At 69.0% G+C, this 89,115-nt stretch carries 92 protein-coding genes and 1 tRNA gene; 34 read left to right on the plus strand and 59 right to left on the minus strand.

Annotated elements, in window-relative coordinates:
* Together EXE46_RS06900 and EXE46_RS06905 are read right to left on the minus strand one after the other, a co-directional pair.
* Nucleotides 1-1,948 (minus strand): class I SAM-dependent DNA methyltransferase (locus EXE46_RS06900; protein WP_137687695.1); only part of this gene is annotated, 1,948 nt, incomplete at its 3' end.
* Nucleotides 1,949-2,051: 103 nt separating this feature from the next.
* Nucleotides 2,052-2,252, minus strand: coding sequence for a hypothetical protein (locus EXE46_RS06905; protein ID WP_137687696.1), 201 nt, complete (start codon nt 2,250-2,252; stop codon nt 2,052-2,054).
* Nucleotides 2,253-2,364: 112 nt separating this feature from the next.
* Between EXE46_RS06905 and EXE46_RS06910 the strand changes: the two genes are divergently transcribed.
* Nucleotides 2,365-3,666: a PQQ-binding-like beta-propeller repeat protein gene (locus EXE46_RS06910; RefSeq protein WP_137687697.1), complete on the plus strand. Its 1,302-nt coding sequence runs from the start codon at nt 2,365-2,367 to the stop codon at nt 3,664-3,666.
* Nucleotides 3,667-3,688: 22 nt separating this feature from the next.
* Here EXE46_RS06910 and EXE46_RS06915 read toward each other — a convergent pair whose 3' ends face one another.
* Both EXE46_RS06915 and EXE46_RS06920 read right to left on the minus strand, forming a co-directional pair.
* A complete protein-coding gene (locus tag EXE46_RS06915) occupies nt 3,689-3,886 on the minus strand; it encodes a DUF5800 family protein (RefSeq protein WP_137687698.1) in 198 nt (65 codons plus the stop codon).
* 91 nt (nt 3,887-3,977) lie between these two features.
* Nucleotides 3,978-4,154, minus strand: a complete 177-nt coding sequence (locus EXE46_RS06920) for a DUF5786 family protein (protein WP_137687699.1) — start codon at nt 4,152-4,154, stop codon at nt 3,978-3,980.
* 159 nt (nt 4,155-4,313) lie between these two features.
* Between EXE46_RS06920 and EXE46_RS06925 the strand changes: the two genes are divergently transcribed.
* Nucleotides 4,314-5,468 (plus strand): polymer-forming cytoskeletal protein, encoded by a 1,155-nt coding sequence (locus EXE46_RS06925; RefSeq protein ID WP_137687700.1) that lies wholly within the window; start codon nt 4,314-4,316, stop codon nt 5,466-5,468.
* Nucleotides 5,469-5,756: 288 nt separating this feature from the next.
* Complete coding sequence (locus EXE46_RS06930; protein ID WP_199234126.1) at nt 5,757-6,638, plus strand: hypothetical protein; 882 nt, start codon at nt 5,757-5,759, stop codon at nt 6,636-6,638.
* Nucleotides 6,639-6,735: 97 nt separating this feature from the next.
* Here the strand turns inward: EXE46_RS06930 and EXE46_RS06935 are convergent, their stop codons facing one another.
* Nucleotides 6,736-7,506, minus strand: a complete 771-nt coding sequence (locus tag EXE46_RS06935) for a ribonuclease H-like domain-containing protein (protein WP_137687702.1) — start codon at nt 7,504-7,506, stop codon at nt 6,736-6,738.
* Nucleotides 7,507-7,602: 96 nt separating this feature from the next.
* On the opposite strand from EXE46_RS06935, the gene EXE46_RS06940 reads away from it, so the two are divergent.
* A complete protein-coding gene (locus tag EXE46_RS06940) occupies nt 7,603-8,355 on the plus strand; it encodes a glycerophosphodiester phosphodiesterase (protein WP_137687703.1) in 753 nt (250 codons plus the stop codon).
* Nucleotides 8,356-8,379: 24 nt separating this feature from the next.
* Nucleotides 8,380-9,117 (plus strand): SOS response-associated peptidase, encoded by a 738-nt coding sequence (locus EXE46_RS06945; protein WP_137687704.1) that lies wholly within the window; start codon nt 8,380-8,382, stop codon nt 9,115-9,117.
* A 31-nt stretch (nt 9,118-9,148) separates the two neighbouring features.
* Here EXE46_RS06945 and EXE46_RS06950 read toward each other — a convergent pair whose 3' ends face one another.
* From EXE46_RS06950 to EXE46_RS06975, 5 genes are all read right to left on the minus strand, one after another.
* Nucleotides 9,149-10,621, minus strand: a complete 1,473-nt coding sequence (locus tag EXE46_RS06950) for a small ribosomal subunit Rsm22 family protein (RefSeq protein ID WP_137687705.1) — start codon at nt 10,619-10,621, stop codon at nt 9,149-9,151.
* Between the two features lie 26 nt (nt 10,622-10,647).
* Complete coding sequence (locus tag EXE46_RS06955; protein WP_137687706.1) at nt 10,648-11,421, minus strand: prephenate dehydrogenase/arogenate dehydrogenase family protein; 774 nt, start codon at nt 11,419-11,421, stop codon at nt 10,648-10,650.
* Between the two features lie 434 nt (nt 11,422-11,855).
* Complete coding sequence (locus EXE46_RS06965; protein WP_241981508.1) at nt 11,856-14,795, minus strand: hypothetical protein; 2,940 nt, start codon at nt 14,793-14,795, stop codon at nt 11,856-11,858.
* Nucleotides 14,796-14,926: 131 nt separating this feature from the next.
* A complete protein-coding gene (locus tag EXE46_RS06970; protein WP_137687707.1) occupies nt 14,927-16,258 on the minus strand; it encodes an MFS transporter in 1,332 nt (443 codons plus the stop codon).
* 177 nt (nt 16,259-16,435) lie between these two features.
* The gene (locus tag EXE46_RS06975) at nt 16,436-17,110 is read right to left on the minus strand and encodes a DsbA family protein (protein WP_137687708.1); all 675 of its coding nucleotides are present in this window, start codon (nt 17,108-17,110) and stop codon (nt 16,436-16,438) included.
* 130 nt (nt 17,111-17,240) lie between these two features.
* On the opposite strand from EXE46_RS06975, the gene EXE46_RS06980 reads away from it, so the two are divergent.
* Entirely contained in the window at nt 17,241-17,654 is a 414-nt protein-coding gene (locus EXE46_RS06980; RefSeq protein WP_241981509.1) for a DUF5779 family protein, read from the plus strand.
* A gap of 7 nt (nt 17,655-17,661) precedes the next feature.
* Here the strand turns inward: EXE46_RS06980 and EXE46_RS06985 are convergent, their stop codons facing one another.
* A complete protein-coding gene (locus EXE46_RS06985; protein ID WP_137687709.1) occupies nt 17,662-19,278 on the minus strand; it encodes a long-chain-fatty-acid--CoA ligase in 1,617 nt (538 codons plus the stop codon).
* Nucleotides 19,279-19,376: 98 nt separating this feature from the next.
* On the opposite strand from EXE46_RS06985, the gene EXE46_RS06990 reads away from it, so the two are divergent.
* The 4 genes from EXE46_RS06990 (at nt 19,377) to EXE46_RS07005 (ending at nt 21,959) form a co-directional block, all read left to right on the plus strand.
* Nucleotides 19,377-19,616: a hypothetical protein gene (locus EXE46_RS06990; RefSeq protein WP_137687710.1), complete on the plus strand. Its 240-nt coding sequence runs from the start codon at nt 19,377-19,379 to the stop codon at nt 19,614-19,616.
* Nucleotides 19,617-19,734: 118 nt separating this feature from the next.
* Nucleotides 19,735-19,809: transfer RNA gene (locus EXE46_RS06995), tRNA-Met, on the plus strand.
* A gap of 280 nt (nt 19,810-20,089) precedes the next feature.
* Complete coding sequence (locus EXE46_RS07000; protein ID WP_004050136.1) at nt 20,090-20,701, plus strand: translation initiation factor IF-2 subunit beta; 612 nt, start codon at nt 20,090-20,092, stop codon at nt 20,699-20,701.
* Nucleotides 20,702-20,783: 82 nt separating this feature from the next.
* Nucleotides 20,784-21,959: a Xaa-Pro peptidase family protein gene (locus EXE46_RS07005; protein ID WP_137687711.1), complete on the plus strand. Its 1,176-nt coding sequence runs from the start codon at nt 20,784-20,786 to the stop codon at nt 21,957-21,959.
* 10 nt (nt 21,960-21,969) lie between these two features.
* Here EXE46_RS07005 and EXE46_RS17075 read toward each other — a convergent pair whose 3' ends face one another.
* The 3 genes from EXE46_RS17075 to EXE46_RS07015 form a co-directional block, all read right to left on the minus strand.
* Nucleotides 21,970-22,122 (minus strand): hypothetical protein, encoded by a 153-nt coding sequence (locus tag EXE46_RS17075; protein WP_199234125.1) that lies wholly within the window; start codon nt 22,120-22,122, stop codon nt 21,970-21,972.
* An 87-nt stretch (nt 22,123-22,209) separates the two neighbouring features.
* Nucleotides 22,210-24,582 carry an ATP-dependent DNA helicase gene (locus tag EXE46_RS07010; protein ID WP_137687712.1) on the minus strand — a complete coding sequence of 791 codons (2,373 nt, stop codon included), beginning with the start codon at nt 24,580-24,582 and terminating at the stop codon, nt 22,210-22,212.
* A gap of 101 nt (nt 24,583-24,683) precedes the next feature.
* Entirely contained in the window at nt 24,684-25,340 is a 657-nt protein-coding gene (locus tag EXE46_RS07015) for an HAD family hydrolase (protein WP_137687713.1), read from the minus strand.
* Between the two features lie 125 nt (nt 25,341-25,465).
* Between EXE46_RS07015 and EXE46_RS07020 the strand changes: the two genes are divergently transcribed.
* A complete protein-coding gene (locus tag EXE46_RS07020; protein WP_137687714.1) occupies nt 25,466-25,915 on the plus strand; it encodes a TIGR00725 family protein in 450 nt (149 codons plus the stop codon).
* Nucleotides 25,916-25,947: 32 nt separating this feature from the next.
* Here EXE46_RS07020 and EXE46_RS07025 read toward each other — a convergent pair whose 3' ends face one another.
* Nucleotides 25,948-27,024: a HAMP domain-containing sensor histidine kinase gene (locus EXE46_RS07025; protein WP_137687715.1), complete on the minus strand. Its 1,077-nt coding sequence runs from the start codon at nt 27,022-27,024 to the stop codon at nt 25,948-25,950.
* Nucleotides 27,025-27,129: 105 nt separating this feature from the next.
* Nucleotides 27,130-28,284, minus strand: coding sequence for a cobalamin-independent methionine synthase II family protein (locus tag EXE46_RS07030; RefSeq protein WP_137687716.1), 1,155 nt, complete (start codon nt 28,282-28,284; stop codon nt 27,130-27,132).
* A 177-nt stretch (nt 28,285-28,461) separates the two neighbouring features.
* Here EXE46_RS07030 and EXE46_RS07035 point away from each other — a divergent pair, with 177 nt between their 5' ends.
* A complete protein-coding gene (locus EXE46_RS07035; RefSeq protein WP_137687717.1) occupies nt 28,462-28,662 on the plus strand; it encodes a hypothetical protein in 201 nt (66 codons plus the stop codon).
* Nucleotides 28,659-28,874, plus strand: coding sequence for a hypothetical protein (locus tag EXE46_RS07040; RefSeq protein ID WP_137687718.1), 216 nt, complete (start codon nt 28,659-28,661; stop codon nt 28,872-28,874). Before EXE46_RS07035 ends, EXE46_RS07040 begins: the two co-directional genes overlap by 4 nt.
* A gap of 496 nt (nt 28,875-29,370) precedes the next feature.
* Here EXE46_RS07040 and dph2 read toward each other — a convergent pair whose 3' ends face one another.
* Together dph2 and EXE46_RS07050 are read right to left on the minus strand one after the other, a co-directional pair.
* Nucleotides 29,371-30,414, minus strand: coding sequence for a diphthamide biosynthesis enzyme Dph2 (dph2, locus tag EXE46_RS07045; protein ID WP_137687719.1), 1,044 nt, complete (start codon nt 30,412-30,414; stop codon nt 29,371-29,373).
* Nucleotides 30,415-30,507: 93 nt separating this feature from the next.
* A complete protein-coding gene (locus EXE46_RS07050; RefSeq protein ID WP_137687720.1) occupies nt 30,508-31,209 on the minus strand; it encodes a hypothetical protein in 702 nt (233 codons plus the stop codon).
* Nucleotides 31,210-31,372: 163 nt separating this feature from the next.
* Here EXE46_RS07050 and EXE46_RS07055 point away from each other — a divergent pair, with 163 nt between their 5' ends.
* The 4 genes from EXE46_RS07055 (at nt 31,373) to EXE46_RS07070 (ending at nt 33,992) form a co-directional block, all read left to right on the plus strand.
* Nucleotides 31,373-32,032, plus strand: a complete 660-nt coding sequence (locus EXE46_RS07055) for an alpha/beta hydrolase (protein ID WP_137687721.1) — start codon at nt 31,373-31,375, stop codon at nt 32,030-32,032.
* 69 nt (nt 32,033-32,101) lie between these two features.
* Complete coding sequence (locus EXE46_RS07060) at nt 32,102-32,476, plus strand: YlbF family regulator (RefSeq protein WP_137687722.1); 375 nt, start codon at nt 32,102-32,104, stop codon at nt 32,474-32,476.
* Between the two features lie 92 nt (nt 32,477-32,568).
* On the plus strand, nt 32,569-33,267 hold the full coding sequence (locus EXE46_RS07065) for a P-loop NTPase (RefSeq protein WP_137687723.1): 699 nt from the start codon (nt 32,569-32,571) through the stop codon (nt 33,265-33,267).
* A 104-nt stretch (nt 33,268-33,371) separates the two neighbouring features.
* The gene (locus tag EXE46_RS07070) at nt 33,372-33,992 is read left to right on the plus strand and encodes a transcriptional regulator (RefSeq protein ID WP_137687724.1); all 621 of its coding nucleotides are present in this window, start codon (nt 33,372-33,374) and stop codon (nt 33,990-33,992) included.
* Nucleotides 33,993-34,017: 25 nt separating this feature from the next.
* On the opposite strand, the gene EXE46_RS07075 is transcribed toward EXE46_RS07070, so the two are convergent.
* Both EXE46_RS07075 and EXE46_RS07080 read right to left on the minus strand, forming a co-directional pair.
* Nucleotides 34,018-34,278 (minus strand): hypothetical protein, encoded by a 261-nt coding sequence (locus tag EXE46_RS07075; RefSeq protein WP_137687725.1) that lies wholly within the window; start codon nt 34,276-34,278, stop codon nt 34,018-34,020.
* A 107-nt stretch (nt 34,279-34,385) separates the two neighbouring features.
* Nucleotides 34,386-35,324 (minus strand): peptidylprolyl isomerase, encoded by a 939-nt coding sequence (locus tag EXE46_RS07080; protein WP_137687726.1) that lies wholly within the window; start codon nt 35,322-35,324, stop codon nt 34,386-34,388.
* Nucleotides 35,325-35,500: 176 nt separating this feature from the next.
* Between EXE46_RS07080 and cyaB the strand changes: the two genes are divergently transcribed.
* Nucleotides 35,501-36,094: a class IV adenylate cyclase gene (gene cyaB, locus EXE46_RS07085; RefSeq protein WP_137687727.1), complete on the plus strand. Its 594-nt coding sequence runs from the start codon at nt 35,501-35,503 to the stop codon at nt 36,092-36,094.
* A 19-nt stretch (nt 36,095-36,113) separates the two neighbouring features.
* On the opposite strand, the gene EXE46_RS07090 is transcribed toward cyaB, so the two are convergent.
* Nucleotides 36,114-36,584 carry a MaoC family dehydratase gene (locus tag EXE46_RS07090; RefSeq protein WP_137687728.1) on the minus strand — a complete coding sequence of 157 codons (471 nt, stop codon included), beginning with the start codon at nt 36,582-36,584 and terminating at the stop codon, nt 36,114-36,116.
* 87 nt (nt 36,585-36,671) lie between these two features.
* Here EXE46_RS07090 and EXE46_RS07095 point away from each other — a divergent pair, with 87 nt between their 5' ends.
* Complete coding sequence (locus EXE46_RS07095) at nt 36,672-37,529, plus strand: CoA ester lyase (protein ID WP_137687729.1); 858 nt, start codon at nt 36,672-36,674, stop codon at nt 37,527-37,529.
* Nucleotides 37,530-37,679: 150 nt separating this feature from the next.
* Nucleotides 37,680-38,933, plus strand: coding sequence for a Glu/Leu/Phe/Val dehydrogenase (locus EXE46_RS07100; RefSeq protein WP_137687730.1), 1,254 nt, complete (start codon nt 37,680-37,682; stop codon nt 38,931-38,933).
* 36 nt (nt 38,934-38,969) lie between these two features.
* Here EXE46_RS07100 and EXE46_RS07105 read toward each other — a convergent pair whose 3' ends face one another.
* From EXE46_RS07105 to EXE46_RS07125, 5 genes are all read right to left on the minus strand, one after another.
* Nucleotides 38,970-39,683: a diphthine--ammonia ligase gene (locus tag EXE46_RS07105; protein ID WP_137687731.1), complete on the minus strand. Its 714-nt coding sequence runs from the start codon at nt 39,681-39,683 to the stop codon at nt 38,970-38,972.
* A gap of 114 nt (nt 39,684-39,797) precedes the next feature.
* Entirely contained in the window at nt 39,798-40,367 is a 570-nt protein-coding gene (locus EXE46_RS07110) for a hypothetical protein (protein WP_137687732.1), read from the minus strand.
* 176 nt (nt 40,368-40,543) lie between these two features.
* Nucleotides 40,544-40,888: a glutaredoxin gene (locus EXE46_RS07115; RefSeq protein WP_137687733.1), complete on the minus strand. Its 345-nt coding sequence runs from the start codon at nt 40,886-40,888 to the stop codon at nt 40,544-40,546.
* Between the two features lie 112 nt (nt 40,889-41,000).
* A complete protein-coding gene (gene gfcR / locus EXE46_RS07120) occupies nt 41,001-41,636 on the minus strand; it encodes a transcriptional regulator GfcR (protein WP_137687734.1) in 636 nt (211 codons plus the stop codon).
* Nucleotides 41,623-42,693, minus strand: coding sequence for a glucose 1-dehydrogenase (locus EXE46_RS07125; RefSeq protein ID WP_137687735.1), 1,071 nt, complete (start codon nt 42,691-42,693; stop codon nt 41,623-41,625). Before EXE46_RS07125 ends, gfcR begins: the two co-directional genes overlap by 14 nt.
* Before the next feature lie 105 nt (nt 42,694-42,798).
* On the opposite strand from EXE46_RS07125, the gene EXE46_RS07130 reads away from it, so the two are divergent.
* The 4 genes from EXE46_RS07130 to EXE46_RS07145 all read left to right on the plus strand — a co-directional run bounded on the left by EXE46_RS07130 (nt 42,799) and on the right by EXE46_RS07145 (nt 45,506).
* Entirely contained in the window at nt 42,799-43,659 is an 861-nt protein-coding gene (locus tag EXE46_RS07130) for an NRDE family protein (protein WP_137687736.1), read from the plus strand.
* A gap of 124 nt (nt 43,660-43,783) precedes the next feature.
* The gene (locus EXE46_RS07135) at nt 43,784-44,668 is read left to right on the plus strand and encodes a metallophosphoesterase (protein WP_137687737.1); all 885 of its coding nucleotides are present in this window, start codon (nt 43,784-43,786) and stop codon (nt 44,666-44,668) included.
* A 73-nt stretch (nt 44,669-44,741) separates the two neighbouring features.
* Nucleotides 44,742-45,095, plus strand: coding sequence for a MarR family transcriptional regulator (locus EXE46_RS07140; RefSeq protein ID WP_137687738.1), 354 nt, complete (start codon nt 44,742-44,744; stop codon nt 45,093-45,095).
* A gap of 45 nt (nt 45,096-45,140) precedes the next feature.
* Nucleotides 45,141-45,506, plus strand: a complete 366-nt coding sequence (locus EXE46_RS07145) for a hypothetical protein (RefSeq protein ID WP_137687739.1) — start codon at nt 45,141-45,143, stop codon at nt 45,504-45,506.
* 27 nt (nt 45,507-45,533) lie between these two features.
* On the opposite strand, the gene EXE46_RS07150 is transcribed toward EXE46_RS07145, so the two are convergent.
* The 13 genes from EXE46_RS07150 to EXE46_RS07210 all read right to left on the minus strand — a co-directional run bounded on the left by EXE46_RS07150 (nt 45,534) and on the right by EXE46_RS07210 (nt 59,362).
* Nucleotides 45,534-47,312, minus strand: coding sequence for a Na(+)/H(+) antiporter subunit D (locus EXE46_RS07150; RefSeq protein WP_137687740.1), 1,779 nt, complete (start codon nt 47,310-47,312; stop codon nt 45,534-45,536).
* Nucleotides 47,309-49,477, minus strand: a complete 2,169-nt coding sequence (locus EXE46_RS07155) for a cation:proton antiporter (protein ID WP_137687741.1) — start codon at nt 49,475-49,477, stop codon at nt 47,309-47,311. Before EXE46_RS07155 ends, EXE46_RS07150 begins: the two co-directional genes overlap by 4 nt.
* A complete protein-coding gene (locus EXE46_RS07160; RefSeq protein WP_137687742.1) occupies nt 49,474-51,135 on the minus strand; it encodes a proton-conducting transporter membrane subunit in 1,662 nt (553 codons plus the stop codon). Before EXE46_RS07160 ends, EXE46_RS07155 begins: the two co-directional genes overlap by 4 nt.
* On the minus strand, nt 51,128-51,667 hold the full coding sequence (locus EXE46_RS07165) for a cation:proton antiporter subunit C (RefSeq protein ID WP_137687743.1): 540 nt from the start codon (nt 51,665-51,667) through the stop codon (nt 51,128-51,130). The genes EXE46_RS07160 and EXE46_RS07165 overlap by 8 nt, the downstream gene beginning before the upstream one ends.
* Nucleotides 51,667-52,401: an MnhB domain-containing protein gene (locus EXE46_RS07170; protein WP_137687744.1), complete on the minus strand. Its 735-nt coding sequence runs from the start codon at nt 52,399-52,401 to the stop codon at nt 51,667-51,669. Before EXE46_RS07170 ends, EXE46_RS07165 begins: the two co-directional genes overlap by 1 nt.
* Complete coding sequence (locus tag EXE46_RS07175; RefSeq protein WP_137687745.1) at nt 52,398-52,994, minus strand: DUF4040 domain-containing protein; 597 nt, start codon at nt 52,992-52,994, stop codon at nt 52,398-52,400. The genes EXE46_RS07170 and EXE46_RS07175 overlap by 4 nt, the downstream gene beginning before the upstream one ends.
* Nucleotides 52,991-53,323 carry a monovalent cation/H(+) antiporter subunit G gene (gene mnhG, locus EXE46_RS07180; protein WP_137687746.1) on the minus strand — a complete coding sequence of 111 codons (333 nt, stop codon included), beginning with the start codon at nt 53,321-53,323 and terminating at the stop codon, nt 52,991-52,993. Before mnhG ends, EXE46_RS07175 begins: the two co-directional genes overlap by 4 nt.
* A complete protein-coding gene (locus EXE46_RS07185) occupies nt 53,320-53,625 on the minus strand; it encodes a cation:proton antiporter (protein WP_053772262.1) in 306 nt (101 codons plus the stop codon). The genes mnhG and EXE46_RS07185 overlap by 4 nt, the downstream gene beginning before the upstream one ends.
* Nucleotides 53,622-54,917: a monovalent cation/H+ antiporter subunit E gene (locus tag EXE46_RS07190; RefSeq protein ID WP_137687747.1), complete on the minus strand. Its 1,296-nt coding sequence runs from the start codon at nt 54,915-54,917 to the stop codon at nt 53,622-53,624. The genes EXE46_RS07185 and EXE46_RS07190 overlap by 4 nt, the downstream gene beginning before the upstream one ends.
* A gap of 207 nt (nt 54,918-55,124) precedes the next feature.
* Nucleotides 55,125-56,294, minus strand: a complete 1,170-nt coding sequence (gene coaBC, locus EXE46_RS07195; protein ID WP_137687748.1) for a bifunctional phosphopantothenoylcysteine decarboxylase/phosphopantothenate--cysteine ligase CoaBC — start codon at nt 56,292-56,294, stop codon at nt 55,125-55,127.
* A 468-nt stretch (nt 56,295-56,762) separates the two neighbouring features.
* A complete protein-coding gene (locus EXE46_RS07200; RefSeq protein ID WP_137687749.1) occupies nt 56,763-57,920 on the minus strand; it encodes a DUF63 family protein in 1,158 nt (385 codons plus the stop codon).
* A gap of 81 nt (nt 57,921-58,001) precedes the next feature.
* Nucleotides 58,002-58,451, minus strand: a complete 450-nt coding sequence (locus tag EXE46_RS07205) for an Lrp/AsnC family transcriptional regulator (RefSeq protein ID WP_137687750.1) — start codon at nt 58,449-58,451, stop codon at nt 58,002-58,004.
* Between the two features lie 134 nt (nt 58,452-58,585).
* Nucleotides 58,586-59,362, minus strand: coding sequence for a 4-phosphopantoate--beta-alanine ligase (locus EXE46_RS07210; RefSeq protein WP_137687751.1), 777 nt, complete (start codon nt 59,360-59,362; stop codon nt 58,586-58,588).
* Between the two features lie 124 nt (nt 59,363-59,486).
* On the opposite strand from EXE46_RS07210, the gene EXE46_RS07215 reads away from it, so the two are divergent.
* Nucleotides 59,487-59,723 (plus strand): hypothetical protein, encoded by a 237-nt coding sequence (locus EXE46_RS07215; RefSeq protein ID WP_137687752.1) that lies wholly within the window; start codon nt 59,487-59,489, stop codon nt 59,721-59,723.
* Between the two features lie 40 nt (nt 59,724-59,763).
* Here the strand turns inward: EXE46_RS07215 and EXE46_RS07220 are convergent, their stop codons facing one another.
* The 17 genes from EXE46_RS07220 to EXE46_RS07300 all read right to left on the minus strand — a co-directional run bounded on the left by EXE46_RS07220 (nt 59,764) and on the right by EXE46_RS07300 (nt 75,370).
* Nucleotides 59,764-61,464 (minus strand): methylmalonyl-CoA mutase, encoded by a 1,701-nt coding sequence (locus EXE46_RS07220; RefSeq protein ID WP_137687753.1) that lies wholly within the window; start codon nt 61,462-61,464, stop codon nt 59,764-59,766.
* Between the two features lie 138 nt (nt 61,465-61,602).
* Nucleotides 61,603-62,475 carry a universal stress protein gene (locus EXE46_RS07225; RefSeq protein ID WP_241981510.1) on the minus strand — a complete coding sequence of 291 codons (873 nt, stop codon included), beginning with the start codon at nt 62,473-62,475 and terminating at the stop codon, nt 61,603-61,605.
* Between the two features lie 56 nt (nt 62,476-62,531).
* Entirely contained in the window at nt 62,532-62,972 is a 441-nt protein-coding gene (locus tag EXE46_RS07230) for a universal stress protein (RefSeq protein ID WP_137687754.1), read from the minus strand.
* 164 nt (nt 62,973-63,136) lie between these two features.
* A complete protein-coding gene (locus EXE46_RS07235; RefSeq protein WP_137687755.1) occupies nt 63,137-64,672 on the minus strand; it encodes a TrkH family potassium uptake protein in 1,536 nt (511 codons plus the stop codon).
* Nucleotides 64,673-64,786: 114 nt separating this feature from the next.
* Nucleotides 64,787-66,295 (minus strand): TrkH family potassium uptake protein, encoded by a 1,509-nt coding sequence (locus tag EXE46_RS07240; RefSeq protein WP_137687756.1) that lies wholly within the window; start codon nt 66,293-66,295, stop codon nt 64,787-64,789.
* A 1-nt stretch (nt 66,296) separates the two neighbouring features.
* On the minus strand, nt 66,297-67,634 hold the full coding sequence (trkA, locus tag EXE46_RS07245; protein ID WP_137687757.1) for a Trk system potassium transporter TrkA: 1,338 nt from the start codon (nt 67,632-67,634) through the stop codon (nt 66,297-66,299).
* 94 nt (nt 67,635-67,728) lie between these two features.
* On the minus strand, nt 67,729-68,619 hold the full coding sequence (locus EXE46_RS07250; RefSeq protein WP_137687758.1) for a mechanosensitive ion channel family protein: 891 nt from the start codon (nt 68,617-68,619) through the stop codon (nt 67,729-67,731).
* Nucleotides 68,619-68,864 (minus strand): YhbY family RNA-binding protein, encoded by a 246-nt coding sequence (locus EXE46_RS07255; protein ID WP_137687759.1) that lies wholly within the window; start codon nt 68,862-68,864, stop codon nt 68,619-68,621. The genes EXE46_RS07250 and EXE46_RS07255 overlap by 1 nt, the downstream gene beginning before the upstream one ends.
* A gap of 82 nt (nt 68,865-68,946) precedes the next feature.
* Nucleotides 68,947-69,399 (minus strand): SHOCT domain-containing protein, encoded by a 453-nt coding sequence (locus EXE46_RS07260; RefSeq protein WP_137687760.1) that lies wholly within the window; start codon nt 69,397-69,399, stop codon nt 68,947-68,949.
* 119 nt (nt 69,400-69,518) lie between these two features.
* Nucleotides 69,519-70,025, minus strand: a complete 507-nt coding sequence (locus tag EXE46_RS07265) for a DUF5797 family protein (RefSeq protein ID WP_137687761.1) — start codon at nt 70,023-70,025, stop codon at nt 69,519-69,521.
* On the minus strand, nt 70,022-71,326 hold the full coding sequence (gatA, locus tag EXE46_RS07270; protein ID WP_137687762.1) for an Asp-tRNA(Asn)/Glu-tRNA(Gln) amidotransferase subunit GatA: 1,305 nt from the start codon (nt 71,324-71,326) through the stop codon (nt 70,022-70,024). Before gatA ends, EXE46_RS07265 begins: the two co-directional genes overlap by 4 nt.
* A complete protein-coding gene (gene gatC, locus EXE46_RS07275; protein WP_137687763.1) occupies nt 71,327-71,629 on the minus strand; it encodes an Asp-tRNA(Asn)/Glu-tRNA(Gln) amidotransferase subunit GatC in 303 nt (100 codons plus the stop codon). It abuts the gene before it with no gap.
* A gap of 131 nt (nt 71,630-71,760) precedes the next feature.
* The gene (locus tag EXE46_RS07280; RefSeq protein ID WP_137687764.1) at nt 71,761-72,189 is read right to left on the minus strand and encodes a DUF5788 family protein; all 429 of its coding nucleotides are present in this window, start codon (nt 72,187-72,189) and stop codon (nt 71,761-71,763) included.
* Nucleotides 72,190-72,336: 147 nt separating this feature from the next.
* Entirely contained in the window at nt 72,337-72,861 is a 525-nt protein-coding gene (locus tag EXE46_RS07285) for a universal stress protein (RefSeq protein WP_137687765.1), read from the minus strand.
* 56 nt (nt 72,862-72,917) lie between these two features.
* Nucleotides 72,918-74,117 (minus strand): pyridoxal phosphate-dependent aminotransferase, encoded by a 1,200-nt coding sequence (locus EXE46_RS07290; RefSeq protein ID WP_137687766.1) that lies wholly within the window; start codon nt 74,115-74,117, stop codon nt 72,918-72,920.
* A gap of 27 nt (nt 74,118-74,144) precedes the next feature.
* The gene (gene ribH / locus EXE46_RS07295) at nt 74,145-74,549 is read right to left on the minus strand and encodes a 6,7-dimethyl-8-ribityllumazine synthase (protein ID WP_137687767.1); all 405 of its coding nucleotides are present in this window, start codon (nt 74,547-74,549) and stop codon (nt 74,145-74,147) included.
* A 506-nt stretch (nt 74,550-75,055) separates the two neighbouring features.
* On the minus strand, nt 75,056-75,370 hold the full coding sequence (locus EXE46_RS07300) for a hypothetical protein (protein ID WP_137687768.1): 315 nt from the start codon (nt 75,368-75,370) through the stop codon (nt 75,056-75,058).
* 116 nt (nt 75,371-75,486) lie between these two features.
* Here EXE46_RS07300 and msrA point away from each other — a divergent pair, with 116 nt between their 5' ends.
* Nucleotides 75,487-76,026, plus strand: coding sequence for a peptide-methionine (S)-S-oxide reductase MsrA (gene msrA / locus EXE46_RS07305; protein ID WP_137687769.1), 540 nt, complete (start codon nt 75,487-75,489; stop codon nt 76,024-76,026).
* Nucleotides 76,027-76,460: 434 nt separating this feature from the next.
* Nucleotides 76,461-77,141 carry a metallophosphoesterase gene (locus EXE46_RS07310; protein ID WP_137687770.1) on the plus strand — a complete coding sequence of 227 codons (681 nt, stop codon included), beginning with the start codon at nt 76,461-76,463 and terminating at the stop codon, nt 77,139-77,141.
* Between the two features lies 1 nt (nt 77,142).
* Here EXE46_RS07310 and EXE46_RS07315 read toward each other — a convergent pair whose 3' ends face one another.
* Nucleotides 77,143-79,302, minus strand: a complete 2,160-nt coding sequence (locus EXE46_RS07315; protein ID WP_137687771.1) for a prolyl oligopeptidase family protein — start codon at nt 79,300-79,302, stop codon at nt 77,143-77,145.
* 107 nt (nt 79,303-79,409) lie between these two features.
* A complete protein-coding gene (locus EXE46_RS07320; RefSeq protein ID WP_137687772.1) occupies nt 79,410-79,727 on the minus strand; it encodes a hypothetical protein in 318 nt (105 codons plus the stop codon).
* A 165-nt stretch (nt 79,728-79,892) separates the two neighbouring features.
* Between EXE46_RS07320 and EXE46_RS07325 the strand changes: the two genes are divergently transcribed.
* From EXE46_RS07325 to EXE46_RS07335, 6 genes are all read left to right on the plus strand, one after another.
* On the plus strand, nt 79,893-80,972 hold the full coding sequence (locus tag EXE46_RS07325; protein WP_137687773.1) for an NAD(P)/FAD-dependent oxidoreductase: 1,080 nt from the start codon (nt 79,893-79,895) through the stop codon (nt 80,970-80,972).
* Between the two features lie 82 nt (nt 80,973-81,054).
* Nucleotides 81,055-81,825, plus strand: a complete 771-nt coding sequence (locus EXE46_RS07330; protein ID WP_137687774.1) for an SDR family NAD(P)-dependent oxidoreductase — start codon at nt 81,055-81,057, stop codon at nt 81,823-81,825.
* Nucleotides 81,826-81,971: 146 nt separating this feature from the next.
* Nucleotides 81,972-82,103, plus strand: coding sequence for a hypothetical protein (locus EXE46_RS17605; protein WP_255509494.1), 132 nt, complete (start codon nt 81,972-81,974; stop codon nt 82,101-82,103).
* A 382-nt stretch (nt 82,104-82,485) separates the two neighbouring features.
* Nucleotides 82,486-82,647 (plus strand): hypothetical protein, encoded by a 162-nt coding sequence (locus EXE46_RS16790; protein ID WP_158413929.1) that lies wholly within the window; start codon nt 82,486-82,488, stop codon nt 82,645-82,647.
* A 160-nt stretch (nt 82,648-82,807) separates the two neighbouring features.
* Entirely contained in the window at nt 82,808-82,984 is a 177-nt protein-coding gene (locus EXE46_RS16795; RefSeq protein ID WP_158413930.1) for a hypothetical protein, read from the plus strand.
* Nucleotides 82,981-83,229: a hypothetical protein gene (locus EXE46_RS07335; protein ID WP_137687775.1), complete on the plus strand. Its 249-nt coding sequence runs from the start codon at nt 82,981-82,983 to the stop codon at nt 83,227-83,229. Before EXE46_RS16795 ends, EXE46_RS07335 begins: the two co-directional genes overlap by 4 nt.
* Before the next feature lie 15 nt (nt 83,230-83,244).
* Here EXE46_RS07335 and EXE46_RS07340 read toward each other — a convergent pair whose 3' ends face one another.
* On the minus strand, nt 83,245-83,577 hold the full coding sequence (locus EXE46_RS07340; RefSeq protein ID WP_137687776.1) for a hypothetical protein: 333 nt from the start codon (nt 83,575-83,577) through the stop codon (nt 83,245-83,247).
* Nucleotides 83,578-84,681: 1,104 nt separating this feature from the next.
* Here EXE46_RS07340 and EXE46_RS07345 point away from each other — a divergent pair.
* Nucleotides 84,682-88,566 carry an Eco57I restriction-modification methylase domain-containing protein gene (locus EXE46_RS07345; protein WP_137687777.1) on the plus strand — a complete coding sequence of 1,295 codons (3,885 nt, stop codon included), beginning with the start codon at nt 84,682-84,684 and terminating at the stop codon, nt 88,564-88,566.
* Nucleotides 88,567-89,115 lie beyond the last annotated feature (549 nt).

Raw genomic sequence — 89,115 nt, forward strand, 5'->3', positions numbered from 1 at the left:
GACCGATTCCGACCCAAACACATCTAGCGGAATCATCCGTGTCGGACACCGCTGACGCGGTGTCCTTGTCCTCTTCGACACGACAGCGACAGCTCGCCAGTATCAACAATCTCCTACAGAAGAGCGTGCTCTCATTAATCCACGCATTTTCTAAGTAGGGATCTACCTCCTCCTCGAAGTAATCGACAGGATCTCTGCTAAGTGGAACTCTCTCGCGTTGTCGCATACTCGTATCATGCTCAGGATTACCGTTTCCGTCGGTCACGATCTCCGCGTCGTCGTTCTGCTCGCCGAGCGCCCGCTCGATCGCGTTATAAACGCTATTTCGCACGTCGACGCCGTTCATGTTGAACGCCAACTCTACATCGTTTATAAACTCGTCACGGTCCATCCACTGCTTCTCGGCGTCCAGCGTCCGCAGCGCCTCCTTCACCGCCTCTTGGGTCTCCTCGTCGCGGTTCGTGAACGCGCGCTCGTCGTCGAGGCTCTCGATGCGCTCTTCCGTGGCTTGGAAGCTCATCCGAAGCGGACGATCGATCACGATGCGCCGGTAGCCGAACTCTTCCGTGGGGACGACCTTCGAGCGCCCGTTCGCCTCCAGATCGCCGAAGATACGCGAGATCTCGTCGATGTGTTCCTGCGCGAGTTCGTGGCGCTTCTCCCCGAGGCTCTCGTCCATCTCGGCGTAGAGGTCCTGCGCGTCGATGAGTTGGACCACGTCTTCGCGCTCCTCGGGCTTGTCGTTCGAGAGCACCCAGATGTACGTGCGGATGCCCGTGTTGTAGAAGAGGTTCTCCGGGAGGCCGACGATCGCCTCTAGCCAGTCGTTTTCGAGGATCCAGCGCCGGATCGCCGACTCGCCGCTGTTCGGACCGCCGTTGAACAGCGGCGAGCCGTTGAACACGACCGCGATCCGAGAGCCGCCCTCCTCTTGCGGCTTCATCTTGCTGATCATGTGCTGGAGGAAGAGGAACGCGCCGTCGTTGGTCCGTGGCGTCCCCGCGCCGAACCGCCCGCCGAACCCTTCTTCGTCGTGTTCGCGCTCGATCTCCTCTTTCACCTTCTTCCACGAGACGCCGAACGGGGGATTCGAGAGCATGTAGTCGAACCGCTGGCGCTTGAACCCGTCCTGCGTGAAGGAGTTGCCGTAGGCGATGTTGTCGGGCTCCTGCCCTTTGATCAGCATGTCCGAGTTACAGACGGCGTAGGACTCGGGGTTCAGCTCCTGCCCGAAGACGTGAAGCCGGGCGTCGTTGTTGAGCTGGCGGACGTACTCCTCGGCGACGCTGAGCATCCCGCCGGTCCCGCAGGCCGGGTCGTAGACGGTGCGGACCGCGCCCTGCTCCGAGAGCGCCTCGTCGTCCTCCTGAAAGATGAGATTCACCATCAGCTCGATCACCTCGCGGGGCGTGAAGTGCTCCCCGGCGGTCTCGTTGCTGAGCTCGTTGAACTTCCGGATCAGCTCCTCGTAGATGTACCCCATCTCCTCGTTCGGGACCTCGTCGGGATGGAGGTCGATCTCCGCGAACTGGCGAACGACCTTGTAGAGCAGGTCGGCGTCGTCGAGCCGCTGGATCTGGTGTCCGAAGTCGAACTTCTCGAAGATCTCTTTCGTCTCCTCGTCGTACTGATTGATGTAGTACTGGAGGTTCTCCGCGATGTTGTCCGGGTCGTTACACAGCATTTCGAACGTGTACTCGCTCGTGTTGTACACCTCGGCGTCGGCGGCCTTCTTGAGCGAGGGAGCGACGTTCTCGATGCCCTGCGCCTGGAGCTGCTCGTAGCGTTCGAGGACCTCGTCTTTGTTCCGCGCCGTTACACAATCCAGACGTCGTAGAACCGTCAGCGGGAGAACAACCTTCTGATACTCCGACTGCTTGTAATCTCCTCTGAGGAGGTCGGCAATGGACCAAATAAAATCCGCCCGCTCGTTGAAGTTATCGACCATCTACTTCGTGACCAGAAACCACGTCTGAATAATAGTTTGGACCTGTTGGTGCCGCGGCTCCGGGTTCGGGGACCGGCTCGGAATCCCGCGCGGACCGAGACGCTCACCGCCGCGCCACGATCCGCCCGGCCAAGACGCCGACGAGCGCGATCATGCCCGCCATCGCGAGGTACAGCGCCAGCCCGATCGCCTCGCCGTTCGCGCCGTTCACGCCCGCCAGTCCGAGGAACGCGAGGGCGACGACGGCGTGGAGCGCGAGCACGCCGGACGGGACGTTCGCGCCGAGGTCGAATCCGATCTCCATACGCGCGCTACGGCGAGCGGCGGAAAAAGTCGTCCGGTCACTCCGCGGACCGGGAATCCCGCCCGCCGCCGGGGCGCCACACTAAAGCGACCCCGGCGCGACGGCTAGCCCGATGACCGACGCCCCCTCCCGACGCGAGTGGCTCGCCGCGGTCGGCGCGGCGACGGCGACCGCCGCGGCCGGCTGCGCCTCCCTCGACAGTCCGCCGGTCGACCGCGAGCGGGACGCCCCCGACGTCGAGCCGGGGGCAGGAGACCCGACGCCGCAGACGTTCCCCCCGGGCGTCGCGCAGTTCCGCGGGTCGCTGGAGCGGTGGGGGTACTACCCCGACGAGACGGTCCCCGACGCGGTCGAGGAGGCGTGGCGGGTCCCCGAGGTGAACACCGGCACGCACAGCGCGGCGAAGGCGAGCGCGGTGCCGACCCCCGACGGCGGCGTCGTCCTCCCGGGCGACACGGGCGACCTCCTCGCGATAACGGCCGACGGCGACGTCCGCTGGCGCGGCGAGACGAACGCCGGGGGGCGCGGGATTCACGGCACGCCCGCGGTCGCGGACGGCCGCGCGTACGTCGGCGCGTACGACGGCGTCTGCTACGCGTTCGCGCTCGACTCCGGCGAGCTCGACTGGTCGACGGACCTCGGCGGCTCGATCGGGTCGAGCCCGCTGTACCTCGACGGCGAGCTGTACGTCTCCGTCGAGTTCCCGGACCCCGAGGGGCGCATGTTCGCGGTCGACGCGGCGACCGGCGACGTGACGTGGGAGGAGCCCGACCACCGCCCCACCGACCACCCGCACTCCTCGCCCGCCGTCTCGCTCGACGCCGGGCGGATGGTGTGCGGCTCGAACGACGGCTACCTGTACTGCTGGAGCTTCCCCGGTCTGGAGTTCCAGTGGCGCTTCGCGACCGACCCGCCGAGCTCGAACCAAGGAGAGATCAAGGGTCCGATCGCGACGTACGACGGCGCCGCCTTCTTCGGCTCGTGGGATTTCAACGTGTACCGTGTGGATCTCGCGACGGGCGAGGAGGACTGGCGCTTCGAGACGGGCGACCTCTCGATGACGGGGCCCGCGATCGACCCCGAGCGCGACGTCGTGTACATGGGGAGCCACGACGACCACCTGTACGCGCTCGACGCGTCGACGGGCGAGATGGAGTGGCGCTTCCGGACCGGGCGCCCGCTCACCGGCTGCGCGACGGCCACGGGCGACCGCGTCCTGACGGGCTCGAAGGACGGCACCCTCTACGCGCTCGAGGCCGACTCCGGCGAGGAGGTGTGGCGCGTCGAGCACGACGGGTGGATAACCAGCGCGCCCCGCGTCGTCGACGGGGACATCTACTACGCCGAGCGCGCCCCGGACCCGGACGGCGGCGACGCCGACGGCGGCGGGTACAAGCTCGTCGCCGCGGAGTGAGCGGGCGCCGCCGCGTAGCCCGTTACAGCACGTCGCCGATCCGGACCGGCTCCCCGTCAAGCTCGGGGTCCTCGGCGACGATCGTCAGGACCTCGTGGTCGGTGACGTCTCGGTACGACTTCCCGGTCGCCTCCTCGATCAGCGTCTTCTCCAACTCGAACTCGGTCCCCTCGTAGACGACGTCGACCCCGCGGTCGATGAACGTCAGTTCGGTGCTCATGCGTCGGCGTAGGCGGCGAATCTGTAAAAGGAGCGCGACACGGGCCGGTCGCCGTTTCGACGCCGAGGACGAGATCCGCTCGGCCGATCGACTACTCGTCGTCGTCGCGCATCTCGGAGAGACGACCGACGAGGTCGTCGGTGTCGGCGTCGCCCTCGATCGAGACCTCCCCGTCGTGGTCGTTCTCGTGGACGTTCACCGCGTCGTCCTCGTCGGTGTCGACGTCCTGGTCCTTCTGTTCGCTCTCGTCGTACGATCCGAATCCCATAGGCGCCACTTCGGCGGGGCACTGAAAAGCGCGGCGACCGTGATCCGCCGCGGTAGGAGTTCACGTGCCGAGAGGTGCCGGGCCGGAGGCGGCGCGCCCGCGTCCGACGCCCGTCCGACGCCCCGTACCGTTTATACGCGCGGGGCGACTGCTCCCGGTGTGTCGCTGCGAGGAGACGGTCCGATAGAGGAGCTCGCGATCCCCTCGGGGACGACCGTCGAGGAGCACGACGTCGTCGTCGACGGCGACGTGCTCGTGGGCGGGCAGTCTACCGTCGAGCTCGGCGTTCGCGGCCGCAACGTCGCGATCGGCGAACGCGTGCGCGTCGCCAACGACATCGAGGCGGAGGGCGACTGCCGGCTGGACACCTGGTGTTCCGTCGACGGCAACGTGCTGGTCGGCGAGGACGCCTACCTCGGCGAGCGAGTGACGGTCACCGGCCGCCTGATGGTTTCGGGCGACCTCGACATCGGCGACGACGTGACGATCGAGGAGGGGTTCGAGGCCAACGGCTGGATCGTCATCCGCAATCCCGTCCCGACGATCGTCTTCTACTTCATCGTCCTCTCGCAGCTGTTACGCGTCGGCGAGACCGACGCCGCCGACGAGCTGGCCGAGGCGCTCGCCGACGGCGACGACGTCCGCGACCCCCTCTTGATTCCGCGGAGCGCCGAGATCTCCGACGACGCGTGGCGCGTGTCGACGCCGGCGACGGTCGGCGACGACTGTCGCCTCCACGGCAACCTCCGCGCGGCGTCGATCCGCGTCGGGGAGCGCAACGAGGTGTTCGGCTCGCTGCGCGCCCGCGAGGACGTCACCGTCGGCGCCGAGACGATCATCCACGGCGACGTGACCACCCGGGGCGGAACCGTGACAGTCGAAGCCGGGGCGCGCGTCCTCGGCGACGTCTCCGCCGGCGATCTCGTGGTGTACGACGGCGCCGAGATTCAGGGGACCCTCCGGGCCCGCGGCGAGATGAAGCTGATCCAAGCGACCGAAGACGAGGGCGAGACCGACGAGGCGGGCGAAGCGGGTGCCGGAGAGGCGGGCGAATCGAACGAAGCCAACGCTGGCCAATCCGACGAACCCGGGGACGAGGAAGCGGACGATACCGATGCCGAGAACGGCGAAACGAGCAAGAACGGCGAAACTGACGAATCTGGGGCCGACGCCGGCCGCGAACCGGACGACGACGACCACGAATCGGACACTGACGCCGACTTCGACGACGACGCCGACGCCGAGGCGACCCCGACGGTGAAGGCCGACGCGGGGTCGACGACGGACGGGACTGGGCCCGAGGACGCTTCCTGACCCGACAGTCAGAACACATTCGCTCCGACTGGGCGAGTCTCAGAAGATTCCGCATTGGCGCCTAGAAAGCCGCTTTTTTCGTGGCGTTCCGAACGGGTCAACCGATAAACCGCCGCTCGTGCCGACGGTTAACCCGATTTTACCCGATTTAATTTCACACAAATTCTAAACTGACACAAGGCACTTACAACAGGCACCGAAAGGGGCGGGTGCGTCATGAGCAGAACGCTGACGGCGACCCGCCGCGCCGCGCTGGCGGGACTGGGCGCGATCGTCGCATCGGGAAGCGTGACAGGCGTCGCCGCGGCCGCGGAGAGCGACTGGACCGTCGAGAAGACCGAGACAGACAGCACGCTTCACGACGTGGTGTCGGCGAACGCCGGTCGGTTCGCGGTCGGCGGCGGCGGCGTCCTCGCGGCGCGCGGCGCCGAGGGGTGGCGGACGCTCCGCGACGGCGGTCCGACCGGGAACGGGAACAACCTCTACGGCGCCGGCGTCACCGACGACGGCGAGCGCGTCTGGTTCGTCGGCGCGAGCGGGGCCATCGGCGAGTACGTCCCCGCGACGGACACGCTCGTGGACCACTCGGCGCCGATGGACAACACGAACAACTACAACGCGGTCGCCGTCACCGGCGCCGCCGGCGAGGCGAACCTCTACGTCGCCGGCGACTCCGGGAAGATCTACTACAGCTTCGAGAACGGCGCGACGGGCACGTGGGACTACGTCACGCCGGGCAGCGGCTCCGCGCTCCCCGCGATCGACTTCCACGGCCCGCGGAGCGGGCACGCGATCGACACGAACGGCCGCGCGTTCGCCACCGACGACGGCGTCACGTGGAACGCGATCGGCATCGAGGACGCGAACGTGACGTTCTACGGCCTCGACAGCGACGCGCCGGACGACGTCGCCGTCTCCGGCGGCAACGGCGCCCTCCTGACGTACGACGGCGCGAGCTGGACGCCCGACGCGCTCGGCGACGCCGATCTCCTCGACGTCGAAACCGACGGCGAGACCGGCTACGTCGTCGGGGGCGGCGGCGTCGTTCAGGAGCTCACCGCCGACGACCGCGCGCTCCTCGACACGCCGACCGGGGAGAACTTGAACGCGGTCGACGTCGACGGCGACGCCGTCGTCGTCGGCAACAGCGGGACCGTCCTGGGCCGGTAACCGTCCCGACGGCTCCGGCCGCGCGCTGGCGCGCGCCGGCGACGAAATAGGTCTCGACGGTCCATACCCGCCGTCCGCGACCTATCGGGTCCCTCTCTCAGTCGCCGTCTCCGTCCGGGGCGGCGACGAACACCTCGTCGTCGAGCCGACCGCAGACCGCGTCGGCGAGCGTCCGAAGGTTCACCGTGTCCTCGCGGTTGTACGAGACGAGCGTCTCCAGCGCCGCCTCGTCCCCGCGCTCGTACTCGCGCCAGAGGCGGACCGCGTCGCGCCCGGAGATGTCCGGCCGGTCGCGCTCGATCCCCAGCTGTTTCTCGATCGGTTTCAGCCCGCCCGAGAGCCCGATCCGTTTGGCGGGGTACATCAGGTCGAGGTGCGGCGTGTCGATCTCGACGTCGAACGAGGTCTCCAAGAAGGGCACGTCGAACCGCGCGCCGTTGAACGTCGCGAGCAGGCTCGCGTCCGCGAACTGCTCCCGGAGGCGCCGCGCGGTGAGGTCGTCCCCCGCGACCAGCGTCGTCGTCTCGCCGCCCTGATGGAAGCTGACCGTCGTCACGCGGTCGCGCCGCTCGTCGAGCCCGGTCGTCTCGATGTCGAAAAAGCAGGTCTCCTCGCGGAAGTTCTCGTAGAGCCGCCAGCGCTCGCCCGAGGGGAACGTCCGGTCGAAGTAGGCGGAATCGCCGTCGTCGAGCCGCGCGAGCGCCTCCGCGATGAACGACTCGATCCGGTCCGTCGTCGTCGCCCCCATCCCCGGCACGTCGACCGCGGGATCGAAGTCGTCCCACGTCGTGACCCCTCGCTCCCAGAGGCGCCGTTCGGTCGTCTCGCCCACCCCCTCGACGGGGATGAAGCTGTTCTCGATGCGCATGTCCGTCCCGGAGCGTCGCGCGGTGAAAAAGTCGGCGGGAGCCGGGCGCCCGGGGAGTGACGAAAAGCTAACGTCGTCCGAGCCGGAGGGAGTCACGTGACTGACCGAGCGAACAGGCGGGGAGAAGACGCGAACGCCGAGGCGGATCGTACACCCCCCGCCGAAGCGACCCTGATCGGCCACCGCGGGTGCGCCGGACGGTCCCCCGAGAACACTGTCGCGGCCGTCGAACGCGCCGCGCCGCGCGTCGACGCCGTGGAGATCGACGTGCGCCGGTGCGCGAGCGGCGAACTGGTCGTCTTCCACGACGCCGAACTCGACCGCCTGACCGGGGCCTCCGGACGCGTCGCGGACGCCGACTGGGACGAGCTCCGCGAGCTGACGGTCCTCGACTCGGGCGAGCCGATCCCGCGGCTCCCCGAGATCCTCACCGCCGCGCCCGACGACCTTCTCGTCAACGTCGAACTCAAGGAGGCAGGGGTCGCGATCGACGCCCTCGACGCCGTCCGCGAGGCCGGCGTCGACGCGCTCTTCTCGTCGTTCCTGCCGAGCGAGCTGTCGGCGCTGCGAGACCGCGGCCCGGCGACGGCCCGCGCGCTGCTCGTCGCGGACGGGAACGCCGAGCGCGCGGTCGAGACGGCGACCGAACTGGGCTGTGTCGCGGTTCACCCGCCGATCGACGTCGCGACCGACCCGGGGTTCGTCGAGGTGGCACGCGAGGCTGGACTGGCGGTGAACGCGTGGACCGCGACCGACCGCGACGACGCCGAGCGGCTCCTCGCCGCCGGCGTCGACGGGGTCATCGCCGACCGGTGGGACCTGTTGCCGGAGCCGTCGTCGCGGAGTTAAGTGGCCGCGCGCCAAGTGGGACGTATGTGCGGCCGCTACACGCTCTTTACCCCGACCGCCGACCTCGAAGCCCGGTTCGGCGCAGACTTCGGCGACCGGGAGCCGAGCTACAACTGCGCGCCGGGACAGTCGCTCCCCGTGATCGCCGACGAGGACCCGTCCGCGGCGACCCGGATGGAGTGGGGGCTGACCCCCTCGTGGGCCGACGAGTCGTTCGACCTCATCAACGCCCGCGCGGAGACGGTCCGGGAGAAGCGGAGCTTCGCGGACGCCTTCGAGCGCCGGCGCTGTCTCGTCCCCGCCGACGGCTTCTACGAGTGGGTCGAGGGCGGCCCCGAAGGGGGCGGTTCCGGCAAGACGCCGTACCGCGTCGCGTTCGAGGACGACCGCCCGTTCGCGATGGCCGGGATCTACGAGCGGTGGGAGCCGCCGACGCCGGAGACGACCCAGACCGGGCTCGACGCGTTCGGCGGCGGGAGCGAGGGCGACGAAGACCCCGACGGGCCCGACGTTATCGAGTCGTTCGCGGTCGTGACCACGGAGCCGAACGACCTCGTCGCCGACCTCCACCACCGGATGGCGGTGATCCTCGATCCCGACGCGGGCGAAGAGGAGACGTGGATCCGGGGTGACGCGGACGAAGCGGCCGCCCTGCTCGATCCGTACCCGAGCGACGAGCTGACCGCACACCCGGTGTCGACGCGGGTGAACTCGCCGGCGGTCGACGCCCCGGAGTTGATCGAGCCCGTCGCCGGGGACTGAGCCGCGGCCGCCGGCGGAGCGCTTCCGCCTCTCAGGGCGCGACCAGATCGACGACCGTCTCGTCGTCGACGACGACGTTGTACGCCCCCTCGTCCTCGTTCCAGAGGACCAGCCCGTTCTCGACGAAGACGACCGATCCGTAGTCGGCATCGCGCAGATCGCGGTTCAGGGCGGTCTCGCGCGTACAGACGAGGTAGTGATCGGTCGCCTGCGAGCCGTCGCCGACGCGGTAGAGGGCGTTGTCGCCCTCGCTCAGGTCGTGGCTCAGCTTCACCGCCAGCAGGTTCACCCGGTCGGTGACGTGGCGCTCCGACTCGGCCATGCGCGCGCACCGCTCCGCGCTCGCCTCGACGTCGACGCGCCGCTTCCCGTCGCGGCGGAGGATCGAGTAGGCGAACTGGACGTCGACGTTGACGAACTCGCCCGGATCGTCGGTCTCGCCGCGCGCCGTCGCCTCGTCGAGCCGGCGCTGGAACGGCGGGACCGCGAGGTCGGCGGCGACGTCGAACGACCAGCCCGGGTCGGTCGGAACCGCGTCGGGCCACAGCCGCAGCGCCGGCGAGTAGATCTCGGCGTCGCTGCCCGGCATCCCGCCGCGCCCCGACCCCTCGCCCGCGACGAGCGCGCGCTCGACCCGCCGGAGCCCGATCGCGGTGTTCCGATCGGCGGGCGCGAACGCGACGAGGCTCCCGTCGGGCGCGAGCGCGTCGAGCGCGGCGTCGGCGACCGCGACCGGGTCGGCGAGCTCGGAGAGGACGTTCCCGAAGAGCACGAGATCGAACGGGTCGTCCGTCGCGGCGGAAGATTCCGCGCGCTCGTCGACCCAGAGGAACGCCTCCGCGGTCGTCTCGTGGACCGTCGTCCGGAAGTTGCGACCGGTCTCCTCCAGCATGCGGTCGAGCACGTCCGTCGCGGCGCTCGGCTCGACGGCGTGGTACTCGACGACCGCGTCGTCGGGGAGGTAGTCGTGGAGGCCGAGCGCGGGCCCGCCGACCCCGGCGCCCACGTCGAGGACGCGGAGCGTCCGGTCGAGCAGGCCGTTCTCGGTCAGGTCGTCGAGGACGTAGCCGACCGTCGCGTAGTACGCCGGCAGGTGGTAGATCGCGTAGCCGAGCGCCGCGACGCGGTCGTACTCGACGTCGTTCTCGTAGAGGTAGTCGGTCTTCAGCCGGCGGACCCGCTCGCGGAGTTCGTCGCCGGAGTCACCGCGGTGCCAGTTCGCGCCGTACTCCCGCACGAGCAGGTCCTCGACCGCGAACGCGTACGACTCCGGCAGCTCCTTCGGCGCCCAGCCCGGCGGGTCGACGGGGGTCTCCTCGACGGGGACGAACGCCCCGTCCTCGCGCTCGCGGAGGCGCAGGTCGAACGCCTCCTCGCGGAGCGTCTCGCGGACGACCGCCGGGTGCGGCGTCCCCTCGATGTACTCGGCGATCTCGTCGGGGTCGATCGGTCTGACGTTTCGCAGGTAGTTCGCGTTGTTCCGGACCGCGGTTCTGTCGATCATTGGGTTCTCGTCTGGTTCGCGTCGTCTCACTCCAGCCGCTCCCGCCCCTCGCGGTCGCCGCGAGCGCGCTCGTAGAGGGCGGCGAACTCCTCGTCGTCCGCGTCCGCGATCGCCGCCGCGGCGTCGGCCACGTCCTCGGCGCCGTCGAAGGCGCGCTGGATTTCGGCGTACACCGCGGGCGATCCCTCGGTGACGGTGTCTGCCACCTCCTCTAAGGCGGCCGAGACCGGGGTGTGGAACTCCTCGCGGACGGGGTCGGCGGCCAGACGCCACGCGAGCACGGCGGCGTGCGCGCCCGCCTGAACCGTCTCCATCGCCGCGTCGTGGTCGGCGGCGGTCGTCTCGAAGGTGTCGTTGCCGCCGGCCTCGATCGCGTCGGTGAGCGCCGCGACCGCGGGACCGGACTCGTCGACGACGACCGCCACGTTCCCCGGCACGCGCGGCGGGGCGAACAGCGGGTGGTAGCTCGCGCGTTCGAGGCCGGGGGCGTGCTCGCGCATCGCCGCGATCGCGTCGGTCATCTCGCCGGAGACGTCGACGATCGCCCGCTCCGCGCGCGGCGCGTACGCCTCAACCGCCGCCGGCACCGCCGACATCGGCACCGCGAGGCAGACGACGTCGTGGACGGAGTCCCCGTCGGCGTCGACCGTCCGCGCGTCGCGCCCCGCCGCGGCGTCGGCCGCGACGGCGGGGTCGCGGTCGGCGAACGCGACGCTCGCGTCGACGGGCGCGGCGTCGGCCGAGACGGTGTCGGCGACCCAGCGCCCGATCTCACCGGCGCCGACGACGAGGAGGTCCATCAGTTACGGGAACCGAGGTGACGCGCCGGTTAAAAGGACTCGCCTCGGGGCGGAGGCGGCGTTCGAACAGGCCGGGCCGGCTCCGTGCGAAAGACGGGTTCCGCTCGAACGGTGACCCGGTCGCCGAGTCACGGGGTCGGGGGGGTCCGGTCGCCGAATCACGGGGTCGAGGGGTCCGGTCGCCGAATCACGGAGCCGCGGCGTCCGGTCGCGGAGGGGCTCCCCACAACTGCGTGCCGTGGGGTGTCAGTCGGGCGCTCGAACGGTCCGCGTGGTGTGCGAGGCGGCGAACCGGAGCCGCAGCCGAGTTCGAGGACGCTCACGTCCCGGCGGAGGTTCCGGTCGGGGATATCGCGGAGCTCCGGACTCGGCTCGTTCGTACCGTAAAACACCGTCAGAGGAGTTCGACCGCGAGCCGGTCTGGTTTTGACCGACTACTCGTCGCGGTCGAGCGGTTCGCGGTGGAGCACCTCGTGATCGCGGAAGACGACGACCGCCAGCCGCGGCTCCTCGTCGACCGCGACCGTCGTCTCGTCGCCGGCGGTCACCTCGTCGGCGTCGGGGTCCCACGGGCGCAGCCCGTCGGTCGCCGGCTCCACGACGACGTCGACGTGGCCGGCGTCGAGGGCGTCGCCCCCGGCGTGCGCGAACGTCACGACGCCGCCCTCGTCCCGGTCGTCCGCCGGCTCGTACGCGACCTCGAAGGTCGCCTGCGGCGGGATCACGTGCTCCGTCACGGTCCGTGTCTCGTCGCCTCCGGTCCACTCGACGGCGATCGTCGCGCCGGCGGACAGCTCACCGAGCGACAGGGTCTCCCCGCCGGTCAGTCGGTCCGTCTCGTCGGCGGGCTGGGCGTCTGCCGGTTCGCCGTCGATCAGCACCCGGAACGCGTCCGCGTCGCGGCGAACCTCACCGACGTAACGGAGGGTCGTCCCCGACTCCCCGTCGTTTCCGACGCCGGAGTCGACGACGAATCCCCGTCGCGGCGCCGCCGAGAAGTGAGCGACGGAGCTGGTCACGGCGCCGTTCTCGAACTCGGAGTGGACGCTGACGATCACGGTGTCATCAAGACCGACGTCCGTCACCGTGACAGCGTCCCCGGTCGTCAGCTCGTCGTACTCGGCCGCGAACGCCGACTCCTGATCGCGTTCTCGCCCCCGAGATCCGCCGGCGCCGCTCACGGACACCCGCAACCGCTCCGGGTCGACCGGGCGTTCGCCGACGTACTCGACCGTCATGGTGTCGCCGTCGGCGTCGTACGTCGCCGCGACGCCGTCGCGGGCCGTGGTCGTCCCGCCGAGGTGCCGCTCGCGTTCGCCGCCGGTCCACACGAGCCGGACTCGCGAGAGCGGCGGGACCGGCGCGGTGAACGAGTCGTCCGGGCCGAACTCCTCGAGTTCGTCCGCGGGCTGGACGTCGGTCGGCTTCCGGCCGGCCTGTAGCTCCAGCTCCGAGGCCGGCAGCGCGCGACCGCCCCGGTGCCGTACCGTGACCTCGCCCGCGTCCGGGTCGTATTCGATCGACGCGCGCGTGTTCGGCGCGACCTCCTCCTCGGCGACCACGACCGGGTCGTCCGGCTCGTGCCACTCGACCGTGACCGTGCTGCCGAGCGGGAGTTCGCCGAGCGCCAGCTCCTCGTTCCCTGAGAGGGCGTCGTACTCGTCGGGGAACTGCGCGTCGGCCGGCTCCCCGTCGACCAGCGTCACGAACGCGTCCGCGGGGCGGGACTCGTCCCCGCCGTACCTGACGACGGTCCCCTCCTCGGCGCGCGAGTGGATCCAGACGTGGGGGGGCCGTACCCGGTGGTGGACGAGCGAGCCGAAACCGACGCCCGGCGGCTGCTCGACGTCGAATTCCAGCCGCACGCTCTCGCCGATCGACACGTCCTCGACGGTGACCGCGTCGCCGGGAGCGAGCGTCCCGTCGGTGAACTCGTCACCGACCGTCCGCGTACCGTCCTCGCTGCGGTGGACCAGCCGGAGGTCGCTCGCGTCGGCGGCGCGTTCGGCGTCGTAGGCGAGCTCCAGCGTCTCGGTCGACAGGTCGTAGTCGAGGCTGAACGCGTCGCGGTCGACCCGCTCACGGGCGTAGACGTCGTAGGCGTTCGCGTCCGGGTCGAACCACCGCAGCGCGACGGTCGCGATCAGACCGGTATCGACGGTGACCTCGTCGCCCGTCGCGAACGCGTCCCCGTCGAAGGCCGCGTCGCTCACCTCCTCACCGTCGTGCCACAGCTCCAGCTCGTCCGCCGGGACCGGCTCGCCCTCGACGTGTTCGAAGGTCACCGTTCCGGCGTCGCGGTCGAACCGGGACCGCACGTGGGCGTCCGGCGACGCCTCCGGGTCCCGCTCCGGGGGCGCCTCGACGACGGCGTCGACGAGGACGACGCCGTCGGATCGGGTTATCTCCGCCTCGACGAGCGCCGCCGGATCGACCTCGCCGACGAACCGCTCGACGGTCTCGTCGTCGATCCCGTCCGCGCCGTCCGCCGGTCGGATCGCGTACGCGTTCTCCGCCGTTCCCGTCAGGTCGCGGAGATCCTCGGGCGCGATCTCGAAGCCGGCGGCGAACGCCTCGACGCCGTCGGGGACCGCGGACGGGAACGGACCGCCGGCGGCGTCGGGGACGAGAAGCACCGTCTCGAACCCGCCGAGTTTCGGGAGTGCGGCCGTTCCCAGCGGCGACTCCGCCAATCGATCCGCCTCGTCGGCGGCCGCGCGCCCGGCGGTCCGGGCGGTCTCGACCCGGCCTGTGCCGTCGTCGTCCGCGGACTCGGCCGACCGACCGCGCGGGGTCGGCGGGGAGGCGCTCCCGACGGCGGCCGCCGCGACGCCGTCGCCGGTGACGAGCGCGACCTCGTCGTCCTCGGCCAGCCGCCAGCCCGCGGGGAGCTCCTCCGTCGTCTCGGCGTCCGCGGGCGCGTCGTCGCCCGACCCGCCGCCGGGCGCGTCGTCGCCGTCTTCCGCACCGACTACAATCGTCTCGCCGCGGTCGAGCCGGTCGAAGTCGCCGACGGCCGTCGTCAGGCCGACCCCGCGGCCGGCCGGCGTGACCGCGACCGTCGCCGACAGCTCGTCGGCGTCCACGCCGAGCCGGTCGGTCACGGAACGGACGCGGTAGCTCAGCTCCTCGGTCGCGTCGGCATCGACGCGGTCGGCGATCACCGTCGCGTACTCGGTCGAGAGCGCGTCGGGCGTCGGGACCGGGAGGAAGGCGTCGGCGAACGGCGCCGAGACGTCGACGTCGAGGTCGGCCGGCGTTCCGGCCGGTCGGTCGAGAAGGCGGGCGTCGGTCGCGGGGTCGAGAACACCGGTCAGCGCGGCGAGCGTCAGGGCGCCACCACCGAGGAAGCGGCGACGGGAGGGTCGTACCATACGCCGGCGTACAGACGCCGTATTTAAAGTAACACCGGTGACACAAGGCCGCGTCGTAGCTTTCCGGCGTCGCCCGGTCGCCTCGCGTCGTCGCCCGGTCGCCTCGCGTCGTCGCCGGTTCCCCGGCGATCTCAACTCTCGGCGCCGAGCCGGCCGACCACGCCCGCGCCGGGCGAGATCGAACGGACCGCCGGCAGCAGGGCGAGCGCGATCGCCAGCTCCAGCCCGCCGACGGCGAGGAACGCGGGCGCGTAGCCGAACGCGTCCGTGGCGCTCCCGCCGATGAGGAAGCCGGTGAGGAAGCCGAGCGATCCGAACACGTTGAACAGCCCCATCGCCGCGCCGCGCACCTCCGGCTCGACGAGGTCGGTGACGAGCGCCATCGTCGCCGGGGCCATCAGCGCGCCGCAGACGCCGACCAGCACCATCAGCCCGGCGGCGATCGGATACGCCGGCGCGACGCCGACGCCGACCGTGACGACCCCGTACGCGAGCGACCCGGCCACCACGGGGAGGAAGCGACCGATCCGGTCCGAGAGCGCGCCGAACGGCGACTGGAGCAGCGCGAACGGGACGAAAAAGAGCGCGAGCGTCGCGCCCGCCCCGGCCGCCGACAGCCCGAACGTCGCCGGGTCCTGGAAGTAGTAGACGCCGACGAGGGCGAAGAAGCCCGCCGTCAGCCGATCGACGAAGCCGAACGCGAGCGGGACGAGGAGGCCGGGCGTCGTCCGGGCGCGGGCGAGCACGTCGCGGAAGCCGACCTCGGCGGTCGGCGCGGCGTCGCCCCCGTCCGCGTCGCTCCCCGCCCGAGTCGGGCCCGTCGCCGCGCGGTCGTCGACGCTCGCCGCGAACAGCCCCGCCGCGGCCAACACGACCGCGCCGGCGTACACCGGGTACAGCGCGCCGAGGTCGGCGAGCGCGCCGCCGACGACCGAGCCGACGGCCGCGCCGAGCCCGATCGCGAGCCCCGCGGTCCCCATGTTGCGGCCGTTGCCGCCGCGGAGGTCCATGAGGAGGGTGATCGAGAGCGAGAACGCGCCGATGGTGAGCGCGCCGCCCACCACCCTGACGAGGAGCGCGGCCTCGAACCCGAGCCCGAGCCCCGGCAGCGACGCGAGCGCGACGTAGGAGGCCGCGCCGCCGAACGCTCCGACGACGATCAGGGGAGTCCGTCGCCCGAGCGCGTCCGAGAGCGCGCCCCAGACGACCGCGAACGTCACGAACGCGCCGAACTCCGCGACGAGGAACCACATGCCGGCGTCGATGCCGGCCGGCGCGCCGAGCGCGACGACGAGATCCGGAACGCCCGGATAGAGGAGGACCTGTGAGATCAACACCGCGAGGACGACCGCGCCGAGGCGACGGCGATCGGCCGCGTCCGCGTCACCGCCGCCGGGGGTGTCGGCGGAGCGCTCGCCGCCGCGGGAGGTCTCGGCTTCGGCGGCGGGGTCGGCGTCGCTCATCTACTTATAAAACGGGGCGAACGGGCAAAAGACCGACGCTCCCGGGGCCGAACTCGCCGCTCGCGACTGGGGCGGCCGAACGAACCGAACCGACTGAACGAGCCGAACCGGCCGAACCGACTGAACGAGCCGAACCGGCCGAACCGACTGAACGAGCCGAACCGGCCATACAGGCGGTCAGAGCGCGTCGTCGATCGCCGCGGCGATCGTCTCGGCGGCGTATCCTCCCTCCACCGGACTCCCGTTCACGAAGATCGTCGGCGTCCCGGAGACGCCCATCGACTCGCCCTCGGACCTGTCGCTCTGGGTGGTCTCCTCGTACGCCGAGAACTCGGCGTCGGCGAGGACCGCGCAGGGATCTGCGCCCGCGGTCTCCGCGGCCGCGCCGAGGGCCTCGCCGCCGTAGTTCCCCTGCGACTCGTAGGCGGCGGTGGCGAACTCGAAGAACGCCTCGTCGCCGTTGCGCGCGCCGACGCCGCGGGCCGCGCTCGCCACCGGGACCGCCCACGTCTCGTTGACCGGAATCGGGAAGTCCCAGTGCTGATAGTGGACGTCGCCCGGCTCGATGTACTCCTCCCGAATCGTCGGGAAGTGGTCGAGCTTGTACGTCGCACAGTGGCCGCAGGTGAAGTCCTCGAACGCCTGAACCGTCACGTCGGCGTCGGGGTTCCCCAGTGTCGGCCGGTAGTCGAGGTCCGGGTCCGTCGGCTCCGAGAGCGAGCAGTCGTACTCACCGGTGTCGAGGTTCAGTTCGCCGCCACCGCCAGCGCTGCCCCCGCCGAGACAGCCGGCGACGCCGACGACGCCGACCGTCGCTCCGGCCGCGAGCAGGGACCGCCGCGTGCGTTCCATATCCGCCGATGGGAACGGGACGCACTTAACCACACCGCGAGCCGAGGAGCGCGGCGACGGACCGACGGTGGCGTCGCCGGGCGCCGCACCGCTCCCGAACGCTTTTGCCGTCGCCTGTCGACCCCCACGTATGAGCGATTGGGACCTCGACCTGCGGGACGCCGAGGCGAAGATGGACGAGGCGTTCGCGGCCGCCGGCGACGTCGTCCTCGGCGTCTTGGACGGCACGACCGACCCGGAGGCGTGGGTCCGCAGCGTCGACTACGGGAACACGCTGGTGTTGTCCATCGAGGGCGACCTCAACGAGCTCGCCGCCCCCTTCGCGCGCGACGTGAAGGACATGGACGGCGAGCTGATGCACTTCCGGGGCTTCCTCGTGGTCACCCCGCCCGGTGTGAGCATCGACACCGACCGACTGAGCGACGCCGGCGGCGACGAGGGAACGGACGGCGACGGACGAACGGGCGGCGAGGAAGGAAGCGACGACGAGGGGAGCCCCGACTCGGACGGGCCCGAGGAGAAAAGCGGCGGCGAAGAGGCCTGAGGCGTTTCTACCCTTCGCCGACCATCCGGTCCTCCTCATCCCACTCGCGCTCGCGCAGCTCGTACTTCTGGATCTTCCCGGTGGCGGTCGTCGGGAGTTCCGCGACGAACTCCACCTCGCCCGGCGTCTTGTAGTCGGCGACGCGCTCGCGCACGAACGCCTTGAGTTCCTCGGGCGTCGCGGCCGCGTCGTTCGGGTCGCCGCCCTCGGGGACGACGAACGCCTTCGGCGTCTCGCCCCAGCGCTCGTCGGGCGCCGGGATGACGGCGACATCGGAGACGGCGTCGTGTTCGAAGAGGGTGTCCTCCAGTTCGATCGAGGAGATGTTCTCCCCGCCGGAGATGATGATGTCCTTCTTCCGGTCCTGGATCGAGACGAACCCGTCCTCGTCGACGACGGCCAGGTCGCCCATGTGGTAGTACCCCTCCAGCCGCTCCGAGAACGCCTGCTCGGTGGCCTCGGGCTTGTTCCAGTAGCGGTCCATCACCTGGTTGCCGCGGACGACGATCTCGCCGATCGTCTCGCCGTCGGCGGGCACGTCCTCGCCGTCCTCGTCGACGACGCGCACGTCGGTGCCGAGGTAGCCGATCCCCTGCGTCTTCTTCACGGCGAATCGGTCGTCGGAGTCGGCGTCGAAGTGGCGCTTCGCGTCGGAGGTGGTGATCAGCGGGCCGGTCTCGGTGGCGCCGTACACGTGTTTGAGATCCCAGCCGAACTCCTCCTCGACGGTGCGAATGGTCGCCTCCGGCGGCGCCGCCCCCGCGGTGGCGACGCGGACATCGTTGTCGCCGGCCGTTTCGCCCCCGTGTTCGGCGTAGTGGTCGCCGAGCATGTTGAGGACGGTCGGCGCCGCACAGAAGTACGACACGTCCTCCCCGCGGATGCACTCGAACGCCTCCGCGACGTCCACCCCGCGGGTACAGATGTGCCGGGCCCCCGCACCGGTGATCGCGTAGATGTGTCCCCACCCGTTGACGTGGAACATCGGTAGCGTCCAGAGGTAGACGTCGTCGTCGGTGATCTCCTGGTGGATCGAGATGAGGTACGCGTGGAGCGTCTCGGCGCGGTGGGTGCGACAGACGCCCTTCGGGTCGCCGGTGGTCCCCGAGGTGTAGTTGATCGTGATCACCTCGTCCTCGTCCATCTCCGGCCGCTCGTAGCTATCGGGGTCCGCGTCGTCGAGCGCGTCGTCGAACGACTCCCAGTCGCCCTCGACCGCGTCGGCGTCGTTCGTGAGGAACGTCTCGGTGGGCACCTCGTCGCGGATCGCCTCGACGTTCTCCGCGTACTCGGCGTCAGCGTAGATGGCGTCGACGCCCGCGTCCGAGAGCATGTACGAGAAGTCGTCCGGCGTGAGCCGGTAGTTCAGCGGCGCGTGGATCGCGCCGACCTGCATCGCGCCGTAGGCGGCCTCCAAGTGGTAGTGCGTGTTGGGGTCCAACACCGCGACGCGGTCGCCCTTCTCGATCCCGCGCTCTTGGAGCGCGGCGGAGAAGCGGTCGGCGCGCTCGCCGAGCTCCGCGTACGTGTAGCGCGTCCCGTCCACGGCGAGGACGGCCTCCTCGTCGGCGTAGTGTCGCCGTGCGCGGTCCAGAAAGTCCGTCGTCAACAGCGGCTTGTGCATCGTCTATCACTATCGATGATGAGTGAAATCGTTTGCGGCCGACGCAAGGGTCGGGCGTCGCGGGAGCCTTTTCACGGTCGCCCACGGAGAGGCGGGAAATGAGCGACGAGTCCGAGGGATCGGCGTTCGACGAGGGGTACGTGGTTCCGATCGCGGGACTGCTGGCGTTCATGTTCGCGCTGATGGCGGGGCTCACCGCGCAGCGGGCGCTCTCCGGCGATCCGGCCGACGTCGCCGTTCCGGTCGGTTTCGGCGCCGTCGCGGTTATCGCGTTGCGAATCCGGATGAAGGCCATCGCGGCGCGTAGCGGGGACGACGAGGAGGCGAGCGAGGAGTGACGGGACGGACCTGCTCGGACGCGGGCGGCGGGAGCGCGACCGCCGCTGACGCGTGGACGAATCGCACACCGGCGTCGGGATCAGAACCCTTAACAGTCGCACGCGATTTTGCTACGATAGCGGGATGGGATAGCCAGGAGATTCCGCCGGGCTCATAACCCGGAGATCGGTAGTTCAAATCTACCTCCCGCTATCTTCTGTCGACGACCGTGAACGCCGAGCGCAGCGAGGCGTGAACAGCGTCGTCGACGAGATAGCCCCGGAGAAGATTTGAACCAAGGAACGGGGCGGTGCGGAGTGACTGTGGTTCAAATCTACCTCCCGCTATCTTCTGGACGAACGCTACACGCCGAGTCGCGCGTTCGGTTTCCGTTCCTTCGTTTTTCGATCTCGTCTCTCGCCTCGGAGCCGTGTCTCTGTCGCTCGATCCCGAACCCGGAAGCGATTTCCGTCGCGCTGTCGTTCCCTCCCGTATGGATTACGAATCGAGCCTCGACCGCGCGATGGAGGAGGTGCCCGATCTGGGCGGCTCCGACGAGCGGCTGTCGGTTCCGGACCCCGAAACGCAGAAGGACGGCGCGTTCACCCGACTGACGAACCTCTCGGCGATCGCCGACGCGCTGAGTCGCGACCCCGAACACGTCCACTCGAAGATCCAGCAGGAGCTCGGCACGGCCGGCCAGTACGAGGACGGCCGCGCGCGCTACAGCGGGAACTTCCGCGAGCGCGACTTCCAGGCCGCGATCGACTCGTACATCGAGTCGTTCGTCACCTGCTCGGAGTGCGGCCTCCCGGACACCCGACTGGAGACCGAAAACCGGACGCCGATGCTCCGCTGCGAGGCCTGCGGGGCGTTCCGCCCGGTGGCGAAGCAGAACACCTCCAACACGCAGCGGCAGGAGGACGCCGTCGAGTCCGGCAACACCTACGAACTCGAGATCGTCGGCACCGGTCGCAAGGGCGACGGCGTCGCCGAGCGCGGCGAGTACACGATCTTCGTCCCCGGCGCACAGGAGGGCGAGACGGTGACCGCCTACATCAAGAACGTCTCCGGCAACCTCGCGTTCGCCCGCCGCGAGAACTGAGCGACGGCCGACGCGTCTCGCCGCCCGGCTGATACCGTTCCGCTACCCGACCGTTTATCGGCCCGTTCGCACATCTTGAGCCATGGCCACGCGACTCCCCGAGTCGGCCTTCGCGGACCGGCTCGCCGCCGTCAGAAATCGCCTCGCCGACACCGACGCCGACGCCGCGACGTGGGTCGGCGCGACGGCGATCGAGTACCTCACCGGCTTCCATCACATCCAGACGGAGCGCCCGGTCGTCCTCGCGGTCACCGACGACCGCGTGGAGATCACCGTGCCGCGGTTGGAGGTTGAGCGCGTCGAACCCAACCCGCGGATCGACGCCGTCAATCACTACTTCGATTACCCCGGCGGCGAGCCCGTCTCGGTCGCCGTCGAGATGATGAACGACCTCGGCGTCGACGCGATCGCCGCCGACGCGGATGGTCCCCCGGGCGTGATGGGGTACGAGGGGCCCGCCTTCTCGGAGTTCCTCGACGTCGAGACGCAGTCGTGGGTCGACCGGATGCGCTGGGCGAAGTCCGACGACGAGGTCGACCTGATCCGCGAGTCCGCGAAGTGGGCGAACCTCGGTCACCGCTACCTCGCCGACTTCTCCGAGCCGGGCGCACACCCGTCGACCGTCTCGCAGCGCGCGTCGACCGAGGCCTCCCGCGCCATGCTCGACGCACTCGGTGACAACTACAGCGTTCGCGTCCGGGGCGACGGGCCGGTTCACGCCGGCTACATCTCCGGCGAGGAGACCGCGCTCCCGCACGGCCACACCCCCAACGAGCGGCTCTCGGAGGGCGACGTCCTCGTTACGGGCGCGACCGCGAACGTCGACGGCTACCGCTCGGAGTTAGAGCGGACGATGTTCGTCGGCGACTACTCCGACGAGCAGGAGCACTACTTCGAGCTCATGCTGGAGGCGCAGACGCTCGCCATCGACGCGCTGGGCCCGGGCGTGCCGGTGGCCGAGGTCGACGAGGTCGTCTGGGAGTACTTCGAGGAGCAGGGCGTGACCGACCTCGCGCAACACCACGTCGGCCACAACATCGGGCTCGGCGCCCACGAGCCGCCGTACATCGACCGGGGCTGGGGCGAGCGGTCCGACGGCGACGACGCCGTGATGGCGCCCGGGCACGTCTACACCATCGAGCCCGGCCTCTACACGGACGAGTACGGCTACCGCCACTCAGACACGGTCGCGATCACCGAGTCGGGGACGGAGCGGCTCACCAACTACCCGCGCGACATCGACTCGAACGTCGTCTGAGCGCGGACGTTCAGGCGATCCGCTCGACGGCGACCCGGTGGCCGGTGTCGGCGACGTGTTTTTGACCGAGCATTTCCGCGGCCGACGAGGCGTCACAGAGGCGTTCGAGGGGGCACTCGCGACAGACGACGTGGTAGCGTTCGGCTTCGAACGAGGAGTACATACTCTCCACACTCTCCCCCGGGGGATAGTTACGAGCACCGTACCACCCCGATAGTCAGTCCCTACCACACGGCGGGAGGCGCCCGCGTCACTCGGGCGCCGGCGGGGACCGCGACTCGAACCGGTCGAGCGCGACCTCCAGCATGTCCGGACTGACGGGCTGGTACTCCTCGCGCTCGTGTTCGGGGAGGTACTCCCGGACGCCGTTCCACGAGTCGCGGGCGTATCGGGCGTCGAGCAGAACGCGGACGCCGCGCTCGTCCGGCCCGCGGATGACGCGGCCGACCGCCTGCCGGGCCTTTCGCACGGCGGGGACCGTGAGCGCCGTCTCGAAGCCCGACTCGAACCGGCGGTCGTACGCGGTGATCACCGCGCGCGTCTGCGGCCGCGCCGTGTTGATTATCGGGACGCCGCAGACGACCGCGGCGGAGAGCCGGTCGCCGCGGTAGTCGACGCCCTCCGTGAGCGTTCCGCGGAGGCTCGTCACCAGCACCTTCCCGTCGCCCGCGAAGAAATCGTCCTTCAGCGACTCCGTCTCGCGGTCGCCGGAGGACTCGTCGAGCAGGACCGGCTTGTCGAGGCGGTCGGCGAGCGCCTCGGCCATCCACGTCGCCTCGGCGTAGCTCGGGGTGCCGACGAGGACGTTCCCGTCGCGGCGCGCGACCGCGGCCGTCGCGTCGAGGTGCGCGAGCCGCGTCGGGTTCTCCTCGCCGGGCGCCCCGCGGTTCTGGTGGGTGAACTTCGGCGCGTCGACCGCGAGGCTCGCGCGGTTCGCCTCGGGGAAGGATAGGCCGTACGTCCGCTCGACGACCGGCCGCCCGCGCTCCGCGAGGTGATCGAGACCGGTCACCTCCCGGAACAGGTCCATCGGTTCCAGCGTCGCGCTCATGAGGACGCCGCCGCCGAACTCGGCGAGTCGCTCGCCGATCGGCTCGCTCGGCAGGCAGTTGTGGAGCGCTAAGCGCGCGTTGTACGCCCGCCGCCACGAGTCCGGCGGCTCCGTCTCGTCGAACGTGCGTTCGAGCTCGATCGCCCGGAAGAAGTCGGTGTGCCCCTCGCGGTACCAGGCGTTGAGCGTCCGACCGACGCCGGGGGCGGCGCGCTGTTTGTCCTCGTCTTCCAGCGAGTCGAGGACGCGCTTGACGACCGCGCCGACCTGTTCGGCGCGCGCCCAGACCCGCTCGCCGTACCCCTCGCCGTCCGCCCACGCCGTGATCTCGTCTTCGCCCGGCTCCTCGGGGTCGCGGAGCGGGATCTCCGTATCGTCGAGCTCGCGCATCGACGCCCGCCAGTCGGGGCGCTCGCGGTCGAGGTGCGCGGTCACGCGGCGGTCGAGTTCGCCGCGGAGGTCGGCGTAGAACTCGCGGACCGCCTCGATCTCCTCGACGTTGACGTCGGCGTCTTCCAGTTCGCCGCGGACCAAGGCGGCGTCGTCCGACTCCGCGCCAGCCGACTCGAACGAGAGCGGCTGGACGACGCGGGTGAGTTCGTTCTCCGCGTCGCGGAGGCTCGCGTCGGCGACGGCGTCGCTCACGAGATCGCGGACGCGCGGTTCGAGCATGTGCGCCTCGTCGCAGACGACGAACGTCGAGTCGTCGAGGAGCGCGCCGGTGAACGTGCCGGTCGTCACGGGGTCGAACGCGTGGTAGTAGTTGCCGATCACGACCTCGACCTCCGGGACGAGCGCGCCCATGATCGAGTGGGGACAGGAGCCGTGGCCGGCGGCGAGCCGGACCAGCTCGTCGCTGTCGACGTGGCCGAGCTCCGTGACGTCGAACGGGACCGCCTCTGCGGGGTCGCCGTCCTCCGAGAGGTCGTCGAGGAAGCCTGCGTAAAAGGGGCAGAACTCGACATCGTCGTACTCCTCGGTGTCCGGGCGGTACGGCGTCGGCTCGCCGTCGACTGCGAGGTAGTCGGCGGCAGACGCGTCAGCGCCGTCACCGGCGGCTCCCGCCGATCCCGAGTCCATGAGCCCGACCTGCTGGCTCCGCGCCTCGCTCACGAGGTTGGAGGTCGTCGTCGCCCCGCCGTCGCCGACGAGGTTCCGGGTGCGCTCGCGGAGCCCCTCGCAGCGCTCGTACACGTTCTCGCGGTCGATCCCGCCGCGGTTCTCGCGCGCGTACGGGCAGACGTCGGCCTTGCCGACGAGCGTGAGCCCCGAAACGGGGTCGTAGCCGTCCGGGAGATCGTCGTTTATCGCCCGCAGGTCCGTCTCGAACTGACGCAGCTGCTGTTTGACGCTGGTGAGGACGAAGACGCGCTCGAAGTCGGAGTCGGGGTCGCGGACGCGGTCGAGCCCGGCGGTGAGCGCGAGCATCGTCTTCCCCGTTCCGCAGGCACCCTCCAGCGCGAGGAAGCCGCCGTCCTCCGCAGCGTCGACGGCGGCGTCGATGCCGTCGGCCTGCTCGGGGTAGGGTTCGGGGTGGCCGAAGAGGTCGGCCCACGGGGGCGAGTCGGTCACGGGAGCGAGTTACGCGCCATCCGATTTAAACGCTTCATCGGCGGTCGCGACGCTATCCGTCGAGCCCGCCGGTGGTCGATCGCCACCGCGTCCGCGGGTCGTCACTCCACGATGTCGTGGAGGTCGGCCAGGTTCTCGATCTCCCAGGTCGGCCAGACGTTCAGCTCCCAGTCGCGGCGATGGGGGCGGCGGATGAACGCCGAGTCGATCCCGGCGTTCTCGGCCGCGCGCACGTCGGATTCGTTGTCGCCGACGAATAAGGCGTTGCCCGCGTCGAGGTCGCCGAGCGCCTGCTCGATGTAGTGCGGGTTCGGCTTGCGGAGCTGGAGCGAATGGATCGTCGGCTCGCGGCCGTACGCGGCGCCCATACGGTCGAACCCGTCGAAGTGATCGACGAGGAAGTCGACGGTCGCCTGCTGGTTCGACGAGACGATCCCCATCTGGACGTCGAGGTCCTGGAGCTCGTCGAGGTCGTCGTACGGGGTCTTGCGGCCCTCGCGGGCCTCCTGCTGCTGGGCCCGCGAGACCACGTCGTCGCGCGTCCGCCAGAACGACCCCGGGTCGAGGTCGTACGTCTGACAGACGGTGCCGACGCTGCCGGGGGTCGCACCGATGGTCATCTGCTCTACGTCGTCCGGATCGGGCTCCTCGACGCCGCACTCCTCGAACGCGTTCCGGGTCGCGTCCCGGAGCACGTCGAAGCGCGTGCGGCCCACGAGGACACCGTCGTTGTCGAACACGACGGTATCGTACGTCATAACCTCCATTCACGGCGAGGCGGGATAAGGGTTTCAGTGGCCGTCTCGACGTCGAGAATCGGAGCTGACGGCCGTTTCTCCCCTGAACGAGTGTTTTTACGCATGTCCGGGTCGTCGACCGACCCATGCGAGTCAGCGTCATCGGCGGGAGTTCGATCGACGGGGAGACGGCGGCGGTCGCGGAGGCCCTCGGGGAGCGGCTCGCGGAGCGGGGTCACGTCGTCGTCTGCGGCGGCCTCGGCGGGGTCATGGAGGCGGTCTGCCGCGGCGCGCGAGAGGCCGGCGGCGAGACGATCGGCATCCTCCCGACGGACCGGTGTGCGGACGCGAACCCGCACGTCACGACCCCGATCGCGACCGGGATGGGACACGCCCGAAACGCGCTCGTGGTGATGAACGGCGACGCCGCGGTCGCGGTCGACGGCGCGGGCGGCACGCTCTCGGAGATCGGGCTCGCGCTCGCGCAGGGCCGCCCCGTGGCGGGGCTGGACACCCACGCGGTCGACGGAGTGGAGCCCGTGGACTCGCCCGCGGCGGCGGTCGAGTACGTCGAACGGGCCGCGCGAACGGACTGACGCGACGGGTTCGGTCGCCGACCCCGACGCGGTCAGTCGGCGTCCTCGACGCCGGTCACCTCGAACCTGGCGCCGCCGCGAGACCCCTCGGAGACGGCGACCTCCCATCCGTGGGCGCTGGCGACCTCGGAGACGATGTTGAGGCCGAACCCGGTCCCGCTCCGGTCGGTGGTGTACCCAACCTCGAACACGCGGTCGCGCTCGTCTTCGGGGATCCCGGGGCCGTCGTCCTCGACGAAGAACCCCGACGGGAGGACGGCGGCGGCGCGCGTCGTCGTGTACATCGGCGAGATGTCGCCGACGACGACGGTCACTTCGTCGCCGCCGTGCTCGACACTGTTCCCGAAGAGGTTCTCCAACAGCCGCTTCAGGCGCCCGGGCTCCGCGAGGATCCGCCGGTCGGTGTCGACGACGAGCGTCGCGTCGCCGGTCGCGACGTTCGCCCAGCACTCGTCGGCGAGGGCGGACAGCTCGACCGGTTCGAGCTCTCCCGGCTGCTCGCCCTGCTTCGCGAGCGTCAGCAGGTCCGTGATCAGTTCGAGCGTCCGGTCGACCGCGGACGCCGCCGCGTCGACGTGCGCGAGGTCGCCCTCGCTCCGCGCCAGGTCGAGCCGTCCCTGCGCGACGTTGAGCGGGTTTCGCAGGTCGTGTGAGACGCCGTGAACGAACCCCTCTAGGCGGTCGCGCTGTCGCTCCGCCTCCGCGACCGCACGGGCGGACGCGACGGCGTTCGAGATCCGGCGAGCGATGACCGGCGTTCGGTCCGACCCGTCCGACGCTCTCGCGACGTCCGTGGCGCCCGCGTCGAACGCTGCGGCCGCGGCCGACGGGTCGAGCGCCTCGTCGGGGCAGAACACGATCGGGAGCGCGGGACGCCGGTCGCGAACCTCCTCGACGGTCGGGAGGCCGGTCGGCTCCGACGGCCGACCGACCGCGACCAGACAGTCGACCGGCGAGTCTCCGAGGATCCCGAGGGCCGCGTCGACCGTTTCGACCGGTTCGACCGCGAGGCGGTCGTCGGCGCGCTCAAGCGACGCCCGCAGCGCCGCCGCTCGGTCCGGCGTGCTCGCGACGAGGACCACGGCGATCGAACCCCTGACCCTGGACATTGCGGAGAGCCTTCCCTCAACGGCCGTCCGCTTGAGTGATAAACGTTAGCAGGAGTCACGTCAACGAGAGAACCGTTTTGCGGCCGGCGCGTCGGTGCGGTCCGCTCAGGCGAGCCGTTCGCTCGCGATCTCGGCGCCCTCGACGAGCGCCTCCAGCTTCGCCCACGCGATCTCGGGGTCGACCATCCCGAGGCCGGCCTGCGTGCCGAACCCGCAGTCGGGCGCGGCGACGAGCGGCGTCCCGTCGTCGACCGCGTCGGCGACGCGCTCCAAGCGGTCCGCGATCGTCTCCGGGTGGTCGATGATGTTCGTCTTCACGTCGACGACGCCCGGCATGAGCGTCCAGCCGTCGGGGACGGGGTGGTCGGCGAACGCGCGGTACTCGTGCTGGTGGCGCGGGTTCGCCTGTTCGACGCTGAGCCCGGTGATGTCCGCCTCGTAGATCAGCGGCAGCATCTCCGCGAGGTCGGTGTCGAGGTGGTGCGGCCCCTCGTAGCTGCCCCAGCAGGTGTGGAGGCGGACCTGCTCGGCGGGCACGTTCGCGAGCGCCTCGTTGAGCGCCTGAACGTGGAGTCGCGTCGCGTCCTTCGCGGCGTCGAGGGGTTCGTCCGCGTACGCCGCGGTGTGGCCGACCGTCAGCAGCTCCGGGGCGTCGATCTGGATGGTGAGCCCCGCGTCGGCGACGAGTTCGTACTCCGTCCGCATCGCCTCGGCGACCGCGAACAGGTACTCCTCGTAATCTCCGTAGTGGTCGTCGACGTGCGTGGCGGTGACGACGCTCGGCGACGCGGCGGTCATGAACGCGTCGTCGACGTCGCGGTCCGCGGCCGCCAGCGCGTCGGTGAACTCGTCGATCTCGGCCTCCGCCTCCTCGCGACCCGTGTACTCGACCGCCTCGGTGACGACCGGGTGCATCGAGAGGTCGATCACGTCGGTCTTGAACGTCTCCTCGGCGTAGGAGGGGAACGCCTGGAGGTCCGCCCACAGCTCGGTCTCCCGCTTCCCGTCGATGCCGCTGAGCCGGTCGGCGACGTACCAGTTGAACGAGACGCGCGACTGCTCGCCGTTGTTGATCGAATCGAGACCCGTCTCGACCTGTCGGTCGACGACGTCGCGGGTCGCGTCCGCGACCGTCTCGTCCCACTCGTCCGGGTCGACCGCCTCGCCCTCCTGACGGCTGGTGAGCAGGTCGAGCAGTTCCGGCGGTCGCGGCAGGCTACCGATGTGCGTGGTGGGGATGTGGCCGTCGTTCGTCGTCATCGGTGGGAACCACGTGGCGCTGCCCCAAAAGGTCGGAGGATCCGGCGGGATCGGCGTGGGCGGAATCGCGACCGGGGTCGCGGCCCTTTTCGGTCACGGAACCGAGGGCACCGGCTCCGAGGGCTCGTAATTAGATGTAATTAAGATTTATCAGCCCGGAGCGCGAGGCTGTCGGCAATGAGCGACTACACCACGATCTCGCTGCGGAAGGAGTTCGTCGCGGACGTGGAGGAGTACATCGAGGACGAGCCGTTCGGCTCGGTCAAGGAGTTCGTGAAACACGTCGTCGTTCAGGAGATGGAGGCCGACGACGGGATCTCCGAGGCGGAGGCGAAGCAGATCGCACAGAGGCTTCAGGATCTGGGGTACATGGAATGAGCGGGCGGCAGGGAGAGATCGTCTCGGCGGCGCCGGGCGGGATCGAGCGCGCCGACCTCATCCTGCTCGCGATCCCCCTCGCGTTCTGCGCCGCGTACGCGGCCGCGTCGCTGGTCGCCCGGGGTTACACGCTCCCCGTCGCCGGCGGATCGCTCGCGGCCGGCGTCCTCGTGGTCGACGGGCTCTTCTTGAACCCGCCGGGCGAGGCGTGAGAACCGAACGGGGTCTCAGCGGCTCGGTTGTACGTCGTTGCTAGCAAATCGCTATACGGCACGGACACCGCCGAAGCCCCAGTCGCGAAGCGGGCGCACGCTCGGGGCGGTCCTCGCTCGGTCACTTCGCTCCCTCGCTGCGGTCCTACCGTCGCCTGCGCCCGCTTCGCGACTGCCCCTTCGATTCCCGCCCCGCACAGCACCGCGCCTCACGCCTCCCCAGCCTCGTCGGCCTCCCTGCGGTCGGCCGACTCCCTCGCGCGTGCTGTTCGGCCCGAGGCGGCCTCACAGGCACGCGCCACCGCACTTCGATTTATAAAGGATGGCGACGTCGCTGACGGCGGTTAAACACGCGCGCCCCGCCGTCGAGCGGCGAGAGTCGCCACCGGCGTCGACCGTTGCCGCGTTCGTTCGGTCGCGACGGGAGCGAGACGCGTCGCTCTCGTGGAAATTTGACGGCGGCGAAAAGCGGTGACCTCCGGTTCGTCGCGAGGCGTTACCAGGTGTCGTGGAACGTGTCGAACTCGATCGAGTCGAGCGGCTTCTCGCCGATGGCGGCCTTGTACTCGCCGGGGGTCAGCATCGGCTTGTGGAAGCGGGGGCCGTCGTCGGTCGTGATCCGGGGGCAGCCGGTGTTGACGAACGCGTCCATGTCGAAGTTCCGCAGGCGGTCCGGCGTCACCTCGTCCATCGTGATCAGGTAGGCGTTCTCGTTGTTGTCGACGATCTCTTGGGCCTTCTCCCAGCGGCCCTGCCCGATCTTCGTACAAAAGATGACGCCCCACTTCTCGGCGTCCATCGCCTTGTGGACGGAGGCGTACCGCTGTTTGAGGAACTGGTCGTGCTCGGCGACCGACACCGCGTTGTTGACGGGGTCGGCGATGACGACCCGCTTGTCGGGGTGCTCCATCGCGAGGCCGACCGGGTGGAACTTCCCGCCGCCGACGTAGAGGACCTGCTCGGCGTCGATGTCCGCGGAGGCGTAGTTACAGCCGAGCACCTGTCCCTCCTTCGTGAGGCGGTCGTCGCCCCGGCGGGTGTGGACCTCGTAGCCGCGCTCCTCCAGCCAGTCGGTCATCTCCTCGAACCGGTTCATGTGCTGGGCCGTCGTGACGAGGCCCACGTCGGCGTCCTCCTCAGGCGGGGACAGCTCCTCCGCCAGCGCGTCCTCCATGATCGGGAAGGGGTCGACGTTCGAGAACAGCGGGACGTAGACGATGCTGTCGGACTCCTTCATCGGCGTGTGGCCGAAGTGGACGAACACGTCCGTCCGGCGCATCAGGTACGTGTCGAGGTCGCAGGCGCCGTAGCAGGGCTGCCCGGAGAGCATGAACGTCACGTCGTCGGGCGCGACCTCGCGGAGGTCGTCGGCGACCTTCGGGCCGCGGCGCTTGAGCCCCTCGGGGAACTGGAGGCCGACCTTCGAGGCGTCGCGCTCCTCGATGGCCTCCAAGATTCGGTCGAGTTCGTAGTCCCACTCGCGGTCGTGTTTCAGGGCCATCCCCGTCTTCGTCAGGTCGCCCTCCGTGGAGCCGCTCATATCGGACGATTTGTGCGGCAGGACGGTTAAACGGCGCGTTCGACCACGGATTTCGTCCCCGACGTTCGTGATCCTCTCCGCTCGACGGGCGTCTCAGAGGCTGTTTCCGGTGAGCAGCCGGGCGATCCACGCTCGCACACCGGGGAGCAGCGCGCGCTCCTCGACCGCGACCGGGTCCCGTTCGACTTCCAGCGGGACACGCTCGTCGGCGTCGGGTCCGGCACTCTCCGGGGTCCAGACCAGTCCGCCGGTAGCGTCGGCCACGGGTGCGTCGCCGTGAACCTCCCAGCCGGAGGCGCCGCGGACGGTCAGGCTGTCGGTCGCGAGATAGCGAGCCCCTTCACCACCGATGACGAGGGGATTGCGGGGAGACGCCGGCGTCAACGGGGTGAACACCACCGTTCCGAGGTATCGTTCCGCGGCGGTGGGGTCGCGGTAATCGACCGACAGTACGCCGCCGTCGACCCGTGCGGTGACGTTCGTCGGCTCCGCGATCCCGTCCCGGACGGCGTCGGCGACGACCGCGCGGCGGAGCGACTCGTTCGACGCGAGCGCGTCGCCGCCCGACGCGAGCGCGACGCGTGCGTCCCACGTCGTCGACCCGTTCTCGTGGAGTGTGACGGCCAGCGAACTCTCCCCGGCGACCACGGACGTGCCGTCCGCCGTCGTTCGGTCGAGGTCGCAGACGCCACACACCGGCGTCGGCGGTGCGCGCGCGTCGACCGGCGGCGCGGCGACGATCACGGTCACACAGAGGAGGAGCGCTGCGACGAGTGAGAGCCTGCGAGGACCCATGTCCGGCCCGTCAATGGGACGACACAATAAGCTACGGCTCGAGACCACGCCGCCTCCGCGAGACCGCGTCGCGCCGCCGGCGTCGGCGGGACCGCCGACGGATCGGTCGGGGTCGCTGCCGCGGCCGACGGACCTAACCGCCGCCCTCGCCAACCGCGCACCGATGACCGACATTCCGCTCGAACACGTCCACGTCGCGCCCGACGACAGTCCCGAGGGCGAGCCCGCGCCCGCCGTCTTCGTCCTCCACGGTCGCGGCGCCGACGAGGAGGACCTGCTCCCGGTCGCCGCCGAACTCCCGGACGGACTCCACGTCGTCAGCCTCCGCGCGCCTGACCCACTTCAGGGGGGGTACACGTGGTACGAACTCGACCTGTCGGCCGGCGGCCTCGAGTCGAGCCAGCCCGACGCCGAGGACTTCCGGCGCAGCCTCGATCTGATCGTCGAGAGCGTCGAGGCCGCGGTCGACGCGTACGGCCTCGACGCCGACCGGATCGGCCTGCTCGGGTTCAGTCAGGGCGCTATCACGAGCCTCTCGCTGCTCCTCGAAGCCCCCGACCGATACGCGTGGGTGGTCGCGCTCCACGGCTACCTCGCGGAGTCGCACGCGGACCTCGATCCGGACGGGATCGAGGGGAAGCCGGTCTTCGTCGGCGCAGGCGCCGGCGACCGGGTTATCCCCGACTCGCGAACGAACGCGGCGGTCGAACGTCTCGAGGCCGTCGGCGCCGACATCACCCACGGGAGCTTCCCGGGCGGCCACGGCATCGGCCCGCAGGAGCTCGACGCGGTCGTCGAGTTCGTCGCGTCGCAGGCGCCGTAGCGGGCGTCGGAAGCGGGCTCGGACCCCCGGCTCCGGCAGGTTCAAACCGCTCGGCCACGATGTCCGGACATGAGCGTCGAACAGGTCTCCATCGAGGACCTCGGCCGAGAGCTCGGCGAGCGGATCGCTGAAACCCCGGAGTACGAGCGCTTCGAGGAGACGAGAGCGGCGGTCCAGCGCGACGAGGAAGTCCAGGCGCAGATCGACGAGTTCGAGCAGCTCCGCGCGGAGTTCATGCAGGCCCGTCAGACCGGGCAGGCGACGAACGCCGAGCTGCAGCGCGTTCAGGAGGCGCAAGACGAGCTTCACGCGATGCCGGTGATGAGCGAGTACCTCGACGCGCAAGACGAGCTGGAGGACACGCTCGAATCGGTCAACGAGGCGATCTCCGAGCCGCTCGCCGTCGACTTCGGCGGCGAGGCCGGCGGCTGCTGTCAGGATTAACCCTCGGTCCGCGCCCGCCGCGGGACGAGCGAAGGCCGCGCCCGCGGTGACACCGGCCGACTCCTTATCCCTCATACCGACCCACGCCCGCCGTGATAGCCGTCGCCGGCGGTAAGGGCGGAAGCGGAAAGACGACGACCACCCTCGGGCTCGCCCGGGCGCTCTCGCGGCGCGGCGCACCGGTGGTCGCGGCCGACGCCGACTGGGATCTCCCGAACCTCGCGAGGTTGGCCGCGGAGACCGGAACCGATCCCACGCTGCCCGGGGACGAACACCGCGCCGAGGGGACGGAGTTCCGGACCGTCCTCGGCGCGGTTCGCGGGACGGAGCCGGTTCGACCCGATCGGTCGGCGCCCACGGTGCTCGCCGCGCCGGACGCGCCGCGGTCGGTCGACGCGGACGCCGCGTTCGGCGCGCTCGACGGCGCGACGCCCGAGGGCGCGCCGACGCTGCTGGACAGTCCGGCGGGCGCGTCGCCGGACGTGGCCGCGCCCCTGCGGGCGGCGGATCGCGCGCTGATCGCGACGCCGCTCAGGCGCGCCGCGCTCCGGGACGCCGCGAAGACGGCGGCGATCGCGCGGCGGCTCGACTGCCCGCCCGTCGGCGCGGTCGTGATCGGCGCGACGAGCGTGCCGGACCGCGTGGGCTCGTTGCTCGGCTGCCCCGTCCTCGGCGCGATTCCGGACGGCGGAGGGACCCCGCTCGCCGATCCGACCGTGCGGAGCGCGTACGACGACCTCGCCTCGCGCCTCGGAGAGACCGCGGCGGCGAGCGGCTGGCAGATCGCGTGAGGATCGCCCCCAGCGGGGACGCCGGAACGGCGGACGACGGGCTCGCGACCGGTCGAGAGAGCCGCCACCGACAGACCCAAACGTCCACGGGCGGCAGCGATGGTATGGAGACGCTTCCGACTGGGATCTCGGTGCTGGACAGACAGTTCGGCGGAGGGCTCCCGAGCGGTAGCGTCGTCGTGTTGAAGGCGAACCCCGACAGCCAGTCGGAGCTCATCCTGAACCGGTTCGCCCGGGTTCGGCGGTGTCGCTACCTCACGACCGTCCGGTCCGCCGACGCGGTCGAAGCGGCGCTTAGCCGCGACGGCGACGAGGAGACCACCGTCGAGGCGACGGCCGACGCCGGCGACCTCGACGAGGCGGCGTCGCTGATCGGCGATCTCCCCGAGGACGGCACGCTGATCGTCGACTCCGTCGAACCGCTGGAGGACGCCGCGTCGCCGGCGGCGTACGCCCAGTTCCTCGACGGGGTCCGCTCCAGCGTCGACGACGCCGGCGGCGTCGCGCTGCTCCACGCGCTCCGCGGCGGCGAGGACCCACAGATGCGGCGGATCACGGAGCAGGTCGCGGACGTGGTGTTCGACCTTCGAACGACAGTCACCGGGACCGAGATCGCGAATCGGCTCGTCGTCGCCAAGTTCCGGAGCGGCGCCGCCCTCGAAGAGCCGCTGAAGCTGAAGCTCACCGACGAGGTCGCCGTCGACACGAGCCGCGACATCGCCTGACACCGCGGCCGGATCGCCTCCGCGCCTACAACACGGCAGACGAGAGGAGCACGATCACGCCGACGATCGCCGCAGCGACCGCCCAGTTGCGCGCGGTGTCGAACGCTCCGTACGGCCCCCCTTTCCGCGAGAACAGGTACAGCGCGTAGACGGCGAGCGGCGCCAGCGTCGGGAGCGTCGCGACCGAGACGACGGCGGTGAAACTCGACAGCAGCGCGACCGCGACCGTCGCCGCGCCCGCGACCCCGGCGACGAGCGCGTCCTCGCGTGCCCGTTCGATCTCCATACTCGGTGTGGACGCGCCGGCGGCCAAAAGGGATCCGTTCGGCGGTCACGGCGCTCGCTCGGCGGGCCGAAAAACGGGAAAATCGACCGGCAGCGGAAGGAATCCGGTTACTCTTCGTCGATCTCGTCGACGATCTCGTCGGCGTCGACGTCGACGTCTTCGAGCGCCTCCTCGATGTCGACGTCGCCGGCGCCGGCGCCGCCCATGCCGCCCATCATGCCGCCGAGACCGCCCATGCCGCCGCCCTCGATGACCTCCTCGATCACGACGCGATCGAGGTCGAGGCGGTCCATGAGGTCCTGCGCGATTTGCTGTTTCTGGAACATCCACTGCTGGTTCATCTGCATCGCCTGCGTCGCGGTGACGTAGAGGACGTCCTTCTCGACCTCCTCGGTCTCGACGGTCTCCTCGCCGTCGTCGTCCTCGGTGACGGTCTCCTCCTCCTCTTCGGAGACCGTCTCGATGCGGACCTCGGGCGCCTCCTGAAGGTACATCCCAAGCATGCCAGCCGCCTGCTCCTCGCGGTCGTCGATCGCTTCGAGGATCTCGTACTCGTACTCGAGGTCCTCGCCGGCGAGCGGGTGGTTGAAGTCGACGCGGGCGCGGCCGCCGATGATCGTTTCGAGGTGGCCCTGGCGGTTGTCGATCTGGACCTGCGCGCCGGGGTAGCGCTCGTCTTCGGGGATCTTGTCGGCCTTGACCGTCTCGACCTCGTCGGGGTCGTACTCGCCGAAGGCGTCCTCGGCCGGAACGTCGACCGTGTCCTCGTCGCCGACGGAGCCGCCGATGAACGCCTCCTCGACGGAGGGGAACACGTGGCCGGCGCCGAGCGCGATGATTCGGGGCTCGAACTCGTACTCGTCGACGTCGATCTCGGCGTCCTCGGCCGTCTCCTTGTCGGTCGTGTCGATGACGCGGCCGTCGTCGGCCGTGCGGATCGTGTACGCGACGCGGACGAAGTCGCCGTCTTCGAGTCCGTCGGCGTCAGTCTCGGTCTCGGTCTCCTCGGCCTCCGCGGCCGCGTCCGCTTGCTCCTGATCGCTCATACCTCAAGGTCACCTGTTACACCCTTAAGAAGCACGGTTCGGCCCGGAGTCCGGCGGCGAGCGGGCGACAGCGCCGATCCGACGCCTGAAGCGGCGGTACGAGCGCCCCGACGGTCGGTCCGCGGAGCCGGCGGAGTCCCGCGCTCCTTATGAACGCCCCGGCCGCACCTCCGGACATGTACGAGGTCGAGATCAAGGTCCCGGCCGATCTGGACGCGACGCGCGAGCGCCTCCGCGAGGTCGGGGCCGAGCGCGTCGCCGCCAAGCGGCAGCGGGACACCTACTACGACGCGCCGCACCGCGAGTTCGCCGAGACCGACGAGGCGCTCCGGATCCGTCGCGAGACGCCGCTGGACGGCGGCGAGGAGTCGTCGACGGGAGACGACCCCGACGCGGTGGCGGGGCCCGACGCGTCGGTGACGTACAAGGGACCGCTCCTCGACGACGCCTCGAAGACGCGGACCGAACACGAGACGGGCGTCGACGACGGCGAGGCCCTCGCGGCGGTCCTCGCCGGACTCGGCTTCGAACCGGCCGCGACGGTCGAAAAGCGGCGCGAGTTCTGGGCGTACGACGGCTTCACCGTGACGCTCGACGCCGTCACCGGACTCGACGAGTACGTCGAGATCGAGCGCGAGGTCGAGGCGGAGACCGAGGTCGACGCCGCGCGCGAGGCGGCGGTAGCGGCGCTCGACCGACTCGGCCTCGACGCGGGCGACCAGGTCCGGACCTCGTACCTCGGGCTGTTGCTGGCCGCCGAAGGGGACTGAGAGGGCCGGGAGTTCCGCGTCAGTCTTCCCCGTCGGGTCGCTTCTTGGAGAGGACGGTGCGTTCGAGCTCGCAGACGAGCACGTCGTCGTCGCCGTCGACGATCTTGAACGCCTCCACGCGCATCGTGACGACGCCGCGCTCGCCGTCGCTCGTCTCGCGCTTGTCTACGACGGTCGAGCGCGCGCGGATCGTGTCGCCGTGGAACACCGGGTTCGGGTGTTCGACGTCGTCGTACGAGAGGTTCGCGACGATCGTGCCGTCGGTCGTCTCCGGGATGGAGATCCCGACCGCGAGCGAGGTGGTGTACAGCCCGTTCACCAGTCGCTCGCCGAACTCCGTCTCGGCCGCGAAGTCGGCGTCGAGGTGGAGCGGCTGCTGGTTCATCGTCATGTCACAGAAGCGCTGGTTGTCGGCCTCGCTGATGGTCCGTCGCGTCGCGTGCTCGATCGTCTCGCCGACGTCGAACTCCTCGTAGTACAGGCCTGGCATGAGGCCCCGGTCGGCCGGCGGCGTAAAAGCGGTGTCGCTCGCCGCGCGGCCGGCGGCTTTTACCCGTTCGCCCGCGGAGTCGCCGGCATGCCACGCCGAAGCCTGCTGTTCTCGCCCGGCGACAGTCCCGACCTCATGCGGAAGGCGCCCGGAGCCGGCGCCGACGTGATCTGTTTCGACCTCGAAGACGCCGTCGCCCCGGACCGGAAGGACGAGGCGAGGGTGGCGGTCCGCGAGGTACTCGCGGACCCCGCCTTCGACCCGGGCGCGGAGGTCTGCGTCCGGCTGACCGCCGAGTCGCCCGCAACCGATCTCGACGGCGTCCTCGGCGACGGCCCCTCTGACGGGTCGGTCCGACTCGACGCCGTGATGCTCCCGAAGGTCGAGGGGGCGGACCGGGTCGAACGCGTCGCCGCGCTGTACACCGAGCGCGGACGCGACCTCGCCGTGTTCGCGCTCGTCGAGACCGCGGCGGGCGTCCTCGCGGCGGAGTCGATCGCGGCCGCCGACGCGACCGACGCGCTCGTCTTCGGCGCGGAGGACCTCGCCGCCGACGTGGGCGCGACCCGGACCGACGAGGGGACCGAGGTGCTGTACGCCCGCGAGCACGTCGTTCTCGCTGCGAGCGCGGTCGACGTCGACGCGCTCGACACCGTGTACACGGAGTTCTCGGACGAGACGGGCCTCCGGGAGGACGCAGCGTTCGCGCGGCGGCTCGGCTACGACGGCAAGCTCGCGATCCACCCGGCGCAGGTGGAGCCGATCACGGAGGCGTTCACGCCGGACCCGGAAGACGTCGAGTGGGCGGAGCGAGTGCTCGACGCCCGAGACGAGGCGGAGCGGGAGGGGCGGGCGGTGTTCCGGGTCGACGACGAGATGATCGACGCGCCGCTGATCGCGCAGGCGGAGCGGGTCCTCGACCGCGCGCCCGACGCCGATCGGTAGTGTCGGTGTTCGACCACCGACCGGTAGCGTCGAGGGTCGACACCGACCGGTAGCTCCGGCGCCCGACACCGACCGCCGGCGAGGGCGTGCGACGCGCCTCCCACGCGCTCGTCCGTCACAATTAACCCCCGGCCGCGAGGAGATTCGACCATGTCTTCTGAGGCGAATCCGTTCGAGAGTCTGCGAGAGCAGGTGGACGACGCCGCGGCGGTCGTCGACGCCGACTCGGGCGTCATCGAGCGCCTGAAGAACCCGGAGCGGGTGTTGGAGACGAACCTGACGTTCGAGCGCGACGACGGCTCCCTAGAGACCGTGCGGGCGTACCGGTCCCAGTTCAACGGCGACCGCGGCCCGTATAAGGGCGGCATCCGCTATCACCCGGGCGTCACCCGCGACGAGGTGAAGGCGCTGTCGGGGTGGATGGCGTACAAATGCGCCGTCGTCGACGTGCCGTACGGCGGCGGGAAGGGCGGTATCGCGATCGACCCGGCCGACTACTCCGACACGGAGCTGGAGCGGATGACGCGCGCGTTCGCGACCGAGCTCCGCCCGCTGATCGGCGAGGACCGCGACATCCCCGCGCCCGACGTCAACACCGGCCAGCGGGAGATGAACTGGATCAAAGACACGTACGAGACCCTCGAAAACACCACGGCGCCCGGCGTCATCACCGGGAAGGCGATCGACTCCGGCGGCAGCGAGGGGCGCGTCGAGGCGACCGGGCGCTCCGTCGCGCTGTCGACCCGCGAGGCGTTCGACTGGCTCGACCGCGACCTCGAGGGCGCGACGGTCGCAGTCCAGGGGTACGGCAACGCGGGCTCCGTCGCCGCCGCGCTGCTCGACGACCTCGGCGCGAGCGTGGTCGCCGTCTCCGACTCCTCGGGGGGCGTCCACGACCCCGACGGGCTCGACCCCCGCGAAGTGAAATCGCACAAGGCCGAGACCGGCTCTGTGACGGAGTTCCCGGGGACGGACGCGCTCACGAACGACGAGGTGCTCACGCTCGACGTCGACTGCCTCGTCCCGGCCGCGCTGGAGAACGCGATCGACGGCGAGCTCGCGGCGGACGTCGGCGCCGACCTGATCGTCGAGGCGGCCAACGGCCCCCTCACGCCCGACGCCGACGACGTGCTCGCCGAACGCGACGTCCACGTCGTCCCGGACATCCTCGCGAACGCGGGCGGCGTCACCGTCTCCTACTTCGAGTGGGTACAGAACCGGCAGCGGTTCAGCTGGACGGAGGAGCGCGTCAACGAGGAGCTCGAACGCGTGATCACGGAGGCGTTCGACACGCTGGTCGACACCTACGAGTCGAACGACGTGCGCGACCTCCGGACCGCGGCGTACGTCGTCGGTATCGGGCGTATCGTGAACGCGTACGACCAAGCCGGAAACTGGCCGTAACGGGGAACCGCGCGGAGTTCGCGGACGCGGTTTCGATCACTCCAGCCGCGCGTCCCGGATCTCGACGTGGCCGCGGTTGCCCTCCCAGACCGCGTCGTACGTGAGGTCGATCCGACGGTCCATGTGCGGGCCGTCGACGACGTACGTCTCGAACTCGCCGCCCTCGCCGAGCGGGTGGACGCCGTACTCCTCGCGGAGCGCGAGCAGGTCGTCGAGCGCGTCGGCGTCGTACCGCCGCCCGAGCCACGACTCGTCGAGCCCGTACGCCGCGACCTGAACGATCCGGATCTCGAAGCCGGCGTCGAACATCGCCTCGGCCAGTTCGACCGGGTCCCGCTGCCACAGCGGCGCGAACAGGTCGATCCCGAGCCGATCGCACATCCCCCGAATTCGGTTCGTCTGGAACTCGCTCTCGACCGCGCCCGCGGTGACGCCCGCGAGGTCGAGATCGTCCGCGGCGGCGATCTCCCGGAGCGCGGCCTCCATCGGTTCCAGCTCCGCGTCGCCCTGCGCGCCCGAGTCGTCGACGTCGTCCGCGCCGAAGTCGTCGGGAGACACCTCGACGAGGTCGATGCCGACGCTCTCGGCCGCAAGCCCGGCGAGTTCCGTCGCCGGCGTGTGGTACATGTAGGAATCGCCGGCGGGGTGGACGGTCAGCAGTCGGGAGACGTCGAGGTCCTCCTCCAGCGCGCGGTACAGCGCCCACGAGGAGTCCTTCCCGCCGGAAAAGAGGCTCACCCAGTTGCTCATGCCCGGAAGCGAGAGTCGCGTGGATAAAGCGTCGGCGGTCGGAGCGCGTGCGGCGGCGGCCGCCTCGGCGTAGCCGCGTGTCTCGCGGCGGTCGGCCGCGGCGAGCGCGCCGCCTCAGTCCGAGATGAACTCGTTGTCGCGCCAGTTGACGCCGCCGTCGCCGTCACCGGCGCCCTGCGGGCTCTCGACGACTTCGATGCTCGCGGGGCGCGGCTCGCCCTCGACGATCCGGGTCGCCTCCAGCTCGCCGTCCTCCTCGGTGATCGCGGTCAGCGTCCCCTTCTCGGAGAGGGTCGCGATCTTGCGGAGGACCAAGAACATGGGGTACTGGAGCGCGGAGTTCTGGAGGACGGTCTCGCGGTCGCCCTTGAAGCAGGCGAACTCGACGAGCTCGGAGGGGATCTCCTCCTCCTCGTCGTCCATCCACTGCGGACCGCCGGCGCGCGGGGGCTCCTCCTCCCAGACGCGGGTTTCCGTGACCGACGCCTTCAGCTGGGCGGTCGGCGTGTACTTGCTGATCGATTCGTCGTCGGACAGGGCCTTGATGATGAGTGTGTTGTTTCGACGCGTGATGTCGATGTCGTCGATCTCCGGCGGGAGATCGGGATCTTCGTCGAAGTACGTCTCTACGTCTTCGAGTGGCAGTTCGAGCGTCGAATGAAGTCGGAACACGCGGCCTGTCATTGTTTGTGGAATGCGGTGGGGTCGAACCGGTGGTCACGGCGGCAGCGGCAACGGCTGCACCTACCCCACGTAGGCACCGTGGGTTTATATGGACTGCCCTTCGAGATACTGGGATCGGCGCGACGAACGCCGCCGCGCGTCACGCTTCGAGAGGGGAATCCGGCCGCGAGCCGACGTTACTCGGCGCCGAGTTCGGCGGCGAGATCGCCGCGCTCGTCGAGTTCGCCGAGCACGTCGCTGCCGCCGACGAACTCGCCGTCGACGAACGTCTGGGGGATCGTCTCCCAGCCGCTGTGCGACTCCAGCGCCTCGCGGTACTGGGGGAGCGCGGGAAGCACGTCGACGGTCTCGAACTCGTCGACGTGCTGACCGATGAGTTCGACGGCGCGCTTCGAGTAGCCGCACTGGGGCATCAGCCGGTTCCCCTTCATGAACAGCACCACGTCGTTGTCGGCGATGGTGTTCTCGACGCGCGCTTCGATCTCTTCGGTGTCGGCGTCCGCTTCGGGGCTGAACGTCATACGACCGAGTAGGCGACGCCGAGCCAAATGGGTTCCGCACGGAACGAGCGTTGCTCGTAGAGCGGGCGCTCGGTCAGTTATAAACCTCGCGGCGAGCGGAGACGCCGCGACCCTACTCGTCGCGGTCGACGCGGACGACGTCGACGAGCGAGTAGACGGGGACGCCGTCGATCTCGTCGTATCCCATCTTGTCGACGAGGACGACGCACGCGACCGGTTCGCCGCCCTGCTCGCGGATCGCGTCGATCGACTCGCGCATCGTCGTCCCCGACGTGATGATGTCGTCGACGACGTAGCAGTCGCGGTTCCGGATCGCGGCGAAGTTCCGCGAGAACCCCCCGCCGTGCTCGTCGATATCGCCCTCGTCCCACTGGTGTTTCGCGGGGGCGTAGGTGCCCAGATCGGTGTCGAGCCGGTCCGCGACCGCCGTCGCGAGCGGTGCGCCGGCCTTCTCGACGCCGACCGTCAGATCGACGTCCTCGCCCTGCTTCGCGAGGAGGTCCGCCATCGCGCTCGCGGCGTAGCCGAGCCGGGTCGAGTCGCGCCCGAGCGCGGACCAGTCGACGTGGATGTCGGCCGACGCCGTCGCGTCCGCGGTCGCCTCGGTCGCCTCGGTCCCGCCGCCGCGCTCGACCAGCCAACTCGCCGTCTCGCGGGAGACGTTCAGCTCGTCCGCGATCTCTCCCTTCGAGAGCCCTCGCTCCGCGAGCTCCGCAGCGCTGTCTATCAGGTCGTCAACGTTCTTCATACGCGGCGAATTCGACCGCCGTTTTAATAGTCGTGTCGTCATCCGCGAACGCGGCCTCGAAGTCGTCGAGTCCGTGGACGCCCGTCACGAGATCGTCGAGGAACGACTCCGAGAGCCCCGCGAGCGACTCGACGGCCGACTCGAAGTGGCCGTATCCCGAGTTGACGCTGCCGACGAGCGCCTTGTTGTGGAGGACGAACTCGCGGTGGAGCCGCCCGCCGTCGATCTCGAACTCCCAGTCGCCCGGAACGCCGAGCAGCGCGCCGACGCCGTTGGGCGCGAGCGCCTCGATCGTCTCGAAGGCGTGCGGCGCGTAGCCCGTCGCCTCGAAGACGAGGTCCATCGGCTCGTGCGCGTCGGGGACCTCCGGGATCGCCATCTCGTTCGAGTTCACGTACGTCGCCCCCAGCGACTCGATGATGTCGATCGTCGGGTCGGGTCGCTCGCGCCGCCCGAGACAGTAGATCCGGTCGAACGCGTCGTCGAGCGTCGCGACCGTCAACAGCCCGAGCGACCCGTTTCCCAACACGAGCGCCGACTCGGGGTCCCAGTTGAACGCCGACCGGCTGGCGTACGCGTGTTCGATCGCTTTCTCCGCGATCGAGACCGGCTCGACGAGGAATCCCCACTCGGCGAGCGACGGCGGGATCTCGACGAGGAACTCCGCGGGACTGGTGAAGTACTCCGCCATGAACCCGTGCGCGCCGACGATGCCGCGTTCGTGGTACTCTCCCTCCGGGGCCATGTCGGGTTCGCCGCGCGCGAAGTACTCGTTGGCGCCGTTCGGCGGTCGACGTACCGTCGGGACGACGACGTCGCCGACCTCGAACGGGGTGTCGTTCGGGTCCTCGATCACGCCGACGGCCTCGTGGCCCAACACGAGGTGGTCCTCGCCCGCGGGCGCGCCGCCGTGTCCGCCGGCGATGACTTCGTGGTCGGTCCCGTCCACGCCGACCCGAAGGGTCCGAACCAGCGCCTCGCCGGGCGCTGGCTCCGGTCGCGGCTTCTCTGTCACGACCGGTTCGTCGGCTCCCTCGTAGACGGCAATCGCGTTCATACCTCGACTCTAGCGGCCAGTACTCAAAAGATTTCTTTTGTTGTGAGTAAACACGTGCTCCGGATCCCCCGTGGAGTTTTCAGTCGGTCCGGCGTACCGACGACCGTGTGTACCCTGACTCTCGCGTGGCGGGCGTTCGGCGACGCCCCCGTCGCGCTCGCGGCCACTCGCGACGAGGCGCTCGACCGGCCGAGCGAACCGCCGGCGGTGCGGACCGGCGACGGTGACGACGACGGCGGGAGCGAAGGCGGCGAGGGCGACGACCTCGAAAAAAGCGAAGACGACGAGTCGGGCAACGGTACCGACGACCTCGTCCGGTACGTGGCCCCGCGCGACGCCGAGGCCGGCGGGACGTGGATCGGCGTCTCCGAGGGGGGGCTCGTCGTCGCGGTCACGAATCGGTGGCTCGACGCCGACCGCGAGGGCGAGCGGTCGCGCGGGCTGCTCGTCCGGGACTGCCTGACGGCGCCCTCCGCGGAGGCGGCGGTGCGAGCGGTCGAGCGCGAACTCGACAAGCGCGCGTACGACGGGTTCAACCTCGTCCTCGCAGACGACCGCGCCGCGTTCCTGCTGACGTACGACGGCGGCCTCGTCGTGACTCGACTCGATCCCGGCGTCCACGTCGTCGGCAACGTCGGCGGCGTGGTCAACGGTGCGGAGCGGTTCGCGGTCCCCGAGCGCCGGCGCGCGTTCGGCGAGGAACGCGCCGACAGCGCCAGACGGATCGCGGGCGCGCTCGTGCCGGAACCGGGCGAGTCGGGCGCGTCGTGGCTCGATCGCGCGAACGGCGTCCTCGCCGACCACGAGTACGGCGCCTGTCTCCACGGGGACGAGTTCGGCACGCGGTCGCTCACCCGTATCCGGACCGGCTCGCCCCCCGAGATTGCGTACGCCGACGGCCCGCCCTGCGAGACGCCGACGGAACGGGTCGGGCTCCCCGAGGAGTTCGCGGTCGGCGACGCCTGATCCGAAATACCCGGCCCACGGCGAGATTCCGTGCGGGCCCGGTGTCTTCGAGAGGCGGAACGAGAGTGGGCCACGGTAGCAAGCAGTCCAGAACGTTATCATCCCGGACGCGAACGTCGGGACGATGCGACTCCTCGTCTGTGGCGATCTCCATCTAAAACCCGCCGCCAGCGACTACGACATCGACGCGGTGTCGGCGCCCGAGGACGTCGACGCCGCGCTCGTCGTCGGCGACCTCACGCACCGGGCGGGCGACGACGACGCCGAACTGGCGCGCCGGTTTATCGAACGACTCGCGACGGACATCCCGGTCGTCTACGTGCCGGGGAACCACGACCCAGCGCCGATGCCGGAAGGCGTGGTTGCCCCTGTCCCCGGCGCCACCGCGGAACACCTGAGCGCCCGGACGCTCGGTGACCTCACGGTCGTCGGCTGGGGCTGCGAGCGCCGGTCGCTCGCGCCGCCGCTCCCGCAGACCGAGTTCGACGCGCTCGACCCCCGAACGTCTCCCCGCGAGGACCGGCGGTACGCCGCCGACCGGATCGCCGACGACCTGCTGGACGCGTGCCACCGCGTCGTCGGCGGGTCGGCGTCGATCCGGGACGCCGCGGCGTCGCTGGGGATCGCCGACGGCGAGGCCACCGCGTTCCGCCGAGGCGTCGAGACGATCGAGGCGAGGTACGAGCGGCTGTCGGACCGCCTGTGCGGTCGCGCCGACGCGCTGCTCGCGACCCACGTGCCGCCGTTCGGGACGTCGTTCGACCGCCACCACGCGGTCGGCACGCGAGAGACGGACCGGGAGCTCCTCCACACCGGATCGATCGCGCTCGCGCTCGCGATCCGGGACCACGACGTGTTCGCCGCGTTCAGCGGCCACTCGCACGCGTTCGGGTACGACCCCGGCGGAGGGAGGGACGGTCGCCCGCACCTGCTCAACCTCGGCTTCCGCGGTATGGGTGTCGTCTCGCTGGATCCGGCTCGCGGGGAGTTCGCGTTCAGCCGTCTGTGAGACGGCGCCGGCGCGGGTGAGGCGAGTGGGACCGGAAAGCCAGTTTTAAGCGATTCGGGAGGCGTGTGAGACTATGAGCGCGTCCGAAATCGAGTCCGACCTGTCGGCGGACGAGCGCGCCGGCCTCGAACTCATCCGCGAGACCGGTGGGATCCACCAGAGCGACTTCTGGAAGGAACTCGACGTCTCCTCGCGGAAGGGGAGTCGCGTCGCCGAGGCGTTAGAGGAGTCGGGACTCATCCAGCGAGAGGACACCGTCTACGACGGCCACAACACCTTCTACTTGGAGCCCGCGCCGCGCGACCTCGACTTCTCGCTGCTGATGGCCGACGACATGCTCTCGCCGTTCATCGGCGAGGAGGAGGTCGACCCGCAGGCCGACGCCTTCTCGCAGTGGATGATGAACCTCGCGTACGAGGAGTACTGAGCGGTCGCCCGCGGCCTGTATCCGTTTTCCACCGAATTGGAGTCCGTGAAACGCTCCCTCCCGCTCGCCGTCGCCGTCGGCCTCCTCGTCGGCGCCGGCGTCTACGCTCTCGTCCCCTCCGTCCCGGCCGCCCTCGCCACGAGCGCCGTCTACGTCGGAGCGGCGTACTTCTACCTCGCACGGGACGTCTCGCTGCTCGCGGCGGCGCCGCGGTTCGAGGACCGGACCGACCGAATCGGCTACGGACTCGGCCTCTTCGGCGTGAGCGTCGCACCGCTGCTGTTCGCCGAGTACGCCGGCGACGGCGGCCCCGCGGTCACCGGCTTCGTGGTCGCGTTCTTCGGCGCGGTCGGCTTCCTCACGCTCAGCGGACAGGCACGGCGAAACGACGACCGGACGGGCGGGGAGTGATCCGCGCCGGAGCGACGCTGCCGCCGGTCAGACCAGCAGGAAGGCGACCAGCGCAACCCCGGCCGCGAGCGTCAGGAATAGCACGCTCCGACCGATCCCGGCGCGGATCTCGACGTCGACGCCGGCGCGGGAGAGCGCCTCGCGCGGGTCGGACGCGGTCCGCATCGCCGCGCCCGCGACCGCCATCGTCGCGCGGTCGACGGCGGCCCACAGCTCCGTGACCCCCCACACCGAGCCGCGGCCGAGGTAGAAGGCGGCCGGGAAGAGCACGCGGTCGACGTCGGGCATCCGGTGGGCGAGCCAGCCGAGCGGGCGCTTGAGGGTGAAGAAGCCGACGAAGCCGGCGACCAGCAGCGCGGCGCTCTCGGTCAGGTGGCTCTGGCTGTACGGCTTGAAGTAGACCTCGTCGCTGAGGATGAGGTCCGTGAACGGCATCAGCTCGATCAGCTGCGTGTAGAAGACGCCGAAGAAGACGCAGGCGCCCGCGGCCAGCACCATCCCGATCGTCTGGAACGGCGTGGCGTCGTCGGGCGTCAGCGTCGCCGATCCGTGGAAGAACACGTAGTAGCCGAGCTTGATGAACGACATGAACGTCCCGACCCCGCCGAGGACGAGCAGCCACCAGAGCAGCCCGCCGTCCAGCAGCAGGACGTAGTTGTGGACCTCGTGGGCGGAGTCGAGCACCATCCCCTTCGAGATGAAGCCGTTGAACCCCGGCACCGCGGTAATGGAGGCCGCGCCGACGAGGTAGACGAAGAAGGTGACGGGCATCACGCGCCAGAGCCCGCCCATCTCGCGGATGTCCTCGACGCCGGTCCGGTACACCACGACGCCGACCGCCATGAACAGGAGGCTCTTGTAGAGGACGTTGTTGAACAGGTGCGCGAACCCACCGACGACGGCGAACTCGCCGACGGCGGTGGCGAGCCCGAACCCGGCGAGCATGTAGCCGAGCTGCGCCTGGATGTGGTACGACAGCAGGCGCCGCGGATCGTACTGGAGCAGCGCGAAGAACGCGCCGTACACCGCCATGAACCCGCCGAGGTAGGCGAGCCACATGCCGCCCTCGGGGAACGCGCGGTACATCACGTACGCCGCGGTCTTCGTCGTGAACACCGAGAGGAACACCGACGCCGCGACGTGCGGGCGCGGGTAGGTGTCCGGCAGCCAGCTGTGGAGGAAGACGAACCCGCAGTTGATCCCGATCCCGATCGCCGCCAACACCGTCGCCGCCGGGTGAATGCCGGCCGTCGCCGAGAAGAGGAACGTCTCGGCGTGGACGAAGTGGACGACGACGGCGGCGAGCAGGATCGTCCCGCCGGTCCCGTGGAACAGCGCGTAGCGGTAGCCCGCCCGCACCGCCGCACCGCCGTGCTGCCAGACGAGCAGCGTCGAGGTGACCGCCGTCAGCTCCCAGAAGAAGACCAGCGTGAGCCAGTCGCCGGCGTAGATCGTTCCGAGGGTCGTGGCGACGTACAGCATCGCGAACGCCGTCATCCACGTCGGCGCCTCGCTGCCGTAGGCGTACAGCACGGCCGCGGTCGCGAGGAAGCCGACGACGACCCCCATCAGCAGCGAGAACTGGTCGACGTTGAAGAAGACGACGTCGAAGCCGAGGAACGTCGTCGCGAGGTGCGCGCCGGTGCCGCCGTCGCCGAGCAGCACCGCCTGCGCGAACGCGAACGCCGTCGCCAGCGCGGCGACCGCGTGCCCCGCCCGCCGCGGCAGCGCCAGCACCGCCAGCGCCGCGAACGCGACCAGGACGTACGGCGGAATCGACGCGAGGAGGTCGGTAGGCACCGTCACGGGCGCACCACCCCCTCAGGGAGCCGCGTGTCGACGATGAGCTCTATCAGCTCCAGAAAGCCCATCTCGTAGGGGATCACGCCGAGCAACACCGCGAGCGTCATCGCGGCGAGGATCGGCCCGAGCGTGAACCACGTCGACTCGCGCCCGCGGAGGGCGGCGAGCCCCGCGATGTGCTCCCAGCCGCCCGCCGGCGGACCGCCGTGATGGCCGTCGTCGTGCGTGTCGGCGTCGTGCCCGCCGTGCGGGTCGTCGTCGTGGTCGCCGTGCGGATCGTCCGGGCCGCGGGCCTCGTCGGCGCCGCGGTCCGCTTCGACGGCGGCCGTCGAACTCGCGTCGGTCGAGCTCGCGTCGCCGCGCCCCGGACCGAACGGCACGTCCGCGTCGGACGGGCGCTGATCGACCGCGTAGTCGCCCGTGTCGACGCGCTCGACCGGCTCCGAGAAGTCGCGCTCGCTCGCCGCGAAGTCCGGCCGGACGACGCCCTCCTCGTCGGTCGGGAGGTCGTCGAGGTCGGCGTCCGGCACCGCCGACTCGTCGACGCCGTCGGCGGCGTCGGGCGTCGAGTCGTCGGGTGCCGAGCCGTCCGCGTCCGCGACGATGTCGTCGACCTCGTCGCCGGATTCATCGTCGTCATCTCCCTTGTCGGGGTCGTCACCTGCGCGGCCACCGTCGGTCGCCGCGTCGCCGTCTGCGCGGCCACCGTCTGTCGCCGCGACGATCGACCGCGACTCCCCGCCGAGCGGGAAGTCGACGAGGGGTTTCGCGTCGTGGGCGTCCTCCGCCTCGAAGAAGGCGGTGTAGATCACCGGCCAGAAGTAGGCGATGTTGAGGACGCCGGAGAGGAGGAGCGCGCCGGCGAGGTAGTACGCGACCGGGGTGAAGTTCATCCCCATCCGAACCCCGCCGATCAGCATGTAGTACTTGCTGACGAAGCCGGCGAGCAGCGGTATCCCCGCCATCCCCAGCGAGGCGACCGTGAACGCCCCCATCGTCAGCGGCATCCGCTTGCCGATCCCCGCCATCTGCGAGATGTAGTCGGTGTGGGTCTCGACGTGGATGTTGCCCGCACAGAAGAACAGGGTGAGCTTCATGAACGCGTGCGCCGGGATGTGGAGCAGCGCGCCCACGAGCCCGTACCAGCCGAACAGCCCCAGCCCGAGGATGATGTAGCTCAGCTGGCTGATCGTCGAGTAGGCGAGCCGGCGCTTCAGGTGGTCCTTCCGGAGGGCGATGAGCGAGGCCGCGGTGAGCGTGATCGCGCCGATCGTCGAGAGGGCGAGTCCGGCGGTGAAGCCGAAGGGAAGCGAGAGGTCGAACACCAGCTCTGGGCCGAACACGTCGAGGACGACACGCGAGACGCCGAACGCGCCCGACTTGACGACGGCGACCGCGTGGAGCAGGCCGGAGACGGGCGTCGGCGCCACCATCGCCTCGGGGAGCCACTGGTGGAGCGGCATGATCCCGGCCTTCACGCCGAACCCGATCGCGAGCAGGAAGAAGGCGAGCATCGCCAGCCCGGGGTCGGCGTTCGCGAGCTCCGCGATGCCGCCCGCGGTGAAGTCGACGTTGCCGGCGAGCAGGTAGACGAGCGCGGTGCCCGCCAACACGAGAACGCCGCCGCCGAACATCGTGTACGCGAGGTACTTGCGGCCGGCCGAGCGCGCCTCGGCCGTCTCGTCGTGCGCGACGAGCGGGTACGTCGCGATCGACAGCAGCTCGTAGAAGACGAAGATCGTCACGAGGTTGCCGGCGAACGCGATCCCCATCGTCGCGGCCAGCGACACCGCGAACGCCGCGAAGTACCGGGTCTGGTTGGGCTCGTCGAGGCCGCGCATGTAGCCGATGCTGTAGAAGGAGGTGATTATCCACAGCCCGCTCGCGAGGAACGCGAACAGCATGCCGAGCGCGTCCGCCCGCAGGGCGAACTCGATCGGCGCGCCGATCCCGGGGAGGAACGCCCCGGCAGACCACTCGAAGACGCGCCCGTTGAGCACCGCCGGCAACATCGACGCGACGATGCCGAACTTCGCGAGCGACGCGACGAGCGTCCACCCCTCGCGGACGTTCGGCGAGCGGTGCGACGCGACGATGAAAAACGCCGCGACGAACGAGACGAGGACCGCCAGCAGGGGTCGTGGGTCTGAGAGAATGACGTCTGTCATGCGAACACCTCCGCGAGGAACGGTTCGAACCACGCCGCGAGCGCGAAGCCGCCGAAGCCGAGCGCGACCGTCACAAGGGCCGCCAGCCCGAGCGCCAGGAGCGGGGCCGTCGGCACCCGGTCGGGGACGATCGACGACCGCGGCGCGCCTTTGACGGGCGCGGGCAGCCCGTCCGCCGTCTTCGCGACGGACCGCTCGCCGCCGTCAGCCGGGGCGTCGTCGCCGCCGTCGGTCGCCGCGTCGTCATCTGCGCGGCCCCCATCGGTCGCCGCCGCGCCGTCACCGCCGGCGCCGGGTACCTCGCCGTGGTCGCCGGGGAGCCCGGCGCCGGCGAAGTAGAACCGCTCTAACAGTCGCGCGACGTACGACAGCGTGAACAGCGTGCTGACGAATATCGCCGCGGCGACCGCGATCCCGATCGGGCCGCCGCCGAGCCCGGCGTCGACCGCGCCGACGCCGATGTACCACTTGCCGAGGAACCCGATCGACGGCGGGATACCGACCAGGGCGAGCCCGAGGACGGCCACCGCGCCCGACGTGTACGGGGCCGCGCGCGCGGCGCTCGCGAGGTCCTCGATCTCCCCGGTGCCGTAGCCGAGCGCGAGCAGCCCGATCCCGAGGAACAGCCCGAACTTCATGATCCCGTGGCCGATCAGGTGGACGATTCCGCCCAGCAGCGCGGTCTCGTTCGCGAGCGCGATCGCCGCGCCGATCATGCCGAACTGCGCGACCGAGGAGTACGCGAACATCCGCTTGAGGTTGGACTGTATCGCCGCGAGCGCGGAGCCCGCGACGATCGAGACCGTCGAGACGACGAGCAGCGTGGTCGCGATCCCCTCGTTGGCCGCGAGGAAGTCGACCGTGAACACGGTGTAGGTCACGCGGATCAGCGCGTACGCGCTCGTCGTCGACACCAGCGCGGCAACGATCGTCGTGACCGAGTCCGGCGCGCGCTGGTAGGCGTCCGGCTGCCAGGAGTGGACAGGGAAGATGGCGATCTTCAGCGCGAGTCCGATGGCGATGAACGCGTAGCTCGCGCGGACCAGCGGGTCGCCGTAGCCCGCCTGCGCGACGATCTGCGCCTGGAGATCGAGCATGTTCAGCGTCCCCGTCGCGAGGAAGGCGTAGCCGACGCCGAGCAGGTACAGCGAGGCGCCGACGGTGCCGACGACGAGGTACTTCAGCGAGGCGTACGCGCTCGCTCCCGAGCGGTCCGAGGCGATGAGCGCGTACGTCGTGAGCCCGGTGATCTCGAGGAACACGAACAGGTTGAACATGTCCCCGGTGAGCGTCATCCCGACGAGCCCGCCGACCAACAGGAGGTAGGCGCTGTAGAAGGCGTTCCCCCGCGGCCCGGCGACGCGGGCGAACGCGAGCGTCGCAACCGACACCGCGGCCACGAGCAACAGCACGGCCACCGACAGCCGGTCGGCGACGAGCTCGATCCCCACCGGCGGGAGGAACCCGCCCAGCGCGTGGTCGAAGGGGCCGTTGAACACCACTTCCGCGGCGATCGCCGCCGCGATTCCGGCCACGGCCGTCGTGCCGACCGCGGCGATCGGCCAGCCGACGCGGTCGTACCGGAGCCCGAGCGCCAGCGGCAGCGTCGCCGCCAGGATGGGGACGACGACCGCGAGCGGCAGGAGGACGTCAGTCATCGGTCTCACCTCCCGAATCGGGCGCGCTCGACGCCCCGGCGGCGGGCGTCCCGTCCGAGTTCGCTGCCTCCGCCGACCGTCGCGACGGGATCGACCCCTCGTCGCGGAGCAGCTCGCGGAGCGTGTCGGTCCGGAGCGTGCCGTACTCGTCGTAGATCCGGATACACAGCGCGAGCCCGACAGCGGTGAGGCTCACCCCGACGACGATGGCGGTGAGGACGAGCACGTGCGGCAGCGGACTCACGTAGAGCCCGCCGTCCGGACCGCCCGTCGGGACGATCGGGATCGATCCGCCCTCGACGTACGCCGAGGCGATGAACAGCAGGAATATCGCCGTCTGAAACAGGTTGAGTCCGATGATCTTCTTCACGAGGTTCGGATTCGCTATCATCATGTAGAGGCCGATACACAACAGCAGCGCGAACGCGACGTACGCGTGTCGCGTCGCGAGGACGTCGACGGCGCCGCCGGCCGAGGCGAGCGCCGAGGCGCTGATTCCGACGGCGTCGAGGTCGTCGACGAGCGCGAGCACTATCGCTCACCCCCGTCGGTCGCGGCCGGGCCCGTAGCCCCGGCGGCGGACTGGCCGTCGTCGGTCCCGTTGTCGTCGCGGGTCTCGTTGCCGTCGTCGCCGGTCGATTCGCCGTCGTCACTTTCGTTGCCGTCACCGACGTCCGGCTCGTTTCCGACCTCGTCGTCGAAGGCGCCCCCGTCGCCGAACCCGCCCGCGTCGCTGAACCCCTTCGCGAGGACGAAGAACAGCCCGATCAGGACGCCGGCGACGATGGTGCCGATCCCGAGGATCTCGACGCCCTCCATCCCGTACTTCACGGGGTCGGGGATCGGGAGCAGTTCGTACTGGAGGAACGCGCCGCCGAGCGCGACCGGGACGAGGCCGATCCCGGCGAACACGAGCGTGCCCCCGACCGCGAGCGCGACGACGGCGGCGTTCGCGAGCCACTGGCGGGTGGCCTCGATCCCGAAGGCGAACGCGATCATGAACACGACCGCGGCCACGATCGCGCCGCCCTGGAATCCGCCGCCGGGCGAGCCGGCGCCGTGGAAGGTGACGAACAGTCCGTAGGTGAACGCGAACGGCGCGACGATCTTCACCGTCGGCATGATCACCTGACTCTCCGTGTACGGTGTCCCCTGCCGGCGCTCCGAGTCGAGTCGGCCGTCGCTGCGCTGGGGCCTGTCCCGACCGAAGCCGCCGTCGGAAGTGGTCTCGGCGTCCCCGCCGGGACCGGAACCTGTACCGCTCATGCGAACACCTCCCGGTGGAGGACGATGAGGGCGGCGATCCCGGCCGCGAACACGACGACCGCCTCGCCGAAGGTGTCGAAGCCGCGGAACGCCGCCAGCACCGCCATCACCGTGTTCTCGACGTGCGTCTCCGCGTACGTCTGCGCGATGTACCACTGGCTCACGTCCGGGTTCGACCAGATCGGCGCGTCCCGCGAGCCCACCGCCGGGATGTCGGCCATCGTGAGCATCAGCCCGGCGAACAACAGCCCGACCGCGCCCGCGGCGGGCAGGTTCACGGACTCGAAGGCGGCCTCGTGGTCGATGCGGGTCGTCTTCGCGAGGGTGAGGAGCAGCAGCACGGTAGTCACGCCCGCGGAGATGGCGGCCTCCGTCATCGCCACGTCGGGCGCGCGGTAGAACGTGTACAGCGCCGCCATCCCGAGGCTGTACGCGCCGAAGATGATCACCGCCGCGAGCACGTCGCGCGCGAGCGCCGTGAACAGCGCGGTCAACACGACGAAGACGAACAGGCTCGCCTCGATGGCGGTGACCTGTGCGACCACCGGGGCGCCGAGCGGACCGGACGCGACGCCGGCTATCGCGCCCGTCATCGCCGATCATCCCCCTCGATCCACGGGACGATTCCCTCCTCGAAGGCGGCCCGCGCGATGGCGTGGGCCGCGGTCGGGTTCGTCACGAAGATGAAGAACAGCAGGAGGACCGACTTGAAGCCGGCGCCCGCCAGTCCGACGGTGAGCGCGACCGCCGCGAGCCCGAAGCCCGCGCCGAGCGTGTCGGCCTGCGAGGCGGTGTGCGCCCGCGAGTACACGTCGGGCAGCCGGAGCACGCCCACCATCGAGACGAACGAGAAGAACAGCCCGAGCAGCGTGAGCGCGACGACCAGCCACACGCGGGCCGCCTCCAGCGTCGCCGCGGTCACAGCACACCACCCCGTTCGACGGTGAACTTCGAGATGGCGATGGCCATCAGGAAGTTGAGCAGCGCGTACACCAGGGCGATGTCGAGGAACGTCGGCTCGCCGAGCGCGGCGCCGAGGATCGCGAGGATGACGACGGTGTTCGTCCCGAGGACGTTCACCGCCAGCACCCGGTCTTGCATCGTCGGCCCGACGACCGCGCGGTAGAGCATGCCGACCGCGAGGACGGCGAAGCCGGCGGCCGCGACGAGCAGGAAGTCGCCGAGGGTGTAGCCGGCCGCGAGCGGGGCGTCCACGAGGCTCATCGGTCCGTCACCCCGTCGGCGTCACTCGGGTCCGCAGTCGACTCGGTCTCGCCGTCCGCGTCGACCGCGCCGCCGTCGGCGGCGGCGATCGGCAGTTCCTCCGTCGCGTCGTCGCCCTGGAGGATCGCGACGTCGTCGCGCTCGCGGGGGGTCGGCAGGCGCGCCGACCGGCGCCCGTAGTAGACGAAGCGCGTCCACCGCTCGAGGGAGCCGTCGAACAGCCCCTCGCGGGCCCACGGGAGGAGCGAGTGGACGTAGAGGTCGCTGTCCCGGGCGCGGACCGTGAGCGTGCCGGGCGTCAGCGTGATCGAGTTCGCCAGCGTCATCAGCGGCAGACCGCTGCCGACGATCACGCGCATCCGGTTCATCGTCGGCTCGATCGGGAGCCGCGGGTCGAGGATGACGCGGGCGACGACGAGGTTCGCCTTCAGGATCTCGAACAACAGCACGGGGAGGTAGATGACCCCCCGAACGATTCGCATCGGCGTCCGCGGGATCGCCGGGTTCGAGTCGAGGCTCACCCGTGAGAGGACGGTCGACACGACCGCAGCGGTCGCGACGCCCGTCACGACGTCGAACCAGTAGGTCGGATCACCTAACAGGAGGTAAAACGCCAGCGACAGTCCGAACAGTGCCACGAACCGGCCAGTGGTCGCTTCGGTCCGGAACCGCTCGCGGCGCGTCGGCCGGTCGACCGGCGCGGTCTCGACGGACAGCGGCGTGTTCGAGAGCGCGAACTCCAGCGGCTGGAGCAGCGTGGTGTTGCCGACCGGGGTGTACTCGGGGTCCAAGACGACGCGGTCGGCGCCGTTGGCCTCGGCGTACTCCGCGAGGACGCGGACGTAGTCGTCCGCGCCGAACAGGTAGTCGTCCGCGCCGAGCACCGCCGTGACCACCTCGACGTCGGCGGCGCCGGGCGCCTCCGAGTCGTCGAGGTCCGCGGTCGTCCACGCCGAGACGCGTTCGAGCACGCGCTCGGCCGCGGCGGCCCGGTCGTCGCTCTCCGGGTCCCCGTCGCGCCACGAGGCAATCTCGACGAGGTGGATCGCGGAAGCGCCGTCTTCGGCCGCACTCGCCGCGACGTGGGCGATCGTCGAGCGGAGCGTGGAGGTCGGTTCGACCGGGACGATCACCGCGCCCGCCGCCGAGTCGGACTCCGCGTCCGTCTCCGACGCATCGCCGGACTCGGCCGCCGCGCCCGCGCCGGAACCGACCGTCGCGCCCGCACCGGAATCGGCCGTCGCGGTCGCGTCGGGGTCGGCGCCGCCGGCCGGCGGATCGGTGTCAGCCACCCACCACACCTCCCACGGGGTCGTGCGTGACCGTCTCGTTACACATGAATGTTCTACCCGTGTGGTTACTCTACCGCCCCAAAACAGTTTGTATCCGCGGTAACCCTGCCGGGGGCGGGCGATACGAGCCGCGCGAGTCGCCGGGCTCGCCGGCCCTCGCGGGACGCGTCGAGCGGCGATCCACGGGGCGACGGCTCGGATCGCCGCTCACGCCGCCGCGTCGAGCGTCGCCGCGAGGCGGTCGGCGATGCGCCCCGCGACCGCGTTCTTCGACCCGACCGCCTCCTCGGGTTCGGTCCCCTCCCCCCCGACGAGGAGGACGCGCGTCTCGTCGTCGCCCATCACGCTCGCGTCGTTCGCGACGACGAACGCGAGTCCGACGCGGTCGCGGATGTGCTCGGCCTCCGCGACCATCGCCGCGTCGTCGCCCGACGTCTCGGCTTTGAACCCGACGATCGGCAGGTCGGGGTACGCCTCGCGCACCGAGTCGATGAGCTTCGGCGTCGGCTCCAACTCGACCGACAGCGGCGACCCCGACCGGATCTTCTCGTCGACGGCGTCGGCGGTGAAATCGGAGATGGCGGCCGCGGAGATCAGCGCGTCCGCGGTCGCCGCCGTCCGGCGGCAGGCGTCCATCATCTCGTCGGCGGTCTCGACCGACACCACGTCGGCGTAGGGGACCTCGGGGCCGTCCTGAACGAGCGTCACTCGCGCGCCGCGGACGTAACACGCCCGCGCGACCGCTCGACCGGTCTTGCCAGAGGCGCGGTTCGTCAGGATGCGGATCGGGTCGATCCGCTCCTTCGTCGCGCCCGCGGTGACGACGACGTGCGTCCCAGCGAGGGTCTGCGGCGTCGTCGCGCGGGCGACCTCCGTCACGATATCCTCCTCGGCGGCGATCTTCGCCTTCCCCTCCTCGACCCGGGGATCGGCGAAGCGCACGCCCCACGACTCCAGCTTGTCGAGCGCGTCGAGGACGCCCGGGTGGTCGTACATCGGCTCGTGCATCGCGGGCGCCATCACGACCGGCACGTCCGCGCCCAAGGCCGTCGTCGCGCAGGTCGTGACGGGGGTGTCGTCGACCGCGGCCGCGACCTTCCCCGCCGTGTTCGCGGTCGCCGGGGCCAACAGCAGGACGTCGGCCCAGCCCTCGCGACCGCAGAGTTCGACGTGCTCCACGTCGCCGGTGATCTCGGTGACGACGGGCTCGTCGGTGGCGAAGTCGACCGCCCACGGGTGGACGATGTTCGTCGCCGCCGGGGACATGACGGCCCGGACGCTCGCGCCGTGCCGGCGCAGTTCGTGCGCGAGTTCGACGACCTTCACCGCCGCGATGCTCCCCGAGACGCCGAGCGCGACGTTGACCCCGTCCAGCATTACCGAGTCCGTTCCCGCCGCGACGGCTTATAAGATGTCGTTGCGGAGTGGGATGGGGTGAGCGGTCTTGGAGAGTTCTCCGAAACCATTTGTAAATAGTCGGCGGTGGCGCGTGCCTGCGAGGCCGCGAAGCGGCCGAGCAGCACGCGCGAGGGAGTCGGCGGCGACCAACGGGAGCCGCCGACGAGGCTGGGGAGGCGTGAGGCTACGGTGCTGTGCGGGGCTGGTGGGACTCAAAGGGGCAGCCGGGAGGGCGGCGCAGGCGACGCAAGCACTGGAAGGAGTGAGCGAAGTGAGCGACTGAAGCGCGCAGCGAGCGTGCGCCGCCCTCCCGGCTGGGGCTTTGGACGCCTTCGCCGCCGATCCACTGTTAGCTTTTTATAAGTGGGTGGTCCGGATTGCGGCGACGCTACAGGCGTCGCCGATAGCAACCACTTATAAACAAACGATGAAATTACAGCCCATCTTCTAAACCCCGAACGTCGCGCGCAGCATGTCCCGCGTCCCCGGCCCGAGTCCGACGGCCAGCACGGTGATAAGCAGCAGCAGCGTGTACCGCGGCGACTCCTCGTACATCTCGCCGTTGAACACCCAGACGACGAACGTCGCGGCCGCGAGCTTCACCAGCAGGAACGGCCACGCGTCGCCGGTGACGGAGACGATCGACTCCGGGAGCAGCCGCCCGGTCCAGTCGACGATCAGCGCGTTGACGACGTGTTTCGGGACGAGGTTCGCGGTGCCGGTGAGCGCGGGCATCCAGTTGAGCCCGATCACGTTCGCGACGCCGTCGATCGCGTGCCCCCAGATGATCACGATCCCCGCCGCGCCCGTGCCCTGTCGGATCGTCGCGATCCGGCGCGTGGCCAGCGCCCACGTGCCCGCGGTCGCGATGGTCGCGATGACGAGCGTCGGCACGAGCACCTGCGGGTAGAAGGTGACGTAGTCGGTGGTCGCGGCGAGGTACGAGAGGTAGCCGACGGCGAGCGCGAGCCCCGCCGCGCCCGACGCGAACAGCGGCCGCGCGTAGTCGTCGACGACGCCGCGGCGTTCGAGGCCGTAGGCCGCCAGGACGCACGCGAGCGTGAACAGGAACACCGTGAAGTAGATGAACGGGCTGATCAGGACCGCGCTCGCCGGGAAGGCGATCAGCGGTTCGACGCCGGCCGCGGTCGCGGCGACGCCCGCGTCCTCAACCGTCCGCATCGCCCCGCCGAACAGCATGAACGGGAACAGCGCGTAGAAGAACCGGAGCTCCGTCGCGATGTCGAGCCGGCGGAGGAGGAAGACGACGCCGACCAGCATCGCCAGCAGGATCACCACGTAGCTCACCGTCGAGAAGGTGGTGTACCCCGGCGCCGCGACGACTTCGCCGGCGCTTCGCGCCGCCTCGCACGCCGCGCTGCTGCCGAGCAGCTCCGTGGTGCCGCCGGGCTCGCGGACCGCGCACTGCGCGCCCTCGCCGTCCGCGACGACCGGCCCCCAGAAGTAGCGCCAGAGGAACCGATCGTAGACGACGCGCGGGAAGACGATCGATCCGATCGCCAAAAGCGCCGTGACGCCGCCGACGATGGCCGCCCACGCGCGCTCCGGCGACGGATCGAACCCGTCCGAGACGGCTGTGCTCATGGTCACCGTTCGGGGAGGTCCCGAGTTGAGCGTTCCGGTCCCGAGACGGTCAGAGGGGCGATCGCTGGGCGCCGCGCGCGCTCAGAGGGGCGGTCCGGGCTGCTCGTAGTCGGTGCCGAGGATTACCATCGTCTGCGAGCGCGAGAACCCCTCGGTCTCCGCGATCCGCTCGAACATCAGCTCTCGGAGCCGGTCGGTGTCCGCCGCGACGACCCGGAGGATGACGTCCCACTCGCCGGTGGTGAGGTGGATCTCGCGCACGCCGTCGATGCCGCGGAGCCGTTCGAGCGCGTCCTCCTCGCGCCCCTGTTCGACGCGCAGCCCGACGAACGCGCCGACGCCGTAGCCGACCGCCTTCGGGTCGATGTCGGCGTGGTACCCGCGGAGCACGCCGGCCTCTTCGAGGCGGCTGACCCGGTCGTGGACGGTCGCGCTAGACATGTCGATCCGTCGCGCGACCTCCGAGAACGGAGTCCGCGCGTCCTCCTGGAGGATTCGCAGGATCGCCCGGTCCGTCTCGTCGAGTTCCATACCGCACGTTAGGGCGGCACACGCTTTTGCCTTCCGGCGAGCGGAGCGAGCGGCGGCCGACCCCGCTGCCACCCGATGCTCGCGCCCTCGTCGCTCGGTACCGGTGCCCTCCTCACTCGGTACTGGAACCCTCCTCACTCGGCGTCGGTCTCGTCGGCCTCGTCGGCGAACGACCCGTCGCGGATCGCCGCCTCAGCGGCGTCGAGCGCGGCGTCGGGGTCGAACTCGTCGACGATCCGCTCCAACTCCGCGGGCGTCGCGTCCGCGAGGTCTCGCGCGTGGTCGGTGACGTTCGGCACCGCGCGCAGCAGATTGTCGATGATCGGCACGTCAGCGGTCCGCGGCGACCGGCTGCCGGGGTTGAGGTCGATCACGATCTCCGTTTTCCCCATCGCGTCGAGCGCGGCGGCGCGGTCGCCGTCCTCCAAGGGCACCACGACGACGTCGGCCGATTCGATCCCGTCGGCGTCGACGACGCCGCGCGCGTGGTCGAGCCCCGGAATCTCGCCGTCTCCCGCGAGCCCCTTCACCTCGTCGGCGCCGTGGTCGCGGAGGTGGTCGGCGATCCGGCGGACGCGCTCGTCGGTGTGGTTGAAGAGGTTCACCTCCAGATCCGCCCCGACCGCCTCCGCAAAGTCGACCGTCTCGCTCGGCGCGAGCGCCGCCACGTTGCCGTTCACCGAGATCACGGGGTGGTCGGCGAGACGGAGGGCCGCGGCCGCCGCCCGGGCCGCCGCGTCGGCGCTCGGCAGCGTGCGCTCCCCGAGGAGGTAGTCGAACGCCTCGCCGCGCCCCTGCGCGATCAGTCCCTGCTTCGAGGTGATCCCCTTCTCGACGCCCGCCTCGATCCGGTGGCGCGTCACGAGCGACGCGTACCGCGGGTGGTCCTCGGGGATCTCCGTCTCCGTCATACCCGAGCGAGGCGACGCGCCGTTTAAAATGGACCGTTCGCGTGCGACCCGGGCGATCGCGGCGCACGCCCGCCACCCTCGACTACACAACCGTTAACACGACTCACTGTGTAGCGCGAACGGGATGGACCGCACAGGCAAGTACACGGTCGTCGACGCGTGTAACGACCACGGGGCGATAACGCTCCGCGAGTACCCGCGCAACGGGACGCTGTACGTCGTCGAGTACGACGACCCCGACGTGGAGGCCGAGCTGTCGTCGCTCGACGCCGGCTCGATCGTCGAGCTCGACCTCCGGCGGGCGGGCCGCCGGGGCAACGCGTGGTGCGCGGAGTCCGCTCGCCCGGTCGAAACGGCGTGACGCCGTCCGCTCCGTCGGTCCCCTCCCCGTTTTCACACGCTCAGGCGACCCCGATCCGCTCGCGGTACGTGCCGTGCTCCGCCTCGAACACCTCCATGATCTCCCCCATCGTCGCGTACGCCTTCACCGCCGCGACGATCTCGGGCATGGCGTTCTCGCCGGCCGCGACCGCGTCGCGGAGGTCGTCCAAGGCGGCCGCGACCGCGTCGTCGTCGCGCTCGTCTTTCACCGATTCGAGCCGAGCGAGCTGTCGCTCGCGGGTGGTCTCGTCGATCTTCAAGAGATCCGGACGGGTGTCTTCGTCGATCGCGTAGGCGTTGACGCCGACGACCGTCTCCTCGCCCTCGTCGACGCGCTCCTGGTACTCGTAGGCCGACTCCTGGATCTCGCGGTGGAAGTACCCCTGCTCGATGCCGCGCAGGACCCCGTCGCGCACGGAGCCGTCGCCCATCTCTCTGATCTCCTCGATGTACGCCATCGCGTCCGCCTCCGTCTCGTCGGTGAGGCTCTCGACCGCGAAGGAGCCGCCGAGCGGGTCGACGATGTCGGCCGCGCCCGACTCCTCGGCGATGATCTGCTGGGTCCGGAGCGCGACCCGCACCGCCTGCTCGGAGGGGAGCGCGAGCGCCTCGTCGAAGGAGTTGGTGTGGAGGCTCTGAGTGCCGCCCAGCACGCCCGCGAGCGCCTGAATCGTGACGCGCGCGACGTTGTTCAGCGGCTGCTGGGCCGTCAGCGACTGCCCGGCGGTCTGGGTGTGGAACTTCAGCTGCTTCGACGCCTCGGTCTCCGCGCCGTACCACTCCTCCATCACGTTGGCGTAGATCCGGCGGGCGGCGCGGAACTTCGCCACCTCTTCGAACAGCGAGTTGTGCGAGTTGAAGAAGAAGGAGAGCTGCGGGGCGAACGCGTCGACGTCGAGCCCGCGGTCGAGGCACGCCTCGACGTAGGCGAACCCGTCGGCGAGCGTGAAGGCGAGCTCCTGGACCGCGGTCGACCCCGCCTCCCGGATGTGGTAGCCCGACACGGAGATCGGCTTGAACTTGGGCGTCTCCGCGACCGCGAACTCGATCGTATCCGTCACCAGATCGAGGGAGGGCTCCGGGGGGACCACCCACTCCTTCTGCGCGATGAACTCCTTGAGCATGTCGTTCTGGAGGGTCCCCCTGAGCTCCTCGCGCGGGACGCCGCGCCGGTCCGCGAGCGCGACGTACATCGCGTAGATCACCGGCGCGCTCGGGTTGATCGTGAAGGAGGTCGACACCTCGGCGAGGTCGATCCCGTCGAACAGTATCTCCATGTCCCGCAGCGTGTCGACCGCGACGCCCTCCTTGCCGACCTCGCCGAGCGACATCTCGTCGTCGGAGTCGATCCCCATCAGCGAGGGCATGTCGAAGGCGGTCGAGAGCCCGGTCTGCCCCTCGTCGATCAGGTAGCGGAACCGCTCGTTGGTCTCCTCGGCGGTGCCGAACCCCGCGAACTGCCGCATCGTCCACGTCCGCCCGCGGTACATCGTCGGGTAGACGCCGCGGGTGTACGGCGACTCGCCCGGGAACCCCAGATCGTCCTCGTAGTCGAGGTCGGCGACGTCGTCGGGCGTGTAGATCCGATCGACCTCGCGGTTCGAGACGGTCGCGAACCGTTCGCTTCGCTCCCCGTGGCGGTCGAGGGTCGGGTCGAGCGTCTCCGCCTCCCACGACGCCTTCGCCTCGCGGATCGCGGAGAGCTCCTCGTCGTCGTACATGGGACCCGGTAGCCGCCCGCGATCTATAAAGATTGTTTATGAACGTTCCGGTCACAGCGAAGATTGCGCCGGCGGCGTCGGGAGTGGGGGTCCTCCGAGCCGGAAGCGGGAGTCGCCCGAACCGGGTGCGCCTCGGCCTCAGCGACTGCCGAACAGCCGCTCGAACGGCGACCGCGAGGACGGCCGCTCGGCGAGCAGCACCGGGGTGTCGAGCCGCTCGATGGTGCCGAAGGTCAGCGACCCGCGGACGATCCGCGACAGGAGCCCGCGCTCGGTCGCGCCGACGACGACGAGGTCGTACGCCGGCGCGAGCCGCCCGATCGTGGGCTCGACGTCGCCGACCTCAACGCGCAGGTCGGCGTCGCCGAGCCCGTGCCCCGCCGCCCAGTCCGCGAGGAACTCCCGGCCCGCCGCCTCGCCGCCGGGTTCGACGACGTGGAGCAGCGAGACGTTCGCCCCAGCGGTCTCCCGAAGCGCCAGCGCGACCTCGGCGGAGAGGTCTGAGGATGGGCCGCCGGCGGTCGGCACGAGCACCTCATCGGGGTCGAGGCGCTCGCCGTCCAGAGCGAGGAAGTCGCACGGGAGGTCGCGGGCGAGCTCGTCGAGCGACCCCTCCACGCGCCCCCCGGCGAACCGCGCTCCGCCGTACCCCATCACGACGGCGTCGGCGTCGCTCGCCCGCGCGGCGTCGAACACCTCCCCGATCCCGCGGTGCGAGAGGATCGTCTTGGTCTCGACCGGAGCGTCGAACGCGGCGGCGTTGGCGACGGCGGCGTCGAGCAGTTCCGCGGAGGAGCGGTCGAGCTTCTCCCGGTTCGCCGCCGCCTTCTCCAGCGACGTCTGGTCGGGAACGGTGACGACGTGGACCGCGAGGAGGCGGCCGCCGCGGTGCGCGGCCAGAGCGCCGGCGACCGCCACGAGCGCGCCCTCCGTCCGCGGGTTCGAGAGCGCGACCATCACCGTCGGTCGATCGTCGCCGCGCGGCACGGATCGATCGTCGGTTCGGGGCATCGGTCGAATCCCGGGTCAGCGCCCGAACGAGTCGGTTCCGCGAGGGCGACGCCGGCTCATTCGTCCGACTCCGCACGCGGGAGCGCGACGACGGGAACGGGTGCCTCGGTCGCCAACTCGGCCGAGAGATCGCCGGAGAGGAACTGGAACAGTCGGTTCCCGCCCCGCGGCCGGTAGGCGATCGCGCTCGCGTCCACCTCGCTCGCGACGTCGAAGATGGCCTCGACCACGTCCCGCGCGTACGCGGTGTGTTCGCCCGCGTCGGGGAACACCGTCCGGACCGCGGCGTACGACTCGGCCGCGAGCTCCTCCGACTGCTCCACCGGCGTCTTGTCGGGGACGCCGTCGCCCTTCTCGACGACGTGGAGCGCGGTCACTCGCTCCGGGTCGTACGGTTCGAGCGCTCGCGCCGTCGCCAGCGCGTCCTCCTCGTTCGCGACCGGGAGGAGGACGTGAGCGAGCAGGTTCTGACCGGTGGTGTCGTCGGGTCCGTCCATGCCGACACTACGTCGGGCGCCGCTTAAGAAGATGGCCTCGCGTTTTCGGATGGCCGGCGTCACGTCGTCCGTCGCGGGGAGTCGCCCGGCACGAGGAGTCGCCCGGCACGAGGAGTCGTCCGTCGCGAGGAGTCGCCCATCCGGAGAGTCACCCGGCCCGGAACTCACCGCTCGTCGACGCCCGCGACGAACAGCGCGAGCACGGGAACGATCTCCAGCCGACCGATCCACATCAGCCCGATCATCAGCAGCTTCGTCGTGTTCGGCAGGAACTCGTAGCTCCCGAACGGGCCGAGCGGACCGAGGCCCGGGCCGATGTTGCCGATCGTCGCGAGCGAGGCCGCAAACGCCTCGATGCCGGTGAGCCCCTCGCCGATCCGCGTCGTGTCGAGTTCGATGAAGACGGCCGACAGGGCGAACACGAGGAAGTACAGCAGCGTGAACACGAGGATGCCGCGGATCACGTCCTCGTCGACGACCTCGCCGCCGAGCCGCACCGGGCGGACGACGTCGGGGTTCGCCGTCGTGTACAGCTCCCGCCGGAGCGTCTTCAGCAGGATGAGCCAGCGGATGACCTTGATCCCGCCGCCGGTCGAGCCCGCGGAGCCGCCGATGAACATCGCGAACAGCAGGAGGAACTGCGTCTGCGTGTCCCACTGCGCGAAGTCCGCCGTGGCGAATCCGGTCGAGTTCAGCAGCGACGCGATCTGGAAGGCGCCCTGTCGGAGCGCGTTCTCCGGCACTCCCTCCGTGACGCCGCCGATCGCCGTCGCGGGCGCACCGCCGTAGAACAGCCCGACGGCGAGGATTCCGGCGAACGCGGTCACGAGCCCGAGGTACGCCCGGAACTCGGTGTTCTCGAACATCTCCCGCGGGTCGTCGTTGAGGACGTACCAGAACAGCGCGAAGTTCACCCCGGCGATCACCATGAACGGGACGAACGCCCACTGGACGACCGGCGAGAACGCGCCGATGCTCTCCGCCTCCGGCGAGAACCCGCCCGTCGGGAGCGTCGAGAACCCGTGAGCGATCGCGTTGTACAGGTCCATCTCCGGCGCGTAGCCGGTGAGCCCGAGCAGCGCCAGGATGACGATCAGCGCCACGGTGAACCCGAGGTAGATGAGCCAGAGCGCGCGGGCGGTCTGAACGATCCGCGGCGTGAGCTTCTGGAGCCCCGGCCCGGGCGCCTCCGACTCCATCAGCTGCGCGCCGTTGACCGCCAGCTGCGGGAGGATGGCGACCATCAGCACGATGATCCCCATGCCGCCGAGCCACTGCGTGAGCTGCCGCCACATCAGCACCGCGTGCGAGTGCCGCTCGAAGCTGATCTCCGCGGTCGCGGTCGCCCCGGTGGTCGTGAAGCCGCTCATCGACTCGAACAGCGCGTTCACCGGGTGCGCGAGCGCGGACGGCGTGCCGTACCCGGCGATGACGTAGGGGATCGCGCCGACGACCGCCGCCATGAGCCACGCGAGCGAGACGACCGCCAACGCGTCGCGCGGACCGAGGGCGGGCTCGTCGTCGAGGCGTTCGAGCGCGGCGCCGATCGCGACGGCGATCGTCATCGACGCCGCGAACGCCAGGGCGTCCTCGCCGTATATCAGCGCGACGATGAGCGGAACCGCCATGGACGCCGAGAGGAACTTCACGATGCTCCCGGTGTAGCTGAGTGTCGCCCGCGCGTCGATGGTCCGTGTCACGAGTGTCCCTCGGAGGTTCCGATACCCGTCGTAGCAGTCCGGCGCGACAAGAAGCCGTCGATGGGCGGATGCGCCGCGGCCGGCGAACGGCGGACCGCGGCGGGTCGGCGCCGGTCAGGAGGTCCAGAACGCCTTCGTGAACAGCACGAGGACGGGGATGATCTCGATCCGCCCGATCCACATCAGGACGATCATCACGGCCCGCGTGCTCAACGGGAACGTCGCGAACGTCCCGTACGGCCCTGCGTCGCCGAACGCGGGACCGATGTTGAGGAACGTCGTCGCCGCGGCCCCGAGCGCCTCGAACTCGTCCACGCGGACGTTCCCCCGTTCGGCGTCGACGACGATGATCACGGCGAGCAGAAAGAAGATCACGATGCTGAGGAGGAGGTACGCGTAGATGTCGCGGATCGCCCCCTCGTCGATCGGTTTCCCCGTGATCCGGACGGGGCGAACCGATTCCGGGTGGATCGCGGTGTAGAGGTTCCGCTTGAACGACTTCAGCGCCACCAGCCACCGCAGCGACTTGATCGAGCAGGTGGTCGACCCGACCATCCCGCCGACGAACATTCCCATGAACAGCATGTGCTTCGCCGCGGGCGCCCACTGGACGTAGTCAGTGCTGGCGTACCCCGTCGTCGTCACGATCGACGCGACGTTGAAGACGGCGTGCCGGATGGTCCCCTCGACGCCGAAGGTCGTGCTGGGGTTGAGGAACAGCCCGGCGGCGACGATCGACGCGAGCGTTCCCATCGCGCCGAGATAGAAGTGGAACTCCTCGTTTTTCAGCAGGCGCATTGGCTGGCCGTTGATGGCGAAGTAGATGAGCACGAAGCTCGTCGAGCCGATCACCATGAACGGGACGACCGCCCACTGGATGAGGGGGTGGAACGCCCCGACGGAGAGCGGCTCCGGCGAGAACCCGGCGGTCGCGACGGACGTGAACGCGTGTGCGACCGCGTTGTACAGGTCCATCCGCGGGTCGACCGCGAGTCCGAGCAGGAAGTAGACCGCGATCGCGAGCCCCGTGAGCCCGAAGTAGATCCCCCAGATGAGCTGTGCCGTCTGCGATATCTTCGGCGTGAGCTTGTTGACGTCCTGCGTCTGTGACTCCGACTCCATGAGCTGGGCGCCGCCGACCCCGATCTCGGAGAGGACCGCGGTCGCCAAGATCAGGATACCGAGCCCCCCGAGCCACTGGATCACCTGTCGCCACATCAGCACGGACCGCGAGTGGACGGAGAAGTCCCGGAGGACGGTCGCGCCCGTCGTCGTCAGCCCGCTCATGGACTCGAACATGGCGTTCACCGGGTGTGCGATCGTCCCGACGCCCGCGACGACGAAGGGGATCGCGCCGACCGCGGCGACGAGGAACCAGATCAGCGCCACCGCGAGGAACGCCTCGCGGGGGCCGAGGTCCACCGAGGGGTCCTGAACCGATCGGAACGCCGCGCCGAGCGCCAGCGAGACGCCGATCGCCGCGAGAAACGGCAGCGGCGACTCGCCGTAGTAGAGGGCGACCAGCAACGGGAACGCCAGCGGAACCGGGAGGGCGGCGAGGACGTCGCCGGTGAGCGCCACGCTCGCCCGCCAGCCGACTCGTATCCTCGACCCGGAAGACATCTCAGGCCATCGAGGCGATGTCGCCCACGGAGTCGGACTCGACGAGCAGGATGACGTGGTCGCCGGCCCGGAGGACGGTGTCCCCGCGGGGCGTGACCAGCTCGTGGTCGCGGGTGATCGCGCCGATGACGAACCGCACGTCGCTGTCGGCGACGATCTCGGAGATCGGCCGCCCGACGAGCCCGCACCCCTCGGTGAGTTCGAGTTCGAGGACCTCCGCCTGATCGTTTTCCAGCACCGCGATGTTCTCCGCGACGCTCTCGTAGGTGAACCGCGTGATCTCCTCGGCGGTCACGGTGCGGGGGTTGATCGCGATGTCGATGCCGATCTCCTCGAAGACGGTCACGTAGTCCGGGCTGTCGACGACGGCTATCACGCGGTCGACGCCGAGCCGCTTCGCGAGCACCGAGATGAGGAGGTTCTTCTCGTCGGACCGAAGCGCGGTGACGACGATGTCGGCCTCGTCGACGTGTTCGCGCGTGAGGAACTCCGTGTCGGTCGCGTCGTGTTCCATCACGACCGTGTTCGGGAGGTTCTCCGCGAGCCAGCGCGCGCGGTCGGCGTCCCGCTCTATCAGCCGAGGCTTGAACTCGCGCTCCTCCAGCAGCCGGGCGGTCTGGTAGCCGATCTCGCTGCCGCCGACGACGACGATCTCGTCGGCGTGATCCGGGGTCGTCTCGGGCGCCACGTCGGTCGCGAACGACTGGACGCTCTCCGGGCTTCCGATCACCACGGCGCGGTCGCCGACGGCGATGTCGGTGTCGCCGCGGGGGATCGTCATCTCGCCGTCGCGGAAGAGGCCGACGAAGGTGAGCGACTCGAACCGGTCGGCCTCCGAGATGGTCTGTCCGGCGACGGGGCTCTCCTCGTCGATCTCGAACTCCGCCATCTGGACGAGTCCGCCGGCGAACGGATCGACGTCGACCGCGGCCGGGAGCCCGATGACGCGGACGATGTTCTCCGCGGTCAACAGGTCCGTACACACCATGAAGTCGACGCCGAAGGCGCCCTCGCTGCCCTCCCACGTGCGGAGGAACTCGGTGCTTTTCACCCGGGCGATCGTGAACCCGTCGCCGAGGGTCTTCGCGGTGCCGCAGGCGACGAGGTTCGTCTGGTCGTCGTCGGTACAGGCGATGACCATGTCGGCGCGGTCGACGTCGGCGGCCGACTGGATCTCCGACGTCGTGCCGTCGCCGGCGATGGTGAGAACGTCGAGTTCGTACTTGAGCTGCTCGGCCCGGTCCGGGTCGACGTCGACGACGACGACCTCGTGGTCCGACGCGAGACTCGCGGCGATGCTCGTCCCGACCTCGCCGGCCCCGATGACGACCACGTGCATGGACGCATCGACCACGCGAACCCACTAGTGGGTTACTATCGACCCCGTGGGAGGCGGCCGACGCTCGCTCACCGCGTCGGGTCCGGTCTCCCCGTCAGTCGCCGCCGAACGAGGAGGGGTCCGTCCACTCGTTGCGCCCCGAGACGGTGCGCTGCGGGAACGGAACCGAGATGCCCTCCTCGTCGAAGCGCGCCTTGACGGCCTTCACGTAGTCGGCGCGCGCCTTCACGAAGTCCGCCCGCGAGGGGTCCTCGATCCAGATCCGCGACTGGAGGCCGACGTAGGAGTCGGCCAGTTCGGTCAGGCGGACTGAGGGGGCGGGCTCTTCGAGGATCGCCCCGCTCTTCTCGCCCTCCTCGACGATGATCTCGCTCGCCTTCTCCACGTCGTCCTCGTAGTCGATCCCGAACACGAACTTCAGGCGGAGCGTCTTCTTCGCGACCGGGTTCTTCACCACGTCGCTCGTCAGGGTGTGGTTCGGCACCGTGAGCAGCTCGTTGTCGAACGTGCGGACGCGGGTGACGCGGAAGGAGATGTCCTCGACGATCCCCGAGTTATCGTTCCACTCGATCCAGTCGCCGATGCGGAACGGCTTGTCGGTGTAGATGAAGACGCCCGCGACGAAGTTCTTGATCACGTCCTGAAGCGCGAAGCCGATCGCGAGCGTCGCCGCGGCCGCGATCGTCGCCAGCGAGCGCAGGAACCCCTGATACCCCGCCGCGCCGAACGCGACCGTGACGCCCGCGAACAGCACGAGGAACGCGACGATCTTCTGGAGCGGGCGCCGGGCGTGCTCGTCGAGCCCCTGCCTGTCGAAGACGCGCTGGGCGAGCGACGTGACGACCGACTTGTAGATGACGTACGTCGCGACGACGACCGCGAGGAAGATCGCGGCGTCGACGACGAGGCCGGTCAGCGGACCGAGGTACGGCTCCAGCGTCCCCGCGACGGCGACGATCCCGACGGCACCGTCCGCGGCGCTCATCAGTGGAGTACCGCCGTGTTGCCGCGCGTCTCGATCAGGTCGGCGCCGACCGCCTCGGCGAGTTCGGCGGCGAGCTCGTCGGTGGATGTTCCGCCGCGGGCCGCCCGGAGGAACTTCACCTTCACCAGCTTGCGGTCGTCGAGCTGGTCCGCCAGCTCGTCGACGACCGAGTCGATCCCGTGTTTCCCGACCCAAACGGTGACGTCGAGGTCGTGGGCCTCCTTTCGCAGTTCCTGGTCGCTCATACGCGGTCGAGTCGCCCGCGCGCATTGAACCTTGAGGTTCGCCCGCGCCGCTCGCGGGAGCGCCGCGAACCCGGCCGTCGCCCTACCGCTCGTACTCGGCGTCGCGCTCCCGAGCGGCGGACCGGTTTCGCTCGGCCCACTCGGCCGCGTCCTCGGGCGTCTCGGTCTCCAGCAGCCGGTCCAGCTTGTGCTCGAACTGCTCGTCGGTGAGGTCGCCGTTGGCGTACCGGGTTCGCAGCCGGTCGAGCGCGTCCGTCGTGTCGTCGGTCGCCTCGTCGCGCGCCGCCGTGTTCCCGCGTTCGACGCGGACGGAGCCGGACGCGGACTGGACGTGAACGGACTCCCGTTGCTCGTCGTCCTCGTCGAACAGCATCGAGACGACGGGGACGATCACGATGTACCCGAACAGCATAAACGGGAGCCACCAGTCGAAGTTCGCGAGGAGGGCGGCGAGCCAGATCCCGGTGACCGTCGTGGCGGCGATGCCGCTGGCGTTGCGGCGGAACCGCTCGCGGAGGGTCTCGTCGTCGGCCATCGCTAGCACGGTCCCCGCCTCGGTACAAAATCGTATCGACGGGCGGGGTCGGCGGCGACCGCGCACCGTCCGCCGCGCCTCGACCGCGTCGGTCCGCTCCCCGCAACCGCGCCGACCGCTTACTTCTCGATTTCGACCGTGATTTCGTCGCGGTCGACCGCGAGTCGGAACGTTGGCACGGTGCGGTAGACGACCTCGACGACGTTCTTCCGTTCGAGGCTGCGGAGCGCCCGCCGCACCGCGTCGACCTCGGGGTCGGCGTCGAACGCCTCGCGGACGGCGTTGAGCACGCTGACGACCGACTGCGAGCGCCCGTCCGGACCGGCGAGCACATCGACGACCTGCGATTCGAGCTCGGGGACGCGGATCGTCTCCGGAACGGCCCCGCGCGCGACCGCGTCGGGCTCGACGCCCGGCTCGACGTCGACGGGGTCGTTCGCCTCCGCCGTCGCGCGGATCAGGCTGTCGTCGTCGCGGTAGTAGTACTCTTTCAGGTGGTTTTCGAGGTAGCCGTGGACCTCGCTGCCGCTCTCCATCCCCCACGCGTCCTGAAGCTCGCCGTTCTTCGTCGGCTGGAGGCGGACCACGTCCGCAAGCCGCTCGCGTTCCTCGTCCGTGAGGCTCATCGGTCCTCGACCGCGCTCGCGGCGCGGACGATCGCCGCCTCGCCGAACTTCGGCCCGACGAGCTGTAGTCCGACCGGCAGCCCGTCGGCCTCGCCCGCGGGCACCGAGATCGCGGGGAGATTCGCGAGGTTCGCCGGTGTCGTGTTCGCGTCCGCGAGGTACATCCGCAGGGGGTCGTCGAGGCTCTCGCCCAGCTCGAAGGGGAGGACGGGCATCGTCGGCGAGGCGACCACGTCGACATCGTCGAACGCCTCCTCGAAGTCCCGACGGACCCACGCGCGGGCGTCCTGCGCCTTGTCGTAGTACTTGTCGTGGTACCCCGCCGAGAGCGCGTACGTGCCGAGCAGGATCCGACGTTTGACCTCGGCGCCGAACCCCTCCTCGCGCGTCTCCGCGAACGACTCGTTCCAGTTGCCGTCCGACTCGCTCCGGTGGCCGTACCGGACGCCGTCGAAGCGCGCGAGGTTCGAGGAGGCCTCCGCCATGGCGATCACGTAGTACGCCTGGACCGCGTGCTCGACGGAGGGAAGCGAAATTTCGGTCGTCTCAGCCCCCTGCGCTTCGAGGTCGGCGATCGCGGCCTCGACCGTCTCGACGACGCGCTCGTCGGCCCCCTCGAACAGCTCCGTGGGGATTCCGACCGTCATCCCCGCCACGTCGCCGTCGGCGGCCGCAGCGTAGCTCGTCGACGGGTCCGCGCCGTCGACCTCGCGCAGGTCCCGCGTGGTCCCGTCGTTGGGGTCGTCGCCCGCGATGACGTCGAGCGCGGCGGCCGCCTCCTCGACGGTGCCCGCGATCGGCCCGATCTGTTCGAGGGAGTTCGCGTACGCGATCAGGCCGTAGCGGGAGACGAGGCCGTAGGTGGGCTTGATCCCGACGACGCCGCAGAACGCCGCCGGACAGCGCACCGAGCCGCCCGTGTCGGAGCCGAGCGCGACGTCGGCCTCGCCCGCGGCGACCGCGGCCGCGGAGCCGCCGGAGGAGCCGCCCGGGACGCGGTCGGTGTCGACCGGATTTCTGGTGGGGCCGAACGCGGAGGTCTCCGTCGTCGTCCCCATCCCGAACTCGTCCATGTTCGTCTTCCCGACCACCGTCGCGCCCGCCTCGGTCAGTCGGTCGACGACGGTCGCGGAGTAGGGCGGGACGTAGTCCGCCAGCATCTCGGAGCCGCAGGTTGTCCTGATCCCCGCGGTGGAGATGTTGTCCTTCACCGCGACGGTCGCGTCCGCGAGGGGGCTCTCGGCGTCCGCGTCGCCCTCGATCGTCGCCTCCGTAACGAAGGCGTTGATGTCGGCCGCCATCTACGACACCTTCGGCCCGACGAAGAAGCCGTCCTCCGTCTCCTCGGCGTTCGCGAGCGCCGCCTCCTGCGAGAGCCCCTCCTCGATCTCGTCGGGGCGCATCACGTTGACCAGGTCCTCCTCGCGCTCGGTCTCGGGGACCTCGTCGAGCGCGTCGAAGTACTCTAAGATGTCGCCGAACTGCGCCGCGAACTCGTCGACCTCGTCGTCGTCGAGCCGCACCCGCGCGAGGTCGGCGACGTGTCTGACCTCCTCGGCGTCGACGGCGGCCTCGCCGTCGTCGGACGCTGCGGTGTCGCTCATACCCGAACGTACCACGCGGGCCGCGAGTAAGGGTTTCGGAAGGGGCCGGAAACCGACCGTTCGCGGTCGGCCGCGCCGCAGGCGTGGCCGCGATCCCGGTCGATCATCTCGGTCGATCGATCGGGGCGCGGTCAACGCACCTGATCGACGAACGCGAGCCAGCGCTCGTGGCCCGCCAGCGCGTCGGCGTGGTGTTCGTCGGCGAACCCCGGGCGCCGGATCCCTTCCAGCGCGTTCAGCGCGCGGTCGATGCCGATCGCCTCCTCGGCGAGCGTCTCGGCCGTCTCGCGGTCGACCGGCTCGGTCTCCAGCCGTTCGACGCGCCGCTCCCGTTCTGTTTCGAGGGACTCGCGGGCCGCCGACACCTTCCGGTCGAGCGCGGGCGGGACGGCGTCGACCTTCCGGCTCTCGACGATGAACGCGGAGAGGTCGACCGCCTCCCCGTGGACGTCGACCTCGTCTGGGACGCTCGCGCCGACGGTCGCGCTCGGGCTGTTCACGCGGTCGAGGAGGGCCTCGCGAGCGTCGTCGTCGATCACTGTCGGCTCCGAATCGCTCATGAAGGAGGGTGGTCGACGGGGGCCGAAAATCCGTCGGCCGGCGGTCGACTCCCCCGAGTCGTCTCGTCGGGGACGCTCGCGCCGACGGACCGGTCGCGGTCCCGCGAACTCACGCGCTCCGTTCACCCTCACGCGCTCCGTTCACCCTCACGCGTCCTCGTCAGCCCGCACCGTCAGCACCGGGACGTCCGAGAGCCGGACGACCTTCTCCGCGACGCTGCCGAGCAGGTACCGTTCGACGCCGGTCCGGCCGTGCGTCCCCATCACGACGAGGTCGACGCCGTTCGCGTCGGCGTACTCCAGGATGGCCGAGTGCGGCGTCCCCGTCTCGACGGCGGTGTGAACCTCGGGCGCCGACTCGCCGTCTCGGAGCCTCGCGGCCGCCGCCTCGACGATCTCCGCTCCCCGGTCTGCGAGCGCGGAGCGCGCCGCTTCGGCGTCCGCCCCCTCTCCGACCATGCCGCTGTCGTCGTCCGGCGCCGGGTCGGCGCCCATGCCCGTGCCCTCGTCAGTGAGGAACGCGCCCGACAGGCCGAAGTCGGCCGCTTGGGAGTCGATCACGTACAGGACATGGACGCTCGCGCCGAACGCGGTCGCGAGCTCTCGAACGTGGTCGGCGACGGTCGCCGCCCCCTCGCTCCCGTCCGTCGGGTAGAGGATCGTTTGGTACATGTCATCACCCGCTAGAGATTCGGCGGCCGGCGTGAAAACGGTGGCGCAGGCGACGGCTACAGCAGGTCGTTCGCGACGAGGCGGTCGACCGCCTCGCGCAGGCGCTCCTCGCTCGCGGCGTAGGAGATACGGGCGTACCCGTCGGCGTTGAACGCGCTGCCGGGGACACAGGCGACCGCGGCCTCCTCGATGGCGGCCTCGCACCACGCCTGGTCGTCGTCGTCCACCGGGATCATCATGTAGAAAGCGCCGTCACCGACGTCGACGTCGACGCCGTGCTCGTCGAACAGGTCGACGAGGAGGTCGCGACGGGACTCGAACGCCGCGCGCATCTCCTCGACCGACGCCTCGGTGTTTTCGAGGGCCTCGATCCCCGCGCGCTGGACGAAGTTCGTCGCGCAGGAGACGGAGTGGGAGTGGAGCTTCCCCGCCTCGCCGACGAACTCCTCGGTCGCGTGGAGGTAGCCGAGCCGCCAGCCGGTCATCGAGTACGCCTTCGAGAAGCCGTTGACCGTGATAGTGCGGTCGGCCATCCCGTCGAGGCTCCCGAGCGAGACGTGGTCGGCGTCGTAGACGATCCGCTCGTAGATCTCGTCGGAGATGACGGCGACGTCGTGTTCCACGGCGAGGTCCCGGACGCCCTCCAGCGCGGCCTCGGAGAACACCGCGCCCGTCGGGTTCGACGGGGAGTTGACGACGAGCAGCTCGGTGTCGTCCGAGACCGTCTCGGCGAGCTCGTCGAGCGCGGGTTCGAGCTGGAAGCCGTGCGGGGCCAGATCGACCCGCGAGAGGTCGGCGCCGGCGAGCTTCGCCATCGCCTCGTAGGAGACCCACGCGGGGTCGAGGAGGACGACCTCGTCGCCAGCGTGGGACGACGTCCCACTGGGTGACGGGTGTGACCCGTCACCCCCGTCGATCAGCGTCTGGAACGTCTCGTACAGCGCCTGCTTGCCGCCGGGGGTGACGATCACCTCGTCGGCGTCGGCGTCGAGGCCGTTGCCGCGGAGCTTCTCCGCGATGGCTTCCTTGAGCTCGGGGACGCCGTTCGAGGAGGTGTACCCCGTGTGGCCCGCGTCGAGGGCCGCTTTCCCGGCCTCGACGATGTTGTCCGGAGTGTCGAAGTCGGGCTCGCCGACCGAGAGGTCGACGATGTCCGCGCCCTCGGCCTCCTTCTCGGCCGCCAGGTTCGATATCGCCAGCGTCGCGCTGGGCTCTACACGTCCGATTCGCTCGGAGAAGTCGTATGCGTCGGTCATTGTCGTGTTCGGAGTCGCCGGTGTCGGTCAGTCGAGTTCTTCCGCGAGGTCGACCGCGGCCGCGGCCGCGTCCGCGCCCTTGTCGATCCGCTCGCGCGCCTCCGCGCCGGACATCCCGGGGCCGCTCACGCCGAAGGTGACCGGAGTGTCCCGGTCGAGGCTCACCTCGGTGAGCTTCTCGGCGGTCGCGTTCGCGATGACGCGGTCGTGGTCGGTGTCGCCGGTGACGATGGCGCCGACGACCGCGACCGCGTCGACGTCCTCGCGCCGCGCGAGTCGGTCGGCGGCCAGCGGGCTGTCGTACGCGCCCGGCACGCTCAGTTCGTCGACGACGACGGCGTCGCGGTCGGCGGCCGCCTCACGGGCGGCCTCGGCCATCGGCTCCGTGACGGAGTCGTTGAACCGCGCCACCACCAGTCCCAGCGAGACCATATCGAAACTGGTGCGGGCGGCGGCAAAGGTCTACCGTTCGACCGCAGGGTTGCCGGGCGAACGCGTTCGGGAGAGTGACCCGAATCCGACGACGAGAGTCCCCAACCCGCATCACGGTGGCGCGTGCCTGCGAGGCCGCTCTGCGGCCGAGCAGCGCCGCGCGAGGGAGTCAGTCGCCCGAAGCGAAGCGAGGGCGACTGACGAGGTTGGGGAGGCGTGAGGTGCGGTCGCTGTGTGGGCGGGACTCGAAGGGGCAGTCGCGAGGCAGGCGCAGGTGACGCAAGCACCACAGGGAGTGAGCGAAGCGAACGACCGAGGAGCACAGCGAGCGTGCGCCTGCCTCGCGACTGGGGCTTCGGTGGTATCCGTGTCGCTCAGTGGTTTATAAACAAAGCCGACCTCGTACAGCCGAGCGACTGGGGCTTCGGTGGTATCCGTGTCGCTCAGTGGTTTATAAACAAAGCCGACCTCGTACAGCCGAGCGACTGGGGCTTCGGCGGTCGCGGTCACGGCGCCAGCCGCGACGCGATCGGATCGCTCCCCTTCGAGAGGACGTAGAGCCCGTAAAGCGTCAGAGACAGGAATCCGATCAATAGCGAGAGAGCGGCGATGAGCCCGATCGGGCGGGGGAACGAGACCAGAGTGCCCGCTTCGAGTCCGATCACGACTCGGCAGCCGAACCAGAGGGCGAACCCAGCGAGGACGTACCGTCTCGCGCGGTTCGTCTCGGTCACTCTGCCGGCGATCAGGAGGAGACAGATCCCGAACAGCGGAATCAACAACGAGATCACGTTCCTCTCGCCGCCGAGCCACGCTATCATCGGGCGGGGATCGTCGCGCCACGGAAATGTGTCTTCGGTCGCCCTCTCGTCGGAGTCGACTCGCCGGCGTCCCATCTCGCGCGCCATTAATACGTCTCCGACGCCAACGTCCCTCCATGACGAACACCGAGACCGCGACGGTCGGCGGCGGCTGCTTCTGGTGTACCGAGGCGGCGTTCAAGGAACTCGACGGCGTCGAGAGCGTCACCTCCGGCTACGCCGGCGGCCACGCCGACGATCCCACGTACCGCGAGGTGTGTACCGGCAACACCGGCCACGCTGAGGTCATCCAGGTCGAGTACGACCCCGACGCGCTCTCCTACGAGGAGATTCTGGAGATCTTCTTCACCGTCCACGACCCGACGCAGCTGAACCGGCAGGGGCCGGACGTGGGGAGTCAGTATCGCTCGATCGTCCTCTATCACGACGACGAGCAGCGCCGGATCGCGGAGAACTACGTGGCCGCGCTCGACGAGGAGGGCGGCTACGACGACGACGTCGTCACCGAGGTCGAGCGGCTGGAGACGTTCTACCGCGCCGAGGAGAAACACCAGGACTACTTCGAGAAGAACCCGACGGACGCCTACTGCTCGATGCACGCGCAGCCGAAGATCGAGAAGGTCCGCGAGCGCTTCCGCGAGAAGGTGAAGGCGTAAGATACGGGACAGAAGACCGTCGAAGTGCCGGTCGCTCACCACGACACAGTTGCAGCTGAGACCGCTGCTTCCACCGAAGCCCCAGCCGCGAGGAGTCGATGCGCTCGTTGCGCTCCTCACTCGGTCGCTACCGCTCCCTCGTTGCGGTGCTTACGTCGCGCGTCTTCCTCCTCGCAGCTGCCCCTTCGAGTCCCACCCCACACAGCACCGCAACCGCACCGCACACCTCCCCAGCCTCGCGGCTCCCTACGGTCGCCGCGTCCCTCGCGCCTGCTGACTCGCGGCCTGTCGGCCGCTCGCAGGCACGCGCCACAGCACCGCGGAGAGACTTCACCCATACTGACTCCAGAGCTTCGGGGACCGCCTCCGTCCCCTTCCGCGACACGCGCCGCCCGGCACAACCTATTCACTCCCGCCGATCGAACCACATCTCGATGAAGATCGGCCTCATCTCGGACGTCCACGCGAACCTCCCCGCGCTGGAAACGGTGCTCGACGACATGCCCGCCGTCGACCGGATCTACTGCGCGGGCGACGTGGTCGGCTACAACCCGTGGCCGGCCGACTGCGTCGAGCGCGTGCGCGAGGTCGCGGCCGCGACGGTGCGCGGGAACCACGACCGCACCGTGGAGACCCCGGAACGCTACGCCGCCAACCAGATGGCCGAGGCGGGGCTCGAACGCGCGAAGGCGTCGCTCTCCGACGAGCAGCGGGACTGGATCGGAGGCCTCCCGCGCGCGAAGACGTTCGCCGACGACCGGTACCTGCTCGTCCACTCGCACCCCGCCCCGGAGCGCGAGGACGCCTACGTCTACCCCGAGGAGTTCCCGAACCTCGACCGACACATGGGCGACTACGACGGCATCGTCCTCGGCCACACCCACGTTCAGGGAGTCCGCGGGGTGGCCGGCGGATTCGTGCTCAACCCCGGGAGCGTCGGCCAGCCACGCGACGGCGACCCGCGAGCCGGGTACGCGGTCCTCGACACGACGGCCGAGGGCGTCGACGCGGTCGAGACCCACCGCGTGAGCTACGACGTCGACCGCGTCGCCGAGGCGGTCCGCGAGGCCGACCTGCCCGAGACGACGGCCGAGCGCCTCTACGAGGGCAGGTAGGTCAGTCGTCGCCGACTTCGATCCCCAACTGCTCGTAGAGGAACGCCCACGAGTCCGTCTGCTCGTCGACGACCATCGAGGTCGGCTTGCCGACGCCGTGGCCGGTCGCCGACTTCGTCCGCAGCAGGAACGGCCCGCCGTCGACCTCGGTCTGGAGCCGCGCCGTCATCTTCCGGGCGTGCGAGGGGTGGACGCGCGTGTCGCTCGCGGCCGTGGTGAAGTATACGGGCGGGTGCGTCGCGTCGGGGTCGACGTTGTGGTAGGGGGAGTACGCGCGGAGGTACTCGAACGCCTCCGGGCTCTCCGGGTGGCCGTACTCCGTCGTCCACGACTCGCCGAGCAGGAAGCGGTGGAACCGCAGCATGTCCAGCAGGGGCACCGCGCACTGCGCGGCCGCCCACAGGTCCGGCCGCTGCGTGACGACCGCGCCGACCGACAGCCCGCCGTTCGACCCGCCGGCGACCGCGAGGTGGTCGGCGTCGGTGAGCCCGGACTCGCGGAGCGCCTCGCCGGCCGCGACGAAGTCGTCGAAGGTGTGCTGTTTCTCGGCCAGCATCCCGGCCTCGTGCCACGGCTCGCCGTACTCGTAGCCGCCGCGGGCGCACACCGCCGCGAACGCGCCGCCGTCCGCGAGGAACGGCAGCCGGAACCGGCCGAACGAGGGGGTGACGCTGTTCCGGAACCCGCCGTAGCCGTACAGCAGCGTGGGGCGGGGGCCGTCGACCTCCGCCTCCTCGCGGTAGCAGACGAACACCGGCACCTCGGCGTCGTCCGTCGAGTCGACGAACCGCTGTTCGACGACGAGGTCGTCGGGCGCGTCGATGTCGACCGAATCGATGCCGACCGAATCGATCGGCGTCGAGTCGGCGGAGCCGTCCCCCGCTTCGCCGGACAGATCCAGCCCGCGGACCGCCGGCGGCCGGTCGAAGCCGGTGACTCCGAAGAACGCCTCGGGTGCGTCGCGGTTCCCGGAGACCCACGTGACGGAGCAGTACGCCGGCAGCGACACGTCGCGCAGGTGCGTCCCGTCGCGGTCGTGGACCGAGAGCCGCGAGTGCGCGTCCCGCTGGCGGTGGACGAGGAGCCGCTCGGGGGTCGGCACGGCCGATCGGAGGATCCCCTCGCCCTCGGGGAGCACCTCGCGGCACTCCTCGAACGAGAGGTCTCCCTCGCGGAAGCGGTCGACGGAGCAGGCGAGCAGCCGCCGTCGGGGCGCGCCGTGGTCGGTCGAGACGAACGCCGTCCCGTCGTGGAACCGGACCGAGGTCTCGGCGTCGGTGTCGGTCAGGACCGGCCGGAGCTCGCCGTCGACGCGGACGTACCACTCGGTGCCGCCCACCATCTCGGAGAAGGCGACCGCGAGCAGCCCGGAGTCGGGGTCGACGGTGACCCGCGGCCAGACGTGCTGATCGTCGTGTTCGAGCAGGACGCTCTCCGCGTCGGGACCCTCGGCGAGCCGGAACCGGCGGATCTCCTTGTCCATCTGGGCGCCGTCGGCCGCGCCGCCGGTGGCGACGTAGACGAATCCCTCGCCGTCCGCTTCCCACGCGAGGCTCCCGGCGTTGACGCGGCCGCGCTCGGGGAGGACCGCGACCTCCTCGACGCCGGCGCCGTAACCGTCGTCGTCCGACGGTTCGAGGCTCGACCGCTCGTCGCTCGGGTCGGGAACCGAGAGGACCCGCACGTCGTAGTTCTCGTCGCCGCCCTCGGTGACGCCGACCGCGACGCGCTCGCCGTCGTGCGAGGGGACGTACCACGCCATCGAGCGCGGCGGGGCGTCCTCGTCCCGGTTCGCCGCCCACGCGTTCGGGTCGACGAGAACGGTGTCGTCGTCGTCAGGCGCGTCGCGCACGACGAGTCGCGCGTGGTCGGCTCCCGGTTCGCGGACCGTCGCGAAGTACCGGCCCCCGCGGACGGCGATCGGTCCGTAGTCGGCCACCTCGACGAGGTCCTCGAAGCGCGGGCGGAGCCGCTCCCGCAAGTCGTCGTCGAGCGCGGCGTCGACGTGGTCGTTCTGCGCGTCGACCCACTCGCGGACCGCGTCGTCGTCGCCTTCGAGCCACCGGTACGGGTCGTCGACGTCGACACCGTGGAGCGTCTCGGTGACGACCTCGCGTCTGGTCTCGGGCGGGGACGACCCCGGAGCGGACTGGCGTGACATACGTTCGCCTGTGGCCGGCGGGGCAAAATCGCTGGGATCGCGGAACCGCCGGGGTCGCGGCGGCCGAGGCCGCCCGTCGGTTCACGGCGCGCTCGACGACGCGAGCGTCACGGCCACAGCCCCGCGACGAACAGGAGGTTCCGCGCGGCGACCGCTAGCGAGAGGGCGCCGACGCCCGCGCACATCAGGGTCGCGACGAACCGCCGCGTGCCGCCGGCGACCGCGACCGGAACACCGATCACGGCCATCCCGACGGCCTTCGTGAGGAGCATCCCGCCGAGGAGCCCGAACCGGGCGATGAACAGCCGGCCGACGGGCGATCCCTCGACGTACTCGCTCCCGGAGAGCGCGACGTACGTCGTTCCGACGTCGGCCGCAGTCCCGACGAGCAGGAGGCCGACAGCGAGCGCGAGGCGAGAGGGCACTGACCGACCGAACGCGGGACGGACGCATAAACTTCCGGGGACGGGGTCGAATCGCGGCGACGCCCTCGACTCGGGTTCGACCGCGTCGAACGCGGCCGAGGTGGCTGGTCGCGGGTCGCGCACACCACGACGCCATTTAAACGGGCGGAGCGCGTATCGCGGGCAATGAGTTCGTCCGACGACGAGTACGAGATCGCGGTGGTCGGCGGCGGGCCGGCCGGACTGACGACCGCGCTGTACGGGGCCCGACTGGGCCACGAGACGGTGCTGATCGACCGCGGCGGCGGCCGCGCGGCGATGATGGCCGACACGCACAACGTTATCGGCGTCACCGAGGAGGTCTCCGGCAACGAGTTCCTCCAGACCGGCCGCGAGCAGGTGGAGTCGTACGGCGGCGCCTTCGAGCGCGGCTTCGTCACCGACGTCGAGCGCACCGAGGACGACCGGTTCCGGCTGACGACGAACGACGCCGAGATCCTCGCTGACCGCGTCGTCCTCGCGACCGGCTTCTCCGACGAGCGCCCCGATCCGCCGCTGCCGCGGACGGGGAAGGGCCTCCACTACTGCCTCCACTGCGACGCCTACATGTTCGTCGACGAGCCGGTGTACGTGATGGGGCACGGCGAGGCCGCCGCCCACGTCGCGATGATCATGCTCAACGTGACCGACGACGTGGACGTTCTGACCCGGGGCGCGGAGCCGACGTGGAGCGACGAGACGGCCGCGCAGCTGGAGGCGCATCCGGTCGACGTCGTCGAGGAGGACGTCTCGGGGGTCGAGAACGACCCCGACTCCGGCTGGCTGGAGGCGCTGGAGTTCGAGGACGGCACCCGACGCGAGTACCGCGGGGGGTTCGCGATGTACGGCTCCGACTACAACACCGCCCTGGCCGAGGGGCTGGGCTGCGACCGCAACGACGACGGCACCATCGACGTCGACGACCACGGCCGCACCAGCGAGGACGGCGTGTTCGCGGTCGGCGACATCACGCCCGGCCACAACCAGGTTCCGGTCGCGATGGGACAGGGCGCGAAGGCCGGTCTCGCGATCCACAAGGAGCTCCGCGAGTTCCCGCGCTCGACCGAGGAGATCGCGCGCGACGGTCCGGTCGGCGCCGACGAGGTGCCCGCTATCCCGCCCCACCTCATGGCGACGGCCGTCGCTCACGAGGGGCACGCCGGCGGGCCGCGAGACGAGGCGGGCGCCGAGGCAGACGCGGAACAGCCCGCGGCCGACGACGACTGAGCGATCCGCTGCGGCCGGGACAGAGCGATCCGCCGCGGCCGCGACACCGACCTTTTTTGATCGCCAGTCTCCGACCGTCGGTATGGGAACCATCGAGGCCGACTTCGCCGGCGAGACGGTCGTGGTCACGGGCGGATCGAGCGGGATCGGCCGCGCGGTCGCGCTCGGGTTCGGCGACGCCGGAGCGACCGTGATCAACGCCGACGTGCGGGAGACGCCGAAGGACCGGGACGCCGAGACGCCCACGCACGAGGCGATCGAGGAGCGCGGCGGCACCGGCGCCTTCGTCGAGACCGACGTCTCCGAGCCGCGGCAGATCGAGACGGCCGTCGAGGCGGCCCGGTCCTTCGGCGGCGTCGACGTGATGGTGAACAACGCCGGAGTCCACCGGAGCCTCGGGTTCCTCGACGTCGACCCCGCGGACTTCGACTTCGTCCACGGCGTCAACCTCAGGGGCGCGTTCTTCGGCACCCAGCTGGCCGCGAAGGACATGATCGACCGCGGCGTCGAGGGGGTCGTCGTGAACACCTCGTCGACGACGGCGGAGCGCCCGGAGGGGAACCACTCGCACTACGCGGCGACGAAGGGCGGCATCCAGATTCTCACGCGAAGCGCGGCGCTCGAACTCGACGGACACGGGATCAGGGTGAACGCGGTCGCGCCGGGGCCGATCGCCACCGAGATCCGCGAGGGCTGGTCCGACGAGGCGAGCGAGATCGACGGGTCCGACGGCCTCCCGTCTCGGGCCGGGACCCCCGCGGACCTGCGCGACGCGTACCTCTACCTCGCCTCCGAGGACGCGAGCTACGTGACCGGCGAGACGGTGTGGGTCGACGGCGGGGCGAGCCTATAGCCCCCGACCGCGGTGCTCCGGATGTGTTCGAACCGGAACCAGACGTGCTCGCTCGTTGCGCGCGTCTGGGAGGGCACAAACTCGGCCGCGATTTCTCTCACTCCGTTCGAGAAATGCGCCGGCCGGGACTCCCGCGAGCGAACGAAGTGAGCGAGTGGGAGTACGGGCGGCGCACGAACGAAGTGAGCGAGTGGGAGTACGGGCGGCGCACGAACGAAGTGAGCGAGTGGGAGTACGGGCGGCGCACGAACGAAGTGAGTGCGCCGGCCGGGATTTGAACCACGGTCGCTCGCTACGCTCGCTCTCTGATTCAAATCCCTCGGCGCATCCTCCCGCACGGACTCACTCGTCGCTGTCGCTCCTCGTTCGCAGTGTGCGGAAGGATGCGCCGGCCGGGATTTGAACCCGGGCCATGAGCTTGGAAGGCACCGCACCGCAAATGGCCTACACAGCCTCTGAAGCGCCAATATTCGGGGATCGGAACCCCATCTCACTTACGACAATAGTGTAAACGCACAGAACTGACATAAAAGTGTCGGTCAAAAGCATACGTTGTTACCCAAAGAACACCCATGTAGAACCACAGATCGCAATACGAAGCGGCTATATCTGTCATCGCCAATTCGGTGGTTATATACATATAGAAACTGATATTTAGATATGGATCTCAACCCACGCCTCCTCGCGTTTCTCGAACACGAAATGAAGCAGATCGTTGAAGATCGCAAGCGTGATCCTGAAGATCGGAGTCATGCTTCTGCCGTGTTAGAACGCATCGAGGGGGAGATAGAGTGGGAAGAGGAACAGCAACTACAGCCCTAAAACGAACTTTCCTCCGGATTTTGGCTTAGTGACTGAGAATAAACATATGATATCTTATCTACTCATACTATCTTATGGTAGCGAACCTTCTGTTAGTTTGATCGAATCTCGATTTAAACAATCGGTATCTTGACAATCCCCGATCAGAAATTCACGGTGGATGGAGAGCAAATCGACTCCCGAGATCGACGCTCTTGCGCTACGCATTGAACGGCTCATCAAACAGAATGAGGAAGTCCTCGAAGACTACGACGAGAACCACACCTCATTCTCTACGGCTCAGGCAGATGTGACGGCTCAGACGCAGGACGTTGACACCGAGGAGCTATTCTCGTGAGCAAGTTCCCTGTTAGCGACCACATCGACGTGATCGAGGGCAACACCCTCTACAAGGAGGACGGTTGGTGGCGCGCGGTCATCCTCTACACGAAGAAGGACAGCTCGAAAAAGAAGCTCGCGCTCTACTGGTGGGTTCACAACGATAGCTGGCAACGCATCGGGAAGTGGCAGGCGGAGAGCAAGGGCCAATGGGAGAAAGAAAAGCAGGCGATGGATAGCTGGATCAGTCGGGCCGACATTTAACGAACGAAATCTGCCTTAGATTTCTTTCACCCACTTGCGGCCGTCGGACTGCTCTTCGAATCCTTCTGTTTTGAGGATGTGTTCCATCGCAGGATGAGTTGCGTTGTTCGTCGTGACCTCAGAAAGCCCCTGTTTCCGGCTTAGGTCGATAAACGTATTGAGCGCCGCTCGTGCGATCCCCTTCTCCTCCCACGCTAACTCAACCGTGAGGTACTCGATACGTCCGGGGTATCCTTCGATGGCACCTACGTGATTTCCCTCAGCACGAATGTTGTATCCCAGAGTCCCTTCTGAGAGAGTCACAGCTTTCGGATCAACTTGATCAATATCTTCGGCAGTAACCATCATTTCTGTATGAATATTGTTTCTATACCCATATAAAAGTAAGTATCAAAGAATTAAAGACCGATCTTTGTCTTTATTTAGATCGTCTATACACCCTGTTCTGATCGTTCTGTGCCTCCCGATTTTTCTGACCTCAGGAGAGAAATTTCGCAGACGAAGCTACCTAAGCCCGCGCTTAGAGGGCGACATAATGTTCTAACCCCATCAGTAAATTATAATTTTTCTAGTAGTATTTGACTATTATAATAAATCTGTTACTAATCGTTGGGATTCAGTCACCGATCTCCACAGACAGCTCGTGAGCCGTTTTGTGAGCCGATATGATGACTTCCCTTCACCGAGAAACAAACGCCGACCAGCGGCTTATCAGGTACTTTAGAATTGAATCCGATACCAACGCCGTCACCCCCTCACTCTCATCGGCATCAGAGCGGGCTACTACTACTGTATATACACTACTGTTGACCGCGGTTATACTCGTGACTGAATCACAGTAGGTCTAATAGTGTGTTCAAACACATCGAGGAGGGGGTTTCTACTCTACACTCTAACTTGTACACTCAACTGATACACTACTCAGTCTGAAGGGGTCATACACAGTAGTATATACTGTAGTGTATGAGGGGGCAGATAATGTGTGATACTTGTTACTTCCCCGTTTAGCAAACATATCATAATTACATATTATATATGAATATGGTAGTTGTTGTATGATATTCTCTGAGGTGTCCTCAAGCAGAACCACATCGTTGTGGTGTAGTGTAGCATGCCACATAGGTAATCATCACCTCCAAACTACTGGCGGCTCCCAAACCCCCACATGGAATCCGACAAACCGCTTCAAGAACTGCCGAAGGAAGACTGATGCTACCATAACTGCCTCGATGGGCCGAAACACGAGACGAACGACGACGGCGATCTATCGAATCTCTCCCGTGCTGACAATCGCATCGAGGCGGGGTAATCATCGTGATCTGATTCATCGTTACCCGAACGACAGAACCCCGCCCTCGATGTGCTGATTCCCATCGGAGAAGCCCACGGAGCGAACGGCGTTGATGGGAGTCTGTGGTCACCTTTTTGATGAGTGGCTGTTTCGAAGGCGATATGCCCGACTCGTCTGCGATTCTGGACTCCCTTCACGGAATCGCGTCACGTCTGGATGAGGATATGAGCGAAAAAGACGTGGAGAATACCTTCCTGAACGAGAATTTCTACACCCTCCTTGGCTACGAGGGAGCAGGCCACGACCTTCGAAGCGAGTGGACGCTTCCTGACAATCGACGCCCGGATTACGTCACGCTCGACAGCAACGAGTCAGTCACAGCTGTCTACGAGTTCAAAACGAGCGGTCGGGAACTCGGCCCTCACGAAGATCAACTGTTCCACTACGTAGACGAACTCAAGGCCGACTACGGCGTTCTCACCAACGGAGACGAACTCCGACTCTACCGCCGAGAGGGTCACTCCCGACTTCTGACGATCTCACTCGAAGACGCGACAGAGAGTGACGCCGCCGATCTCGAAGCGGCCCTCCAAAAGCCTGAATGGGATATTGGCGACCCCGAGAGCGTCACAGCGTTCCTCGACGGCCTCGATGAAGTGGAACTCGACGGCCAACTCGGACAGGAACACTTCTTCGAGACCTTCCGCTTGGAGGAGGACAGCCCCTTCGCCAATCTCGTGACGGCGATGATGGACTTGCTCGTTGAACTCCGCGACGAGCAGGAAGCGAAGTTCGTCAAGGGGGCGTACGACTTTTGGGAAGCCAGCTACGCGAGCGAACCGGACGAGACACCCGACTCGTGGGAACCGTTCATCGGTGGGAAGCAATCACTTCGGGACTTCATGTTCTGTCTGGAGTCCGGTCACGCGCTTCTCGCACGGCTTCTTTTAGCGAAAGCCACCGACGATCACGACTTCTTCCCGAACAGCAAGGGGCTTCGTCGGTACTTCGATGAACTCGGTGGCTTCAGCGGGAACATCGAACTGGACGCCTATCCTGTCGCGGCGAACGGGATGATCGAGGACATGCGGAATCAGCTCGTCCAGAGTCTGTTCGAGGACGACATTTTCATCTGGTGGACTGACGGCTACGGTGAACAGACCGCGAGCCAACACGACAATCCGTACACCCGCTTCCGCGATGTGGCAAAAGAAGGAAGCGAGGTGAGTCGTGTGAGTCCGGCGACTCGCGAGCGGTTCAGTCGCGCTATCGCTCGCGTTTCCTTCGCCGTTCTCAAGTTCGACTTCGCGGAGATCGAGGGCGACCCGCTCGGAGATCTCTACCAGCGGTACTTCGACCCCGAGACCCGCAAGGCCCTTGGGGAGTTCTACACACCACAGCCGGTCATCGACTACATCATGGACGGCGTAGACTACAACGTAGGCGTCTCAGAGGAACGCCTCATTGACCCGTCGTGCGGTTCAGGGACGTTCCTCGTCGAAGCGGTCAATCGCTATCTCGACGACGTGCGCCGGTACAACGACGACCCCGATTGGTCGGAACACCTTACCGAACTATGTACGACGCCGCACATCGTCGGACTCGACATTCACCCGTTCGCGGTGTTGATGGCGCAGATTCGTTTCATGGTTACTATCCTCCCCGAGTACCGGGAGGCGAAGCGAGAGACTGAGAGCTTCACAATCCGGCGGCTTCCGATCTTCCGAACTGACTCCCTGCGGAACGAGCGTAAACTGACGGGGATCGATCTCGGTGACGACGGACAGACGCAGATGACGCTCGACTCGATCACGGAGGACAATCAGGACGTGAAGATTCCCGTGCCCCTCCCCATCGAGGTCGATGAGGACGAAGTGGCCGACTCCGAACTGGAGGACGGCTTCCTCGTCCAGCGGGTGCGGATGCCTAAGTACGATACAGCGAAGATGAACGCCGGGATTCGGAACTTCGGAGAGTATTACGCGGCCCTACAGGGCGTCCTCGATGTGGTGAAATTCCACATGCAGGAGAGTTGGTGGGAGTACGGTGGCGGCCTCGAAGAAGGAATCCATCGCTACACGACTCGTGAGTACGAGGGTGTCGAGGAGTTCTTCGAGCCGTACGTCAACGACATTCTCGCGACGGTTCGCTACCTCCGAGAGGATCACGGTGACGGACGGCTGTTCAAGATGTTCGAGGACAGCGTCCTCGCGCTTGTCGTGAAGAACTACATGGAGTACCAGTACGTCGTCGGCAATCCTCCTTACGTCCGTATTCAGAACCTTCCCGATCAGCAGAAAGCGATCCTCGACGAACTGTACGACTCCACTACTGGGAACTACGATCTCTACTGTCCGTTCTATGAGCGGGGAATTGACTGGCTCGAAGAAGGAACGGGGAGGCTCGGATATATCACACCGAACCAGTTCATGGTGACTGACTACGGGGACGGGCTTCGTCGTGTCCTTCGAGAAGAAACCGCCCTCGATGAAGTGTACGACTTCCGGGATTCAGGCGTGTTCAAGGACGCGACGAACTACCCGGCTATCGTAATTGCGGAAGACGAACCGGACGAAGACGCTCGTGAGGAGAATCAGATTCGGTGTGTCCGGGTGAAAGCGAACGTCGATGAGGACACGGGGAGGGCGTTGGACGAGGAGATCGTCGCCGCTGTGCGCGACCATCGTGGAGAACCGGGGTACTCGGACGAGTTTATCGACGTCTTCGACTTTCCCCAAGGGGAACTTGGCGACGGCTATTGGTCGATGATGCCACCGGAAGAACTGGAAGTATTCCGCAAGCTCGAAAATGAAGCTGACGACCGCATCGAGTCGGTTACTGACGCCGTGTTTCAGGGGATACGGACGAGCGCAAACAAAATCTACATCGTTGACGTACTGGATGCTGACCGGATAGAGTCAGACGATACCGGTGACGTTGTCACCGTCGTTCCCACGGGTGAGTCGAAGCAGTACGAGGTTGAGTCAGATCTTCTTCGACCATTCCTGCAAGGGGACGAAGTGAAACGCTGGCGGGGGGATTGGTCAGGTCTGCACGTTGTTCACCCCTACTTTGCGGAGAAAGACGATCACGGAGAACTCGATGCGGGACTCTACTCGCAGGATTACCTACGGGAGAACCTTCCAAAGACATGGGACTTCTTAACCGACCACAAAGAGGCGCTTGAAGCTCGGGAGGGAGGACGGATGGAGGGGCGTGATGATTGGTACGGCTACATCTACCCGAAGAACCTCGGCAAGTTCGAGAACCCGAAGATCGTCCAAGCTCACATTTCGGAAGATGCGACCTTCATGATAGACGAGCCGGGGACTTGGTACTTCACAACTGCCTACGGTGTCCTCCTTACTGAGCGATTCCGAGAGAATACACAAGAGATCGCTTGCCAGTTGAACTCAAAGGCTCTTGACTTCTACTTCAAGCACATCACGACAGTCAAAGCGGGTGGGTACTACGAGTACCGCTCGCAGTACGTCGAAAAGCTTCCGTGCATAACCTCGGAACCAGATGGGGAATTCACCACCCTGCGTGAACGGGCCGGAGAAATCACAGACAATATCGACTTGGAGAGCAGAACTGACCGCTTCCCTGAAGCCTATCTCGGGGACTTCGACGGCGACCTCGGGTACATCGACTACGAGTGGCAGACACGACGCTACCCGGTAAACGCAGACATTCAGGAAAAAGGAACAGAGGGCCGCTTCGCTGTTACCGCTGGTCGCTCCGATGAGATCTCCGATCCGCTCATGGATCGAGGTGATCGGGAGGAGCGGAAGCTTCGAGCGCAGTATGTTCACGCCGCTGTAGATGGCCGGAACATGAAGAAGGGAGAGGAGCAGACGATTCCGATACCACGTACTCGTGACGGCGTGGAACAACTCATCGAGGGGCTGGAGACAGATCGGCAGACCGTCGAGGAGACAAGTATCGAGGAACTGGAAGCCGAGATCGACCAGACGGTGTACGACCTATTCGACCTCACCGACGAGGAGAGGGAAGTTGTAGAAGAATATTTAGAAGTCTTCTAATTCAATCCAATTCAGCCTTTAGCCAATCGTAGAAGTCCACGACTGACCCAAATATCTTCGTGTCGTACTTTTCCTCCACGTCATATCGGTGTAGCATCCCCGTGAAGAATCGCTCACCAACAACCACATCACAGTACGGAGCGGCAACAGAAAGCGAAGTTATATCGAGAATATCGTTAAATTCGGGTTCTCTCCTATGGAGCGATTCTGTTGAAAATGACAGATTTGACTCGATATAGAAGGTGGGGAATTTGCCATATGACTGCTCGAACGAATACGGATTAAATGTCTGTATGATTAGTCGTCTATAATCGAAGCCGAGCTGTTCACAATAATACTGAAGCCGTGTTAGTATTCGTCGTTCAAAAACCTCGGTGATATACAGACTCCTGTCAGTATCGTCGTCAAAATCTATCTCAGTATCAGTACCTCACAAAGCATCCTCGACTAGCTGTTTCTGAAGCCTGAGTTTTGTATCGAAGCGGTTGTACTGACGGTCTCGACGGGAGAATCACGGACCGATCGACGGGGAGTTGTCGCTGTCGGCGG

The sequence above is a fragment of the Halorubrum sp. GN11_10-6_MGM genome, assembly GCF_005435165.1.
GTDB lineage: Archaea > Halobacteriota > Halobacteria > Halobacteriales > Haloferacaceae > Halorubrum.

Coding starts and splice junctions, on each gene's coding strand:
- EXE46_RS07080 (WP_137687726.1), bottom strand. CDS start 35,324: ATGAGCGATCAGGAGCAAGCGGACGCGGCCGCGGAGGCCGAGGAGACC.
- EXE46_RS07265 (WP_137687761.1), bottom strand. CDS start 70,025: ATGAGCCTCACGGACGAGGAACGCGAGCGGCTTGCGGACGTGGTCCGC.
- EXE46_RS06990 (WP_137687710.1), top strand. CDS start 19,377: ATGAGCGACGAGTCCGAGGGATCGGCGTTCGACGAGGGGTACGTGGTT.
- EXE46_RS07050 (WP_137687720.1), bottom strand. CDS start 31,209: ATGGGTCCTCGCAGGCTCTCACTCGTCGCAGCGCTCCTCCTCTGTGTG.
- EXE46_RS07160 (WP_137687742.1), bottom strand. CDS start 51,135: ATGACTGACGTCCTCCTGCCGCTCGCGGTCGTCGTCCCCATCCTGGCG.
- EXE46_RS07330 (WP_137687774.1), top strand. CDS start 81,055: ATGGGAACCATCGAGGCCGACTTCGCCGGCGAGACGGTCGTGGTCACG.
- gfcR (WP_137687734.1), bottom strand. CDS start 41,636: ATGAAGAACGTTGACGACCTGATAGACAGCGCTGCGGAGCTCGCGGAG.
- EXE46_RS07135 (WP_137687737.1), top strand. CDS start 43,784: ATGCGACTCCTCGTCTGTGGCGATCTCCATCTAAAACCCGCCGCCAGC.
- EXE46_RS07170 (WP_137687744.1), bottom strand. CDS start 52,401: ATGAGCGGTACAGGTTCCGGTCCCGGCGGGGACGCCGAGACCACTTCC.
- EXE46_RS06985 (WP_137687709.1), bottom strand. CDS start 19,278: ATGCACAAGCCGCTGTTGACGACGGACTTTCTGGACCGCGCACGGCGA.
- EXE46_RS07070 (WP_137687724.1), top strand. CDS start 33,372: ATGGAGACGCTTCCGACTGGGATCTCGGTGCTGGACAGACAGTTCGGC.
- EXE46_RS07250 (WP_137687758.1), bottom strand. CDS start 68,619: ATGAGCGCCGCGGACGGTGCCGTCGGGATCGTCGCCGTCGCGGGGACG.
- EXE46_RS06945 (WP_137687704.1), top strand. CDS start 8,380: ATGTGCGGCCGCTACACGCTCTTTACCCCGACCGCCGACCTCGAAGCC.
- EXE46_RS07220 (WP_137687753.1), bottom strand. CDS start 61,464: ATGTACGACGACGAGGAGCTCTCCGCGATCCGCGAGGCGAAGGCGTCG.
- EXE46_RS06980 (WP_241981509.1), top strand. CDS start 17,241: ATGAGCGATTGGGACCTCGACCTGCGGGACGCCGAGGCGAAGATGGAC.
- EXE46_RS17075 (WP_199234125.1), bottom strand. CDS start 22,122: ATGTACTCCTCGTTCGAAGCCGAACGCTACCACGTCGTCTGTCGCGAG.
- cyaB (WP_137687727.1), top strand. CDS start 35,501: ATGTACGAGGTCGAGATCAAGGTCCCGGCCGATCTGGACGCGACGCGC.
- EXE46_RS07315 (WP_137687771.1), bottom strand. CDS start 79,302: ATGTCACGCCAGTCCGCTCCGGGGTCGTCCCCGCCCGAGACCAGACGC.
- EXE46_RS07340 (WP_137687776.1), bottom strand. CDS start 83,577: ATGATGGTTACTGCCGAAGATATTGATCAAGTTGATCCGAAAGCTGTG.
- EXE46_RS07175 (WP_137687745.1), bottom strand. CDS start 52,994: ATGACGGGCGCGATAGCCGGCGTCGCGTCCGGTCCGCTCGGCGCCCCG.
- EXE46_RS07100 (WP_137687730.1), top strand. CDS start 37,680: ATGTCTTCTGAGGCGAATCCGTTCGAGAGTCTGCGAGAGCAGGTGGAC.
- coaBC (WP_137687748.1), bottom strand. CDS start 56,294: ATGCTGGACGGGGTCAACGTCGCGCTCGGCGTCTCGGGGAGCATCGCG.
- EXE46_RS07140 (WP_137687738.1), top strand. CDS start 44,742: ATGAGCGCGTCCGAAATCGAGTCCGACCTGTCGGCGGACGAGCGCGCC.
- ribH (WP_137687767.1), bottom strand. CDS start 74,549: ATGGTCTCGCTGGGACTGGTGGTGGCGCGGTTCAACGACTCCGTCACG.
- EXE46_RS06915 (WP_137687698.1), bottom strand. CDS start 3,886: ATGAGCACCGAACTGACGTTCATCGACCGCGGGGTCGACGTCGTCTAC.
- EXE46_RS16795 (WP_158413930.1), top strand. CDS start 82,808: ATGGAGAGCAAATCGACTCCCGAGATCGACGCTCTTGCGCTACGCATT.
- EXE46_RS07000 (WP_004050136.1), top strand. CDS start 20,090: ATGGATTACGAATCGAGCCTCGACCGCGCGATGGAGGAGGTGCCCGAT.
- EXE46_RS07240 (WP_137687756.1), bottom strand. CDS start 66,295: ATGTCTTCCGGGTCGAGGATACGAGTCGGCTGGCGGGCGAGCGTGGCG.
- EXE46_RS07090 (WP_137687728.1), bottom strand. CDS start 36,584: ATGCCAGGCCTGTACTACGAGGAGTTCGACGTCGGCGAGACGATCGAG.
- EXE46_RS07060 (WP_137687722.1), top strand. CDS start 32,102: ATGAGCGTCGAACAGGTCTCCATCGAGGACCTCGGCCGAGAGCTCGGC.
- EXE46_RS07015 (WP_137687713.1), bottom strand. CDS start 25,340: ATGACGTACGATACCGTCGTGTTCGACAACGACGGTGTCCTCGTGGGC.
- EXE46_RS07260 (WP_137687760.1), bottom strand. CDS start 69,399: ATGGCCGACGACGAGACCCTCCGCGAGCGGTTCCGCCGCAACGCCAGC.
- trkA (WP_137687757.1), bottom strand. CDS start 67,634: ATGCACGTGGTCGTCATCGGGGCCGGCGAGGTCGGGACGAGCATCGCC.
- EXE46_RS07075 (WP_137687725.1), bottom strand. CDS start 34,278: ATGGAGATCGAACGGGCACGCGAGGACGCGCTCGTCGCCGGGGTCGCG.
- EXE46_RS07115 (WP_137687733.1), bottom strand. CDS start 40,888: ATGACGTTCAGCCCCGAAGCGGACGCCGACACCGAAGAGATCGAAGCG.
- EXE46_RS07285 (WP_137687765.1), bottom strand. CDS start 72,861: ATGTACCAAACGATCCTCTACCCGACGGACGGGAGCGAGGGGGCGGCG.
- EXE46_RS07035 (WP_137687717.1), top strand. CDS start 28,462: ATGAGCGACTACACCACGATCTCGCTGCGGAAGGAGTTCGTCGCGGAC.
- dph2 (WP_137687719.1), bottom strand. CDS start 30,414: ATGAGCGGCTCCACGGAGGGCGACCTGACGAAGACGGGGATGGCCCTG.
- EXE46_RS07055 (WP_137687721.1), top strand. CDS start 31,373: ATGACCGACATTCCGCTCGAACACGTCCACGTCGCGCCCGACGACAGT.
- EXE46_RS06910 (WP_137687697.1), top strand. CDS start 2,365: ATGACCGACGCCCCCTCCCGACGCGAGTGGCTCGCCGCGGTCGGCGCG.
- EXE46_RS07345 (WP_137687777.1), top strand. CDS start 84,682: ATGCCCGACTCGTCTGCGATTCTGGACTCCCTTCACGGAATCGCGTCA.
- EXE46_RS07105 (WP_137687731.1), bottom strand. CDS start 39,683: ATGAGCAACTGGGTGAGCCTCTTTTCCGGCGGGAAGGACTCCTCGTGG.
- EXE46_RS07125 (WP_137687735.1), bottom strand. CDS start 42,693: ATGAACGCGATTGCCGTCTACGAGGGAGCCGACGAACCGGTCGTGACA.
- EXE46_RS07280 (WP_137687764.1), bottom strand. CDS start 72,189: ATGAGCGATTCGGAGCCGACAGTGATCGACGACGACGCTCGCGAGGCC.
- EXE46_RS07225 (WP_241981510.1), bottom strand. CDS start 62,475: ATGCCCCGAACCGACGATCGATCCGTGCCGCGCGGCGACGATCGACCG.
- EXE46_RS07030 (WP_137687716.1), bottom strand. CDS start 28,284: ATGACGACGAACGACGGCCACATCCCCACCACGCACATCGGTAGCCTG.
- EXE46_RS07205 (WP_137687750.1), bottom strand. CDS start 58,451: ATGGAACTCGACGAGACGGACCGGGCGATCCTGCGAATCCTCCAGGAG.
- msrA (WP_137687769.1), top strand. CDS start 75,487: ATGACGAACACCGAGACCGCGACGGTCGGCGGCGGCTGCTTCTGGTGT.
- EXE46_RS06935 (WP_137687702.1), bottom strand. CDS start 7,506: ATGCGCATCGAGAACAGCTTCATCCCCGTCGAGGGGGTGGGCGAGACG.
- EXE46_RS07025 (WP_137687715.1), bottom strand. CDS start 27,024: ATGTCCAGGGTCAGGGGTTCGATCGCCGTGGTCCTCGTCGCGAGCACG.
- EXE46_RS07185 (WP_053772262.1), bottom strand. CDS start 53,625: ATGAGCCTCGTGGACGCCCCGCTCGCGGCCGGCTACACCCTCGGCGAC.
- EXE46_RS06955 (WP_137687706.1), bottom strand. CDS start 11,421: ATGGACCTCCTCGTCGTCGGCGCCGGTGAGATCGGGCGCTGGGTCGCC.
- EXE46_RS07020 (WP_137687714.1), top strand. CDS start 25,466: ATGCGAGTCAGCGTCATCGGCGGGAGTTCGATCGACGGGGAGACGGCG.
- EXE46_RS07095 (WP_137687729.1), top strand. CDS start 36,672: ATGCCACGCCGAAGCCTGCTGTTCTCGCCCGGCGACAGTCCCGACCTC.
- EXE46_RS06950 (WP_137687705.1), bottom strand. CDS start 10,621: ATGATCGACAGAACCGCGGTCCGGAACAACGCGAACTACCTGCGAAAC.
- EXE46_RS07155 (WP_137687741.1), bottom strand. CDS start 49,477: ATGACAGACGTCATTCTCTCAGACCCACGACCCCTGCTGGCGGTCCTC.
- EXE46_RS06965 (WP_241981508.1), bottom strand. CDS start 14,795: ATGGTACGACCCTCCCGTCGCCGCTTCCTCGGTGGTGGCGCCCTGACG.
- EXE46_RS06920 (WP_137687699.1), bottom strand. CDS start 4,154: ATGGGATTCGGATCGTACGACGAGAGCGAACAGAAGGACCAGGACGTC.
- gatC (WP_137687763.1), bottom strand. CDS start 71,629: ATGAGCGACACCGCAGCGTCCGACGACGGCGAGGCCGCCGTCGACGCC.
- EXE46_RS07300 (WP_137687768.1), bottom strand. CDS start 75,370: ATGATAGCGTGGCTCGGCGGCGAGAGGAACGTGATCTCGTTGTTGATT.
- EXE46_RS07210 (WP_137687751.1), bottom strand. CDS start 59,362: ATGACGGAGACGGAGATCCCCGAGGACCACCCGCGGTACGCGTCGCTC.
- EXE46_RS07290 (WP_137687766.1), bottom strand. CDS start 74,117: ATGACCGACGCATACGACTTCTCCGAGCGAATCGGACGTGTAGAGCCC.
- EXE46_RS07005 (WP_137687711.1), top strand. CDS start 20,784: ATGGCCACGCGACTCCCCGAGTCGGCCTTCGCGGACCGGCTCGCCGCC.
- EXE46_RS07040 (WP_137687718.1), top strand. CDS start 28,659: ATGAGCGGGCGGCAGGGAGAGATCGTCTCGGCGGCGCCGGGCGGGATC.
- EXE46_RS06975 (WP_137687708.1), bottom strand. CDS start 17,110: ATGGAACGCACGCGGCGGTCCCTGCTCGCGGCCGGAGCGACGGTCGGC.
- gatA (WP_137687762.1), bottom strand. CDS start 71,326: ATGGCGGCCGACATCAACGCCTTCGTTACGGAGGCGACGATCGAGGGC.
- EXE46_RS07230 (WP_137687754.1), bottom strand. CDS start 62,972: ATGGACGGACCCGACGACACCACCGGTCAGAACCTGCTCGCTCACGTC.
- EXE46_RS16790 (WP_158413929.1), top strand. CDS start 82,486: ATGGATCTCAACCCACGCCTCCTCGCGTTTCTCGAACACGAAATGAAG.
- EXE46_RS07200 (WP_137687749.1), bottom strand. CDS start 57,920: ATGAGCACAGCCGTCTCGGACGGGTTCGATCCGTCGCCGGAGCGCGCG.
- EXE46_RS07110 (WP_137687732.1), bottom strand. CDS start 40,367: ATGACAGGCCGCGTGTTCCGACTTCATTCGACGCTCGAACTGCCACTC.
- EXE46_RS07215 (WP_137687752.1), top strand. CDS start 59,487: ATGGACCGCACAGGCAAGTACACGGTCGTCGACGCGTGTAACGACCAC.
- EXE46_RS06970 (WP_137687707.1), bottom strand. CDS start 16,258: ATGAGCGACGCCGACCCCGCCGCCGAAGCCGAGACCTCCCGCGGCGGC.
- EXE46_RS07255 (WP_137687759.1), bottom strand. CDS start 68,864: ATGAGCGACCAGGAACTGCGAAAGGAGGCCCACGACCTCGACGTCACC.
- EXE46_RS07325 (WP_137687773.1), top strand. CDS start 79,893: ATGAGTTCGTCCGACGACGAGTACGAGATCGCGGTGGTCGGCGGCGGG.
- EXE46_RS06905 (WP_137687696.1), bottom strand. CDS start 2,252: ATGGAGATCGGATTCGACCTCGGCGCGAACGTCCCGTCCGGCGTGCTC.
- EXE46_RS07310 (WP_137687770.1), top strand. CDS start 76,461: ATGAAGATCGGCCTCATCTCGGACGTCCACGCGAACCTCCCCGCGCTG.